86 protein-coding genes (1 of these 86 running past the window's edge) are annotated in these 115,343 nt (G+C 61.9%); 48 read left to right on the plus strand and 38 right to left on the minus strand.

Annotated features, from left to right (window positions below; all coding sequences use genetic code 11):
* From BLQ55_RS21335 to BLQ55_RS21345, 3 genes are all read left to right on the plus strand, one after another.
* The coding region (locus BLQ55_RS21335; protein WP_143011764.1) for a non-ribosomal peptide synthetase at positions 1–11,925 on the plus strand (11,925 nt) is incomplete at its 5' end.
* A gap of 78 nt (positions 11,926–12,003) precedes the next feature.
* Positions 12,004–13,155, plus strand: coding sequence for a macrolide transporter subunit MacA (macA, locus tag BLQ55_RS21340; RefSeq protein ID WP_092200562.1), 1,152 nt, complete (start codon positions 12,004–12,006; stop codon positions 13,153–13,155).
* A 2-nt stretch (positions 13,156–13,157) separates the two neighbouring features.
* A complete protein-coding gene (locus BLQ55_RS21345) occupies positions 13,158–15,119 on the plus strand; it encodes a MacB family efflux pump subunit (RefSeq protein WP_092256794.1) in 1,962 nt (653 codons plus the stop codon).
* 85 nt (positions 15,120–15,204) lie between these two features.
* Here BLQ55_RS21345 and BLQ55_RS21350 read toward each other — a convergent pair whose 3' ends face one another.
* Complete coding sequence (locus tag BLQ55_RS21350; protein WP_092256797.1) at positions 15,205–16,545, minus strand: diaminobutyrate--2-oxoglutarate transaminase family protein; 1,341 nt, start codon at positions 16,543–16,545, stop codon at positions 15,205–15,207.
* Between the two features lie 293 nt (positions 16,546–16,838).
* Here BLQ55_RS21350 and BLQ55_RS21355 point away from each other — a divergent pair, with 293 nt between their 5' ends.
* From BLQ55_RS21355 to BLQ55_RS21365, 3 genes are read left to right on the plus strand one after another with little or no spacing between them, the layout of a single operon-like run.
* Positions 16,839–18,269 (plus strand): efflux transporter outer membrane subunit, encoded by a 1,431-nt coding sequence (locus BLQ55_RS21355; RefSeq protein WP_092256800.1) that lies wholly within the window; start codon positions 16,839–16,841, stop codon positions 18,267–18,269.
* Complete coding sequence (locus BLQ55_RS21360; protein WP_371128548.1) at positions 18,266–19,369, plus strand: efflux RND transporter periplasmic adaptor subunit; 1,104 nt, start codon at positions 18,266–18,268, stop codon at positions 19,367–19,369. The genes BLQ55_RS21355 and BLQ55_RS21360 overlap by 4 nt, the downstream gene beginning before the upstream one ends.
* Positions 19,366–22,440 (plus strand): efflux RND transporter permease subunit, encoded by a 3,075-nt coding sequence (locus tag BLQ55_RS21365; protein ID WP_092256802.1) that lies wholly within the window; start codon positions 19,366–19,368, stop codon positions 22,438–22,440. Before BLQ55_RS21360 ends, BLQ55_RS21365 begins: the two co-directional genes overlap by 4 nt.
* 69 nt (positions 22,441–22,509) lie before the next feature.
* Here BLQ55_RS21365 and BLQ55_RS21370 read toward each other — a convergent pair whose 3' ends face one another.
* Together BLQ55_RS21370 and BLQ55_RS21375 are read right to left on the minus strand one after the other, a co-directional pair.
* Positions 22,510–23,376 (minus strand): helix-turn-helix domain-containing protein, encoded by an 867-nt coding sequence (locus BLQ55_RS21370; protein ID WP_092164972.1) that lies wholly within the window; start codon positions 23,374–23,376, stop codon positions 22,510–22,512.
* 29 nt (positions 23,377–23,405) lie between these two features.
* Complete coding sequence (locus tag BLQ55_RS21375) at positions 23,406–24,179, minus strand: acyl-homoserine-lactone synthase (protein ID WP_092256805.1); 774 nt, start codon at positions 24,177–24,179, stop codon at positions 23,406–23,408.
* A gap of 625 nt (positions 24,180–24,804) precedes the next feature.
* Here BLQ55_RS21375 and BLQ55_RS21380 point away from each other — a divergent pair.
* Positions 24,805–25,404: a LysE family translocator gene (locus BLQ55_RS21380; protein ID WP_092200582.1), complete on the plus strand. Its 600-nt coding sequence runs from the start codon at positions 24,805–24,807 to the stop codon at positions 25,402–25,404.
* 83 nt (positions 25,405–25,487) lie between these two features.
* Here the strand turns inward: BLQ55_RS21380 and BLQ55_RS21385 are convergent, their stop codons facing one another.
* Positions 25,488–26,216, minus strand: a complete 729-nt coding sequence (locus tag BLQ55_RS21385; protein ID WP_092200584.1) for a helix-turn-helix transcriptional regulator — start codon at positions 26,214–26,216, stop codon at positions 25,488–25,490.
* A gap of 387 nt (positions 26,217–26,603) precedes the next feature.
* Positions 26,604–29,261, minus strand: coding sequence for an excinuclease ABC subunit UvrA (locus BLQ55_RS21390; RefSeq protein WP_092200587.1), 2,658 nt, complete (start codon positions 29,259–29,261; stop codon positions 26,604–26,606).
* Positions 29,262–29,642: 381 nt separating this feature from the next.
* Here BLQ55_RS21390 and nosP point away from each other — a divergent pair, with 381 nt between their 5' ends.
* Together nosP and nahK are read left to right on the plus strand one after the other, a co-directional pair.
* Entirely contained in the window at positions 29,643–30,806 is a 1,164-nt protein-coding gene (gene nosP, locus BLQ55_RS21395; RefSeq protein WP_092256808.1) for a nitric oxide-sensing protein NosP, read from the plus strand.
* Positions 30,736–33,378 carry a hybrid sensor histidine kinase/response regulator NahK/ErcS' gene (gene nahK, locus BLQ55_RS21400; protein ID WP_256326633.1) on the plus strand — a complete coding sequence of 881 codons (2,643 nt, stop codon included), beginning with the start codon at positions 30,736–30,738 and terminating at the stop codon, positions 33,376–33,378. The genes nosP and nahK overlap by 71 nt, the downstream gene beginning before the upstream one ends.
* Positions 33,379–33,556: 178 nt before the next feature.
* Here the strand turns inward: nahK and BLQ55_RS21405 are convergent, their stop codons facing one another.
* From BLQ55_RS21405 to BLQ55_RS21430, 6 genes are all read right to left on the minus strand, one after another.
* Entirely contained in the window at positions 33,557–34,222 is a 666-nt protein-coding gene (locus BLQ55_RS21405; RefSeq protein WP_072405723.1) for a response regulator transcription factor, read from the minus strand.
* Between the two features lie 60 nt (positions 34,223–34,282).
* Entirely contained in the window at positions 34,283–34,816 is a 534-nt protein-coding gene (locus BLQ55_RS21410; RefSeq protein ID WP_092200596.1) for a PQQ-dependent catabolism-associated CXXCW motif protein, read from the minus strand.
* A 251-nt stretch (positions 34,817–35,067) separates the two neighbouring features.
* On the minus strand, positions 35,068–35,859 hold the full coding sequence (locus BLQ55_RS21415; protein WP_092256811.1) for an ABC transporter permease: 792 nt from the start codon (positions 35,857–35,859) through the stop codon (positions 35,068–35,070).
* The gene (locus tag BLQ55_RS21420; RefSeq protein WP_092200602.1) at positions 35,856–36,587 is read right to left on the minus strand and encodes an ABC transporter ATP-binding protein; all 732 of its coding nucleotides are present in this window, start codon (positions 36,585–36,587) and stop codon (positions 35,856–35,858) included. The genes BLQ55_RS21415 and BLQ55_RS21420 overlap by 4 nt, the downstream gene beginning before the upstream one ends.
* The gene (locus BLQ55_RS21425) at positions 36,584–37,573 is read right to left on the minus strand and encodes a YVTN family beta-propeller repeat protein (RefSeq protein WP_092256813.1); all 990 of its coding nucleotides are present in this window, start codon (positions 37,571–37,573) and stop codon (positions 36,584–36,586) included. Before BLQ55_RS21425 ends, BLQ55_RS21420 begins: the two co-directional genes overlap by 4 nt.
* 27 nt (positions 37,574–37,600) lie before the next feature.
* Positions 37,601–38,767 (minus strand): ABC transporter substrate-binding protein, encoded by a 1,167-nt coding sequence (locus BLQ55_RS21430; protein ID WP_092256815.1) that lies wholly within the window; start codon positions 38,765–38,767, stop codon positions 37,601–37,603.
* A gap of 377 nt (positions 38,768–39,144) precedes the next feature.
* Between BLQ55_RS21430 and BLQ55_RS21440 the strand changes: the two genes are divergently transcribed.
* Positions 39,145–40,419 (plus strand): HAMP domain-containing sensor histidine kinase, encoded by a 1,275-nt coding sequence (locus tag BLQ55_RS21440; protein ID WP_092256821.1) that lies wholly within the window; start codon positions 39,145–39,147, stop codon positions 40,417–40,419.
* A complete protein-coding gene (locus tag BLQ55_RS21445) occupies positions 40,397–41,035 on the plus strand; it encodes a response regulator (RefSeq protein WP_092200617.1) in 639 nt (212 codons plus the stop codon). Before BLQ55_RS21440 ends, BLQ55_RS21445 begins: the two co-directional genes overlap by 23 nt.
* A 190-nt stretch (positions 41,036–41,225) precedes the next feature.
* Here the strand turns inward: BLQ55_RS21445 and BLQ55_RS21450 are convergent, their stop codons facing one another.
* On the minus strand, positions 41,226–41,870 hold the full coding sequence (locus tag BLQ55_RS21450) for a pentapeptide repeat-containing protein (RefSeq protein ID WP_092256824.1): 645 nt from the start codon (positions 41,868–41,870) through the stop codon (positions 41,226–41,228).
* A gap of 243 nt (positions 41,871–42,113) precedes the next feature.
* On the minus strand, positions 42,114–43,979 hold the full coding sequence (gene exaA, locus BLQ55_RS21455; protein WP_092256826.1) for a quinoprotein ethanol dehydrogenase: 1,866 nt from the start codon (positions 43,977–43,979) through the stop codon (positions 42,114–42,116).
* A gap of 253 nt (positions 43,980–44,232) precedes the next feature.
* Between exaA and pedF the strand changes: the two genes are divergently transcribed.
* From pedF to mqo, 10 genes are all read left to right on the plus strand, one after another.
* Complete coding sequence (gene pedF / locus BLQ55_RS21460; protein WP_092200626.1) at positions 44,233–44,694, plus strand: cytochrome c-550 PedF; 462 nt, start codon at positions 44,233–44,235, stop codon at positions 44,692–44,694.
* Positions 44,695–44,699: 5 nt separating this feature from the next.
* Positions 44,700–45,575 (plus strand): substrate-binding periplasmic protein, encoded by an 876-nt coding sequence (locus tag BLQ55_RS21465; RefSeq protein WP_092256829.1) that lies wholly within the window; start codon positions 44,700–44,702, stop codon positions 45,573–45,575.
* A gap of 10 nt (positions 45,576–45,585) precedes the next feature.
* Positions 45,586–46,356, plus strand: a complete 771-nt coding sequence (locus BLQ55_RS21470) for a quinoprotein dehydrogenase-associated SoxYZ-like carrier (protein WP_092256832.1) — start codon at positions 45,586–45,588, stop codon at positions 46,354–46,356.
* A gap of 16 nt (positions 46,357–46,372) precedes the next feature.
* A complete protein-coding gene (locus tag BLQ55_RS21475; protein ID WP_092256834.1) occupies positions 46,373–47,311 on the plus strand; it encodes a quinoprotein relay system zinc metallohydrolase 1 in 939 nt (312 codons plus the stop codon).
* A gap of 305 nt (positions 47,312–47,616) precedes the next feature.
* Positions 47,617–49,392: a PQQ-dependent methanol/ethanol family dehydrogenase gene (locus tag BLQ55_RS21480; RefSeq protein ID WP_092256837.1), complete on the plus strand. Its 1,776-nt coding sequence runs from the start codon at positions 47,617–47,619 to the stop codon at positions 49,390–49,392.
* A 268-nt stretch (positions 49,393–49,660) separates the two neighbouring features.
* Positions 49,661–51,181, plus strand: coding sequence for an acetaldehyde dehydrogenase ExaC (locus BLQ55_RS21485; RefSeq protein ID WP_060742591.1), 1,521 nt, complete (start codon positions 49,661–49,663; stop codon positions 51,179–51,181).
* 278 nt (positions 51,182–51,459) lie between these two features.
* Positions 51,460–51,531: a pyrroloquinoline quinone precursor peptide PqqA gene (gene pqqA, locus BLQ55_RS21490; protein ID WP_003243383.1), complete on the plus strand. Its 72-nt coding sequence runs from the start codon at positions 51,460–51,462 to the stop codon at positions 51,529–51,531.
* A gap of 132 nt (positions 51,532–51,663) precedes the next feature.
* Complete coding sequence (gene ercA / locus BLQ55_RS21495; protein ID WP_092164851.1) at positions 51,664–52,821, plus strand: alcohol dehydrogenase-like regulatory protein ErcA; 1,158 nt, start codon at positions 51,664–51,666, stop codon at positions 52,819–52,821.
* Positions 52,805–54,175 carry a hybrid sensor histidine kinase/response regulator gene (locus BLQ55_RS21500; protein WP_092256840.1) on the plus strand — a complete coding sequence of 457 codons (1,371 nt, stop codon included), beginning with the start codon at positions 52,805–52,807 and terminating at the stop codon, positions 54,173–54,175. Before ercA ends, BLQ55_RS21500 begins: the two co-directional genes overlap by 17 nt.
* A gap of 487 nt (positions 54,176–54,662) precedes the next feature.
* Entirely contained in the window at positions 54,663–56,306 is a 1,644-nt protein-coding gene (mqo, locus tag BLQ55_RS21505; RefSeq protein WP_092200650.1) for a malate dehydrogenase (quinone), read from the plus strand.
* Between the two features lie 212 nt (positions 56,307–56,518).
* Here mqo and BLQ55_RS21510 read toward each other — a convergent pair whose 3' ends face one another.
* Together BLQ55_RS21510 and BLQ55_RS21515 are read right to left on the minus strand one after the other, a co-directional pair.
* The gene (locus BLQ55_RS21510) at positions 56,519–57,370 is read right to left on the minus strand and encodes a CAP domain-containing protein (RefSeq protein ID WP_092256843.1); all 852 of its coding nucleotides are present in this window, start codon (positions 57,368–57,370) and stop codon (positions 56,519–56,521) included.
* A 194-nt stretch (positions 57,371–57,564) separates the two neighbouring features.
* Positions 57,565–58,338 carry an L-iditol 2-dehydrogenase gene (locus BLQ55_RS21515; RefSeq protein ID WP_092256845.1) on the minus strand — a complete coding sequence of 258 codons (774 nt, stop codon included), beginning with the start codon at positions 58,336–58,338 and terminating at the stop codon, positions 57,565–57,567.
* Between the two features lie 254 nt (positions 58,339–58,592).
* Between BLQ55_RS21515 and BLQ55_RS21520 the strand changes: the two genes are divergently transcribed.
* Positions 58,593–59,513, plus strand: coding sequence for a helix-turn-helix domain-containing protein (locus BLQ55_RS21520; protein ID WP_092256848.1), 921 nt, complete (start codon positions 58,593–58,595; stop codon positions 59,511–59,513).
* Between the two features lie 343 nt (positions 59,514–59,856).
* Here the strand turns inward: BLQ55_RS21520 and BLQ55_RS21525 are convergent, their stop codons facing one another.
* The gene (locus BLQ55_RS21525; RefSeq protein ID WP_092200669.1) at positions 59,857–61,632 is read right to left on the minus strand and encodes a sigma-54-dependent Fis family transcriptional regulator; all 1,776 of its coding nucleotides are present in this window, start codon (positions 61,630–61,632) and stop codon (positions 59,857–59,859) included.
* Positions 61,633–61,918: 286 nt separating this feature from the next.
* On the opposite strand from BLQ55_RS21525, the gene BLQ55_RS21530 reads away from it, so the two are divergent.
* The 6 genes from BLQ55_RS21530 (at position 61,919) to BLQ55_RS21555 (ending at position 70,993) form a co-directional block, all read left to right on the plus strand.
* On the plus strand, positions 61,919–63,391 hold the full coding sequence (locus tag BLQ55_RS21530; protein ID WP_092200672.1) for a benzaldehyde dehydrogenase: 1,473 nt from the start codon (positions 61,919–61,921) through the stop codon (positions 63,389–63,391).
* A gap of 71 nt (positions 63,392–63,462) precedes the next feature.
* Positions 63,463–64,230 (plus strand): coniferyl-alcohol dehydrogenase, encoded by a 768-nt coding sequence (locus tag BLQ55_RS21535; RefSeq protein WP_060742578.1) that lies wholly within the window; start codon positions 63,463–63,465, stop codon positions 64,228–64,230.
* 90 nt (positions 64,231–64,320) lie between these two features.
* Positions 64,321–65,970: a DUF1302 domain-containing protein gene (locus tag BLQ55_RS21540; RefSeq protein WP_092200675.1), complete on the plus strand. Its 1,650-nt coding sequence runs from the start codon at positions 64,321–64,323 to the stop codon at positions 65,968–65,970.
* Positions 65,971–65,985: 15 nt separating this feature from the next.
* Complete coding sequence (locus BLQ55_RS21545) at positions 65,986–67,347, plus strand: DUF1329 domain-containing protein (protein WP_092200678.1); 1,362 nt, start codon at positions 65,986–65,988, stop codon at positions 67,345–67,347.
* A 69-nt stretch (positions 67,348–67,416) separates the two neighbouring features.
* Complete coding sequence (locus BLQ55_RS21550) at positions 67,417–68,520, plus strand: WD40/YVTN/BNR-like repeat-containing protein (protein ID WP_092256851.1); 1,104 nt, start codon at positions 67,417–67,419, stop codon at positions 68,518–68,520.
* A gap of 52 nt (positions 68,521–68,572) precedes the next feature.
* Positions 68,573–70,993, plus strand: coding sequence for an efflux RND transporter permease subunit (locus BLQ55_RS21555; protein WP_092256853.1), 2,421 nt, complete (start codon positions 68,573–68,575; stop codon positions 70,991–70,993).
* Positions 70,994–71,050: 57 nt separating this feature from the next.
* On the opposite strand, the gene mhpT is transcribed toward BLQ55_RS21555, so the two are convergent.
* Complete coding sequence (gene mhpT / locus BLQ55_RS21560) at positions 71,051–72,274, minus strand: 3-(3-hydroxy-phenyl)propionate transporter MhpT (protein ID WP_092200686.1); 1,224 nt, start codon at positions 72,272–72,274, stop codon at positions 71,051–71,053.
* Between the two features lie 312 nt (positions 72,275–72,586).
* Here mhpT and BLQ55_RS21565 point away from each other — a divergent pair, with 312 nt between their 5' ends.
* Positions 72,587–73,894: an OprD family porin gene (locus BLQ55_RS21565; protein WP_092200689.1), complete on the plus strand. Its 1,308-nt coding sequence runs from the start codon at positions 72,587–72,589 to the stop codon at positions 73,892–73,894.
* An 81-nt stretch (positions 73,895–73,975) separates the two neighbouring features.
* Here BLQ55_RS21565 and BLQ55_RS21570 read toward each other — a convergent pair whose 3' ends face one another.
* Entirely contained in the window at positions 73,976–74,461 is a 486-nt protein-coding gene (locus BLQ55_RS21570; RefSeq protein WP_060742571.1) for a MarR family winged helix-turn-helix transcriptional regulator, read from the minus strand.
* Between the two features lie 213 nt (positions 74,462–74,674).
* Here BLQ55_RS21570 and BLQ55_RS21575 point away from each other — a divergent pair, with 213 nt between their 5' ends.
* The 3 genes from BLQ55_RS21575 to BLQ55_RS21585 all read left to right on the plus strand — a co-directional run bounded on the left by BLQ55_RS21575 (position 74,675) and on the right by BLQ55_RS21585 (position 79,078).
* A complete protein-coding gene (locus BLQ55_RS21575; RefSeq protein ID WP_092200692.1) occupies positions 74,675–75,505 on the plus strand; it encodes a p-hydroxycinnamoyl CoA hydratase/lyase in 831 nt (276 codons plus the stop codon).
* Between the two features lie 105 nt (positions 75,506–75,610).
* Complete coding sequence (locus tag BLQ55_RS21580; RefSeq protein ID WP_092200695.1) at positions 75,611–77,059, plus strand: aldehyde dehydrogenase; 1,449 nt, start codon at positions 75,611–75,613, stop codon at positions 77,057–77,059.
* 141 nt (positions 77,060–77,200) lie between these two features.
* Entirely contained in the window at positions 77,201–79,078 is a 1,878-nt protein-coding gene (locus BLQ55_RS21585) for a feruloyl-CoA synthase (RefSeq protein ID WP_092201092.1), read from the plus strand.
* A 132-nt stretch (positions 79,079–79,210) separates the two neighbouring features.
* On the opposite strand, the gene BLQ55_RS21590 is transcribed toward BLQ55_RS21585, so the two are convergent.
* Positions 79,211–79,528: an ElaB/YgaM/YqjD family protein gene (locus BLQ55_RS21590; protein ID WP_092164831.1), complete on the minus strand. Its 318-nt coding sequence runs from the start codon at positions 79,526–79,528 to the stop codon at positions 79,211–79,213.
* A 163-nt stretch (positions 79,529–79,691) separates the two neighbouring features.
* Between BLQ55_RS21590 and BLQ55_RS21595 the strand changes: the two genes are divergently transcribed.
* Positions 79,692–79,946 carry a hypothetical protein gene (locus BLQ55_RS21595; RefSeq protein ID WP_003181187.1) on the plus strand — a complete coding sequence of 85 codons (255 nt, stop codon included), beginning with the start codon at positions 79,692–79,694 and terminating at the stop codon, positions 79,944–79,946.
* A gap of 3 nt (positions 79,947–79,949) precedes the next feature.
* On the opposite strand, the gene BLQ55_RS21600 is transcribed toward BLQ55_RS21595, so the two are convergent.
* Positions 79,950–80,858, minus strand: coding sequence for a LysR substrate-binding domain-containing protein (locus tag BLQ55_RS21600; RefSeq protein ID WP_092200698.1), 909 nt, complete (start codon positions 80,856–80,858; stop codon positions 79,950–79,952).
* Between the two features lie 85 nt (positions 80,859–80,943).
* Here BLQ55_RS21600 and BLQ55_RS21605 point away from each other — a divergent pair, with 85 nt between their 5' ends.
* A complete protein-coding gene (locus BLQ55_RS21605; RefSeq protein ID WP_092256926.1) occupies positions 80,944–81,867 on the plus strand; it encodes a carbon-nitrogen hydrolase family protein in 924 nt (307 codons plus the stop codon).
* Position 81,868: 1 nt separating this feature from the next.
* Here the strand turns inward: BLQ55_RS21605 and BLQ55_RS21610 are convergent, their stop codons facing one another.
* Positions 81,869–82,339 (minus strand): LEA/WHy family protein, encoded by a 471-nt coding sequence (locus tag BLQ55_RS21610; RefSeq protein WP_092200701.1) that lies wholly within the window; start codon positions 82,337–82,339, stop codon positions 81,869–81,871.
* A 164-nt stretch (positions 82,340–82,503) separates the two neighbouring features.
* Here BLQ55_RS21610 and BLQ55_RS21615 point away from each other — a divergent pair, with 164 nt between their 5' ends.
* The 4 genes from BLQ55_RS21615 (at position 82,504) to BLQ55_RS21630 (ending at position 85,487) form a co-directional block, all read left to right on the plus strand.
* Positions 82,504–83,220: a helix-turn-helix transcriptional regulator gene (locus BLQ55_RS21615; protein ID WP_092256856.1), complete on the plus strand. Its 717-nt coding sequence runs from the start codon at positions 82,504–82,506 to the stop codon at positions 83,218–83,220.
* A gap of 51 nt (positions 83,221–83,271) precedes the next feature.
* The gene (locus tag BLQ55_RS21620; protein WP_003202401.1) at positions 83,272–83,613 is read left to right on the plus strand and encodes a nuclear transport factor 2 family protein; all 342 of its coding nucleotides are present in this window, start codon (positions 83,272–83,274) and stop codon (positions 83,611–83,613) included.
* Positions 83,614–83,813: 200 nt separating this feature from the next.
* Positions 83,814–84,935 (plus strand): cell division protein ZapE, encoded by a 1,122-nt coding sequence (gene zapE / locus BLQ55_RS21625; RefSeq protein ID WP_092256859.1) that lies wholly within the window; start codon positions 83,814–83,816, stop codon positions 84,933–84,935.
* 57 nt (positions 84,936–84,992) lie between these two features.
* Positions 84,993–85,487, plus strand: a complete 495-nt coding sequence (locus BLQ55_RS21630; protein WP_092200710.1) for a GNAT family N-acetyltransferase — start codon at positions 84,993–84,995, stop codon at positions 85,485–85,487.
* 24 nt (positions 85,488–85,511) lie between these two features.
* Here the strand turns inward: BLQ55_RS21630 and BLQ55_RS21635 are convergent, their stop codons facing one another.
* A complete protein-coding gene (locus BLQ55_RS21635) occupies positions 85,512–87,251 on the minus strand; it encodes a phosphoethanolamine transferase CptA (RefSeq protein ID WP_092256862.1) in 1,740 nt (579 codons plus the stop codon).
* A 371-nt stretch (positions 87,252–87,622) separates the two neighbouring features.
* Positions 87,623–87,796, minus strand: a complete 174-nt coding sequence (locus tag BLQ55_RS32230; protein ID WP_013693491.1) for a DUF6026 family protein — start codon at positions 87,794–87,796, stop codon at positions 87,623–87,625.
* Positions 87,797–88,070: 274 nt separating this feature from the next.
* On the opposite strand from BLQ55_RS32230, the gene gnd reads away from it, so the two are divergent.
* Genes gnd through BLQ55_RS21650 form a run of 3 tightly spaced genes read left to right on the plus strand, consistent with a single transcriptional unit; the run spans position 88,071 to position 91,383 of the window.
* On the plus strand, positions 88,071–89,051 hold the full coding sequence (gnd, locus tag BLQ55_RS21640; RefSeq protein WP_092256864.1) for a phosphogluconate dehydrogenase (NAD(+)-dependent, decarboxylating): 981 nt from the start codon (positions 88,071–88,073) through the stop codon (positions 89,049–89,051).
* Positions 89,048–90,568: a glucose-6-phosphate dehydrogenase gene (zwf, locus tag BLQ55_RS21645; protein ID WP_092256867.1), complete on the plus strand. Its 1,521-nt coding sequence runs from the start codon at positions 89,048–89,050 to the stop codon at positions 90,566–90,568. The genes gnd and zwf overlap by 4 nt, the downstream gene beginning before the upstream one ends.
* A complete protein-coding gene (locus tag BLQ55_RS21650) occupies positions 90,565–91,383 on the plus strand; it encodes an HAD family hydrolase (RefSeq protein WP_092200722.1) in 819 nt (272 codons plus the stop codon). Before zwf ends, BLQ55_RS21650 begins: the two co-directional genes overlap by 4 nt.
* 162 nt (positions 91,384–91,545) lie before the next feature.
* Here the strand turns inward: BLQ55_RS21650 and nhaB are convergent, their stop codons facing one another.
* The 3 genes from nhaB to BLQ55_RS21665 all read right to left on the minus strand — a co-directional run bounded on the left by nhaB (position 91,546) and on the right by BLQ55_RS21665 (position 94,884).
* A complete protein-coding gene (gene nhaB / locus BLQ55_RS21655) occupies positions 91,546–93,048 on the minus strand; it encodes a sodium/proton antiporter NhaB (RefSeq protein WP_092256869.1) in 1,503 nt (500 codons plus the stop codon).
* A 95-nt stretch (positions 93,049–93,143) separates the two neighbouring features.
* A complete protein-coding gene (locus tag BLQ55_RS21660) occupies positions 93,144–94,433 on the minus strand; it encodes a hypothetical protein (RefSeq protein ID WP_092256872.1) in 1,290 nt (429 codons plus the stop codon).
* Between the two features lie 184 nt (positions 94,434–94,617).
* A complete protein-coding gene (locus BLQ55_RS21665) occupies positions 94,618–94,884 on the minus strand; it encodes a hypothetical protein (protein ID WP_013693488.1) in 267 nt (88 codons plus the stop codon).
* 341 nt (positions 94,885–95,225) lie between these two features.
* On the opposite strand from BLQ55_RS21665, the gene BLQ55_RS21670 reads away from it, so the two are divergent.
* Positions 95,226–96,551, plus strand: a complete 1,326-nt coding sequence (locus tag BLQ55_RS21670) for a sigma-54 dependent transcriptional regulator (protein ID WP_092200731.1) — start codon at positions 95,226–95,228, stop codon at positions 96,549–96,551.
* Between the two features lie 163 nt (positions 96,552–96,714).
* Here the strand turns inward: BLQ55_RS21670 and BLQ55_RS21675 are convergent, their stop codons facing one another.
* The 9 genes from BLQ55_RS21675 to BLQ55_RS21715 form a co-directional block, all read right to left on the minus strand.
* Complete coding sequence (locus BLQ55_RS21675; RefSeq protein WP_092200734.1) at positions 96,715–97,998, minus strand: transporter; 1,284 nt, start codon at positions 97,996–97,998, stop codon at positions 96,715–96,717.
* A gap of 46 nt (positions 97,999–98,044) precedes the next feature.
* A complete protein-coding gene (locus BLQ55_RS21680) occupies positions 98,045–98,791 on the minus strand; it encodes a hypothetical protein (protein WP_092256875.1) in 747 nt (248 codons plus the stop codon).
* 59 nt (positions 98,792–98,850) lie between these two features.
* Entirely contained in the window at positions 98,851–99,531 is a 681-nt protein-coding gene (locus BLQ55_RS21685; RefSeq protein ID WP_092200740.1) for a C39 family peptidase, read from the minus strand.
* 172 nt (positions 99,532–99,703) lie between these two features.
* The gene (locus BLQ55_RS21690; protein ID WP_092200743.1) at positions 99,704–100,681 is read right to left on the minus strand and encodes a heme utilization protein; all 978 of its coding nucleotides are present in this window, start codon (positions 100,679–100,681) and stop codon (positions 99,704–99,706) included.
* A 58-nt stretch (positions 100,682–100,739) separates the two neighbouring features.
* Complete coding sequence (locus tag BLQ55_RS21695) at positions 100,740–101,333, minus strand: adhesin (protein WP_092256878.1); 594 nt, start codon at positions 101,331–101,333, stop codon at positions 100,740–100,742.
* Position 101,334: 1 nt separating this feature from the next.
* A complete protein-coding gene (locus BLQ55_RS21700) occupies positions 101,335–101,781 on the minus strand; it encodes a hypothetical protein (RefSeq protein WP_092200749.1) in 447 nt (148 codons plus the stop codon).
* Between the two features lie 321 nt (positions 101,782–102,102).
* Complete coding sequence (locus tag BLQ55_RS21705) at positions 102,103–102,627, minus strand: AAA family ATPase (protein ID WP_092200752.1); 525 nt, start codon at positions 102,625–102,627, stop codon at positions 102,103–102,105.
* On the minus strand, positions 102,624–103,187 hold the full coding sequence (pnuC, locus tag BLQ55_RS21710; protein ID WP_092256882.1) for a nicotinamide riboside transporter PnuC: 564 nt from the start codon (positions 103,185–103,187) through the stop codon (positions 102,624–102,626). The genes BLQ55_RS21705 and pnuC overlap by 4 nt, the downstream gene beginning before the upstream one ends.
* A 178-nt stretch (positions 103,188–103,365) precedes the next feature.
* A complete protein-coding gene (locus BLQ55_RS21715) occupies positions 103,366–105,000 on the minus strand; it encodes a methyl-accepting chemotaxis protein (RefSeq protein WP_092256884.1) in 1,635 nt (544 codons plus the stop codon).
* A gap of 273 nt (positions 105,001–105,273) precedes the next feature.
* Between BLQ55_RS21715 and BLQ55_RS21720 the strand changes: the two genes are divergently transcribed.
* Together BLQ55_RS21720 and BLQ55_RS21725 are read left to right on the plus strand one after the other, a co-directional pair.
* Positions 105,274–106,104 carry an undecaprenyl-diphosphate phosphatase gene (locus BLQ55_RS21720; RefSeq protein WP_092256887.1) on the plus strand — a complete coding sequence of 277 codons (831 nt, stop codon included), beginning with the start codon at positions 105,274–105,276 and terminating at the stop codon, positions 106,102–106,104.
* A complete protein-coding gene (locus tag BLQ55_RS21725) occupies positions 106,101–106,523 on the plus strand; it encodes a DUF1294 domain-containing protein (RefSeq protein ID WP_092256890.1) in 423 nt (140 codons plus the stop codon). Before BLQ55_RS21720 ends, BLQ55_RS21725 begins: the two co-directional genes overlap by 4 nt.
* Before the next feature lie 66 nt (positions 106,524–106,589).
* Here BLQ55_RS21725 and BLQ55_RS21730 read toward each other — a convergent pair whose 3' ends face one another.
* Both BLQ55_RS21730 and BLQ55_RS21735 read right to left on the minus strand, forming a co-directional pair.
* On the minus strand, positions 106,590–106,940 hold the full coding sequence (locus BLQ55_RS21730) for an MmcQ/YjbR family DNA-binding protein (protein ID WP_092200767.1): 351 nt from the start codon (positions 106,938–106,940) through the stop codon (positions 106,590–106,592).
* The gene (locus tag BLQ55_RS21735; RefSeq protein ID WP_092256891.1) at positions 106,937–107,845 is read right to left on the minus strand and encodes a LysR substrate-binding domain-containing protein; all 909 of its coding nucleotides are present in this window, start codon (positions 107,843–107,845) and stop codon (positions 106,937–106,939) included. Before BLQ55_RS21735 ends, BLQ55_RS21730 begins: the two co-directional genes overlap by 4 nt.
* A gap of 129 nt (positions 107,846–107,974) precedes the next feature.
* Here BLQ55_RS21735 and BLQ55_RS21740 point away from each other — a divergent pair, with 129 nt between their 5' ends.
* A complete protein-coding gene (locus BLQ55_RS21740; RefSeq protein ID WP_092256894.1) occupies positions 107,975–108,583 on the plus strand; it encodes an FMN-dependent NADH-azoreductase in 609 nt (202 codons plus the stop codon).
* Between the two features lie 184 nt (positions 108,584–108,767).
* Entirely contained in the window at positions 108,768–109,805 is a 1,038-nt protein-coding gene (locus BLQ55_RS21745; RefSeq protein ID WP_092256897.1) for an alpha/beta hydrolase family protein, read from the plus strand.
* Here BLQ55_RS21745 and BLQ55_RS21750 read toward each other — a convergent pair.
* Positions 109,799–110,992: an MFS transporter gene (locus BLQ55_RS21750; RefSeq protein ID WP_092256900.1), complete on the minus strand. Its 1,194-nt coding sequence runs from the start codon at positions 110,990–110,992 to the stop codon at positions 109,799–109,801. The genes BLQ55_RS21745 and BLQ55_RS21750 overlap by 7 nt on opposite strands.
* A 344-nt stretch (positions 110,993–111,336) precedes the next feature.
* Between BLQ55_RS21750 and BLQ55_RS21755 the strand changes: the two genes are divergently transcribed.
* Both BLQ55_RS21755 and BLQ55_RS21760 read left to right on the plus strand, forming a co-directional pair.
* Positions 111,337–113,331 carry a hypothetical protein gene (locus tag BLQ55_RS21755; protein ID WP_092256903.1) on the plus strand — a complete coding sequence of 665 codons (1,995 nt, stop codon included), beginning with the start codon at positions 111,337–111,339 and terminating at the stop codon, positions 113,329–113,331.
* 304 nt (positions 113,332–113,635) lie between these two features.
* Positions 113,636–115,343, plus strand: the 5' portion of a protein-coding gene (locus BLQ55_RS21760; RefSeq protein ID WP_092256905.1) for an autotransporter outer membrane beta-barrel domain-containing protein. It continues 425 nt past the right edge of the window; only the first 1,708 of its 2,133 coding nucleotides appear in the window; it begins with the start codon at positions 113,636–113,638; its stop codon lies beyond the right edge, outside the window.

Here is a 115,343-nt window from a genome sequence, read left to right on the forward strand (position 1 = left end):
CGCAACGACGACCAGGTGAAGATCCGTGGTTTCCGCATCGAACTGGGCGAGATCGAAGCCAAGCTCGCCCAACATGACGTCGTGAAAGAGGCGGTGGTGCTGGCCCGTGAAGACGTGCCGGGTGACAAGCGCCTGGTGGCTTATTTCACTCAATCCAACGTGGTGGATATCGAAACCCTGCGCAGCTACCTGCAAGGGCAATTGCCGGCCTACATGGTCCCGGTAGCCTACGTACACCTCGATGCCTTGCCCCTGACCCCCAACGGCAAGCTCGACCGCAAGGCCCTACCGGCCCCAGACCTGGATTCGGTCATCACCCGCGGCTACGAAGCCCCCCGAGGCGAAGTCGAAACGACCCTGGCGCAGATCTGGCAGGACCTGCTGGGCCTGCAACAGATCGGCCGTCACGACCAGTTCTTCGAATTGGGCGGCCATTCATTGCTGGCGATGCAACTGATCTCCCAGGTCCGTTTGCGCCTGGGCGTGGAGCTGAGCCTCACCGCTCTGTTCGCTCATCCCGGACTCATGGAACTGGCGCAGGCCGTGTCCCAGGCTGGGCGCAGCACATTGCCGGAGATCGTCAGGGCCTCCCGCGACGAACCCCTGCCGCTGTCGTTCGCCCAACAGCGCCTGTGGTTCCTGGCGCAGATGGAAGGGGCCAGCTCGGCCTACCACATGCCGGCCGGCCTGCGTCTGCGTGGCACTCTGGAGCGCGTCGCCCTGCAGCGGGCGCTGGATCGCATCGTTGCCCGTCATGAGGCGTTGCGGACGACTTTCGTCCAGGTCCAGGGCGAGGAGCCCCAGCAGTGTATCGCCGCGGCCGATAGCGGTTTTGCCTTACTGCAGCATGACTTTTCCGAGCGGATCGATGCCGAAACCGCAGTGCAAGCCCTGGCGGCGCGGGAAGCCGTCGACGCCTTCGACCTGGAGCACGGCCCGCTGATCCGTGGCCGGTTGATCCGCCTGGGTGACGAGGAGCATGTGTTGCTGGTGACCATGCACCACATCGTTTCGGATGCCTGGTCCATGGGTGTGTTGGTCAAGGAACTGGCAGCGCTCTACGAAGCGTTCCGGCATGACCTGGACGATCCGCTGCCGGCGCTGGCCGTGCAATACGGCGACTACGCCCTGTGGCAACGCCGCTGGCTGAGCGGCGACGTGTTGCAGGCCCAGAGCAGCTACTGGCGGCAAACCCTGGCCGATGCGCCGGCGCTGTTGATGCTGCCGACGGACCGGCCGCGCCCGGCGCAGCAGGACTACAGCGGGGCGGCGCTGCCCCTGGCGTTCGACACCGAGCTGACGGCCAATCTCAAAACCTTGAGCCAGCGTCACGGCGTCACCCTGTACATGACGTTGATGGCGGCTTGGGCGGCGTTGTTGAGTCGCCTTTGCGGGCAGGATGACGTGGTGATCGGTTCGCCGGTGGCCAACCGCACACGGTCGGAAGTCGAAGGGTTGATCGGCTTCTTCGTCAACACCCTGGCCGTGCGTATCGACGTTTCGGGCGCACCGACGGTCGAGGCCTTGCTGGCGCGGGTCAGGCATCAGACCCTGGGTGCCCAGGCGCATCAGGACCTGCCGTTCGAGCAGGTGGTGGAAGTGCTCAATCCGGTACGCAGCCTGTCCCACAGCCCGCTGTTCCAGGCCATGTTGTCCTGGCAGACCCTGGACAACAGCGAGCTGGTGTTGGGCGACCTGAAGCTCGAAAGCCTTGGTGTGGCGAGCAATATCGCCAAGTTCGACCTGTCCCTGGAACTCGGCGAGGCTCAGGGGCAGGTCTTCGGCGCCCTGGAATACGCCACGGCCTTGTTCGACGAGGCCACGGTGCAGCGTTACCTCGGTTATTTCGAGCGGGTGGTGCGTGCCATGGTGGCAAGTGACCAGACGCTGATCGAGCAGATCACCCTGGTGGACGACGCCGAACGCCAGCGTCTGCTGGTCGGGCTCAACGCGAACCAGGCACCGTACCCCCGTGAACAGACAATCCATCAACTCTTCGAGGCCCAGGTCGCGATTCGGCCGCAGGCCATTGCCGTGGTATTTGAAGGCGAACGCCTGAGCTACGCCGAACTGAATCGCCAGGCCAACCAATTGGCCCATCACCTGATCGGGCTGGGCATCCGTCCCGACGACCGCGTGGCGATCTGTGTCGAGCGCAGCGCCGAAATGCTGGTGGGCCTGTTGGCGGTACTCAAGGCCGGTGGCGGTTACGTGCCGCTGGACCCGGCGTATCCCGCCGAACGTTTGGCCTACATGATCGCCGACAGCACCCCGGTAGCGCTGTTGACCCAGCGCGCACTGCAAGACTGCCTGCCGCCACTGGCAGCGCCGGTGGTGCTGCTCGACTACGTCGAGCGAGTGCGCAGCGGCATTGCCGCGGGCCGCGACGACAACCCGGTGGTGGCGACCCTCGGCGTGCGCCATCTGGCCTACGTGATCTACACCTCGGGTTCGACCGGCGCGCCCAAGGGCGTGATGATCGAACACCGGGGCCTGGTCAACTACTGCGTAGACGCCGTGCGCCTGTTCGAGCTGACGCCGGCCGATACGGTGCTGCAGCAGAACACGTTGAACTTCGACCTCTCGGTGGAAGAGATTTTCCCGGCGCTGGTCGCCGGCGCCACCCTGGCGCCGACCCGCGCGCTGTTCGGCAGCGTCGAGTTGCAGCAGGACGCCGGGCTCCGGCCAACCTTCGTGCATTTGACCGCTGCGCATTGGCATTCCCTGGCGGCCGAATGGCACGGCACGCCGGCGCAGGCCGGCGATCATCTGCGCGATGTGCGCCTGGTCAACGTCACCGGTGACGCGCTGTCGATGCAAAAACTGCAGATGTGGGACGCGGTGCGCTCGGCCCATACCCGGCTGATCAACACCTATGGCCCGACCGAGGCGACCGTATCGTGCACCGCCGCCTACATGCACTACGACGCCGACGGCGCGGCCGGCAACGCCACCATCGGCACGCCGATGGCCAACACCCGTATCTACCTGCTCGACGGCCACCGCCAGCCGGTGCCGTTCGGAGTGGCGGGAGAGATCTACATCGGTGGCGACGGCGTGGCCCGGGGTTACCTGAACCTCGACGCGATCAATGCCGAACGCTTCCTCGTCGATCCATTCAGTGACCAGCCCGACGCCCGCATGTATAAGACCGGCGACCTGGCCCGCTATCGTCCGGACGGACGCATCGAATACCTGGGGCGCAATGACTTCCAGGTCAAGGTGCGGGGATTCCGTATCGAGCTGGGTGAAATCGAAACCAGGCTCAGCCACTGCGCCGGAGTCAAGGAAGCGGCGGTGATCGTGCGCGAGGACACGCCGGGGGACAAGCGCCTGGTGGCCTATGTCGTGCCGCACGGCGGTATCACCCTGAGCGCGGCTGCCTTGCGCTCGGAACTGTCGACCCTGCTGGCCGAGTACATGGTACCGAGTGCGTTCGTCAGCCTGGCTGCGCTGCCGCTGACGCCGAACCGCAAGCTCGACCGCCAGGCCCTGCCGGCGCCGGATGCCGAGGCCTTCGCCAGTCGTACGCATGTAGCACCGCAAGGGGCCACGGAAGTCGCCCTGGCGCAGATCTGGCAGGGCATGCTCAACATCGAAGCGGTGGGGCGTCACGACCACTTCTTCGAACTGGGCGGGCATTCGTTGCTGGTGATGCGCTTGATTGCCCAGGTGCGCGAGCAGTTGGGGGTGGAACTGAGCCTGAACGAGGTCTTTGCCCAACCCGAGCTGAGTGCGTTGGCCCAGGTGCTGGCCCGAGCGGCACGCAGCACCCGGCCAGACATCGTGCCGGTGTCCCGTGAGCAGGCATTACCGTTGTCGTTTGCCCAGCAACGCCTGTGGTTCCTCGCGCAGCTGGACAACGCCAGCGCGGCGTATCACATCCCCACCGGCTTGCGTCTGCGCGGTGTGCTGGACACCGCCGCCCTGGGCCTTGCCCTGGATCGCATCGTCGCCCGTCACGAAGCCTTGCGCACGACCTTTGTCCAGGGCCAGGAAGTGGAGCAATGCATTGCTCCGGCCGACATCGGTTTCGCCTTGCAACGGCATGACCTGTCCGCCCACCCGGATGCCGAGGCCGAGCTGTCGCGCATGGCAGGGGAGGAAGCACGGCAGGCGTTTGACCTGAGCCGTGGCCCACTGGCCCGTGGTCGCCTGGTGCACATGGGCGATGCTGACCATGTGTTGCTGGTGACCCTGCACCACATCGTCTCGGACGGCTGGTCCGCCGATGTACTGACCCGTGAATTGGGCGTGCTGTACGCGGCATTCAGCCAAGGCCAGGACGACCCGCTACCGGCCTTGCCGGTGCAATACGCCGACTACGCCGTCTGGCAGCGACGCTGGCTCACCGGAGAGGTGTTGAGCCGCCAGGAACGCTACTGGCAAGGCACCCTGGCCGGCGCACCGGCATTGCTGACCTTGCCGACGGACCGGCCACGGCCAGCCCAGCAGGATCATTCAGGCCACGCGGTGGGGATCGCCTTCGATGAAGCGCTGACCGAAGGCCTCAAGGCCTTGAGCCAACGCCATGGCGCCACGTTGTTCATGACGGTGATGGCCGCGTGGGCCGCGCTGCTGAGCCGGATGTCCGGGCAGGATGATGTCGTCATCGGCACACCGACGGCGAACCGCATGCAGGCGCAGGTCGAAGACCTGATCGGCTTGTTCGTCAACACCCTGGCGATACGCGTCGAGGTTTCGGCCGAACTGACCGTCGACGCCTTGCTGCAACGGGTCAAGGCCCAGACCCTGGGCGCCCAGGCGCATCAGGATTTGCCGTTTGAGCAGGTGGTGGAAGTGGTCCGGCCATTGCGCAGCCTGTCCCACAGCCCAGTGTTCCAGGCCATGCTGTCGTGGCAGAACAGCGAAGCCGGCGGGATGGAACTGTCCGACCTGTCATTGCAAGGGCTGGGGGTGACCAGCCGTACCGCCAAGTTCGATGTTTTGCTGGACATGGCCCTGATCGATGGTCGCCTGTTCGGTTCGCTGGAGTACGCCACGGCACTGTTCGACCAGGCCACGATGGAGCGCTACCTCGGCTACCTCGAATGTATCTTGCGCGCCATGGTTGCCGATGAGCAGGCGTTGGTGGCGCAGATCCCGCTGTTGGAGGACACAGAGCGCCAGCATCTGCTGGAAGCGTTCAATGCTACAGCCGTCGACTATCCGCGAGGCCTGACCCTGCATGGCCTGTTCGAGGCACAGGTGGCAGCGTCCGCGGAGGCCGTCGCCGTGGTGTTCGAAGAGCAGCAACTGAGCTACGCCCAACTGAACGGCCGCGCCAACCAGATCGCTTACCGGTTGCTTGCCCTGGGCATTCGTCCGGATGACCGCGTGGCGATCTGCGTGGACCGCAGTACGGACATGGTCGCGGCGCTGCTGGGCATTCTCAAGTCCGGCGCCGCCTACGTGCCGCTCGATCCGGATTACCCGGCCGACCGCCTGGCCTACATGCTGGAGAACAGTGCACCGACGGTGGTGCTCACCCAGCGCGCCTTGCAGGCGAGCCTGCCCGCGACCGCTGCCAGGGTGATGGTGCTCGAAGAGGAAGACTTCGCCACGCAGCCAACCGGAAATCCGCGGGTCTCGGGCCTGCATGCCAACCATTTGGCCTACGTCATCTACACCTCGGGTTCGACCGGCCTGCCCAAGGGCGTGATGAACGAGCATGGCGCGGTGGTCAATCGCCTGCTGTGGATGCAGGACGCCTACCCGCTGAGCGCCGCGGACGCGGTGCTGCAGAAGACCCCGTTCAGCTTCGACGTGTCGGTGTGGGAGTTCTTCTGGCCGCTGTTCACCGGCGCCCGGCTGGTGATGGCGCGTCCGGGTGGGCATCGCGACCCGGCGTACCTGCGTGAAGCCATCCAGCGGCACGGCATCACCACGCTGCACTTCGTGCCGTCGATGCTGGACGTGTTCCTGGCCCATGGCGAAGCTGGCGAGTGCGAGGGGTTGCGTCAGGTGATGTGCAGCGGCGAAGCGTTGCCGGGGCATCTGGTGCGGCGCTTCAAGGGGCGACTGCCACGGACGGCATTGCACAACCTGTACGGCCCTACCGAAGCGGCCGTCGACGTGACGGCGTGGGACTGTTCCGGTGCCGACACACCGGACAGCACGCCGATCGGCAAGCCCATCGCCAATACCCGGATCTACTTGCTCGACGCTCATGGTCAACCGGTGCCCATGGGCGTGGCTGGGGAGATCTACATTGGTGGCGTCCAGGTGGCGCGGGGTTATCTGCACCGTCCGGAACTGACGGCCGAGCGTTTCCTCGATGACCCGTTCAGTACCCGGCCGAATGCACGGATGTACCGCACCGGCGACCTGGGTCGCTACCTGCCGGACGGCAACATCGACTACTTAGGGCGTAACGACGATCAGGTGAAGATCCGTGGGTTCCGTATCGAACTTGGCGAGATCGAAGCCAAGCTTGCCCGGCACGAGGCGATCAAGGAAAGCGTGGTGCTGGCTCGCGAAGACGTGCCGGGGTCCAAGCGGCTGGTGGCGTATTTCACCGTGCACGGTGACGAGCACCGCGTCGAGATCGAAACCCTGCGTGGCCAGTTGCTAGCGCAACTGCCGGAATACATGGTGCCGGCAGCCTATGTGCAGCTTGAGGCATTGCCGTTGACCCCCAACGGCAAGCTGGATCGCAAGGCGTTGCCGGCGCCGGACCTGGCGTCGGTGATTACCCGTGAGTACGAAGCGCCGCAGGGCGCTGTGGAAACGACACTGGCGCAACTGTGGGCCGAGTTGCTCAAGGTCGAAAAGGTGGGGCGTCATGACCACTTCTTCGAATTGGGCGGGCACTCGTTGTTGGCGGTCACGTTGATCGAACGCATGCGCCAGGCCGGCTTGAGCGCCGATGTGCGCGTGCTGTTCGGCCAGCCGACCCTGGCCGCGTTGGCGGCAGCCGTGGGCGGCACGACGGAAATCGTGGTGCCGGACAACGGCATCGTGCCGGGTTGTGAGCGGATCACCCCGCAGATGTTGCCGCTTGCCGACCTGACGCAGCAGGAAGTCGACGCCATCGTCGCCTGGGTGCCCGGTGGCGTGAGCAATGTCCAGGACATCTACGCCCTGGCGCCATTGCAGGAAGGGATTCTGTATCACCACCTGGTTTCGTCGCAGGGCGATCTCTATGTGCAGCAGGCCATGTTCAACCTAGAGGACCGTGCCCGGCTGGATGCGTTCGTGAGCGCGCTGCAAGGCGTGATCGACCGCCACGATATCCTGCGCACGGCTGTGCTTTGGGAGGGCTTGCGCGAGCCGGTGCAGGTGGTGCTGCGGGAAGCGCCACTGGCGGTGCAGACCTGTACGGTCGAGCCGGGCGAGGACGTGGTGACGCAGCTTCGTGAGCGTTTCGACCCTCGGCACTCTCGGCTCGATGTGCGCCAGGCGCCCATGATGCGGCTTGCCTGTGCCTATGACGACGAGCACCAGCGCTGGGTCGCGCTGCTGCTGTTTCATCACATTGCACTCGATCACACCGCGCTGGAGGTGATCCAGCACGATATGCAAGCGTACTTGCTCGGGCAGCAGGCACAGTTGGGCGATGCCGTGCCGTATCGCAACTACGTGGCCCAGGCGCGGCTTGGCGTGACGCAAAGCGCCCACGAGGCGTTCTTCAGGGACATGCTCCAGGATATCCAGGAGCCGACCCTGCCATTCGGTCTGCAGGACGTGCAGGGCGACAGCCATGTCATCGAACAGGCCCGGTTGGGTGTGGACGACAGTTTGAATCGTCGTCTGCGGACACAATCGCGACTGCTTGGCGTCAGCGCGGCGAGCCTGCATCACCTGGCCTGGGCGCGGGTGGTGGGCGCCGTGTCCGGGCGCGAAGACGTGGTGTTCGGTACCGTACTGATGGGCCGGATGCAGGGCGGTGAGGGGGCCGATCGGGCGCTAGGGTTGTTCATCAACACCTTGCCGCTGCGGGTTGACGTCGGCGTCGACGGGGCCAGGGCAGGCGTCAAGGCAACGCATGCGCGTCTCACCGCTCTGCTGGGACACGAACATGCGTCGCTGGCACTGGCACAGCGTTGCAGCGGTGTCGCTACGTCGACGCCGTTGTTCAGTGCACTGCTGAACTATCGGCACACCGCAACGCAGGTCACCGAGGAGGCCCAGTCGGCCTGGAACGGGATCGAGGGGCTCGGCGGCGAGGAGTGGAGCAACTACCCACTGTCGCTGAACATCGACGACCTCGGCGAGGCCTTTGTGCTGACCGCCCTGGCGGAGTCGCGCATCGGGGCAGAACGCATCTGCGGCTACATGCACATGGCGCTGGAAAGCCTGGTCGATGCGCTTGAGCGCAGGCCCGAGGTGCCCTTGCGTGAGCTGGCGATATTGCCAGCGGCGGAACGCCGGCAACTGCTGGTCGACTTCAATGCGACCGACACGGTCTATCCCCGCGAAGAGACGGTCCACGGCTTGTTCGAAGCCCAGGTCAGGGCCCGGCCTGACGCGATTGCACTCCAGCATGGGGCGCGGCAACTCACCTACCGGGAGCTGCACGAGCGAGCCAATCACCTGGCGCATTGCTTGCTTGAACGAGGCGTCCAGCCAGGGGCTCGAGTCGCAATCATGCTGAACCGTTCGTTCGAGCTCATCATCAGCGAACTGGCGATCCTCAAGTGCGCCGCCGTCTATGTACCGCTGGACCACCATGCGCCCGAGGAGCGGCAGCGTTTCATGTTGCAAGACAGCGCCGCGGTGCTGGTATTGACGACCCGTGACAGGGCCTTGCCGGAGGACGTGCCGCGACTGGACCTGGACACACTGCAATTGATCCAGGCTGCACAGCCGGCGGTATTCCCCGGTCAAACCAGCGATACGCCGGCGTACATCATGTACACCTCGGGCTCCACGGGCCACCCGAAAGGGGTGATCGTGCCGCACCTGGCCATAGGCCGATTGGCGATCAATAACGGCTACGCGGATTTCGGTGTACAGGATCGCGTGGCGTTCGCCTCGAACCCGGCGTTCGACGCCAGTACGATGGAAGTGTGGGGGGCATTGCTCAACGGCGGGCGCGTTGTGATCATTGATCACGAGACGTTGCTCAGCCCGACGCAATTCGCCCAGGCGCTGACAGAGGCCGAGGTGTCGGTGCTGTTCGTCACCACCGCCATGTTCAATCAATACCTGGTCTTGATCCCGGATGCTCTGGCAGGCTTGCGGATCCTGCTGTGCGGTGGCGAGCGCGGTGATCCGGCTTCCTTCCGGCGGCTGTTGGCCCATGCTCCTTCGCTGCGGCTGGTGCATTGCTACGGTCCCACCGAGACCACCACCTTTGCGACGACCCATGTGGTCACTGCCGTGCCACATGGCGCAACGAGTGTTCCGATCGGCCGTCCCATTGCCAACACCCGGGTGTATATCCTCGATGCCGCGCGCCAACCGGTACCTGTGGGTGTCGCGGGAGAGATCCATATCGGGGGTGTCGGGGTGGCCCTTGGTTACCTGAACCGGCCGGACCTGACCGAGGAACGCTTCATTGCCGATCCGTTCAGCGATTCGGGCAGCGCGCGCCTGTACCGCAGTGGCGATCTCGGCCGCTGGCTGCCCGACGGCACCATCGAATACCTGGATCGCAATGACGGTCAGGTCAAAATACGTGGCTTCCGTATTGAGCTCGGTGAGATCGAGGCCCGCTTGCACGAGTGCCATGGGGTGCGCGAGGCCCTGGTAGTAGCGCGTGAAGACAGTCCGGGCGACAAGTGCCTGATCGCGTATTACACCGAGCACGAGAACGGTGGGGACCTCGATGCGGACGTCCTGCGCGCCCAACTGCGCTCCGTGCTGCCGGAATACATGATCCCGGCGGCCTATGTGAAATTGACGTCGTTGCCGCTGACACTGAACGGCAAGGTCAACACCGGGGCGTTGCCGGTGCCGGAAATGCACGCTTATGGGAGCCAGGGCTACGAGGCGCCGCAAGGCGACCTGGAAGTCGCGCTGGCAGGCTTGTGGGCCGACGTCCTGAAGCTGGAGCAGATCGGTCGTCACGACAACTTCTTTGAGCTGGGCGGTCATTCACTGCTGGCGATCCGGCTGGTCGGATTGTTGGCACAGGCCAACCTGACCGTCTCGCTGGCCGAGCTGTTCCAGCACGAAAGCGTCGCGTCGATGGCATCGATGCTGCAGGCCCGCACCGAGGATGCCCAGGTCAAGGAGGCCGTCGTACCGGTGCGCACCACCGGCCAGCAGAATCCGCTGTTCCTGGTGCATGAGTTCAGTGGCCTGGACCTGTACTTCCCGATGCTGGGCAAGCACATCGATCCGGATATCCCGGTGTATGGCCTGCCTGCCGTCGAATGGGGTGAGCCGCAGCTGCAAACGATGGAGTGCATGGCTTCGCGCCTGGTGGGGATCATTCGTTCGGTACAACCCAAAGGGCCTTATCGCCTGGCCGGCTGGTCGTTCGGTGGTGTGCTGGCCTACGAGACCGCGATCCAGCTGATCGGCCTGGACGAGGAGGTCGAGTTCGTCGGTCTCATCGACAGCTATCTGCCTCGGCTGGTGGATCAGGGCCGGTCGCGCTGGGCATTGGACGAAGCCCACAAGCTGCATCTGCTGGACCGCTGCGATGTTTTCTGGAGGGCTGCGTTGCCTGGCGAAGAAGTACTTGCAGCGATCCTGGAGAGTCTGGCCGATCTGCAAGGACAATTGGATCGATTCGATTTCACAGGCCTGGTGCAGCATTGCCGCGACGAGGCGGTGCTGCCTGCCGAGCTGGCCGTCTATAGCGCGGAGCAGCTCTGGCAGTACCTCGATCGCGAAGTGGCCCATGGTCATGCGTTGGCCCATTACACGGTGTATCCGATTTCCGTACCGGTGCATCTGCTGGTGGCCGAAGAACGCAAGGACGACGCGCCCGAGCACTCCGGCTACCTGGGTTGGGACGCTGTCCTGCCCACGTCCAAGTTGCATTGCGTCAAGGTTCCGGGTAACCACCAGAGCATGATGCAAATGCCCCATGTCAAGGCATTGGGCCAGGCCATCACTGCTGCACTCCACACCGCCGCATCGCGTCCGGCCCCCTCGCCGAAGAGCGGTTACCAGCCGCTGCTGACGATCCAGGGCGGGCGTGCCGATCGGGCGCCGATCTTCTGCGTGCCGGGAGCAGGCGACAGCGTGACCGGTTTTATCGGCTTGACCGATGCCTTTGGTCCTGACTGGCCTATCCATGGGCTGCAGCACCGCGGGCTGGACGGCAGCACAGAGCCTTTCAGCCTCGTGGAGACGGCCGCCCAGGCGTACCTCGACGCGATCGACAAGGTCCAACCGGAGGGGCCGGTGCATCTGCTCGGCCATTCCTTCGGCGGCTGGATCGTGTTCGAGATGGCGGCCCGCCTGCATGCCCGGGGTCGCAAGGTGGCTTCGTTGACGCTGATCGACAGTGAGTCGCCGGGCGGCAACGGCGTGGTGGGCAAGCCCTATACCGCGACCGGGGTGCTGAATCGGCTGATCGAGGCGATGCAGTTGGCTTCCGGCAAGTCGTTGGGGATCGATGCCACGGTCTTCGGTGCCCAGGACGATACCGCGCAGATGCGTTTGCTGCATGCGGGCATGGTACGGGCCGGCATGCTGCCGCAGCGTTCGGCGGTGGATTCGATGCGCGGTCCGGCGCGGGCCTTCGGTACGGCCCTGCGCACGGTTTATCAACCGCAACATCGCTACACCGGGCCGGTGCGCTTGGTGCTGGCCAATGATCCAACCCTGGACACGGCCGGTAACAAACGCGAACAGGAACAAATGATCGAAGGATGGCGCAAGCATATCCCCGATCTCAGTATCTGGTACGGTCCGGGCAACCACTTCACGATCCTCAAGGCCCCTCACGTACACAACCTGGCAGCCTGGTGGCAGGACGGCCTTCCCATGCTCGACGAGGAGGCCGCCAGTGATTACGTATGACTGTCTCTCCTTGACGCGCATCCATGGAGCCCGGCGCCACGTTGGCCGGGTCTGAAATCAACGCACTCATGGTTATTTATGGAAAAGTCGAAGTTTCGCAAAATCGCTATCGTGCTCGTACTGGTCGTGGTGGCCGGTCTGATTTTCTACAGCGCGCAATCGCCGGGCAAACCGCCGGAGTACCTGACCGCCATGGTCGAGCGCACGGACATCGAGAACGCGGTGCTGGCGTCCGGCACGCTGCAGGGGGTCAAGCAGGTCGATGTCGGCGCCCAGGTGTCGGGCCAACTGAAATCGCTCAAGGTGAAATTGGGCGACAAGGTCCAGAAGGGCCAGTGGCTGGCGGAAATCGATCCGATGCTGGCGCAGAACTCCCTGCGCCAGGCCCTGGTCAACGAAGAGAACCTGGTGGCCAAGCGGCAGGCCACGGCGGCGCAACTCAAGGACGCCAAGGCCACCTACGATCGCTACAGGAAACTGCAGCCGGACGACGCGATTTCCAAACAGGAGTATGAGACCGCCGAGTCCAACTACAGGGTGGAAGAGGCGAACCTGCTCTCCCTCAACGCACAGATCAAGGACGCCCGCATCCAAGTGGAAACCGCTCGCGTCAACCTGGCCTATACCCACATCGTCGCGCCGATCGATGGCTATGTGGTGGGGATCGTCACGCAGGAAGGCCAGACCGTGATCGCCGAACAACTGGCGCCGGTCCTGCTCAAGCTCGCCGACCTGGACACCATGACGGTCAAGGCGCAGGTGTCGGAAGCCGACGTGATTCACATCGTGCCTGGCCAAGAGGTGTATTTCACCATCCTGGGGGAGTCGGAAAAGCGTTACTACGCCAAGCTGCGCGGCACTGAGCCGGCGCCACAGAACTTCCTCGAAACCCAGAACGCCGGGACGCCGAAGCAGAACACCGCGGTGTTCTACAACAGCCTTTTCGACGTGCCGAACCCCGATCACCGCCTGCGCATTTCAATGACGGCCCAGGTTCGTATTGTCCTGGACAAGGCCAAGGACGTGTTGACGGTTCCCGTCGCTGCCCTGGGTGCGAAAAACCAGGATGGCAGCTACGTGGTCCGGGTGCTGGATGCCGAAGGCAAGGCTCAGCCGCGTAACGTGCGCATGGGCATCAACAACAATGTCAGGGCCGAGATCAAGGATGGCCTGGCCGAAGGCGACAAGGTCGTCATCGGCGAGCCAATCCCGGCCGTGGCGGGAGCCTGACCATGACCCGACCATTGCTGGAACTCAAGGGCATCACCCGCAGCTTCTTGGCTGGCGAAAAAGCCTTCGTCGCCCTCAAGGACATCAACCTGACGATCAATGCCGGCGAGGTGGTCGCGATCACCGGGGCGTCCGGTTCCGGCAAGTCGACCTTGATGAACGTGCTCGGCTGCCTCGACCATCCGAGCGGCGGGAGCTACAAGGTGGACGGGCGCGAAACCGGTTCGATGAGCGACCAGGAACTGGCGGTGTTGCGTCGCGATCACTTCGGTTTCATTTTCCAGCGTTACCATTTGCTGCCGCACCTGAGCGCCTTGCATAACGTCGAGATGCCGGCGATTTATGCCGGCGCCGCCGAGTCGCAACGGCACAGTCGCGCCGGAGAGTTGTTGAAACGTTTGGGATTGGTGGGGCACTTGAGCAATCGGCCCAACCAGCTCTCGGGTGGTCAACAGCAACGGGTGAGTATCGCCAGGGCGCTGATGAACGGTGGCGACATCATTCTGGCGGATGAGCCCACCGGGGCGTTGGACACCACCAGCGGCAAGGAAGTGATGAAGATCCTGCTGGAACTCAACAGGGCGGGGCACACGGTCATCATCGTGACCCACGATGAGAAAGTGGCGGCCCACGCCCAGCGCATCATCGAGATCCGCGACGGCGAGATTGTCAGCGATCGGCCCAATCCGCAGCAACCGCTGGAGGATCAGGCGCCGCAAGGCACGCGTCCGGCCAAGGCCAAACCGACCAATGGTCTGATCGCCAGCTTCGGCCTGTTCAGCGAGGCGTTCAACATGGCCTGGGTGGCGCTGATCTCCCATCGCATGCGCACTCTGCTGACCATGTTGGGCATCATCATCGGCATCACCTCGGTGGTCTCGATCGTGGCCATCGGCGAAGGGGTCAAGCAGTATGTCCTGAAAGACATCCAGGCGATCGGCAGCAATACGATCGAGATCATGCCCGGGGCCGACTGGGGGGACAGTCGTTCGACGGCGATCGAAACCCTGGTGCTGTCCGACGTTACGGCCCTGAGTGATCAGTATTACATCGACAGCGCGACCCCCAACGTTGGCCGCAACCTGTTGTTGCGTTATGAAAATATCGACCTCAATGCGACCGTCAACGGTGTGAGCGAGAGCTATTTCCAGGTTCGCGGGATCAAGATCGGTTCCGGTGTCGCGTTCAGCAAGGACGATGCCCGGCGGCAGTCACAAGTGGTGGTGATCGACCATAATACCCGCCAGCGACTGTTCGGCCCGAACACCGACCCATTGGGCAAGGTGATTCTCATCGACAACCTGCCTTGCACGGTCATCGGCGTGACCGAAGACCGCAAAAGCGTGTTCAATACCAACAAAAACCTGAACATCTGGATGCCCTATGAAACGGCGGCCGGCCGGTTGCTGGGCCAGCGATTCCTGGACAGCGTCACGGTACGGATAAAGGACGGGCAACCGAGCAAAGTCGTGGAAGACAACGTTGTCAAGCTCCTGACCCAACGCCATGGCATCAAGGACTTCTTCACCTACAACCTCGACAGCGTGTTGCAGACAGTGCAAAAGACCAGCCAGTCCCTGGCGCTGCTGCTCTCGTTGATTGCGATCATCTCGCTGGTGGTGGGGGGCATCGGGGTGATGAACATCATGCTCGTCTCGGTGACCGAACGTACCCGTGAGATCGGTATCCGCATGGCTGTCGGTGCACGTCAGTCCGATATACGCCAGCAGTTCCTGGTGGAGGCGGTGATGGTGTGCCTGATGGGCGGCACGATTGGCATCGCCTTGTCGTTCGGGATCGGCTACGTCTTCTCGATCTTCGTCAAGGAATGGCAGATGGTGTTCTCGATGGGATCGATCGTCGCCGCTGTCGTCTGCTCGACCCTGATCGGCATCGTGTTCGGCTTCGTGCCCGCGCGTAATGCCGCGCGGCTCGATCCGATCAACGCATTGGCACGGGATTGATCCGGGCTACCCTGGCTTGAAGCCAGGTAGGGAACCCTGTGGCGAGGGAGCCAGCTCCCTCGCCACATAAGGTGTGCCTGGCGCCTTATACCGCCACGCGTGCCGCCTGCGGGCGAGTCTCGCCCACCTTCCTCACCGCCTGTTCGAAGCGGTCCAGCACCATGCCGACCTCGGTCTCGGTGATGGTCAGGGGCGGCAGGAACCTGAGCACTGCGCCATGGCGCCCACCGGTTTCCATCATCAAGCCGTTGTCGAAACAGTTGAGCTTGATGGCCTGTGCCCGGGCGCCGTCAGCCTGGCCGGCGCGCTGGTTGTCGGTCGGCTTGGTGATTTCCACGCCGATCATCAGCCCGCGACCACGGATATCGCCGATGAATGGGGAACGCTGCGCGATGTCCCGCAGGCCGCTTTCCAGTCGTTCGCCCATCCGGGCGGCATGGGCGACGAGATGGTCCTTGCGGATTTGCTGCATGGTGGCGGCGCCGGCAACCATTGCTATCTGATTGCCGCGGAAGGTCCCCGCATGCATGCCGGGGCCCCAGGTATCCAGATGTTCGGCGTAGACGATCACCGCCAGTGGGTAGCCACCGCCGATGGCTTTGGACAGCACCAGGATGTCGGGGGCGATGCCGGCGTGCTCGATGGCGAATGTGCTGCCGGTGCGACCCAGGCCGGTCTGGACTTCGTCGACGATCAGCAAGATGTCCTGCTCGAGGGTGATTTCCCGTAGCGCCCGCAGCCAGTTGGCCGAGGCCGGGATGCAACCGCCTTCGCCCTGTACCACCTCGACGATGACCGCTGCCGGTTTGGCGATGCCGCCTTCGGGGTCCGAGAGGACGGTACGGATGTAGTCGATGGACAGTTGATCGGTATGCTCGCCGTTGGTGCCGAACGGGCATCGAAACCGATAGGGAAAGGGCAGAAAGTGCGTGCCTTGGGCGATCAGGCCATCGCCGGTCTTGGGGGACAGCTTGCCCATCGCTGACAGTGCGCCGGCCGTCATGCCATGGTAGCCGCCGTGGAACGCCATCAATGGCGAGCGTTTGGTGTAGTGGCGGGCCAATTTGATGGCGGCCTCGACGGCATCCGAACCGCTGGGCCCGCAGAAGAGAATCTTGCTGGTGTCGCGCATTTGCGCAGGCAGCATCGAGAACAGCTCCTGCACGAACGCATGCTTGGCCGGCGTGGCCAGGTCGAGTGCCTGCTGCAGGTGATCGCTGTCGAGGAAGCGCATCACCGCGTCCCGGACTTCGGGCGGGTTATGCCCCAGGGCCAGTGTCCCGGCGTTCGACAGGCAATCGAGAAACTCCTGGCCGCTGGCATCCTTGATACGCATGCCCCTGCCGCTGACGAACAGGCGCTGGAAAGTCTGCGCATAGGTACGTGCGTTCGACTCGATGTTTTCGAGATAAGTGAGTGCTTCCATATTCGATCATCCATTGGCTATGGAACGTGAACCGAGCGGGGCCATTCATGCTCGACAGCAAGTGCAGCCATTACTGGGCAGGTCGAGCTCATTTCAACAGGCCCCCGTCGTTATCGCGAGTTTTCCTGCCGGCACCTGTCCCCAATTTCCACGCCAGACATCGGAACGGGCACAAGGTTAAATAACGGCCATGCGAGCCTCATCAAGCCATCGTTAATAATCCGCCATCTCCCTGAGTTGTGCCGGTGCCGGGTGCCTTGCTGTTTTCACCTTTGACACCCCTAGAGAACCCTATGCATGTCTTCAAGCCTCCAGAGAGCATATTGCTGGTGACACTGTGTGCGGCGGCCTTGAGTGGCTGCGTATTGGGCCCCGACTATCGGGTGCCAGACGTCCCGATCGCCGCCAAGTGGCAGGCACCGGTGCCCCATGGCGCGTCCGTGGCCGCGTTGGCCGACTGGTGGCGACAATTCGATGACCCGGCATTGGCCGAGCTGTTGCGCCTGGCCGAAGCCGACAGCCCGTCCATGGACCAGGCCTGGGCGAATATCTCGCTGGCCCGTGCGACCGCCGACAGTGACGCCGCCGATGCCTTGCCCAAGTTCGACGCCAGGGTGTCCGGTGGCCGAGGTGGGCAGCAGACCGGTTCGCAGCGCCAGGGGGGCTCTGGCTCTTCTGCAGCGATGGATGCCGCCTGGGAACTCGATCTGTTCGGCAAGTTGCGCCGCAACAATGAAGCCGCCAACTCCCGCGTCGAAGCACGGGTGGATGACTGGCATGACGCAAGGGTTTCCCTGGCGGCCCAGGTGGGTGATTACTACGTGCAATACCGTGGCTGCCAGAAGTTGGTATTGGCTTACCGTGACCAGGCCCAGTCACAACAAGACACCGCGCGCATGACGCGTCAGTCGTTCGGGGCGGGCTTCACGTCTTCCGCCGACGCCGCGTTGGCCGATGCCAGTGCCGCCAGCAGCGCCGCGACCCTGGTCCAGCAGCAGAGTGAATGCCAGGTGCTGCTCAAGAGCCTGGTGGCACTGACAGGCAGTGATGAAGGGCGACTGCTGGATGTGTTGGGCCACACGCCTGCGCAACTGCCGCAGCCGGCCGAACTCAACGTGCAGGAGGTTCCGGCCGACTTGTTGCGCCAACGCCCGGACATCGCCTCCGACGAGCGCGAGCTGGCAGCGGCGAATGCCGAGATCGGCGTGGCTCAGGCTGATCGCCTGCCGAGCCTGAGTCTTTCCGGGACGATTTCCGTAGGAACCATGGTGGGCCAGCGCAACCGTTCCTGGTCGCTGGGCCCTGTGCTGTCGGTTCCGCTGTTCGACGGTGGCAAGCGGCGCGCGGCAGTGGAGGGTGCCAAGGCCTCGTATGAAGCGGCCCTGGCGGTCTATCGCCAAACGCTGCGCACCGGTGTGATGGAAGTGGAGCAGGCGCTGGTGCGTCTCGATGCGGCCCGTCGCCGGGAGTCGGATGTGGAGCGTTCCACCGCAGGCTTCCGGGAATCGTTCGAGGCCATCGACCGCAGTTGGCAGGCCGGCAATGTCAGCCTCCTGGACCGGGAAACCGCACGTCGCCAGGCGCTGACAGCCGAGATTGAATTGATCACCTTGCAGCAGAATCAAGTGCGCTACTGGATCGCCCTGTACAAGGCACTGGGGGGCGGCTGGCAAGCCGGTCAGCCCCTTGCGCGCAGTCGGGCCTCGGGCGGGGACGGCGCGTGAGGTCGCGATCAGGCAAGTTCGCGTTGGCGATCGCGGTGTGTGCGATCGTGGTGGCGCTGATCTATTTTCGCCGGGGCGCTGAACCGGTCGAGGCTGCCCCCCAGGTCAGCAGCTTGAGCGTGGAAGTCGTCCAGGCGCAACGCCAGATCTGGCCGCAGTTACTGTTTGCCAATGGCGCGCTCGCCCCCTGGCAGGAAGCGGTCATCAATGCCGAGACCAGCAATCTGCGCATCGCCAGCATCGAAGCCGATGTGGGTAGCCGGGTGAAGAAAGGCCAATTACTGGCCACGCTGGCCAGCGAAACGGTGATTGCCGAGGAGAACAAGCAGAAGGCGCTCGTCGCCCAGGCTGGCGCCAACCTGGAGCAGGCCCGCTCCAATGATCGTCGGGCCCGGGTCGTCGGGCAGGGCGGGGCCTTGTCTGAGCAACAGCGTGAAGACTACCGGATCAAGGTCGCGCTCGCCGAGGCTGACCTGGCCGGCGCCCGTGCCGAATTGCAGAGCACGCGGATCAGGCTCGGACAAACCCGCATCCTCGCCGTGGACGATGGCGTCATTTCGGCGCGCACGGCGCTGCTTGGCAAGGTGCTCTCCGCCGGTGACGAGCTGTTTCGCATGGTGCGCGATGGCCGCATCGAATGGCAGGCCGAGCTGGATGCCCGGCAACTGGCCCAGGTTCAGCCTGGCCAGGTCGCCCGTATGACGTTGCCCGACGGCCAGAGCCTGGAAGGGCGCGTGCGGCTGGTATCGCCCACGTTGAATACCAAGACCAGCCGGGGATTGGTCTACGTCTCCCTGCCCACCGACAGCGCCGCGCAGGCCGGTATGTATGCCAGCGGCCAGATCGAGCTGGCGCCCCGCGAGGCCGTCACGGTGCCAGACACTGCCGTCATCCTGCGGGACGGGCGTTCCTATGTGTTCACGCTCAATGACGACATGCGCGTGGTCCAGCGACCGGTGGTGGTCGGCCGGCGCTTGCATCAGGCCGTGGAGATCCTCAGCGGCCTCGATGAGCCTGCCCGAATCGTGCGTGCTGGCGGTGCGTTCCTCAACGATGGCGCGAGTGTGACCCTCGTTCAATCCCAGGTCGCCCAGCCATGAACATTTCCGCCTTGTCGATCCGCCATCCGGTCCCGGCCGTCATGCTGTTCATTCTGCTGACGCTGTTTGGCCTGTCGGGTTTCGAGAAGCTCGCCATCCAGGATTTCCCGGACATGGACCTGCCAGTGGTGGTGATCAGCGCCTCGCTGGAAGGCGCGGCCCCGGAGCAACTGGAAACGGAAGTGGCGCGCAAGATCGAGGACAAACTGACGTCCCTGCGCCTGCTCAAGCACGTGACGACGACCATCACCGACGGTGCCGTCAATATCAGCGTCAGCTTCGACATCGACAAGGATGGTAACGAGGCGCTCAACGAAGTCCGTAACGCGGTCGACAGTGCCATGGCGCAGTTGCCGGCGAGCCTGGACACACCCTCGGTCTCCCGGCTGACCACCAGCGCCTCGGCATTGCTGACCTATGTCATCGACTCCGATAACCTGGATGAAGAGGCGTTGTCGTGGTTCGTCGACAATGAGTTGAGCAAACAGCTGCTGGCGGTGCCCGGAGTGGCAATGATCGCACGCATGGGCGGTGTCGACCGGGAAGTCCATGTCAATCTCGACCCGGCCCTGATGGCGGGCCTGGGCATTCGCGTCACGGACATCGCCAACCAGTTGCGGGCGATGCAAAAGGACAACTCCGGCGGCCAGGGCAATCTGGGCAGCGGCCAGCAAGCCATGCGGACCCTGGGGGCCATTGACGATCCGGCGGGCCTCGGTGCCATCGACATTCCCAGCGGCGACGGCCGCTTGCTCGCCCTGGGGCAGTTGGCCGACATTCGCGACACCCACGCCGAACGCAGCACCCGGGCGTTTCGCGATGGCAGGCCTGTGATCGGTTTCCAGGTCACCCGTTCCCTGGGGTTCTCCGATGTCGGCGTCGCCAATGACGTGCGCAAGGCCATGGCCGCGTTTGAACAACAGCATCCCAACGTGCAGATCGTTGAAGCCAGTGACACGGTCAAGGCCGTGCTCGCCAACTACCACGACTCGATGAATTTGCTGTACGAAGGCATGTTGTTGGCGGTACTGGTGGTCTGGTGGTTCCTGCGAGACTGGCGCGCCACGCTTATCGTCGCCACGGCACTGCCGCTGTCGATCATCCCCACCTTTGGCGTGATGTACCTGGCCGGGTTCACCCTCAACGCCGTGTCCCTGCTGGCCCTGGCGCTGGTCATCGGTGTGCTGGTGGACGATGCCATCGTCGAGATCGAGAACATCGCGCGGCATTTGCGCATGGGCAAAACCCCGCTTCAGGCCGCCACCGAGGCCGCGGATGAAATCGGTCTGGCGGTGCTCGCCACGACGGCCACCCTGGTCGCAGTGTTCCTGCCCACGGCGTTCATGGGGGGGATCGCCGGGAAGCTGTTCCGTCAGTTCGGCGTGACCGCGTCGGCGGCGCTGCTGTTTTCACTGCTGGTGGCGCGGCTGCTGACGCCGATGATGGCGGCTTATTTCCTCAAGGCAAGGCATGAAGTCGCCCATGACAGCCCGTTGATGACCCGCTACCTGGGCTGGATTCATGCCAGCCTGACTTGGCGCAAGACGACGATGGGCCTGGCCGGCCTGTGCTTCGTCGGGGCCCTGGCGCTGGTTCCGTTGCTGCCCACCAGCTTCCTGCCGGCGCAGGACACCGGCCGCAGCAAGATAACATTGGAGCTGCCGCCAGGAACGACACTGGAACACACCACCGCGATGGCCTTGCAGGCCAGCGAACGACTGCGCGGACTCCCCGACGTCACGCATGTGTTCAGCTCGGTGGGGACCGCCAGCAGTTCGGGTACCGGGCCTGGCGATATCACTGGCGCCGGCGATGCGATCCTGACGGTGGAGCTGGCGCCTCGCAATGTGCGCGATCGCAAGCAGGTGGAGGTCGAAGCGCAGATGCGCCAGGTGTTGCGCACACTTCCAGGAGTACGCATCAATGTTGGCGGCGATGGCAGCGGAGAGAAGCTCAATATCGTGCTCGCCAGCGATGACGGCGATCTGCTGGAGCGCACGGCCGGCGCCCTTGAGGCCCAGTTGCGTGGGTTGCGCGGAATCGGCAATGTTTCGTCCAGCAGCGCCTTGCAACGGCCGGAAATCCAGATGCGGCCGGATTTTGCCCGGGCAGCGGAATTGGGTATCACCAGCCAGGACATCGCCGACACCTTGCGTATGGCGACTTACGGCGAATACTCCTCGCAACTGGGCAAGATCAATCTGTCCCAGCGACAGGTGGACGTGCGGGTGCGCATGGATTCGCTGTTGCGCGACGATTTGCAGGCGATCAGCCAATTGCGGGTAACCGGTCGAGACGGCCAGGTCGCCCTGGCCTCGTTGGGGGATATCAGCATGGGCAGTGGGCCGGCGCAAATCAGCCGACTGGACCGCCTGCGCAATGTCACCCTGTCTATCGAGCTCAACGGTCGCAACCTGGGTGAGGTCATGGCCGAGGCCCGCCAACTGCCGGTGATGCGCAGCTTGCCAGCTGAAGTGAAACTGGTGGAGCAGGGCGAATTGCAACTGATGACGGAGTTGTTCGCCAGCTTCGGCCTGGCCATGGCCATCGGCGTGTTTTGTATCTATTCAGTCCTGGTGCTGTTGTTCCACGACTTCTTGCAACCGGCCACGATTCTTTCGGCCTTGCCGCTCTCGCTGGGTGGCGCGTTGTTGGCCTTGCTGGTGTGCAACTTCAGTTTTTCCCTGTCCTCGGTCATCGGCTTGTTGATGTTGATGGGCATTGTGACCAAGAACTCCATCCTGTTGGTGGAGTACGCCATCATGGCTCGCCGCGATTATGGCCTGGGTCGATACGATGCGTTGGTGGATGCGTGCCACAAGCGTGCCCGGCCGATCCTGATGACCACCATCGCGATGGGGGCCGGGATGTTGCCGACGGCGATGGGAATGGGCGAGGACCCGAGTTTCAGGCAACCGATGGCGGTGGTGGTCATGGGGGGATTGCTGACGTCGACGTTGTTGAGCCTGCTGGTGGTACCGGTGATTTTCACTTACGTGGACGATGCGCTTGAATGGCTGAAGCGTCGCACTCGATCGCCGATAGAAGACGGTGCGCTAGAGGAAGTTTGAGGGGTAAAACAATATTCCCCCAACAAGTACTCGATTCGGTCAGTGAACGAGCAATCGTTGGGGGTAGGTTTATACGGCTTGTTGGATCGGGCTATTGCCATTCCATTCCATGTGAGCCGGTGTGGCATCCATCGAATGCATCCAGCGGATCAGCGAACGACGCCCACCAATCCCCATCTTTATGGCTGCGCGCTTGAGATAACTTTCGACTGTATTGACCTTCAGGTTCAGTTGCTCGGCAAGTTCGGGGGCAGTGCGCCCGGCCAGCAAACCTACGCACACTTCCGTTTCGCGGGAAGACAGACTCAATCCCGACAATAGCAATCGATCGGCGAACCGTTGGCGCAGTGCTTCCATGCCGCCGTTTTCCGAAGCGTCCAATGCCAGGAAAGGGTCCTGCCGAGTGGATTCCGGTGGAACGAGGGCTGCCACGTGCTCCTCGACCATGGGCAATAAAAGACAGGAGAAGTCTTTCAATAATGCATGTTCCTGTGCGGTAAATCCCTTTGAAAGAGGCGATCGATAGATGGACAGCACATAACGACGACCATTCTTTCGGGTCGACAGGTGTAGTTGCGTCGTCGTGCTGTGGCCGGGGGATTTTTCCGGGCGCTCGCACTTGAGCAGGCAGCGGGAAAAGTTGGGTATTTTCTGCGATGCCGCATCTTCAAAGAGTATGTCGTCGGCCAGGAAAAAGGGCTTGGCGGTATGCGTGTCCATGAGCGCACCGACGCAAGCGTTGTCCAGGCCGACGCAACCGATGCTGGAGGTGCTGGGTTCAGACATATTACTTGTACCGATCCGTTGTTCGGTAATATGTGTTGCGTCCACGGGTATTTCCGTGAGTATCAGGTCGTGCAACATGCGCGGAAAATTGCGACTGCCTGTACTGGCAATGACTTTACCAACGTGCGGGAATAATCGTTGTAGGTTCATCCTTTCTCCAAAATCATCCAATTATTTGATTAAAACTGCAGCTCAGTGTGCATGGGTATCTTTGCCGGAATATTTCGAGCGGGGAGTATCTGGGCAGTATCCAAGGATTTATGGAGTGTATCTGACGAGCGGTGTGTGATGAGGGGATTGGTAAGCACCGTTGCTCGGTTGATGGCGTTCCTGGCGAGGACCTCGTCATAAGTTTTGAGCGTGCAGGGCAAGGTGCCGTAAATTATATGTTCTCCCTTCGAGCCTAGTGCCGTATTGAGTCTTTCAATTGGCCAGCCAGAGCGCTTCAGGATTTTTTCCATCAGGGTGTCTACGACGATTTCATAGGCGTGTATTTTTTGTTGTTGGGCGAACTTAATCATTGACAGGAAAAGTGCCGCTGTGCGAATGTCTACATTAGCTCGGGTGAGTTTTCCCGTGGGGAAATTATTAGTTGAAAGTGCAAATCTTGTGGCTTCCCAACAGTGGCCAGGGTGCGGTCTGGTTTTTTCGGTTGGAAGGATAAAGCTCAGGGGGCCACTCATCAGTGTGGGTTTGCTGGAGGGGCGGAGTCGAACACAACCGGTGACGCGCTCGTGTTCATGGGCGTAGATATAGATCGCGTCGGGATCGTCGTATTCATCCCACTCATAATCGCTGCCTTGATAACTTTCAATGTCCCACTTCTTTCGATCTATGAAAGCGAGTTTGCGAATGGACAGTATTTGTTCGAGGGTGTTAAGAGGGATTTTTGAGTAGCTTACGATGCTGGTGGATACGCCGGAAAATCCATAGGTGCATGGGGAGTAGTTCATGGATGCGACTTCTTGGCTGCAGGTGAAGCTACTGTTAACTTTGCACTAGGGTATTTCAACTGTCCTAAAGTACAGTCTTTGATTTATAGAGTGTGCAGCCTAATTAGTGGGTGCGATTTTGCGAGTGGCTTATAAATTGTGGGTGGGCTTGTTAGTTGTGGATTTGTATCGCTGCGAATCCAAAAAAGTATAGGTGCGGCATGGTGGCAAACAGGTGTCGGTCGAGTGGATTTACATGATTCTTACTGGGCTCGATTTATTGTTTTTTTGACGACGAGAAAAATGCCCATCGTAACTGATTGATATTGTGTTGTTCAAAAAATTGACGCGCTCAGATAGAGTCCAGCATTTGTAAGCAAACGGTCATCTAGCAATGGTTATGATGACTTTCTTTCGTGGTTGATTCATCGGATGTAAATCCAGTGGATATCGATAGGCGAGTGGTTTTTAGTGTGTGGCACATTGATGTTGGTCTAGTGTGATTGCTCTATTTAGATTGGTTGTATGACCTCGTATGACTGAAATGGCTGACTTCATGTCACTGTGCTTGAAGTCATGTGGAAAGATGACGGATTGATCTGACCCTGAAAATGAGCCGTACAGGCTTCTGATATGGATGGATGCTATGAATTATATTGCGCTTTCGTTGTTGACCGTGTTGTTGGTTCCGGGACCGACGAATTCATTATTGTTGCAAGCTGGCATCAGTAGAGGGCTCAACACGCGTTCGATGCGCTTCGTCGCAGCCGAGTGGTTGGCATACGTTATTCAGATGACGATGTGGGGAGTATTCATTGACTTACTGATGACCGAGCACTCGTGGGTGGTGATCGCTACCAAGATGTTTGCTGTGTGTTTTCTGTTTTATATTTCCTTGAAGCTGTGGTTTTCGGTCAAAGAGCATGCGCCGGGTGCAACAGCGGGGATTACCGTTCCGGATTTGTTTGTGGCAACGCTGACAAATCCCAAGGGGCTGTTTTTTGTTTCTTTCGTTGCACCGGCGGGCACATTTCTGTCGCTGGATAACTGGCTGTCATTCATTTTGCTATTTACAGCTATTATTTTTCCGGTAGGGCTTGTGTGGATCGCCATTGGCGCTTTTTGTGGCCGAAAATTTCATGCAATTGTATCTGGACGATTTTTAAATCGAGCCATTTCTTTGGTGATTGGGTTGTTCGCCTGCGGCATGCTTTTCAATATCGCATCCCAGGTGAATTTCGTCTGATTGTGCTCTGGTATTGAGGTTGAGGCATCGCGTGCGAGTTGGGGGCAGGGCTGGGTAGTAAGTGAGCTTGAATGTAAAACGATTTAGATGAGGTTCAACTGCGCCGCTTTGAACATGGCCTGCTTGACATTGGTGCACTCCATTTTTTCAGTCATTTGCTTGGCATGAAATTTCACTGTTCGTTCGGTGATATTCATGATCAAACCGATTTCCTTATAGTTTTTGCCAAGCGCAAGCCAATGCAGGAATTCAATTTCCCTGGGCGATAGCTTGAGCGTGCTCTCTACAACGGTCTCAACCGGGCGGTGCTGGTTGGCGATGATGCTGAGCGTTTGAATAATGAGTATGTTTTCCCTGACAATGGTTGGGAAATCGGGATCATTTTCTTCCGAGGAGAAGTGAACGGAGCCGAACGATCTGCCAGGCTCATGAATCGGAACAGTGAACCCTTGCTTGATGCCATAGGATGCGGATTGATCAAATATTTCCGGATTGTTGTCGATTTCTTGTGGGATTTCATCCCAGAAAAAAGGCGTGGCGGTAATGGCTGTGTTGGCCATCACTGGGTCTGATTTGTGCAGCGAATTCTTGCGGTAGGTGTCCACCCATTCGGCGGGATAGTTGCTGTGGATGGAGACCTTTGAATTGTCGAAGGAGATGGGCTCCAAGTGAACATAAGCAAACTTTTCAAGCCCTAGTTTCGAGAATATCCAGCCTAGTATCTCGGTATACTCTTCGTGGCTTTTTCCTGGGATACTATTCTCCACCTCTTGAATTAAATTGAGCAGGTGGCTTGAAATGGGCTTGAGCATAGTGGGCGCGCTCGAAAAATATTAATGTGAGTACCTGTAGGTAGCAAAGGCTTCACGTTGATATTCGCCAAGCGGAGGAGGGAGGTTTTATAGCGTTGGCAGCAATACCCACACGCTGCTTAGTGACCGTTGTCGGGGCTGCGAAAGGGGCTGGAGTATCGGGTGGGGTTTTCCGGTTCATCGGGGTTCGCTTCAGGGCGCGATAATACCCCTTCATGTCGCCATGTAATGCCTGCTCTCTCAATTGAGATGATGTCATTTTGCGTCCTTGCTGGTGTAACCTCAGCCCTTTGCCCCTGAGGTTATAGTTAATTACGACTACTGAAACGATTAACTGGAGGACAGTATAGACAGCTTTTTCGCAACAGCGGAAACATTAAAAAACCTTTATTTTTCATCGCGCAAAGCCCGTTCCAGGAACGCCGCCGTTCGACTCTCCCGGCATTTCGTCACCGTCGCCGGAGCCCCGCAAACCACCACGTTTCCGCCCTGGGTTCCAGCTCCCGGGCCGATATCGATGACCCAGTCACTCTGCGCCACCACCCGCATGTCATGTTCCACCACAACCACCGTATGACCTTCCTCCACCAGGCGATTCAACTGCACCAGCAAGCGATCCACGTCCTGGGGATGCAGCCCATTGGTCGGTTCATCCAACACATACAGGGTTGCGCCCCGGGCCTTGCGCTGCAGTTCCGTCGCCAGCTTGATCCGCTGGGCTTCTCCGCCGGACAGCTCCGTGGCCGGTTGCCCCAGGCGCAGGTAGCCCAGTCCGATATCTTGCAGCACTTGCAACGAACGCCTGGCCGCCGCTTGTTCGGCAAACACCTCGAGTGCCTGGTTCACGGTCAGTTGCAACACTTGGGAAATGTCCAGGCCCTGCCAGCGAACCTCCAGGGTCTGTGGGTTGTAGCGGGCGCCGTGGCAGGTGGGGCAGGGCGCGTATACGCTGGGCATGAACAGCAACTCCACGCTGACGAAGCCTTCACCTTCGCAGGTTTCGCAACGCCCCTTGGCGACGTTGAAGGAAAACCGCCCGGCATCGAATCCCAGTGCCTGCGCCTGTTCTGTGGCGGCAAACAGTTTGCGCACGTGGTCGAACAACCCGGTGTAAGTGGCGAGGTTGGAGCGCGGGGTGCGGCCGATGGGTTTCTGGTCCACCTGGACCAGGCGCTTGATCGCATCGAGCCCGGCGACAACGCGCCCTGAGCTGGTTTGCACGGGTTCGTCTTCCAGGCTTTGCTCGTCGGGTTCGGTGCTGGGGCTGGCCTGGCCCAGGTGGGCACCGACCAGATCCAGCAGGGCCTGGCTGACGAGGCTGGATTTGCCTGAGCCAGAGATACCGGTCACGGCGGTGAAGCAGCCCAACGGGAAGGCCGCGTTCAGGTTGTCGAGGTTGTTGCGAGTGATGCCTTCCAGGCGCAGCCAATCCTTGGGTGCTCGTGGACTGCGTGTCGCGGTGTGTCCTTCGCCAAACAGATAGGCGCGGGTGCGTGATTCCGGCACTTGGCCAAGGCCTGCCGGCGGACCGCTGTAGAGGACTTTCCCGCCTTGTTCGCCAGCGTCCGGGCCCACGTCGATGAGCCAGTCGGCGCGGCGCATGGTATCGAGGTCATGTTCGACCACAAACACGGAGTTACCCGCTGCCTTGAGGCGTTGCAGGGCGCCAAACAGGGCTTCGCTGTCGGCCGGGTGCAGGCCGGCGGAGGGCTCGTCCAGCACGTAGATCACACCGAACAACTGGGAATTGAGCTGGGTCGCCAGGCGCAGGCGTTGCAATTCGCCGGACGAGAGTGTCGGCGTGCTGCGTTCCAGGGCGAGGTAGCCGAGGCCCAGGTCGATCAGCGTGACGATCCGTTCCAGCAGCTCGGCGGCGATGCGTTGGGCGGCCAGGCGTTTTTCCAGGGAGAGGTTGGGTGTGTGGCGGGCGTCGGGCCCGCCCGCATGGGGATTGTCGCCCCTGGCGGCGCGTTGCTCACGGGCCTCGCGGGTTTGCCGGTGACTGAGGACGTCTCCCGTTTCTTCGGCCTGTGCAAGGTAGTCGGGCGCCAGGACCTGCTTGAGCACCTCGGCCAGTTCGAGCAGCGGCAGGTGCGACAGCTCGGCGATGTCCAGGCCGGCAAAGGTCACGGTCAGCGCTTGGCGTTTGAGGCGTTTGCCCTCGCACACCGGGCACGGGCTGGCGCGCATGTATTGCGCCACGCGTTTGCGCATCTGGGCACTTTGGGAATGCATGAAGGTGTGCAGCAGGTAGCGCCGGGCACCGCTGAACGTGCCTTGGTAACTGGGTTCGAGCTTGCGCTTGAGGGCCGCGCGGGTCTGGGCCGGTGTCAGGCCGGCGTAGACGGGAACGGTGGGGGTTTCTTCGGTGAAGAGAATCCAGTCCCGTTGCTTTTTCGGCAGGTCGCGCCATGGGATGTCGACGTCATACCCCAGGGTCACCAGAATGTCCCGCAGGTTCTGGCCTTGCCAAGCCATGGGCCAGGCAGCCACGGCACGTTCGCGGATGGTCAGCGATGGGTCTGGCACCATGGAGGCTTCGGTCACTTCATAGACCCGGCCCAGGCCGTGGCATTCCTGGCAGGCGCCCTGGGGCGTGTTGGGTGAGAAGTCCTCGGCGTAGAGCATGGGCTGGTCGGCCGGGTAGCTGCCGGCGCGGGAGTAAAGCATGCGAATCAGGCTCGACAGGGTGGTGACGCTGCCCACTGATGAACGGGCACTGGGGGTGCCGCGTTGTTGTTGCAAGGCGACTGCCGGCGGCAGGCCCTCGATGCTGTCCACGTCCGGTACGCCCACTTGGTCGATCAGGCGCCGCGCATAAGGCGCGACGGATTCGAAGTAACGACGCTGGGCTTCGGCATAGAGCGTGGAGAAGGCCAGCGACGACTTGCCAGAACCCGACACGCCAGTGAATACCACCAGGGCATCGCGAGGGATGTCCACGTCGACATTCTTGAGGTTGTGTTCGCGGGCGCCACGCACCCGGACGAAACCGGTGGCGTGCGGCAATGAAGAGGCGGTGGCGGGGCCGGAGCTTGCGGGCATGGAGCGTTCCTTGTGGGCGTCTGCTTAACGCATTGGGGCTTTCAGACGAAACGGCGTCACGCAGAGCATGGAGCCTGGGTCGTAACGTTGACAATTATGTATGCGACCGGGTTCGTCCATTCTCGTGCGATAAAAATTTACGCCGGACAACCGACCTGAGAACAGCTTCGCAGTTTTTCCCCGGGCTAAGGACCTCCCGATGCCGATTGGGCGCCAATGGGCACTGATGCCCGTGCACCGAACCGCTCTTTTGGTGGCGAGGGAGCTTGTGGAAGCGTTCTCATCCCATGGAAGCGTCCACCCGCTACCCAAGTAGCATTCGTGGAGCCGGCGCGGCTTCGTACACTCAGGGCTCCTATCACGCACCCGCCGGAGGCGACGATGCAGCAGGCCCAGAGCGAAGGTGTGGTGAGCGCCATGTCCCAGGCGAGCGACGTCCAGCAGGTGGCCCAGGCACTGGCGCGGCAGTTGTTGCACCCGCACCTGGGGTTCGTGCTGTTTTTCTGTTCCGCCGAATACGACTTGCCGGCCCTGGGCCAGGCACTGTCCCAGAGTTTCGGCGGGATTCGCCTGGTGGGCTGTACCAGCGCCGGGGAAATCACCCCCCAGGGTTACGGTCGCAACTGTGTGACGGCAGTGGGTTTCGATCATCGGCACTTTTCCATTGCCGCCGAGCTGATCGGGGAAATGGAACACTTCAGCCTGATCGACGCCCAGCAAATGGTCGAGCGCCTGGCCAGCGGTTGTCGCAGCAACGCCTTGGCGCCGATCAAGGGGCATAGTTTCGCCTTGACCCTGCTCGATGGCTTGTCCAGCCGCGAGGAAATGGTGCTGGCGGCCTTGAGCGCCGCCCTGGGGGATATCCCGCATTTCGGCGGTTCGGCCGGCGATGACAACTACCTGACCCACACCCACGTCTACTTCGAAGGCCAATTCCACAGCGGCGCGGCCGTGGTGGTGCTGATCAACACTTGGCTGGAATTCGAAGTCTTCACTACCCACCACATCCTGCCCCGCCAGGAAAAGCTGGTGGTGACCGGTGCGGACAGCGCCTCGCGACGGGTCTATGAGCTCAACGCCGAACCCGCCGCCGAGGAATATGCCCGGCACATTGGCGTGCCGGTGAGCGCGCTCGATTACCGGGTGTTCGCCGCCCATCCCTTGGCCGTGCGCGTCAATGACCAGTACTACGTGCGGGCGATCCAGCAGGTGCACCCGGACTTGAGCCTGAGTTTCTACTGTGCGGTGGAGAACGGCATTGTCCTCACCGCGATGACTCCCGGTCCCTTGCTGCACAACCTGCAAACGCTGTTCGACGGTTTGCAGGCGCGCCTCGGCGACTTGTTGCTGACCATCGGCTGCGATTGCTTCCTCCGGCGCCTGGAGTCGGAAGATCGTGGCGGCCTGGAGCAGATCGGCCAGTTCTTGCGGGAACAACGGGTGATGGGGTTCAACACCTATGGAGAACAGTTCAATGGCATGCACATCAACCAGACGTTCACCGGAGTTGCCATTGCCCGACATCGCGTCCCCGGCCATCGCTGACCTGCAGGCCCAGCTCGCCAGCCTGCAGCACGAAAACCGCAAATTGCGGCGCATCAACGAGGCGCTGATCGAGCGGGTGGAGTCTGGCGTCACCCGGGGCAACGACCCCTACGCGGCGTTCCAACACTCGGTGGTGCTGGCCGAGCAGGTGCGTGAGCGCACCGATGCCTTGAACCAGGCCATGGCCGAACTCAAGGCTGGCAATCACTTGCTGGGCGAGGCGCGGCTGCGGGCGGAAACCGCCCATCGACACCTGATCGACGCCATCGAAAGCATCTCCGACGCGTTTGTGCTGTTCGACGAGCAACAACGCATCGTCCTGTTCAATAGCCGTTTCAAGGCCTTCTGGGCCAACAGCCGGGTGCGGATTATCGCCGGCATGCGCCTGTCCGAGGTCAAGCGCCTGATGACCGCCAACGGGCTGTTCAGCGAAGAACCCCGGGGCCAGGCCGACGAGCACGTGCTGTATCGCTTGCAGAACGGGCGTTGGCTGCAAGTCAGCGAGCGGCCGACCCAGGAAGGCGGGCGGGTGATCCTGTTTACCGACATCACCGACGTCAAGCTCAGCGAAACCGTGCGCCGCGAGCAGGCCATCGCGCAGAAATCCCATCTGTTGCAGCGGGCGGTGGACAACCTGTCCCAGGGCGTGGCGATGGTCAACGCCCAAGGTGTGCTGGAGCTGTGGAACCGGCGCTTCCTCGAGCTCAGCGGCCTGGCGCCGGTGGCGGCCCACCGGCCGTTCAACGAAGTGATTGCCGACAGTGAGTTGCAACTGCTGACCCCGGCCAGCCGCGACAGCAACGGCCGGCTGATCCACGAATGCGAGCAACGCCTGTCCGATGGCCGGGTGCTGGAGATTCGCACGCATCCGTTGCCCACCGGCGGTTACGTCAACACCTTCACCGACATCACCGAGCGCTACCAGCACGCCGAGGCACTGAGCGAAAGCGAGCGCTGGATCCGCCTGATCACCGACCATGTGCCGGCGCTGATCGCCTACCTCAACGCCGACCTGGTCTACGAGTTCACCAATAAGGTCTACGAGCAATGGTATTGCTGGCCCCGTGGCGTGATGCTCGGCCAGAGCCTGCGCGAAGCCCATAGCGAGCAACATTACCAGCGCCTGGAAGCCTACGTGGCACGGGCATTGGCGGGTGAGAGCGTGACGTTCGAATTCGCCGAGACCAACATCAACAACCAGGAGCGTTACATGCTGCGCTCCTACGTGCCGAACCGTTTGGCCAATGGCGAAGTGGTCGGGATTTTCGTGTTGATCCGCGACATCACTGAACGCCGCCGCACCGCCGAAGCCTTGCACCAGGCTTACCAGAACCTGGAACAGCGGGTCCAGGAACGCACCGCCGAACTGACCACGCTCAATGACCAGTTGCTGCGCGAAATCGACGAGCGCAGCCGGGTGGAATTGCGCTTGCGCGAAGCCAAGCGCGAGGCCGAGCAGGCCAACCTGTCCAAGACCAAATTCCTCGCGGCGGTCAGCCATGACCTGCTGCAACCGCTCAACGCTGCCCGGTTGTTCACCAGTGCCTTGCTTGAGCGCCGCGAGCCGGTGGCCAACGCGCAACTGGTGCGCAACGTCAGCAATTCGCTGCAGGACGTGGAGAACCTGTTGGGCACCCTGGTGGACATCTCCAAGCTGGACGCCGGGGTGATCAAGGCCGATGTCGCGCCGTTCGGCCTCAGTGAGTTGCTGGACAACCTGGCCGCCGAATACGCCCAGATCGCCCGCAGCGAAGGGTTGGAACTGCACTTTGTCGGCTGTTCGGTGCTGGTGCGCAGCGACATGCAATTGCTCGCGCGGATCCTGCGTAACCTGCTGAGCAATGCCATTCGCTACACCCCCAGCGGGCGGGTGGTGCTGGGCTGTCGCCGACATCGCCAGCGGGTGTCGATCCAGGTCTGGGACAGCGGCATCGGCATCGCCGAGAACCGCCTGGAGGAAATATTCCAGGAGTTCAAGCGCGGCGACGTGCAGCGCCCGAACCAGGACCGTGGGTTGGGCCTGGGCCTGGCGATTGTCGAGAAAATTGCCGGGATCCTCGGACACCGGATCCAGGTGCGCTCCTGGCCGGGCAAGGGCTCGATGTTCGCCATCGACGTGCCGCTGAGTGCCACCGCGCCCAAGCCGCTGCCGTGCCTGGACATGAGCGAGCCCATGCTCGAACGACTGCGCGGGGCACGGGTCTGGGTGCTGGACAACGATGCGGCGATCTGCGCCGGCATGCGCACCTTGCTGGAAGGCTGGGGGTGTCGGGTGGTGACCGCGCTGTCGGAACAGGACCTGGCCCGCCAGGTGGACAACTACCACGCCGAGGCGGACCTGCTGATCGCCGACTACCACCTGGACCACGATCAGAACGGCGTCGATGCCGTGGCCCGGATCAACGCCCGCCGGGCCTCACCGATCCCGGCCATGATGATCACCGCCAACTACAGCAACGAACTCAAGCAGCAGATCCGCGAGCGCGGGCACACCCTGATGCACAAGCCGGTGCGGCCGATGAAGCTCAAGATTGCGATGAGTCATCTGTTGGGCCAGCTCCCGAACCATTGAGCCGGACACCGTTTGTGGCGAGGGGATTTATCCCCGTTGGGCTGCGAAGCAGCCCCAGGACCTGTCAGACGTACTAAATTGTCAGGTTTTAGGGCCGCTTCGCGCCCCAGCGGGGATAAATCCCCTCGCCACAGGAAAGTGTTAACCATGTCCCCCGGTCCAAACAGGGGGGACCGGTTCAACGCCGCAAATAAGCCCCGAAATCAATGTCCCCGGCACTGAGGATCGCCTGCACCCGGTTGTGCACATTGAGCTTGCGCAGGATCGCCGAGACGTGGGCCTTGACCGTGGTTTCGGCGATGTCCAGGGTGTAGGCGATCTGCTTGTTCGACTCGCCCTTGGTCATGCGTTCGAGCACCAGCAGTTGCTTGCGGGTCAGGGCCTGGAGCAATTCCGGCGGGAACGCCGGGGTTTCGTTCAGGCGCCGACCCACCGGGCTCTTTTGCGTGCGGATGATGTCCGGCGGCAGGTACACGTTGCCGTTGAGGATCTGCTCGATGGCGTCAGTCATCTGTGAGCGTGGCGAGGATTTGGTGATAAAGCCCACCGCGCCATAGGTGATGGCCTGCAGCACCACTTGCTTGTCCTGCTCGGCGGAGACGATGACCACGGGAATGGTCGGTGCTTCGTTGCGCAGGTTGATCAGGCCATTGAGCCCGTGCATGCCGGGCATGTTCAGGTCCAGCAGGATCAGGTCCAGGTCATCGTGCTCGGCGGTCAATGCCAGGGCACTGTCCAGGTCGGCGGTTTCCATGACCTCGCTGCCAGGAAAACCGTCGCTGATGACGTTGTGGATGGCTTCGCGAAACAGTGGGTGATCGTCGGCTATCAGGATTTTATACATGGCCATTCACCTCGTTATTGTCGTGTGGGGCAGGGCAGTTGCGCGCATTTCTTTGCAAAATCAGGGAAAGGGTTCGGGGTGGGCGGCCTGCAGGGGCAGGTTGGCCGCCTCCCAGGCATCGAGGCCATCGCGATACCAGTACACTTGCTTATAGCCCATGGCAGCGGCGCGTTTTACCGCGTTCCAGCTCAACCAGCAATCGGCGCGGCAATAAAAGACCAGTGGTAGATCCAGCCGCCCGCCGGTGGCCGTGCGCAGGTGATGGCTGAAGTAGTCCTGCCAGGTCGGGTCGAGATCGCCATCACCGGTATTGGCCAGCCACAGGCTGCCGGGGAGGTTGGCGTGGGGCTCGTTGTCGATGAAACGCCCTTGGACCCACGGACGACGATAAACGTCGATCAGCAGCGGGGGCGAGGCTTGGCCGAGCAGGCGTTGCAGGGCCTGGGTGTCGAGGGTCTGGGCGCCGTCGACGGTGGCGGGCGTGGGGCTGCGGTATTGGGCGATGCGGTAGCCCTGCGCTGAAAACAGCGCGGTCTCGGCCTGGGCGACATTCAACGCCAGGCCCAGCAAGAGGATCGCCAGCAAACGGGGCATAGGATTTATCCTTTTTGTTATGCGCCCATTACATGCCAGGGTCGAGGTCTTGTGAATGCGACCATAGACAGGAAAACCGGTACTAAAGTAGTAATTTCAGCCATGGGGCCCTGCTCAGAACCCTTGTGGGAGCGAGCTTGCTCGCGATAGCGGTGTGTCAGTCAACATCATTGCTGAATGATCCGCCGCTGTCGCGAGCAAGCTCGCTCCCACAGGTTTTCCACCCATAGGGATATTGGGATAGGGCAGGATCAACTGGCCTTGCGCAACGCCGCATGCTGCGGATTGAAGGTCCACACCGCCAGCAGCGCAAACACCAGGGTCAACCCCACGCATACCGCCATCGCCAGGAGGTTGAACTGCTCATACAAGGCAAACCGCACCAATTCCACGCCATGGGTGAACGGGCTCACCGCGCAGAGCCAATACAGCCAGGGGCTGGCTTCCTGCATTTTCCACAGTGGGTACAGCGCCGAGGACAGAAAGAACATCGGGAAGATCACGAAATTCATCACCCCGGCAAAGTTCTCCAGTTGCCGGATGGCGTTGGACAACAACAAGCCCAGGGCGCTGAGCATCAGGGCCACCAGTAGCAAGGCTGGCAAGGCCAGCAGCAGGCCCATGGTCGGTGGCTGGATGCCGTACAGCCAGGCGATGGCGAGAAAGGCATAAACCTGTAGCAGTGAGATCAGCGAGGTCGCCAGCAACTTGCTCGCCAGCAGGAAAGCCCGGGGCAGGGGGCTGGTGAGCAGAACGCGCATGCTGCCCATTTCCCGGTCGTAGACCATCGACAGCGAGCCCTGCATGCCGTTGAACAACAGGATCATGCAGGCCAGCCCCGGCACGATGTACACCTCGTAGGGAATGTAGGTGTCATAGGGGGCGATGATGGCGATGCCGAGCGCCGCGCGAAAGCCGGCGGCGAACACCAGCAGCCACAACAGTGGCCGGACCAGGGCGCTGAGCAGCCGGGTGCGTTGCAGCACGAAGCGCAGCCATTCGCGCACCACGATGCCGCTGAAACAGTGCCAATACGCGTTCATGGCCGGGCTCCCGAGGCGGTCAAATGGGTGAAGGCCGAACCGAGGGAGCCACCATGTTCCAGGCTCACCGCGTCGGCCTGGCCGCTGGCGACCAGGCGGCCCTGGTGCACGATCAACAGATCGTCGCTGGGTTGCACTTCGTCCAGCAGGTGAGTGGTCCAGAGCACGCTGATGCCCTGTTCGCTGCACAGTTGCCGAATGTGCAGGCCGAGGGCAAGACGGCTGGCCGGATCGAGGCCGACGCTGGGTTCGTCCAGCAACAACAGGCGCGGCTCATGGAGCAGGGCGCGGGCGATTTCCACCCGGCGTCGATGCCCGCCATTGAGGTCGCGTACCCGCTCGTGGCGGCGCTCGGTCAGGTGCTGGCGGGTCAGTTCGGCATCGATGCGGGCGCTGCCTTGGCGCCGCGAAAAACCATGCAGCGCCAGGTGATAGCGCAGGTTCTGTTCGATGCTCAGGTCCAGGTCCAGGGTGCTTTGTTGGAACACCACGCCCAACTGGCGCAAGGCCGGTCGTGGTGACTTGTGCAGGGAGTGGCCGCCGACGCGGATATCGCCGCGTTGCAGGTCGTACAGGCGCGTGAGCAGGGCGATCAGCGTCGACTTGCCGGCGCCGTTGGGCCCCAGCAGCGCGGCGAAACGGCCGACGGGCAGGCTGAAATTCATCTGCCTGAGGGCTTCGCGCGGGCCATAGGCAAAGCTCAGGTCACTGACCTCCAGGGCATTCATGGCGTGACCACCACGCCCCAAGGGTAGCGCCCGACTTTCACCGACTTCAGGACTTTGCGGCTCTCTACATCGATCACCGAGACATCGCCACTGACGCCATTGGTCGCCAGCAGTCGCTTCTGGTCCGGAGTGAACGCCAGTTGCCAGACCCGTCGGCCCACCAGCAGGTAGTCCAGCACTTCGAAGGTCTTGGCGTCGATCACGGCCACATGGTTGGCCGGGCCCAGGGCGACGAACGCCAGCTTGCCGTCGGCGCTGAGCTTGATGCCCACCGGCTGCACCTTGTCCGGATGCACGCCCTTGATCTGGAACGCCAGGGTCTTGAGCACCTGGCGCGTGGCGACGTCGAGCACGGTCAGGGTGCCGCCGATCTCCGCCGAGGCCCAGAGCTGCGTTCCGTCGCGATTGAACTCGACGAAACGTGGCCGTTGGTCCACCAGGGTGTTGTCGGCCAGGGTCTGGGTGCTGGTGTCGATCCAGTGCAGCATGTTCGTGGTTTCACTGGTGTTGACCGCCCACTTGCCGTCGGGGCTGACGGCCATGCCTTCGGGCTCGACACCCACGCCGATCTGGCCCAGCACTTCGGAAGTCTGGGTGTCGATCACCGTGACCAGGGCATCGTCTTCGTTGGAGACATACAGCCAGCGGTCGTTGGGGTGCAGGGCGAACTGCTCCGGGTCCTTGCCGGAGGGTAGTTCCTTGATGATCTTGCGGGTGGCGACGTCCATCACCTGGACCCGGTCCGAGTCGCTGGCGCAGATGTAGAGCAGGCGATTGTCATGGGACAGCAACAGGCCGCGGGGGCGCTGGCCCACGGGCAAGGTCTCGATGACTTCCAGGCTCTGCATGTCGATCAGGCTCAGGCTGTTGTCTTTTTCGTTGGAGACCCAGGCGATGCTGGCAGCGGCGGGACCGGCAGCCAGCAGAACAGCACCCAGGGCAAGGACTTGGCAGAGCAGGGCCGGTTTGAACAACGGGCGGCGCATGGCGGTTTTCCTTATTGTTGTCATCGATCAGGGGTAACGGCAGCTCACTTCGGGCCGGTCATAGCCCAGGCTGTCCATTTCATTGGAGGGGTGCAGAAAACCGTCCTGGGGCGAGGTGCTGACCAGTGCACGGGGCTGGACCAGGGGAATCGGTTGGCGTAGTTGGCCATTCCATGGCCGGTAGCTGAGCTTGCGTCCCTTGAAGCCGTCCAGGGGCAATTGGTCGCTGAGGGCCAGTTGGCGGATGGCGAACGGGTCGGTCTGACGCAGTTTGCTCACCGCGCTGGCAACGCTGCGCACGGCGATCCAGGCCGCGAAGTCGCGGTCGTTCATCCAGCGTCCGGCGAGGGCTTCGAAGCGTTTTTGCAACTGCGCCGCGCCGTAGGTTTCCACGGTTTTGTGCCAACCGGTGGGGGTCAGCCCCTGGGTGCCGGCCACCGGGCGTGGGTACCAGGTCTGGTAGGGCAGGTATTCGCCGAAGTCGCCGCGCTCGTCGGCCACCAGCACCACGTCATACTCGGCGGTCTGGGTGAACAGCGGCATGTCGGCCTGGGCGCTGCGGCGCTGGTCGTTGTCGAACTGCCAGGCTTTCTCGGCGACGATCTTCATGCCGAAGCGTTTCATGGCCCGGCGCAATGCGGCGGCATAGGCCTGGTCCTCGGGTGTCTGGCCGACGATCAGCAGGGCCCGCTGCCATTTGCGCACCACGCTGAACTGCACCAGGGCATCGGCGAGCATGGCGCGGTCGGGCAGGCTGTGCAGCACGTTGCCCAGGCAGTCGGTGGTGCGCAGGCTGTCGTCGGGGCTGCCGGCGTTGAACAGCAGGCTGTCGGGCAGGACGGCGCTGAGATCGCGCAGGCTGGTGGCCGGTGCATTGATCACGAACAGCCGCAGGCCTTGGTCGTGTTGGGCGCGGGCGGCCTGGAGCAGGGCTTCGGGACTGTCGACGCTGGCGCTTTCCAGGCGATAGTCGTGCTGGAGGAAACGCCCGGTGCTGTTGCTGTCGACGATCGCCAGCTCAGCGCCGCGCAACCCGGCATCGGCCGGTTCGGCAATGACGTTGGACAGCAGCGGGCCCGGGTCGGGGCGATAACCCAGGTAACCGATGCGCACTTGCAGCGGCGTGGCATCGCCCGCGTGAGCGGTCGCCGCTGCCAGCAGAAAAACCAGGGCGTAACTGACGAGCCGGCGCATGACGTCCTCCATTGCGGGTAGCGCCAGCATAGGAAGGCTATGGCCCTGGGGAAATATGCAGAAAGTACCGCCGGGGCAGTACCAAGGTAGTAACTCGCCTCAGAAGCCGGGGTTTTAGGATGCAAGGCATTGTCATTGCCCAGGAAGGGACAGACCATGCGGACTCTCAAGACCCTGCTGCTGATATTGCTGCTGATCCTGAGTTTGATCGGGGTGGATCGTCCCCAACCCTGGAACTCCTCAAGCCCTCCTGTGGGAGCGAGCTTGCTCGCGATAGCGGTGGTTCAGTCGGCCTCGGTATCGGCTGTGCCGTCGTCATCGCGAGCAAGCTCGCTCCCACAGGGTGGGGGTATCCATTCAGGGTTGGAACGCTAGCCATGTCAGCCCTCTGGCGCATCAACCTCTGGGTGTCAGCCTTCTTCGCCCTGGTCACCCTGGCCTGTGGCGTCCTGCTGTTGCACCAGGCCATGGCCGATGTGAAGCGAGAATTGCAATCGGCCGAGTCGGTGGTGCACTACCTGCGGGAAACCGCCGAGCGCGACCCGGCCAGTCTCCAGCCGCGGTTGACCGGCAGCCTGCGTCATGTGCGGGTCCGTTGGCTGGCCCCTGGGGAACGGTTCCCCGCGGATGAAAACGGGATGAAAGCCTGGCTCGGCGGCCAGCTACTGGACGGGGGCCCCGCGGCCCAGGTGGTGGAATTGCCTGACGGTCGGCGGGCCTGGATTGCCGTCGATCCGCGGGACGAAATCGATGAGATTCTCGATTCGTTGGTGCAACTGTTGTATGTCTGCGCCTTAGCGCTGTCGCTCAGCCTGTTGGTGATTCGCTGGGCGGTACGCCGGGGCATGGGTTTGCTCGATGAATTGCTCCAGGCACTGCGTCAGGTGTCTGCCGGGAACCTGCAGGTGCGCCTGGGCACTGAAGGTGTGCCGGAAGCGCAGCAACTGGCGGGGCATTTCAATCGCATGACCGCCGCCCTGGCCGAGGCCCAGGCCGATAACGCCCGGCTCACCCAGGCCTTGCTGGCCGTGCAGGAACAGGAGCGCACCCGGCTGGCCCAGACCCTGCACGACGACCTGGGCCAATACGTGGCCGGCATTCGTGCCCGCGCCTGCCTGTTGCGCCTGGTGATGGATCAACCGCCGGCGCTGGAGCAGACCGTCAGCCAGCTCGAAGACCATTGCGAGCATTTGCAACAGGGGTTCCGGGCGCTGGTGCATGACTTGTACCCGGTGGTGTTGCAGCACCTGCCGTTATGCGAGGCCATTGAGCTATTGGCCGGGCAATGGCAGGCCAGCCAGGGCATCGCCTGTCAGCTGCGGATCGACGAAGCCTTGCCGCCTATGTCCGGATCGGACAAGACCCATCTGTATCGCTTGTTGCAGGAAGCACTCACCAACGTTGTCCGGCATGCCGGTGCCACGCAGGTAAGGATTCGTCTGCAACATCGCGCCGGACGCCTGCGTTTGCTGGTGCGCGACAACGGCCGCGGTGCGACGCAACCATTGCGCGCCGGTGTAGGTTTGCACTCGATGTCCGAGCGGGCCCACAGCCTGGGTGGGGAGTTGCGCATCATCAGCCAGCCTGGCGCCGGTTGGGCGCTGGCCTTGAATATGCCTTGGAGGCGTGATGAACATTTTGTTGGTGGATGACCATGCGGTGGTTCGGCAGGGCTACGCCAGCCTGTTGCGGGTGCTGATGCCAGACCTGCAGGTCCGCGAAGCGGCCACGGGTGAGGAGGCGCTGAGCCTGGTGCAGGAGCAGGTGCCGCACCTGGTGATCATGGACTTTGGCCTGCCTGGTATCAGTGGTCTGGAAACCACCCGCCGGCTGCGCCAGCGCCTGCCGCAATTGCGGGTGTTGTTCTTCAGCATGCACGACGAATTGCCGCTGGTGCGCCAGGCATTGGACGCTGGCGCCGCGGGCTACCTGACCAAGAACTCGGCGCCCCAGGTGCTGGTGGAAGCGGTACGCCGGGTGCTGGCCGGCCATGCCTACATCGAACAGTCCCTGGCCACGCAACTGGCCTGCGCCAGCTCCCGGCAGGATGTCGACCCACGCCTGCAATGCATGACCCAGCGGGAGCTGGAGATCTTCGTCATGCTTGCCAAGGGCACGCCGGCGCGCACCATTGCCGAACAGCTATGCATCAGCGCCAAGACCGTGTCCAACCACCTGACGTTGCTCAAGAGCAAGTTGCAGGTCAGCTCCCATGCCGAACTGGTGCACTTGGGGATTGACCTTGGGGTGGTGCGGGTGGCGGGATGAATATCTGATTTGACATGCCGACCACTTGTGGCAAGGGAACTTGCTTTCGCCCTGTAGGAGCTGACGAGCCGAGCGAGGCTGCGATCTTTCCCCAGCCGCTTGAGTCCCAAGCGAACGATCAAAAGATCGCAGGCTTCGCCAGCTCCTACAGAGCCCAGCAGGAGCAAGGTTGTATGTGTATCCGCAGACTTCACTGATCCCAGGAAGTCGGGCAACCGGTGCAGCCTTCCATATTCGCATCTTGGAAATTTCCATAGTGCTGGCGGGAGCCGCTCAGGTTGGCCTGTTCCAGGTTGCTTTCGCCGAGCTTGGCCTCCTGCAGGTTGGCGTCGCGCAGGTCGGCGCCCTTGAGGTCGGCCTTGCTCAGCCAGGCCATTTCCAGGTCAGCGGCCTGCAGGTTGGCACCCTGCAGGCGCGCGCCGGACAAGCGGGCGAACTGAAGGTAGGCGGCGGTCAGGTCGGCACGTTGGAATTGCGTGCCTTGGGCGAACAGCCCCCAGCCCTGGATCGCCTTGAGCGTGGCGCCGCTGAAGTCCGCCAGGCGCAGGTTGCTTTGTTGCAGGCTGGCGCGGGTCAGGTTGGCGCCCTGCAGCTGGGCTTTCTCAAGGTTGGCCAGGTCCAGCCGCGCGTGCCGCAGGTCGGCGTCGCGCAGGTCGGCACCGATGAGGTTCATTTTGCGCAAGTCCTGGTTCGCCAGTTTTGCGCCACGCAGGTTGGCGCCGGGGCATTGGCTGGCTTCGGCGATGACGCAGCCGTTGATGGTCAGCGGTGTTTCGGTCTCGTCGGCGTTGGCATGGACGCCGATGAACAGAAGCAGCAGAGGCAGAAGTCTCATGACAGTAAACTCGGTTGGCTGTGGAAGTCTGCTCGCGATAGCGGTGGGACATTCAACATCACCGCTAACTGGTCCATCGCTTTCGCGAGCAAGCCCGCTCCCACATTTGATCTCGTTGGACACAGATGCTGTGCACGCCATACAACCCCTGTGGGAGCGGGCTTGCTCGCGAAGGCGTCGGCACATTCAACATCACTGCCAACTGAACCACCGCCATCGCGAGCAGGCTCGCTCCCACAAGGTTTATTGGCGGGCCACCTTGTTATCCCAACTCGGAATCTTGAACACCCAGAACGACCCGCCCTGGGCCACGGGCTTGGTCAGCTCGGCCATGTCGCCGCCCCACAACGGTACGGCACCGCCGTAGCCGACGGTCACGCCGATGTACTGCTCGCCGTCCTGTTCCCAGGTGATGGGCGGGGAGACGATGCCGCTGCCGGTCTGGAACTTCCACAGCTCTTTACCGGTTTTCGCATCAAAGGCCTTGAAGAATCCGTCGCCAGTGCCGGTGAACACCAGGTTGCCCTTGGTCGCCAGCACGCCGGCCCACAGCGGCAGCGGTTCCTTGTGCTCCCACACCACCTTGCCGGTGGTGGGGTTCATCGCCCGCAGGCTGCCGACGTGATCGTCATACATGCGCTTGATACGAAAGCCCATGCCCAGGTAGGCCGAGCCTTTCTTGTAGTTCACCTCTTCGGTCCAGTACTCCTCTTTCCACTGGTTGCCGGGGACGTAGAACAGGCCGGTGTCCTGGCTGTAGGCCATGGGGTTCCAGTTCTTGCCGCCGAGGAACGGAGGCGAGACTTCCACCGGCTTGCCCTTGGTTTCGCCGGGCAGTGGCTTGGCCGGACGCTGGCCAGGGTTTTCCACCGGGCGGCCGGTCTTCAGGTCGATGTGGCTGGCCCAGGTGATGTTGTCGACGAAGGGGAAGGCGTTCTGCAGCTTGCCGTTGTTGCGGTCCACCACGTAGAAGAAGCCGTTGCGGTCGGCGTGGGCGGTGGCCTTGACCACCTTGCCGGCCTTGTCCTTGTAGTCGAACAGCACCAGCTCGTTGTTGCCGGAGAAGTCCCAGGCGTCGTTGGGCGTGTGTTGGTAGAACCACTTCACCTCGCCTGTGCTTGGGTCGACCCCCACTTGGCCGGAGGTGTAGAGGCTGTCGTAATCGTGGGGGTTGCCGTCCTTGGCCGTGCGCGCCCAGGTGTTCCAAGGGCCGGGGTTGCCCGCGCCGACGATGATGGTGTTGGTCTCGGCGTCGAAACTGGCGCTCTGCCAAGGTGCGCCGCCGCCATGACTCCAGGCTTCGACCTTGCCGGTTTCAGTGGTCTTGTCGTCGGGCCAGGAGGGCGCCTTGACGTCGCCGGTCGGGGTGCTGTCCTTGCCGTTGAGGCGCCCCATGTGGCCTTCGACGAACGGGCGCATCCAGACTTCTTCGCCGGTTTCCGGGTCGCGGGCGAACAACTGCCCGACCACACCGAATTCGTCGCCGGAGCTGCCGTGGATCAGCAGCACCTTGCCGCTGGTCTTGTCCTTGATCAGCACCGGGGCGCCGGTCATGGTGTAGCCGCCGGCGTGGTCGCCGAATTTCTTGTTCCACACCACCTTGCCGGTGTTTTTATCCAGGGCGACCACCCGCGCGTCCAGGGTGCCGAAGTAGATCTTGTCACCATAGATCGCCGCGCCGCGGTTGACCACATCGCAGCATGGGCGAATGTTGTCCGGCAGCCGGTGGTTGTAGGTCCACAGGCGCTTGCCGGTCCTGGCGTCGAGGGCGAATACCCGCGAATACGAGCCGGTGACGTAGACCACGCCGTCGCTGACGATGGCCTGGGACTCCTGGCCGCGCTGCTTTTCGTCACCGAATGAGTAGGACCAGGCCGGCGTCAGCTTGAAGACGTTCTTGTCATTGACCTGGGCCAGCGGGCTCCAGCGTTGGGCGTTGGTGCCCATGCCGTACTGCAGCACGTCCTGGGTGGTCAGGTGGTCGTTGGCAATGTCTTCCCAACTGACCCCTGGCTCTGCGGCGCTGGCCAAGGGGCTCAGCGACAGACTGCCGGCCAGCAGCAAGGCAACGGTCAGGGCGGAGAGGGCGGGTAGCGTTTTTATTCTCATGGTGGCAGTTCCCAGTGAAGGTTTTGGCCTGACTAGGTTGGGTCGCGCCGGTGCCTGGCCGATACGGAAAAAATCCCGCCCTTGCCGGGAAGACTTCCCGAACCGCCTGTCTTTGCGACTTGCGTCGGATGGCCTGCTACCAAGGGACTAGACCCCGGCCACCAAAGCAGCATTCGGCTGGCGCCCCAGGGTTCCTAAGATGACGGCACGGCTTCTTAACAGAGGCCTTGCGTGCAATCCAGAGGGCATAACAATGACAACAAAACGCAACGCCATCATCGCTACCGCATTGCTGATGGGGCTGATCGGCGCAGGCTCCGCATGGGCCCACGGCAACGTAGTGCCCCAGGCAGTGGAAACCAAGGGACTGACTCCGATCAAAGACACCGGAGTGGCCGTGGACGGCGACGGCTGGGCGACGGTAAACCCCTATCGCACGTCGTCCGAGCATGATCGGGCCGTGGAAATCGGCGCCTCGGCCTACAACCAGAACTGCGCCGCGTGCCACGGCCTGGAAGCCAAGTCCGGTGGGATCGCCCCGGACCTGCGCATGTTGGACGCCGCCGAAGCCGGAGACGAATGGTTCGTCGAGCGCGTACGCCATGGCGCGGTGCGCGACGGTCGGGTCTACATGCCGAAAATGGCTGATTACCTGAGCCAGGAAGCCTTGTGGGCGGTGCGCACTTATCTTGACAGCGTGCACGTCGAGGAGTGATCGCCATGCGCTGGTTCGCCTGGGTAATCTGCTGCGTGTTGCTGGGTGCCCAGGCGGTTCAGGCCCAGGTGCGCAGTTATGACCAGATGATTGCCGCCGGGGAACTGAAGGTGGCGGTCTACAAGGACTTCGCCCCCTACAGCTTCGAAGACCAGGGCCAGCCCAGGGGCGTCGACGTCGAACTGGCCGAGGCCTTGGCCAAGGCCCTGGGCGTGCGTCTGAAGCTGATGTGGGCGCCGCCTGGCGAGAAGCTCGATGACGATCTGCGTGATTACATCTGGCGCAGCAGCCCGCTGCATGACCGGCAACTGGCCGACTTGATGATGCGTGTGCCGTACGATCACGACTACGTGCAAAAGCGCAACGACGTCGGTGAGTTGGAAAACGCCCAGGTGGTGATGTTCGGGCCTTATCAGCAGGAGTGCTGGCAGGTGGCGTACGACCGTCGCCGGCTGGATTCGGTGGGCAGCGTCGCGGTGTTCCAGCAGCACCCTATCGGGGTGGAAGTCGACAGCGTGCCGTCGTTCTACCTGACTTCGGTGTTCAACGGCATGCTCAGCGCCAAGACCCGCCATTACCCTGGTGTCGGCCAGGCCTTCAAGGCCATGCAGGCTGGCGAGGTCGACGCGGTCATGGCCATGCGCGGGGAAATCGACTGGCAAGTGCATGAGGCGGCCGATCCGCAACTGGCACTGGCGGAGAATGCCTATCCGAACATGGGCAAGCAACGCTGGGAAATCGGCATGGCGGTGCATGAAAGCAACCGTCAGTTGGCCTATGCCGTGGAAGAGGCGCTGGAAGGCTTGATCCGCGATGGCAGCGTCAAGGCTGTCTACGCCCATTACGGCCTGCGCTACGAAGTGCCCGAGATGTACCAATAGGAGCACAGGGATGAAATGGCGTGCTTATCGCTTGGGCTGTTGCCTGCTGTGGTGCGGCCTGTCGTTGATGGCCCAGGCGGCGGTCGAGCCCGGCAAGGATCCGGTGCCCTCGGTGATGTGGGCTTTCTACCATAAGCAACTGTTGGGTGATGCGCCATTCGTGTTCGATGACCAGGTGCGGTTGCTGGCGCCGCCCTTCGCCGAGGATGCGCGCCAGGTGCCGCTGGAAATCGATGCCCGGGCCTTCGCCGGCGACGTCGTGCGGGTGCTGGCCTGGGCCGAATTGAATCCGTTACCGAAAATCGTCGACTTCCAACCGGGGGAGCGGGTGCTGCCCTGGCTGTCGATCCGTATTCGCATCGAACAGGCCACGCCACTGCGGGCCGCCGTGCAGACCCGGGACGGTCTGTGGCACGTTGGCTCGACCCTGATCGACGCGGCCGGGGGCGGCTGTACCGCGCCCAGCGTGGTGCGTACCCAGCCAGGCTGGGAAGAGCACCTTGGCGAAGTCCTGGGGCGGCGTTTTCCCCGTGGCGACACCAGCCGCCTGCGCGTGCAGGTGGCCCATCCGATGGATAACGGCCTGGTGAGCGGCATCCCCGAATTCTTCCTCAACCAGGCCCAACTGCTGGACGCCGACGGCCAGGTGCTGGCGCGCCTGGAGCTGTTTCCGGCGGTCAGCGAAAACCCCAACCTGGGCTTCGATATCCAAGGCCCCGGGCAGACCCGCCTGTTGCTGCGCGACAACAGCGGCAACGCGTTCGAGGCGGCGATCCCCTGACCACAAGGAGCGCGCCATGCGTTGGTTGCTGCTGATTGTCATGTGCCTGAACGGGCCAGCCTGGGCCGGTACGGACTACTCACTCAAGCCCCGGCAGATCGCCGAAGGCACCTGGCTGCTGGAAGGCAGCACCGAGAACTTTGCCAAGGCCAACGGCGGCAATATCGTCAATACCGGCTTCATCGTCACCGATGCCGGTGTGGTGGTGATCGACACCGGGCCGTCGAAGCGCTACGGCGAGGCGCTGCGCCAGGCCATTGCGGCGACCACCGATAAGCCGGTCATCCAGGTCTTGCTGACCCACCATCACCCTGACCACGTATTGGGCAACCAGGCGTTCAGCGAGGTGCCCATCGGTGCCTTGGCCGGGACCACGGACTTGCTGCGGCAGCAGGGCGATGCCATGGCGGAAAACATGTACCGCCTGGTGGGCGACTGGATGCGCGGCACCGAGGTGGTGCTGCCCACCCAAGTGTTGACGCCCGGTGTGCTCAAGGTGGGCAATCACGGGTTGCGACTGCTGCAACTGGCCGGGCATACCGGGGCCGACCTGGCAATCCTCGACGAAACCACCGGCGTATTGTTTGCCGGCGACCTGGTGTTCTACGAACGGGCCTTGACCACCCCTAACAGCCCGGGGCTGGAGGTCTGGCTCAAAGACCTGGACACCCTGCAAGCCTTGCCCTGGAAGCAGATCGTGCCCGGCCATGGCCCCGTGGCGACTGACGCCCGACCTTTTGCGCAGATGCGCGATTACCTGGGCTGGCTCGACCAACTGATGCGCGACGGCGCGGCCCGGGGCGACGACATGGCCGAGATGATCCGCAGCCCCATCCCCGAGCGCTTCGCCGGAATCAGCCTGAGTCGGTATGAGTTGATCCGTAGCGTCAGTCATCTCTATCCACGTTATGAGCGGGCGGGGATGAAACGGGTGGATGCTCATGACCCAGGCTGAAGACACACCCCTGTGGCGAGGGGATTTATCCCCGCTGGGCTGCGCAAGCAGCCCCATGAGCCAGTCCAGTCACCCTGATCGTCAGCAGAAGATAAAGGGCCGCTTCGCGCCCCAACGGGGATAAATCCCCTCGCCACAAATGGGCCCGTCGCAGGAAATGTGGACACAGGCAACGGCCCCACATGTACCAAGGAACTAGAAAACTCAACACAGCGGGCAATTGTTGCCAGCGGCCCTGGGGCCAAGAATCTGCGACAGACCGGGAAAATTTCCCGGGTATAACAAAAACCGCAGAGGTAGCCGTCATGAGTCATCCCGCACGTCGCCAACCCTTCGCCGTGAGCCTGCTGCTCAGTGCCATGCTGCTGTCCGGTTCGGCCCTTGCAGCCGTGACCGATCAGGAAATTCTCCAGGATCCGAAGAACCCCGAGCAGATTGTCACCAATGGCCTGGGCGTCCAGGGCCAGCGCTACAGCCCGCTCGACACACTCAACGTCAGCAACGTCAAGGACCTGCGTCCGGTCTGGGCGTTCTCCTTCGGCGGTGAAAAGCAGCGCGGCCAGCAGGCCCAGCCGATGATCAAGGACGGGGTGATGTACCTCACCGGTTCCTATTCGCGGGTGTTTGCCGTGGATGCGCGCACCGGTAAGAAACTGTGGCAGTACGACGCGCGCTTGCCCGATGACATCCGCCCTTGCTGCGACGTGATCAACCGCGGCGTGGCCTTGTATGGGGACCTGGTGTTCTTTGGCACCCTCGACGCCAAGCTGGTGGCCTTGAACAAGGACACCGGCAAGGTGGTGTGGAGCAAGAAGGTCGCCGACCACAAGGAAGGCTATTCCATCAGTGCCGCTCCGCTGATCGTCAACGGCAAGCTGATCACTGGTGTGGCCGGTGGCGAGTTCGGCGTGGTGGGCCAGATCAGTGCCTATGATCCGAAGAATGGCGAACTGCTGTGGACCCGTCCGACCGTGGAAGGCCACATGGGTTACGTCTACAAGGACGGCAAGGCGGTCGAGAACGGTATCTCCGGTGGCGAGGCGGGCAAGACCTGGCCGGGCGATCTGTGGAAAACCGGCGGTGCGGCGCCTTGGCTGGGCGGCTACTACGACCCGGAAACCAACCTGTTGCTGTTTGGCACCGGCAACCCGGCGCCGTGGAACTCCCACCTGCGTCCTGGCGACAACCTCTATTCCTCCTCGCGTCTGGCCTTGAACCCGGACGACGGCACCATCAAATGGCACTTCCAGAGCACGCCCCACGACGGCTGGGACTATGACGGCGTCAACGAGCTGATCTCGTTCAACTACAAGGAAGGCGGCAAGGACATCAAGGCCGCGGCCACCGCCGACCGTAACGGCTTCTTCTACGTGCTCGACCGCACCAACGGCAAATTCATCCGTGGCTTCCCGTTTGTCGACAAGATCACCTGGGCCACCGGCCTGGACAAGGACGGCCGGCCGATCTACAACGAGGCCAGCCGTCCGGGTGCGCCGGGCAGCGAAGCCAAGGGCAGTTCGGTGTTCGTGGCACCGGCGTTCCTCGGCGCGAAAAACTGGATGCCCATGGCCTACAACCAGGACACTGGCCTGTTCTACGTGCCGTCCAACGAATGGGGCATGGACATCTGGAACGAAGGCATCGCCTACAAGAAAGGCGCGGCGTTCCTCGGTGCTGGCTTCACCATCAAGCCGCTGAACGAGGATTACATCGGCGTGCTGCGGGCCATCGATCCGAAGACCGGCAAGGAAGTCTGGCGGCACAAGAATTATGCGCCGCTGTGGGGCGGGGTGCTGACCACCAAGGGCAACTTGGTCTTCACCGGCACGCCTGAAGGCTTCCTGCAGGCCTTCAACGCCAAGACCGGGGAAAAGGTCTGGGAATTCCAGACCGGCTCCGGTGTGCTTGGCTCGCCCATCACCTGGGAAATGGACGGCGAGCAATACGTCTCCGTGGTTTCCGGCTGGGGCGGGGCGGTGCCGCTGTGGGGCGGCGAAGTGGCCAAGCGTGTGAAAGACTTCAACCAGGGCGGCATGCTCTGGACCTTCAAGTTGCCCAAAGAACTTGTCGCCAAGCGCTGAGCCAACCTTGGCAAATAGCGAACCTGTGGGAGCGAGCTTGCTCGCGATAGCGGTCAATCGGGCACCCTCCATGCTGGAGATGCCGACCTCATCGCGAGCAAGCTCGCTCCCACAAAAAAGCCCGGCTCATCCTCGGATCGCAGCAAAACCTACGACCAAATAACGAGAGTCCCCCCTGCCAACGACGCATTCGTCCGGCCGGCGGGGCTCTCTACCATCGGCCTATCGCTTGTCCCGTGACAGGCATCGACCAGGCAGAGGCCCCATCATGATCTATGCACAACCCGGAACCCCAGGCGCCGTCGTTTCCTTCAAGCCGCGCTATGGCAATTTCATCGGCGGCGAGTTCGTCGCGCCGGTCAACGGCGAGTACTTCACCAACACGTCCCCGGTCAATGGCGAAGTCATTGCCGAATTCCCGCGCTCCAGCGCCGCCGACATCGACAAGGCCCTGGATGCCGCCCATGCCGCCGCTGACGCTTGGGGCAAGACCTCGGTGCAGGACCGTTCCCTGGTGCTGTTGAAAATCGCCGACCGCATCGAGCAGCACCTGGAAGTCCTCGCTGTTGCAGAAACCTGGGACAACGGCAAGGCTGTACGCGAAACCCTCAATGCCGACGTGCCGCTGTCGGCCGACCATTTCCGTTATTTCGCCGGCTGCATTCGCGCCCAGGAGGGCGGGGCCGCCGAGATCAACGAACTGACCACGGCCTATCACTTCCACGAACCGCTGGGCGTGGTCGGGCAGATCATCCCGTGGAACTTCCCGCTGCTGATGGCCGCCTGGAAACTTGCCCCGGCCCTGGCCGCGGGTAACTGCATCGTGCTCAAGCCGGCGGAGCAGACGCCGCTGTCGATCACTGTGTTCATCGAACTGATCGCCGACCTGCTGCCACCTGGCGTGTTGAACATTGTCCATGGTTTCGGCCGCGAAGCCGGCGAAGCCCTGGCCACCAGCAAGCGCATCGCCAAGATCGCCTTCACCGGTTCCACCCCGGTGGGCTCGCACATCATGAAATGCGCCGCCGAGAACATCATCCCGTCCACCGTGGAGCTGGGCGGCAAGTCGCCGAACATCTTCTTCGAAGACATCATGCAGGCCGAGCCCGCCTTCATCGAAAAGGCTGCCGAAGGGCTGGTACTGGCGTTCTTCAACCAGGGCGAAGTCTGCACCTGCCCGTCTCGGGCGCTCGTGCAAGAGTCGATCTATGCGCCGTTCATGGCCGAGGTGATGAAGAAAATCGCCAAGATCAAGCGTGGCAACCCACTGGATACCGAGACCATGGTCGGTGCCCAGGCTTCGCAGCAGCAATACGACAAGATCCTTTCCTACCTGGAGATCGCCCGGGAAGAGGGGGCCGAATTGTTGACCGGTGGTGCGGCCGAGCACCTGGAAGGTGACTTGTCGAGCGGCTACTACATCCAGCCGACCCTGCTCAAGGGCCACAACAAAATGCGCGTGTTCCAGGAAGAGATCTTCGGCCCGGTGGTGGGTGTGACCACCTTCAAGGACGAAGCCGAAGCCCTGGCGATCGCCAACGACACTGAGTTCGGCCTCGGCGCCGGCCTGTGGACCCGCGACATCAACCGCGCCTACCGCATGGGCCGGGCGATCAAGGCCGGTCGCGTCTGGACCAACTGCTACCACCTGTACCCGGCCCATGCCGCGTTCGGTGGCTACAAGAAGTCCGGCGTGGGGCGTGAAACCCACAAGATGATGCTCGACCACTATCAGCAGACCAAGAACCTGCTGGTGAGCTACGACATCAATCCGTTGGGGTTCTTCTAACCCGATAACACAGCACTACATCCTGTGGGAGCCAGCTTGCTGTGGGAGCAAGGCTCGCCCGCGATACAGACGACTCGGTCAAGCGGTCAAGCCGAGGCGACTAATCGCGAGCCAGCTTTGCTCCCACAGTAAGCTTGCTCCCACAATGGGTTTTGTAGCTCTCCTGAATTGCTACCAACGCACCCCACCCACCGCTTCGAAAGTAGCATTCGAGCCCCAGGCGTGGCGTGCATTAATGACCTTGCCGGAATGGCCCGGTACAAGAAGAGGAAAGACCCATGTGGACTAAACCCGCGTACACCGACCTGCGTATCGGCTTTGAAGTGACGATGTACTTCGCCAACCGATGAGTGCTGGCCCGGCCTGGAACATTCAGGCCGGGCTACCCATTGGTCTGATTGCATTCACAGCGGGATGCTTTAGGCTCAAGGTATCCCCTGACAATAACAACAGGCTTACCAATGAGCCACGTAACTGAAAAGATGAGCCTCAGCCCGCTGCGCAAGTTCGTTTCTCCTGAAATCATGTTCGGTGCCGGTTGTCGGCACAATGTCGGCAACTACGCCAAGACCTTCGGGGCACGCAAAGTGCTGATCGTCACCGATCCCGGGGTCATCGCCGCCGGTTGGGTGGCGGACGTCGAAGCCAGTCTCCAGGCCCAAGGTATCGATTACTGCCTCTACAGCGCGGTCTCGCCCAATCCACGGGTCGAGGAAGTGATGCTCGGTGCGGACCTGTACCGGGAAAACCATTGCGATGTCATCGTCGCGGTGGGCGGTGGCAGCCCGATGGATTGCGGCAAAGGCATCGGCATCGTCGTGGCCCACGGCCGCAATATCCTCGAGTTCGAAGGCGTCGACACCCTGAACGTGCCCAGCCCGCCGCTGATCCTGATCCCCACCACGGCGGGGACGTCGGCTGACGTGTCGCAATTCGTGATCATCTCCAACCAGCAAGAACGCATGAAGTTCTCCATCGTCAGCAAGGCGGCGGTGCCGGACGTGTCGCTGATCGACCCGGAAACCACCCTGAGCATGGACCCGTTCCTGTCCGCCTGTACCGGCATCGATGCGCTGGTGCATGCCATCGAGGCGTTCGTGTCCACCGGTCACGGCCCGTTGACCGACCCCCATGCCCTGGAAGCCATGCGCCTGATCAATGGCAACCTGGTGCAGATGATCGCCAACCCGGCGGACATCGCCCTGCGGGAAAAAATCATGCTGGGCAGCATGCAGGCCGGGCTGGCTTTCTCCAACGCGATCCTCGGGGCCGTGCACGCGATGTCCCACAGCCTGGGCGGGTTCCTCGATTTGCCCCATGGCCTGTGCAACGCGGTACTGGTGGAGCACGTGGTGGCGTTCAACTACAACTCGGCACCGGAGCGTTTCAAGGTGATTGCCGAGACCCTGGGCATCGATTGCCGGGGGCTCAACCACCGGCAGATCCGCACCCGGCTGGTGGAGCACCTGATTGCCCTCAAGCACACCATCGGTTTCCACGAGACTCTGGGCCTGCACGGCGTGAGCACCTCGGACATCCCGTTCCTGTCGCAACATGCGATGCACGATCCGTGCATCCTCACCAATCCTCGGGAGTCGAGCCAGCGGGATGTCGAGGTCGTCTATGGCGAAGCCCTCTGACGAGCAGCAAAAAGCCTTGGAGGGGTTGTTGGGGCTGGGCAATCACTCGACGCGCAAGAGTCATTATCCGGAACTGACGGCGCGCCTCGACGAGCTGGAACAGGCCCGGCGACACCTGCAACAGCTCAACGACCAGCTGGAGCAGCGGGTGGCCGAGCGCACCGATGCGCTGTTGGAGGCCAACCACAACCTGCAGCAGCAGATTGCCCAGCGCGAACGGGTAGAACAGCAATTGCGCGATGCCCGGGACGTCGCCCAGGCCGCCAACCGCAGCAAGGACAAATACCTGGCCGCCGCCAGCCATGATCTGTTGCAGCCACTCAACGCGGCGCGCTTGCTGATCGCCACGTTGCGTGAGCGCGAACTGCCTGCCGCCGAGCACGTGCTGGTCGAACGCACCCACCAGGCGCTCGAGGGCGCTGAAGACCTGCTCACCGACCTGCTGGATATTTCCCGGCTGGATCAGGCCGCCGTCAAGCCCGACCTGGCGCCGTACCGGCTGGATGAGTTGCTGGGGCCGCTGGTGTCGGAGTTTCAATCGGTGGCCGGTGCCGCCGGGTTGGAGTTGCGAGTGCGGTTTGGCGACGAAGCGGTGCTGACCGACCTGCGATTGATCAGCCGTATCCTGCGTAACCTGCTGAGCAACGCCTGCCGCTACACCGACCAAGGCGGCATTCTCCTGGCGGCCCGGCGGCGGGGAGGGCGCCTGAGCCTGGAAGTCTGGGACACGGGGCGGGGAATCGCTGCCGATTGCCTGGAGTCGATTTTCCTCGAATTCAACCAACTGGACGTCGGCCGGGCGGCGGATCGCAAAGGCGTGGGCCTGGGGTTGGCGATTGTCGAACGCATCGCCCATATCCTCGGCTACCGGGTGCAGGTGCGTTCGCGGCCGGGACGCGGCTCGGTGTTCAGTATCGAAGTGCCGCTGTCCAGTGAAAAACCGCTGTCCGTGTCGCTGGCCCCGGTACAGGCGGTCGCCGGCAACCCGCTGCCGGGGCGGCGCTTGTTGGTGATCGACAATGAGCTGAGCATCCTGCAAAGCATGGCCGCGCTGTTGGGGCAATGGGGCTGTGACGTGTTGACCGCCACCGACGAGGCGGGCGCCCTTGACGTGCTGCAAGGCCGTGCGCCGGAGCTGATCCTGGCGGATTTCCACCTGGATCATGGGGTCGTGGGCTGTGAAGTGGTCAAGCACCTGCGCGAGCATTTCCGCCAGGCGATTCCGGCGGTGATCATCACCGCCGACCGCAGCGACCAGTGCCGCCGCGCCTTGCGCAAGCTGGATGCACCGCTGCTCAACAAACCGGTCAAGCCGGGCAAGTTGCGGGCGGTGTTGAGTCAGCTGCTCGGATAGGTTTGTGTTGTAGATACTCTGTTGGAGCTGTCGAGTGCAGCGAGGCTGCGATCCTTTAATTCATCCGCTTAAGACTCAAGCGGCCAGGGCAGGATCGCAGCCTCGTTACACTCGACAGCTCCTACACGAATCCGTCCCGAGGGCCATTAAAATGCCGTCATTTGGTCGGCGTTTTTGCCAAGAATGTAAAAATGCGCTTCGGTCTGTTTATTTCATTATGTAAACTCCCCCCGCTGCGACAATCGGGCACGGCCACGCCAGGCCCGATGACGACCGTTTTGCAGTGTCCCTCACCCAGCTGAAGCCAAGACCTACAAGAAGTCAGCGCCGGAGAGACATAAATGTGAGGCCGACGTATTGCTCGGCCCTGTAGGTCCATCCTCCGGTTTTTCTCGATAACCACCGTGCTGGCTCGCTGGCCATGGGCGTGGTTTATCCTTGAACAGAACCGGAGGGCGGAATGGCGTTCCATCCTAGGGATACACACATGTTGAAGAAAACACACACGGCGCTACTGGGCCTGGCGATGGCGATGGGTCTTGCGACCACGCACGCCGCCGAGCCAAAAAAAGTGGATGTCTTGCTCATTGGTGGGGGCATCATGAGCTCGACACTCGGCGTCTGGCTCAATGAGCTGGAGCCGGGCTGGACCATGGAAATGGTCGAGCGCCTGGACGGTGTTGCCGAAGAGAGCTCCAACGGCTGGAACAATGCAGGTACCGGTCACTCTGCTTTGGCTGAACTGAACTACACACCGGAAGACAAGAACGGCAAGGTCGATATCTCCAAGGCCATCGAAATCAACGAAGCCTTCCAGATCTCCCGCCAGTTCTGGTCCTGGCAGGTCAAGAACGGTGTGCTGAAGAACCCGCGCTCGTTCATCAACTCCACGCCGCACATGAGCTTTTTGTGGGGCGACGAGAACATCGCGTTCCTGAAGAAGCGCTACGAAGCCCTTCAGGCCAGCCCGTTGTTCGCCGGCATGCAGTATTCCGAAGATCGCGAGCAGATCAGCAAGTGGGTTCCGCTGATGATGCAAGGACGTGATCCGAGCCAGAAAGTCGCGGCCACCTGGAGTCCCCTGGGTACTGACGTGAACTTCGGCGAAATCACTCGCCAATTCGCGGCTTACCTGCAAACCAAGCCGAACTTCTCCCTCAAGCTGTCCAGCGAAGTGGAAGAGATCACCCGCAACGAAGACGGCACCTGGCGCGTTTCGTACAAGAACCTGAAAGACGGTACCGAAACCGAAACCGACGCCAAGTTCGTGTTCATCGGCGCCGGTGGCGGTGCGTTGCACTTGCTGCAGAAGTCCGACATCCCGGAAGCCCGTGAATACGCAGGTTTCCCGGTGGGTGGTTCGTTCCTGGTCACCGAAAATCCGACCGTTGCCCAGCTGCACTTGGCGAAGGCGTACGGCAAGGCTTCGGTGGGCGCACCGCCGATGTCGGTTCCACACCTGGACACCCGTGTGCTCGATGGCAAGCGCGTGATCCTGTTTGGCCCGTTCGCAACGTTCTCCACCAAGTTCCTGAAGAACGGCTCGTACTTCGACCTGCTGACCAGCACCACCACCCACAACATGTGGCCGATGACCAAGGTTGGTATCGAACAGTATCCACTGGTCGAATACCTGGCAGGTCAGTTGATGCTGTCGGACGAAGATCGCTTCAACGCCCTGAAAGAATACTTCCCGGAAGCCAAGCAGGAAGACTGGCGCCTGTGGCAGGCCGGCCAGCGCGTGCAGATCATCAAGCGTGACGAAGAGAAGGGCGGCGTCCTGAAACTCGGCACCGAAGTGGTTGCCTCCCAGGACGGCAGCATCGCCGGCCTGCTGGGTGCTTCGCCTGGCGCCTCGACCGCTGCCCCGATCATGCTGACCGTGCTTGAGAAGGTCTTCAAGGACAAGGTCGCCAGCCCGGCCTGGCAGGAAAAACTGCGCCAGATCGTGCCGAGCTACGGCACCAAGCTCAACGACAGCCCAGAGCGCGTCGCCCAGGAATGGGCCTACACCAGCGAGGTCCTGCAACTGGACCCGCCACCGGCCATCGGCAAGCCAGGCGCTCCTGCGGCACCGGCCAAGCCAGCCGAGGCCCGTGAGGCCAATCCAGCGGCTGACATGGCGCTGTAAGCCGGACGCTGTCTGGTGAGGTACAAAAACGCCGCTCATTGAGCGGCGTTTTTTTGGGGGTTCGGTTAACCCTGTGGGAGCGAGCCTGCTCGCGATAGCGATTTACCTGAACAGAAAATGTTGAATGTGCCACCGCTAATCGCGAGCAAGCTCGCTCCCACATAGGCCATCATTGATCGAAAATCTTGCTCGCGATGGCGCCGGTGCCGGTACTACTGGGTGCCAAACATCGCCGTCCAATAGATCCCCGCATCGCTTTTCGGATCGGTCGCATACCCGGCGCCCAATTCGCGGAACTGCGGGTTCATCAGGTTGGCGCAGTGCCCCGGGCTGGCGAGCCAGCCGTCCACGACCTTGAGCGCGGTGTCTTGCCCGGCAGCGATGTTCTCGCCGATCAATTGGCCCTGATAACCCGCCAGTTCGGCGCGGTCGCCCGGCATGCGGTTGTCCCGGTCCTTGTGGTCGAAGAAATTGTTGTTGGCCATGGCCCGGGTGTGAGTGACGGCGGCCAGGGCCAAGGTGGCGTTCCAGGCCAGCGGCGTGGTGGCGGGGAAGGCTTCGGTGCCGCAGCGACGTGGTTGGGCGCGGGCGCTGTTGATCAGTTTCAGCAGTTTCTGGCCTTCGGCTTGCCAATCACCCAGTCGCGCCGACAACAACGGGCGCGCCAGCACGATGCGCCATTCGCGATCCAGGCGGCTGACGCCGATGTCGACGAACTGCGGGTCGAGCACCACCTGGCAGAAGCTTTCCTGCACGGCTTTCATGGCCGATTGCGCATCGCGCGGCCCGGACAGGCTGATGGCTTGCACGTTGACCATGGGATAGGCCGCCCGCGCCAGCGCCTGTTGCAGGTCGCCGATGCCATTGGCCGACAGGATCAGCCGGGAGTCCATGGCCAGCGGCGGCAACTCCAGCGAGGCCTGGCCGGCACAGCTTTGGGATTGGCTGCGGTAAAGATTGATGGACTCGACCAGTTGCGTCTCTTCGGTGGCCGTGGCGCTGGTAGCGAACACCAGGCCCAGCGACAGCACGACAAGACCCATGACGGATGAAATGGCACGCATGTAAATCTCCCTTGAGCGGACGGCGCCTATGATGCGCAATTTTTGCCCTGCTGGGGCAACGGTATTCACGCTCTCTTGAAATCCCTTGGAACGGCACCGTCGGGCACCGCTCGGGACAATCTTCAAGTAGTGGGATCAATTTTCAAGCGAATAAGTCCATTTGCGTCGTTTCAAGGCCATAAAAACCCGGATTATTAGCTCATCCAGTTACCGCCATCGACATTATAGGTCTGTGCCACCACGTATTCGCTCTCCGTCGAGGCCAGGAAAATCGCCATTCCGGTGAGGTCCTGCGCAGTGCCCATCCGGCCATAGGGGACCTGCTGCCCGACCTGGCGCTTCTTTTCCCCCGGCGGCAGGTTTTCGTGGCGGGCGAACAGCGCGTCCACGCCATCCCAATGCTCGCCCTCCACCACGCCGGGGGCGATGGCGTTGACGTTGATCCGATGCTTGATCAGATCCAGCCCGGCGGACTGGGTCAGGCTGATCACCGCTGCCTTGGTGGCGCAATAGACCGCCACCAGGGCCTCGCCACGCCGGCCGGCCTGGCTGGCCATGTTGATGATCCGCCCGCCGTGGCCCTGGCGGATCATCTGCCGCGCCGCCGCCTGCAGCGTGAACAGCGTACCGGCGACGTTGATGGAAAACAGCCGCTCATAGCTCTGGCGGGTGATGTCCACGATGGGCGCCAGGTCGAACAGCGCGGCGTTGTTGATCAGGATATCCAGCTTGCCCACCCGGGCCACCACGGCCGCGATGGCCTGGTCGATGGAAGCTTGATCGGTCACGTCCATTTTGACCGCGTAGGCGCTGTCGCCCAATTCGGCGGCGGTGGCCTGGGCGCGTTCAAGGTCGATGTCGGCAATCGCGACCGTGGCGCCTTCGTCGATGTAGGCCTGGGCAAACGCCCGGCCGATACCCCGGGCGGCGCCGGTCACCAGGGCACTTTTTCCTTCCAGTCGTTTCATGGGGCTTGGTCCTTGCTGCAATGGCATCAGAGGGTAATCAGCGTCGCACTCGCCAAATGGCGATGGCAGGCCGATTACAGCAGTGCCGTTGGAAGCCGACAAACCCGCGAAGGATGATGAAGTGGTACTTTTTTAACCTGTACCGGTGTCTCCCGCCTGGGTTAAAAAAGTATCGGTGGGTGGGCGGGCCGAGGCTGGCGAAGCGCTGCGCACTCGGCGTAAGGTGCCCGCTATAACGATAAAAGAGGCGCGACATGCCTGATCACCGAACGCCCCTGTTCGAGCAGCGACCGGCCGAACTGGAAGTCATCCTGCCCGAGCCCGAACACAGTTTTCGCTGGTACGAGCATGACTACCCGTACCCGCTGGCCCGTTGGAACCATCATCCTGAATTTGAAATCCACTTGATCCGCCAGGGCAGCGGCAAACTGTTGGCGGGCGATTACATTGGCCCGTTTGGCCCAGGCCATGTGGCGATGATTGGTCCGGACTTGCCCCACGATTGGATGGGCGACCTGGCGCCGGAAGAGCACTTGGCCGGGCGCGACGTGGTGTTGCAATTCGACGGCGCCACGCTGCTGGCCTTGCGCCGCACCTTGCCTGAACTGGGGGACCTGCAAGGGCTGTTCGAACGCGCTCGCCGTGGCCTGGCCTTCGGTGGCAATACGGCACAGCAGGCCGCGCACCTGCTGGAAGCCATCGGCCCGGCCCAGGGCCTGGCGCGATTGACGCTGTTCCTGGAACTGCTCCACACCCTCAACCAAGCGCCCGGCGACGAGGCCCTGAGCCTGGCGAGCCCTTGCTACGCGCCGACCCTGGATGCGCGCAGTTCCGAGCGCATCCATAAAGCCTTCGAGTACCTGCAAGCCGAACTCACCGGCGACCTGCGCCTGTCGGTGATCGCCCGCCAATTGGCCATGAGCGAACCGGGCTTCTCGCGGTTCTTCAAGCGCATCACCGGGCACGGTTTCATCGACTTGATGCGCAAGCTGCGGGTCCAGCGCGCCTGCCGTTTGCTGTTGCAGAGTGAGATGCCGGTGACCGACATCTGTTTTGAAGTGGGCTATAACAACCTGTCCAACTTCAACCGGCATTTCCGCATCGAGATGAACCAGACCCCCAGCGAATATCGGCGGGGCGCTTTCGCCCTGCTTGACGGAGCCGCCACCCGGTAACCCCTGTGGGAGCGAGCTTGCTCGCGATGACGTCAACACAGCCAATATCAATGGCAACTGACCCACCGCCATCGCGAGCAAGCTCGGCTCCCACAATGGATCGGTGGTGTTCCTTGCACCCGCGTCCACCATCATTCCCCTGTGGGAGCCGAGCTTGCTCGCGATGACGACGGCACATTCAACTTCAATGCAGCCGAGCCACCGCCATCGCGAGCAAGCTCGCTCCCACAGGTAATGTTGTTTATTTAAGGCTGTCCACACATCCGTGGCGAGGGAGCTTGCTCCCGCTGGGGCGCGAAGCGGCCCCAAGACCTGCCTTTGCAGCATCTCCCCGGTTCGGTGGTTAGCCCGGGACAGCTTTTTGATGCTTCTTCAAGCGATACGCGAACTGCGCCCGGCTCAGCCCCAGCGAGCGTGCGGCCGCCGCGAGGTTGCCGCTGCTCAGTTGCAGGGCTTCGTTGATCAGGCGTGATTCCAGGCCGTCAATGGAGAAGTCCGCGTCCAGTTGGCTGAGGGACTGGAGCAGCGCCGGTTTTTCCGCGGCATCGTTGGCGGCCAGGCCCATCGGCGAGAGACCGCCGAGGTGGTCCACGGAGTAGGCGTCCACCGGCAATTGCTCATTGCGAAACAGGTGGACCAGGTCAATGGCCTGGCCTTCCTCGCTGGCGATCAGGCCCCGTTCGATGAGGTTCTGCAATTCCCGCACGTTGCCCGGAAAGTCATAGCGCAACAGCACTTTCAAGGCGCGCATGGTCAGGCCCATCGGTGTGCGGCCGTATTCCTGGCAAAAGCGCGTGAGAAAGGCGTTGATCAGCAACGGTATGTCATCGCGGCGCTCGCGCAAGGGCGGCAGGGCGATGGGGTAGACGTTGAGCCGGTAGAACAGGTCTTCACGGAACGCGCCGTCCGCCACGGCCTTGCGCAGGTCGATGTTGGTGGCCGCCACGACGCGCACATCGACCTTGATGCCATGGCCGCCGCCGACCCGCTCGACTTCCCGCTCCTGCAAGGCGCGCAGCAACTTGCTTTGCCCGGCCAGGCTCAGGCAGGTGATCTCATCCAGGAACAACGTGCCACCGTGGGCGCGCTCGAAACGTCCGGGGCGTGAATGGGTGGCGCCGGTGTAGGCTCCGCGCTCGACGCCGAACAGTTCAGCCTCGATCAGGTTGTCGGGGATGGCCGCGCAGTTGAGGGCAATGAACGGCCCCTCACGTCGGCGACTCAGTTGGTGCAACTGGCGGGCGAACATCTCCTTGCCCACGCCGGATTCGCCGCTGACCAGCACGGTGGCAGGGGTCAAGGCCACCCGTTGCAAAGCCTGGGTCGCAGCGTTGAAGGCGGCGCTGGCACCGATCAGTGGCTGTTCGCTGTCCGGCAACGGGACGGTTCCGGCCACGCTGTCGGACTGAATGTCGGCGCGGGCGACGACGGTCGGCGGTGAGGCGTTGAGGTAATTCAGGTCCTGCTCGATGTCACCCCATTGTTCAGCTGTCTTGCCGACGACTCGGCAGCGTTCGTGGCCCATGCCCCGGCATTCCACTTCGCGAAAGACCACCAGTTGCCCGAACAGCCCGCTGACGAAACCGATGGCGTAGCCCAGTTCGGTCCAGCACACCGGATCCTGCCCGGTGCCATAAGCGGCGACATGTTCGTCGGCCTCGCAGGAGTGATGCCAGAGAAACTCTCCCTCATAGAACCCCGAGTCGGCATCGAACTTGAAATGCAGCGGCTCGACCTTGGTCATGCCTTCGAGGGTATGCAGATGCGTGCCGGCGCGAAACACCGCCGCGGCATCGGCCTGGGGCCAGCGTTCGCGAATCAGCCGGGCGTCGCGGGCGCCGGAGGAGTAACCGGTGCGGGTGAGCATGCCTCGGGCCTGCTCCAGCCCCTGGCGCTCGATGATTTCCCGGCGCAACGCACCGAAGGAGGAACTGTGCAGCAACAACATGCGCTGGTCGTTGAGCCAGATGCGGCCATCGTCGGGGGAGAAAAACAGGCACGCGGTGAGTTCTGCCGGCGTGGGCGAACTGCTGTCGCTCAACTCGTTGCTATCGCCCCGTGGATGGAAATGCTCGGTGGCGATCCGGTGATCCGGCAACTGGCAGTGGGGATTATTCATTGTTATGCCCCTGATGACGGGGTGATCGAAATGATCACCTGGCGAGATAGTTATTAAGCATAACTTTATCAAATGAACAAGCGACAGCTGGCCAACGGCCAGGCCGGTGGAGGCGCCCAGTACGTCATCCCTGGCGAAGAACCTCGAGCCAGAGCCTTGCGCCAGGTTTATCCAGGCCCGTGGGCAAAACCGGCACAGCGCTTGCTCAAGCACTTGCACGGCGTTTGCGTCGATACCTTCCAGGTGCGGCAAACGATGACAAAAACAAAAGAGCCGGGAGTGTTAAATGTCTGCACCCAAAAGCCACCTGCTGTCCCAGGTGATCGAATCGGAATGTGTCTTCAACGGTGACTGGGTGCCTGCCTCGGGCCCGCTGCAATCGATTATCGAGCCGGCCACCGGTGAACGGCTGATGCGCTGTGCCATGGCCGACGCGGCCGACATCGCCAAGGCCAGTCGCGACGCCGCCCTGGCGCAGCCGGCGTGGGCGGCGCTGGGCCCGCGGCAACGGGCGGCGATCTTGCGCAAGGCCGCCGACGTGGCCGAGCAGTCCTTCGACGAGCTGTCGCTGTACGTGGCCCGGGAGACCGGTGCCGCGCTGTTCAAGGGCCAGCATGAAATGCGCGAAGCCATCGTGCTGTTGCATCAGGCCGCGGGTCTTTTGTCCCAGGCCCATGGGGTGGTGCTGCCCAGCGAGGCAGGGCGCCTGTCCTATGCGCGACGCCAGCCCCATGGCGTGGTGGGGGTGATCTCGCCTTTCAACTTTCCCCTGGTACTGTCCATGCGCTCCGTCGCACCGGCCCTGGCGGCGGGCAACGCGGTGGTGCTCAAGCCGGATCCGCAGACCCCGGTGAGTGGCGGTTTCCTCATCGCCCGGTTGTTCGAAATGGCAGGCCTGCCCAAGGGCTTGCTGCAAGTGTTGCCCGGCGCGGCGCAGGCCGGGGAGGCGCTGTGCCGCGACCCTAATGTGCGCATGATCGCCTTCACCGGTTCCACCGGCGCCGGTCGCAAGGTCGCTGAAGTGGCCGGACGCAACCTGAAGAAGGTCGCCCTGGAGCTGGGCGGCAAGAACCCACTGATCATTCTCGAAGACGCCGACCTCGACCTCGCGGCCCGGAACGCGGCCTGGGGCGCCTGGCTGCACCAAGGGCAGATTTGCATGGCCACCGGGTTGATTCTCGCTCATGAGTCCATCGCCGCCGAGCTGACCCGCAAACTGGTGGAAAAGGCCCAGGCGATGACCCTCGGCAACGCTGCTCGGGAAGAAGCCGCCATGGGGCCATTGATCAATCAGCGGCAGTTGCAACGGGTGCACGACATCGTCAGCGACACCGTACTCGCCGGGGCCCGACTGGAGGCCGGCGGCGATCACGATCGGCTGTTCTACCAGGCCACGGTACTCAGCGGTGTGAAGCCGGGCATGCGCGCCTTCGACGAGGAGGTCTTCGGGCCGGTGGCCACGGTGGTCAGCTTCGCCACCGATGACGAAGCCATCGAACTGGCCAATCGCACCGAATACGGTCTGGCGGCGGCGATCATTTCTCCGTCGGTGGGCCGGGCCATGGCCATCGGCGAGCGCTTGCAGTGCGGCATGTTGCACATCAATGACCAGACCGTCGCCGATGAATGCGTCAACCCGTTCGGCGGGCGCGGCGCCTCGGGCAATGGCGGTAGCGTCGGCGGCCCGGCGGATTGGGATGAATACACCCAATGGCAGTGGGTGACGGTCAAGGACACGGCGCCGATCTACCCGTTCTGACAGGCCGGTCTTTACCGGGCCCGATGAGCTGAGGGCCCTGCGAGTACACAAAAATAATAAGAGGACTCAACATGAAACTCGACAACAAGATTGTGCTGGTGACTGGTGTTTCGTCGGGTATCGGTGCTGCCACGGCGAGCCTGCTGCGCGCACACGGCGCCCAGGTGATTGGCGTGGATCTCAAGGCGCCGCACATGACCCTGGACGGTTTTGTGCAGGGCGACTTGAGCAGCGCCGAGAACATCGAACGGTTGCTGCCACAGCTGCCCGCACGGCTTGACAGCCTGTGCAACATCGCCGGCGTGCCGGGCACTGCCAACCCGCGACTGCTGGCGCGGGTCAACTACCTCGGGCTGCGCCACCTGAGCCGTGCGCTGCTGCCGCGCATCAGCGCCGGTGGCAGCATCGTCAATATCGCCTCGATCCTCGGTGCCGAGTGGCCGTTACGCCTGGAACAGCACAAGGCGCTGGCGCGCATCGAAGACTTTGCCGCCGCGCAAGCCTGGCTGGCTGACCACCCGGTGCCGGACCAGACCTGCTACCAGTACTTCAAGGAAGCCTTGATCGTCTGGAACTACCTGCAGGCCCAACCCTGGTTCCTCGAGCATTCGGTGCGCATGAACAGTGTCGCGCCAGGTCCGGTTTTCACGCCCATCCTCGACGACTTCGTGAGCATGCTCGGCGAGGCCCGGACCCAGGCCGATGCCCACCGTATGAAACGTCCCGCTTACGCCGATGAGGTGGCGGCGGTGATCGCTTTCCTGTGTGCCGACGAGTCGCGCTGGATCAACGGCGTCAACCTGCCGGTCGATGGTGGATTGGCCTCCACCTACATCTGAATGCGCACCCGCGCAAAGCGGCGTCAGCCGCGACCTGAGCGTGTTGGCTGGCAAAGCCATGCCCAAAAATAACAATAATGAGAAGCGTCCATGGATAACTTCAAAGATAGCTTTCGTTTCAAGCATTGCGCCTTGTTCCTGGCGTTGTGCAGCACCGGCGTGATGGTCGATCGGGTCGAGGCCATGCAAATGGACCTGGGTGACTCCGATTGGAAACTGCGCTGGGACAACACCATCAAGTACAGCCAGGCCTGGCGCCTGCACGGGCAGGACAGCCGCTTGGTCAACGCGCCAACCGCCAACGGCCTGTACCCCTCGATCCAGAGCCAGGGCGATAAGAACTTCAGCAGCGGCCTGGTCTCCAACCGCCTGGACCTGTTTTCCGAAATGGACCTCAGCCGGCAAAACTACGGGCTGCGCGTGAGCGGCGCGGCCTGGTACGACGATATCTACAACCAGGACACCGACAGCAGCGAGCAACCGCATTTTCTCAGCGAAACCCGCAAGCTCCATGGGCGCGACGCGGAAATTCTCGATGCCTTCGTGTTCTTGCGCGGCGACCTCGGTGAAGACTCCCAGGGCGTGGCGCGCCTGGGCCGACACAGCCTGATCTATGGGGAAAGCCTGTTCTACGGCGGCAACGGCATTGCCAATGCCCAGGGTCCGACCGACGTCGTCAAGTTGCTCAGCGTACCGGGGACTCAGTTCAAGGAGATCCTGCGTCCGGTCAATCAAATCTCCGGGCAGTTGCAGATCAACCCGCAGTTGTCGGTCGGCGCTTACTATCAGTTCGAGTGGGAACGTTCCAATCTGCCCGGCGCCGGCAGCTACCTGAGCGATACCGATGCCATCGGGTACGGCAGTGGTTCGTTGCGCGAAGTGTTCGGCAACGACACGGTCAATGGCGGCGATCTGAAACCGCGCAATTCGGGGCAGGGCGGCATGCAGATCCGCTTCAAGCCGAGCGGCACCGAGCTGGAGCTGGGGTTCTACGCGGCCCAGTATCACGATAAGGCACCGATCGGGTTGTACGCGTACCTGGACGGTCCGGCGGCAGCGGCCACCGGGTTGCCCATCCTGGGTTCCTATCGGCAGGTCTACGCCGAAGACATCAGGACCGCTGGCGTCAGTTTCTCCACCGCCTCCGGCCCGTTCAACTTTGCCGGTGAAACGTCGGTGCGCTGGAACGCACCGCTGGTGAGCAACCTGCAAGTGGTGACTCCCGGCATGGCGGCCGATGGTGGCGACAATGAGTTGTTCGCCAGGGGCAAGACCGCCCACGCCAACCTGTCGGCGATTTACCTGTTATCGCCCACCGCGTTCTGGGACGGCGGCTCGGCCCTGGCCGAACTGGCCTGGAACCGCACCCTGAGCGTAACCAAGAACGCTGCCGCGCTGGATTCCAATACCACCCGCGATGCCACGGCACTGCGGGTATTGATCGAGCCGGCGTACTTCCAGATTGTCGACGGAATCGACCTGACCGTGCCGATCGGCATGGGGATGGTGCTCGATGGACGTTCGTCGGCGGTCAACAAATCCGGCTTCGGCAACACCCATTCCGGTGACTGGAGCGTCGGGCTCAAAGCCACCTATCTGCAACGCTGGGACGTCGGCCTCAACTACGTGAACTTCTTCGGCGCACCGAAAGCCGGGCTGCGCGAGGACGGCAATTTCAGTTACGGACAGTCGTTGGCCGACCGCGACTTCGTCTCGCTCTACGTGAAAACCTCATTCTAATAAGGTGGATTCGCCATGCAGAACACAGCATTCCTGAACACATGCGTCCTGACCCTGGCCCTCGTCGGTATGGGGCTGGCGCAAGCGGCGGTGTCGCCCGAACAGGCCGCACGTTTGAAAACCGATCTGACCCCCCTGGGCGGCGAGCGTGCCGGCAATGCCGATGGCAGCATCCCGGCTTGGCAGGGCGGTTATACCCAGGTCACGCCCGGCTACAAACCGGGAGACAAGCGCCCCGACCCATTCGCCAGCGAGAAACCGCTGTATTCGATCAAGGCCGCGAACATGGAGCAGTACGCCAGCGAATTGGCCGAGGGCACCAAACTGCTGCTCAAGAAATACCCGGACTATCGCCTGGACGTGTACCCGACCCATCGCTCGGCCGCCGCGCCGCAATGGGTGTATGACAACACCAGCAAGAATGCCACCCGCGCCACGCTGGACGTGGACAGTGAGAAGGTCTCCAACGCCTACGGCGGCATCCCGTTCCCGATCCCGGAAAACGGTGCGCAAGTACTGTGGAATTATCGGTTGTCGTGGCAGGGCGGCGACACCATCAGCTCGCCTTTCGATACCTGGCTGATGACCGCCGGCGGCAAGAAAGTCCAGGCCACCCGGGCGCAATACACCTATCAGTTTCCCTACTACGTCGAAGGCGGCAGCCTGGAAAATTATTCGGGCAAGTACCTGTTGGGCAAGCTGTTCACCGAGTTGCCGTCGTCCAAGGCCGGCGAAGGCCTGATGACCCATTGGGACCTGGACCCGGCCAATCGGGCGGCCTGGCAATATCTGGTCGGCCAGCGCCGGGTTCGCCGGGCGCCGAACATTGCCTATGACACGCCGGATTTCGTGACCTCCGGCGTCGGCCTGTTCGACGAGGCGTTCATGCTGTTCGGGCCGACCGATCGCTATGACCTCAAGCTGGTGGGCAAGAAAGAGCTGATCGTTGGCTACAACAATAACCGCGCCGCCCTGGCTAAGAGCGACGACCTGGTCAAGGCGAACTTCCTCAACCCTGATCTGGTGCGTTGGGAGAAGCATCGGGTCTGGGTGGTCGAGGCCACGCTCAAGCCCGGCAAGCGTCATGTCGTGCCGCGTCGGACCTACTACGTCGACGAAGATTCCTGGCAGATCCTGATGGCCGACGGTTATGACGCCCAGGGCAAGCTCGGCCGGCAGATGTATTCGCTGACGCTGCTGGCACCGGACCTGCCGGCCCTCACCGCACAGGTCATGTGGGGCAGCTACAACCTCGACACCGGGGCCTACTTCCTCAACTCATCGAGCAACGACCTGGCGGTTCAGTACCAGAAGGTCGCGAAGCCTTCGGCGTCCTACTTCACGCCGGATGCCATGGCCAACGAAAACATGCGTTGAACCTGTGGCGGCCGTGGCGAAGAGGAGGTTCGTCGCGGTCGCTTACGATTTTCCAGGCGGAATAACGATATGAACGTTGAAAAAATCTTTGCGCGTCGCGGTCCGCTATGGGGTGTTTGTGCCCTGATGGGCTGCCTGTTGGCGAGTGTGCCCTGGCTCGCACAGGCCACGACATTGGCGGTGCTGCAGCAACCGGCACTGCCGACGACCAAGGCTCCGCGCGCGGTATTGCTCGGGTTGGCCAGGGCTGGCGAGCGCCTGGTGGCGGTGGGCGAGCGCGGGATCGTGCTGCTGTCGGATGATGCTGGCGTGAGTTGGCGCCAGGCCAGGGTACCGGTCAGCGTCAGCCTGACGGCGGTGCAATTCGTCGATGCCGAGCAGGGCTGGGCGGTCGGTCATCTGGGGGTGGTGCTGCACACCCAGGACGGCGGGGAAACCTGGCAGAAGCAACTCGACGGTGAGCGCGCCATCGCCCTGGCGGTGCAAGTCGCCGAGCGCGATGCCAATCAACCCGACGGTGCCAGCCAGTTGGCGCAGGCACGGCACATGCTCGATGACGGACCGGATAAACCATTCCTCGACCTGTACTTCAGTGACCGCCTGCACGGCTACGTCGTGGGCGCCTACAACCAGATCTACCGCACCGATGACGGTGGGCGAAGCTGGCAACCGTGGATGCGGCATGTGGACAACCCCCAGGGTTTGAACCTGTATGGCATCCGCGCCTTGGGCAAGGATTTGCTGCTGGTGGGGGAGCGCGGCCTGCTGTTGCGTTCGACCGATGCCGGGCAGTCATTCCAGGCCTTGAAGTCACCTTATGAAGGCAGCTTTTTCGGCCTGCTCGGTATGCGCGATGGGGCCTTGATTGTCTATGGCTTGCGCGGAAACGCCTGGTGGTCCGATGACCGTGGCGTCAGTTGGCGACGCCTCGACACGGGTATCGAATCAACACTGGCGAGCGCCCTTGAACTGCGCGACGGCAGCCTGTTGTTGGCCAGCCAGAGTGGTGAGCTTCTCTTCAGTCATGACCAGGGTCGCAGCTTTGACAAGCGTCAGAGCCGCAGCGGCGGGACGGTCGCTGCCGTGCAGCAGGCGGTCGACGGCAGCCTGGCCAGCGTCGGTTTGACTGGCGTGGCCGCTGACCAGGATCCGCGGGCCTCCGGTAAACCTTGAAACTTCACGGTGTAGCGCTATCGGGCCACGGCTCGTGCAACAGGAGTCAAACTTGAAAGACGACAGAATCCAAACCGTGATCGGCCGCCAGGAAGACTTCGACCGGGCGTCGGGCAACTTCGCCGAGCGGGCGATCTTCAACCATCGACCGCTGGTGATCCTGCTATGCCTGCTGGTGACCTTGGTGCTTGGTTGGCAAGCCACGCGCATCGGCATCAATGCCAGTTATGAGAAGACCATTCCCACCGGGCATCCCTACGTCGCCAATTTCCTCGAGAACCGCAGTGAGTTGAGCGGCCTGGGCAACTCGCTGCGCATCGCCGTGGAGGTCAAGCAGGGGAGCATTTTCACCAAGGATTACCTCGACACCCTGGCCAAGCTCAACGACGAGCTCTATTTGCTGCCGGGGGTCGACCGACCGTACATGAAATCATTGTGGACCCCGACCACGCGCTGGACCGCCGTGACCGAAGAGGGGCTCGACGGCGGCACGGTGATCCCCGACGACTACGATGGCTCGACCACCAGCATCGAGCAGGTGCGGACCAATGTGGCCCGCTCCGGGGAAGTCGGTCAATTGGTCGCTGGCAACTTCAAGTCCAGTGTGATTTTCGTGCCGTTGCTGGAAATCAACCCGCAGACGGGCAAGGCGCTGGACTATGGCGAGTTTTCCCGGCAACTGGAGGCGTTGCGGGACAAGTACCAGACCGATGACCTGCGGATTCACATCACCGGCTTTACCAAGATCGTCGGCGACCTGATCGAGGGGATGACCCAAGTCCTGCTGTTTTTCGTGGTGGCGGTACTGGTGACGGTACTGGTGCTGTTTGGCTACACCCGTTGCGCGCGCAGTACCCTGGTGGTGGTGACCTGTTCACTGGCGGCGGTGCTGTGGCAACTGGGGCTGCTGGCCCTGCTCGGTTATGAGCTGGATCCCTACTCGGCACTGGTGCCGTTCCTGGTGTTCGCCATTGGCATGAGCCATGGCGCGCAGAAGATGAACGGCATCATGCAGGACATTGGCCGTGGCACCCACCGGGTGGTCGCCGCGCGCTACACCTTCCGCCGCCTGTTCGCCGCCGGCATCACCGCTTTGCTCTGTGACGCGGTGGGCTTCGCGGTGTTGCTGCTGATCGACATTCGAGTGATCCAGGACCTGGCGATCACCGCCAGCCTCGGGGTGGCGGTGCTGATCTTCACCAACCTGATTCTGCTGCCGATCCTGCTCAGCTATATCGGCGTCAGCCCGGCGGCGGCACAACGCAGCCTGAGTGCGGAAACCACCGAGCAACAGGCGCGCATCAAACATCCCCTGTGGCGCGTGCTCGACCTGTTCACCCAACGGCGTTGGGCCATCGGCGCCATGTTGGCGGGTCTGTTGCTGGCCGCGTCTGGTTTTGCCGTGAGCCTGCACCTGAAAATCGGCGATCTGGACCCCGGCGCCCCGGAGTTGCGTGCCGACTCGCGCTACAACCGCGATGCGTTGTTCATGACCCAGAACTACGCGGCCAGCTCGGATATCTTCGTGGTCATGATCAAGACCCCGGAGGATCAATGCACCCGTTACGCCAGTCTGTCCGCGGTCGATGCGCTGGCGTGGCAACTGGAGCAATTGCCCGGCGTGGAATCGACCACCTCGATGGCGGCGCTGAGCAAGATCGCCACGGCCGGTTATAACGAAGGCAACTTCAAATGGTATGAACTGATCCCCAATGACGGCGCACTGGGTGCCGTGCAGACCCGTGCTCCGCGAGAGTTGTTCAATCAGGGCTGCTCGATGCTGTCGCTGTACGTCTACCTGGCCGATCACAAGGCTGACACCTTGAACCGGGTGGTGGAGGCCAGCGAGCAATTCATCGCCGGGCATCAACTGCCGGAGGTCAAGTTCATGCTGGCGGCCGGCAGCGCGGGGATCGAAGCGGCGACCAATATCGTGGTGAAGAAGTCCATGCGCGAGATGCTGTTCTGGGTCTACGGTGCGGTCAGCCTGCTGTGTTTGCTGACCTTCCGCAGCTGGCGCGCCACTCTGTGCGCGATGCTGCCGCTGATGCTCACCTCGATCCTGTGCGAGGCGCTGATGGTGGGGTTGGGCATGGGGGTGAAAGTCGCGACACTGCCGGTCATTGCACTGGGCGTGGGCATCGGGGTCGATTATGCGCTCTACGTGTTGAGCGTGATTCTGGCACGGATGCGTGCCGGCGACACCCTGGCCCAGGCGTATTACCAGGCGCTGCTGTTCACCGGCAAAGTGGTGTTGCTGACAGGCATGACATTGGCTGTGGCGGTGTCGACCTGGGCTTTTTCGCCGATCAAGTTCCAGGCTGACATGGGGATTCTGCTGGCCTTCATGTTCCTGGTGAACATGCTCGGGGCCTTGATCCTGTTGCCCGCCCTGGCCTGGTGGCTGCTGCCGCAGAAGGTCTTCGTAAAAAAGCCTGAGTCGAGTCGGCAGGAGCGTTGGGTCAGGGGGTGAGGGCGCGTTAGGATAGGTGCGCATATCCGTTACCTGATAACGGATATGCGCAGCCACTCAGGAATGCTTCACAACCGGATTCGTAGCCCTCAATCGTGGCCCCGCCGAATGGCGAATCACACTGAGAACAGCCAACGTCGCAACCACCAACCCAGGAGAAGTCGCCAGCAATACGGCAGTGGTCCCGCCCCCGGCCGCCAGGATCTGCCCGGCGGCCAGGGGGCCTGCCACCGAGCCCAGGCGCCCGATGGCCACCGCGGCACCAACCCCCGTCGCACGCACGGCCGTAGGGTAGGAGGGCGGTGCCAAGGCATAGAGAACCAGTTGCGCGGCCATGACGAACAGCCCGGCGGCGAACCCGGCGATGCCCATCGGTACGATGCCGACCGACAAGCCGACCCCGGCCAGGGCGCTCAACAGGCCGGCATAGACGAACAGCACTACCTTGATGCCATTGCAACGGTCCAGCAACAGGCCGCCCAGCAACGAGCCAAGGGCGCCACCGATGTTGAACAGCATCTGCACCAGGCCGGCCTGGGGTTTGCTGAAGCCCTGTTCCAGCAACAATGACGGCAGCCAGTTGAGCAACATGTACATGACCGTCAGGGTGAAGAAATAGCTCAGCCACAGGGCCAAGGTGGTACGGCCGCGGCCTTCACCGAACAGCGCCTGGGCGGTGGAACCGCGCGATGTGCCGCCATCTTGCACCTGGCGAAAGGCGCTGGATTCTGGAAGCCACAGGAGCATCAGTGGCACCACCAGCAGCGGCGCCAACCCACCGATGAAAAACGTCATCTGCCAGTGCTCGCCAAACAGCATCGCCACCACGGCAGCCAATGCACCGCCCAGCGGCACCCCCGCATACATCACGCTGATGGCCGTGCCTCTGCGCTGCTCACCCACGGCTTCGGCACACAGGGCAATGAGGTTGGGCAGGGCGGCGCCCAGGCCCAGGCCGGTCATGAAACGCACCAGCAACAGGCTGGAGAAGTGTTCGACATAAGCGGTGCTGAGGGAAAACACGCCGAAGAGCAAGACCGCGGTGATGAGGATTTTCTTGCGACCGATGCGATCAGCGATCCAACCACCGAAGAAGGCTCCTGGCAGCAACCCGATGATCCCGGCGCTGAACACCCAGCCCATCATTTTCGGGTCAAGGGCAAAGGTCTGCCGTAGTCCTGCGGCGGCGGTACCGGCTGACTGCAGGTCGAAACCCTCGATCAACGCAACGATGAAACACAAGGCAATGGTCAGCGTCGCACGACGCGCCGGACGGTCCATGGCAAATCCTCTTATTGTTTTTGTGAGGGGACACCGCTCGAAGGAAAGCCGGCGGATGGGTTTAAGATTAACAAAGCTAACTAAAAAATGAAGGGTGCCGGAAGGGCGTCAATAAGCGAGCAGTTCAGTATGAAAATCAGTGGCTTGGAAAGGATTCACGGAGGAATGGGTAAATTAGTTAGTTATATTAATGTTCGATTATCGGACATTGTCGATTGACGAAGCGCCGGTGCCGTTTCCATTCTTTGTCCGCACGGCCCCCGTCGCCAAGCTCGGGCCGATCAAAACAACAACAATAAATGGACTCCGAACATGCCAAATCTTGCTCGGGACGCGCTGACGGCGCGCCCTGTTTCATCCCTCGTCCCTCTGCTGGCCTGTCTCGGGCTGAGCCTCGGTTCTCCCGTATCGTGGGCGGAAGGCTTCATCGACGACAGCCACGGTACGCTGACCCTTCGCAATTACTACATGGACCGCGACTACAAGGACGACGGCGCCAAGACCGCAGCGCGAGAATGGGCCCAGGGTGTGTTCATGAACATGGAGTCGGGGTTCACCCCGGGCACGGTCGGGTTCGGCCTGGATGTCAGGGGATTGCTGGGCATCAAGCTTGATTCGTCGCCGGATCGCAGTGGCACTGAACTGTTGCCTGTGTCCGCCAGCGACAAGCGCGCGGCGGATGAGTATTCGCGCCTGGGCGTGACCGGCAAGCTGCGTTTCGCTCAAACCACGGTGAAGACCGGCGATGTCTCGATCTTCCTGCCATTTGCCTTTGCCAGCCCGTCGCGTCTGCTGCCGCAGACCTTTCGCGGGACGACGCTCAGTTCCAAGGATTTCGACGGTTTGACGTTGAACACCGGTTATATCGATCGCATCGCCCGCCGCGATTCCACCGATTACCAGCCGATGAGCATCGCCTCGCCCAACCGCCGATTCAACGGCGCGGCGACCTCTTCCCATATGGCGTATGTGGGCGGTGACTATCAGGTCAACAAAGACCTCAGCCTGCGGGCCTACCACGCCGAAGTGGCGGACCTGTACCAGCAGGACACCCTGGCGTTGTTGCATAACCTGCCCCTGGGCGATGGTGTCCTGACCACCGACCTGCGCAGTTTTTTCAGTGACGAAGACGGCGCGGCCAAGGCCGGAAAGGTGGATAACCGCAATGTCTCGGCGCTGGTCGGCTATCGCCTGGGCGGGCATCGCGTGAGCCTGGGCTACATGCACGCCAGTGGCGATACGGCCACGCCGTATGTGTCCGGCACCGAGTTGATGGGCTTGAGTGAAATGACCATGAGCTCGGACTTCCTCAATGCCAAGGAGCGCACCTGGCAGGCGATCCATGACTACGATTTCGCCGCCGTGGGCGTGCCAGGCCTGAGGACTCGACTGCGTTATGTGCGTGGCGATCACATCGAGCTGGCGGCCCTCAATGCCGAGGATCGCAAGGAGCGTGAGTTCCAGATGGAGTTGGGGTACGTGATCCAGGGCGGCCCGCTGAAGAACGTCGGGTTGCTGGCCCGCAAATCGATCTATCGCAACAACTTCCCGGGTACCGCGGCGTTTCGCGACGAGAACCAGACCCGGTTCCTGGTGACGTACAGCGTGCCGATCTGGTGAGTTTCGAGTCGGTTGGCTAGCGCTTGTGGGAGCAAGCTTTGCTCCCACATAGCGGTGCCGCAGGGACCCGCGCCAGGCTCGCTACTGGTAAACCTTCTTCAACAACCGCAGCAACTCCTCGCGCTCAGCACCAGAGAGGGCCGCGGTGGAGTCAAGGTCGCTCTGGGCGGCGATTTGCTTGAGTTCCTTGAGCAGGGTTTCGCCGGTCTTGCTCAGGAAGATCCCATAGGAGCGCTTGTCCGGCTTGCAGCGCACGCGCACCGCCAAAGCCCGGCTTTCCAGCTTATTGAGCAGCGGCACCACTTGCGGCGGTTCGATCGCCAGGGCCTTGGCCAGGTCGGCCTGCATCAGGCCGGGATTCTGGTCGATGATTGCCAGGGCCGAGAACTGGGCGGGCCGCAGATCGTGGACGGCAAGCCGGCCAATCAGGTTCTGGAACAGTTTCAACTGGGCGCGGCGCAGGGCGTAACCGATCAGGTCGTCCAGGGCGGAGTCCAGCGGCACCTGTGCGTCGGTACCGGCGACCAGGGGCTCGGCGGGTTCGGCAAGCTTGGAAGACTTGGCCATCGAAGTGAGTGTCCTCAAGGTAAGTGGTTAACAAGGCTATCCAGTTTGCCGGGGTTGCGGCGCCCTGGCTACGGGCTTGTGCATATTCGAATTTTTAAACCTTCGATCCAGTCTCTGGAAAATACAGATAAACTGATTAATAGTTAATTGACATAACTAAATTTCCGGTTTAGTTTTTTATCATCTTCAGTCAAGAACAAGAGAGCACGCATCATGAGCAATTACGAAGGTCGCTGGAAAACCGTCAAGGTCGACATCGAGGAGGGCATCGCCTGGGTCACCCTCAATCGCCCGGAAAAACGCAACGCCATGAGTCCGACCCTCAACCGCGAGATGATCGACGTGCTCGAGACCCTGGAGCAGGATCCGGCCGCAGGGGTATTGGTGCTGACCGGGGCCGGTGACGCCTGGACCGCTGGCATGGACCTCAAGGAATACTTCCGCGAAGTGGATGCCGGGCCGGAAATCCTCCAGGAAAAAATCCGTCGCGAAGCCTCGCAATGGCAGTGGAAATTACTGCGCATGTACGCCAAGCCAACCATCGCCATGGTCAATGGCTGGTGTTTCGGTGGCGGTTTCAGCCCGCTGGTGGCGTGCGACCTGGCGATCTGCGCCGACGAAGCGACTTTCGGTCTTTCGGAAATCAACTGGGGCATCCCGCCGGGCAACCTCGTCAGCAAGGCCATGGCCGACACCGTGGGCCATCGCCAATCGCTGTACTACATCATGACCGGCAAGACCTTCGGTGGGCAGAAAGCGGCCGAAATGGGCCTGGTCAATGAGAGCGTGCCCTTGGCGCAGTTGCGTGAAGTCACTGTGGAACTGGCCCGCAACCTGTTGGAAAAGAACCCGGTGGTGCTGCGGGCGGCCAAGCATGGCTTCAAGCGTTGCCGCGAACTGACCTGGGAACAGAACGAAGATTACCTGTACGCCAAGCTCGACCAGTCGCGCCTGCTCGATACCGAGGGTGGCCGCGAGCAGGGGATGAAGCAATTCCTGGACGACAAGACCATCAAGCCGGGCCTGCAGACCTACAAGCGCTGAGACAATCGCGCGGCGGGCGCCATCGTGTGCCCGCGGGCTGTTCGTCCCAGGCCCTCGGCGCTACTGTGAACGTGTTCCCGATAAAGACAATAAAGAGGAATCACCATGCTGGACGTGCCCCTGTTGATTGGCGGCCAGTCGTGCCCGGCCCGCGACGGCCGGACCTTCGAGCGCTGCAACCCGGTGACCGGTGAAGTGGTGTCTCACGTGGCCGCCGCCACCCTCGAAGATGCCGATGCCGCCGTGGCCGCGGCCCAGGCGGCATTTCCTGCCTGGGCCGCGCTGCCACCCAACGAACGCCGCACGCGTCTGCTACGGGCAGCCGAGCAATTGCAGGCCCGCAGTGGCGAGTTTATCGCCGCGGCCGGTGAGACTGGTGCCATGGCCAACTGGTACGGTTTCAACGTGCACCTGGCGGCGAACATGCTGCGCGAAGCGGCGTCCATGACCACCCAGATCAATGGCGAAATCATTCCTTCCGACGTGCCAGGCAGTTTCGCCATGGCCCTGCGTCAGCCCTGTGGCGTGGTGTTGGGCATCGCGCCCTGGAACGCTCCGGTGATTCTCGCCACCCGCGCCATCGCCATGCCCCTGGCCTGCGGTAACACCGTGGTGCTCAAGGCTTCCGAGATCAGTCCTGCGGTGCACCGGTTGATCGGCCAGGTGTTGCAGGACGCCGGGCTGGGTGATGGTGTGGTCAACGTGATCTGTAACGCACCGGCGGATGCGCCGGCCATTGTCGAACGGTTGATCGCCAACCCGGCGGTGCGCCGGGTCAATTTCACCGGTTCGACCCACGTCGGCCGCATCGTCGGCGAACTCTCGGCGCGCCATCTCAAACCAGCGTTGCTGGAGCTGGGCGGCAAGGCGCCGTTGCTGGTGCTGGATGACGCCGACCTGGACGCCGCCGTGCAAGCGGCGGCCTTCGGGGCCTACTTCAACCAGGGCCAGATCTGCATGTCCACCGAGCGATTGATCGTCGATGCCCGCGTCGCGGATGCGTTCATCGCCAAGCTGACCGCCAAGATCGCCACCTTGCGTGCCGGTGATCCGGCGGCCGGCGATTCGGTGCTGGGCTCGTTGGTCGATGCCAGTGCCGGCCAGCGCATCAAGGGACTGATCGACGATGCCTTGGCCAAAGGCGCAACGCTGGTCACCGGTGGCCAGTTGGAAGGCAGCATCCTGCAGCCGACCTTGCTCGACGGTGTCACTGCGCAGATGCGCCTGTACCGCGAAGAGTCCTTCGGGCCAGTGGCGGTGCTGTTGCGCGGCGAGGGCGATGAAGCGCTGTTGCGCCTGGCCAACGATTCCGAGTTCGGCCTGTCGGCTGCCATCTTCAGCCGCGATACCACCCGCGCGTTGGCCTTGGCCCAGCGGGTCGAGTCGGGCATTTGCCACATCAACGGGCCGACCGTGCACGACGAGGCGCAGATGCCCTTCGGCGGGGTCAAGTCCAGCGGTTATGGCAGCTTCGGCGGCAAGGCGTCCATCGAGCATTTCACCCAGTTGCGCTGGGTGACCTTGCAGAACGGTCCCCGGCATTACCCGATCTGAAACCCATCGCATCATGGGCGGTCGAGCCTCGAAAGCCGCCGCCCGGATGCAGGCCAGAATAACAATGACAAGGCCGCAGCCCCGCGCTGCCACGCTCCGCTCGCCTCGCGACCCGAGCGTGCCTTGGTGGAGGAAATGTACGTGAGTTCCGAGTCCAGATCGTCCTCCCGACCCGAGGCCGGGCGTTATCGCCAGGTGTCGATTGGTCATCCTGCCGTCGAAGTCCGGGAAGAGCGCGGCATTTTGCACATGCGCTCCCTGGAACCCCTGGCCCCGCTGCCGGCGCGTTTGCTCGAACGCCTGGTGCACTGGGCCGAGGTGCGCCCGCAGCAGACGTTTATCGCGGCCCGTGAAGCGGGCGGCGACTGGCGTCGGGTCAGTTATGCGCAGATGCTCGACAGTGTCCGGGCCATCGCTCAAAGCCTGCTCGGTTACGGTTTGTCAGCGGAAAAACCCTTGGCGCTGCTCTCCGGCAACGACATCGAACACCTGCAAATGGCCCTCGGCGCAATGTACGCCGGCGTTCCCTATTGCCCGGTGTCGCCGGCTTATTCATTGCTGTCCCAGGATTTCGCCAAGCTGCGTCACGTCTGCGATCTGTTGCAGCCGGGGTTGGTGTTTGTCAGCGAAGCCGCCCCGTTCGAACGAGCGATCAATGCCGTATTGCCGGCGAACGTTCCCTTGATCACGGTGCGCGGCGAGATGGCGGGCCGCTCCAGGACCAGCTTCGCCAGCCTGTTGGCTCAACCCGGCGGCGCGGAGGCCGAGCAGGCGTTCGCCGCCACCGGCCCGGACAGCATCGCCAAGTTCCTGTTCACCTCGGGCTCCACCAAGCTGCCCAAGGCCGTGATCACCACCCAGCGTATGCTGTGCGCCAATCAGCAGATGCTGCTGCAAACCTTCCCGGTGTTCGGCGAGGTGCCGCCGGTGCTGGTGGACTGGCTGCCGTGGAACCACACGTTCGGGGGTAGCCACAACGTCGGCATCGTGCTGTACAACGGCGGCACGTTCTACCTGGACGACGGCAAACCCACCGCCCAGGGCTTCGCCGAGACCCTGCGCAACCTCAAGGAAATTTCCCCCACCGCCTACCTGACCGTACCCAAGGGCTGGGAAGAATTGGTCAGCGCCTTGGAGCAGGACGGTGAATTGCGCGAGCGTTTCTTCAAGCGCATCAGCCTGTTCTTCTTTGCCGCGGCGGGCTTGTCCCAAAGTACCTGGGACCGGCTCGACAAGGTCGCCGAGCAGCATTGCGGAGAACGTATCCGCATGATGGCGGGCCTGGGCATGACCGAAGCGTCGCCGTCCTGCACCTTCACCACCGGGCCCTTGTCCATGGCCGGCTACATCGGTCTTCCGGCGCCCGGCTGCGAGGTCCGGCTGGTGCCGGTGGATGGCAAGTTCGAAGGGCGTTTTCGCGGACCACACATCATGCCCGGCTACTGGCGTTCGCCGCAGCAGACCGCCGAAGTGTTCGACGAGGACGGTTTCTATTGCTCGGGGGATGCGATCAAACTGGCCGATGCCAGCAATCCGCAACTGGGGCTGATGTTCGACGGGCGGATCGCCGAGGACTTCAAACTGTCTTCCGGTGTGTTTGTCAGCGTCGGGCCGTTGCGTAACCGTGCGGTGCTGGAAGGCACACCCTACGTCCAGGACCTGGTGATCACCGCACCGGATCGCGAGTGCCTGGGCGCGCTGGTGTTTCCACGACTTGTTGAATGCCGGCGCCTGTCAGGCCTGGACGCGGATGCCAGCGACGCCCAGGTCCTCGCCAGCCCGCCGGTACGCCAATGGTTCGCCGACTGGCTGCAACGCCTGAACCGCGAAGCCAGCGGCAATGCCAGTCGCTTGGAGTGGATAGCCTTGCTCGATGAACCGGCGTCCATCGACCGTGGTGAAATCACCGACAAGGGATCGATCAACCAACGGGCGGTGTTGCAGTGGCGGGCAGGGAAGGTGGAGGCGTTGTACCGCGGGGAGGATGCGTCGATCCTGCGGGCGGGTCCCGCCGCTTGAGGCGATCAAAAGTCCCTGTGGGAGCGAGCTTGCTCGCGATGGCGGTGGTTCAGCAGCAGAGATGTTGCCTGGTCCACCGTTATCGCGAGCGAGCTCGCTCCCACATCAGGTCCTGGGGCTGCTTGCTATTGTTTAACGCCGTCCTAGCAGCAAACCCACCACCAGCCCGAACCCCGCGGAAATCGCCACGGTCTGCCAGGGGTGGCCGCCAATATAGACCTCAGTGGCATCGACCATGGGACGGGTACGTTCCCGGGCGCTGGTGACCGAGTCGCGTGCCTGTTGCAGTTTCTGGGCTATCTGGCCTCGCAGGTCTTCGGCCTCTTCGCCCACCAGCGAGGCACTGCTTTTGAGCAGTTTTTCCGATTCTTCAATCAGCGCCGTCAATTCGCTGAAGGCTTGATCCTTGATTTGCTCTCCGTTCGCTTGCACAGTGCCTTTACGGGCCATGGAAGTACTCCTTGTGTGGATGATGGCATTGAACAGTGGAGTGCTGCGCCGGTTAAAAAGTTGCAGCGCCTAGGCCCTCGCAGGGCAATCCATCGCAATTCGTGGTTAAGACGTTTCCCTGCAAGGTGTAAGATGGCGCCTATTTACGCAACAGGTAATTCCCATGAGCTTCAATCTGGCTGACAAGCCCCTGGCCGAGCGCGCTGCGCTGGAAGACGAAAAATCCCGACTCTTTGAACTGTGGCAAAACAACCTGGGCAAGGCCAAGGGCGATGCCGCCCGCCTGTTCGGCGAGCGCTCCAAACGCAAGGGCAAGTGGGCCGAGTGGGTGCGTGCCGAACTGGACGGCATGTCGCCGCCGGAATACGCCAACATGGTGCGCAGTGAAGTCAATCGCCTGATGGCCGCCAACAAGTAAACCTCAGGCAAACGTCGCGCTGATGGCCTCGCGCACCTTGAGCATTGCCGGATCCATTTGCGTGTGGGTCCGCCAGCCCAGTTCGATGGGGTAGCGGGGCAAGGCCAGGGGGCAGGGCAGCAACGCCAGGCCGCTGAGGTCGGCGATGGCCCGGGCGGCGTGGGCCGGAATCGTCGCTACGGCCTGGCTGCCCTTGAGCAGGAATGGCAGCGCGGCGAAGTGGGTGGTCGAGGCACAGACTCGCCGTCTCAGGCCAAGCCCGGCCAATCCTTCGTCGGTGATGCCGATGAAGCCACCTGAAGACACCAGCAGATGCTCGCGGGCCACGAACGCCTCCAGACTGAGGGATTGTTGGCCGTGCGCCAGGCTCGCCGCGTCCAACAGGCAGGCGTAATCGCCTTCACCCAATACCTGGCGGCTGAGCAGCCGCTGCGCGAAACCACCCGCGGTGATCGCCAGGTCGAGATCGCGTTCCATCAAGGCCCGGCCGACGATCTGGCTGTGGGTCTGACGGAAAATCAAGCGCAGTCCCGGCGCACGTCGGGCCACTTCGTCGATCAGGCGCCGCCCATGGGCAATCTCGAAATCGTCCGACAGGCCGATGATGACCGAGCGGCCGTCATAATGGCTGGCATCGGGGTCGACCATCGCCAGGCTCTGGCGACATTTGTCCAGAGCTTCGCTGATCACCGGTTTCAGTTGGTTGGCCCGCAGCGTCGGCGCCAGACCCCGGCCCGTGCGCACGAATAATTGATCGTCATACAACCCGCGGAGCCTGCGCAATGCGGCGCTGATGGCCGACTGGGTCACGCCCAGGCGCACGGCGGCGCGGCTGGCGCTGGATTCGTCATGCAGGGCTTCGAACGTCTTGAGCAGATTGAGGTCGATGTCGGCGATATTCATGAGGCTCATATCATTTAGCAGCGGTTGGGGCTTTATTCATGATCGGCCGCTCCTTGAGAATCAGCAACACCTGATGATCAAGGAGTTGAAAACCATGCCCAAATCCATTGTGGCTGCCCTGCAGATCGGTTCGTTGCCTGGCGGCAAGGGCGAGACCCTGGCGCAGATCCTTTCCTATGAAGACGCCATTCGCCAGGCCGGCGCACGCCTGGTGGTGATGCCTGAAGCGTTGCTCGGTGGCTATCCCAAGGGCGAGGGGTTCGGAACGCAACTGGGCTACCGGCTGCCGGAGGGGCGTGAAGCGTTCGCCCGCTATTTTGCCAATGCCATTGATGTGCCCGGCGTGGAAACCGAAGCGCTGGCCGGGCTATCGGCGCGTACGGGGGCGAGCCTGGTGCTGGGCGTCATCGAGCGTGTCGGCAGCACCCTCTACTGCACCGCACTGTACTTCGAACCCGATGCGGGCCTGGTGGCCCGGCACCGCAAGTTGATGCCCACCGGCACCGAGCGGCTGATCTGGGGCAAAGGCGACGGTTCGACCTTGCCGGTGATCGACAGCCAGGTTGGCCGGGTCGGCGCGGCGGTGTGCTGGGAAAACATGATGCCGCTGTTTCGCACCGCGATGTACGCCAAGGGGGTGGAGGTCTGGTGTGCGCCCACAGTGGATGAGCGGGAGATGTGGCAGGTGACCATGCGGCATATCGCCCACGAAGGGCGTTGTTTTGTGGTCAGTGCCTGTCAGGTCCAGGCCTCGCCGCAGGCGCTGGGTATCGACGTCGCGCACTGGCCGGCCGAGCGGCCGCTGATTGCCGGTGGCAGCGTGATTATCGGGCCCATGGGCGATGTGCTCGCCGGGCCGCTGAAAGACACTGCCGGGCTACTGACCGCCGAAATCGACACCGATGACCTGGTACGGGCGCGCTACGACTATGACGTGGTCGGTCACTACGCCAGGCCGGATGTGTTCGAATTGGTGGTGGACGAGCGCGCCAAGCCTGGCGTGCGCTTCACGGCGTGATTCACCACGTCGCCGCGGAGCCTGGCAGTTCGAGGGTCCCGCGGTCGACGAAGCGCAGGGTGCCGAACACGCCGCCAGCGAGTTTGCCCTTGAGCACATAGGGCAGGTTGTCCAGGCTTTGGGTCTGGCTAAGGCCCAGGGTCTGGCGCAGCACGGAAAACGCCGAAATGCTCACCGGGACGCTCAGGATCGCTTCGGAAAAGCGCGGGATCGAGCCGGTCTGGTCACTGACCCCTGTCGCCAGCGTACGGCCATTGACCTCCAGGTCCAGCGCCACGCCGTTGTAGTCGATGGCGGTTTCGTTGGGGTTCTGCACACGCAGTTTCACGGCGAAGCGCACCTCCAGGCCCTGGTTGGGCAACGGTTCGATGCCGACCACGTTGATGTTCAGCGGGTCACGGTTCGGGAAGAGGGCGCAGGCGCTGAGGCTGAGCAGGATCAGGAATACGGAAAGGCCGAGGATTCTGCGCATGGATTGACTCTCAAAGAATGAAAAAACCGGAAGCGATTGAGCACGATACCCCACAGGTGCCCCACGGCAACCCACGAACCCTGGCTCATAGACAGAGGCTCCTGACAGTTTCTGACACCAGCCTCTGCTAATCTGCGCCATCTTTTCTTTGCGGACAGTCCATCGTGTCGCGTACCACTCGGCTGCTCACTTTGCTGCAAGTCTTGCGGGGCAAGCGTTGCCCGGTCACCGCTGCGACGTTGGCGGATGAACTGAATGTATCCGAGCGCACCTTGTACCGCGACATTGCCGAACTCACGGCCCTCGGTGCGCCGATCCAGGGCGAGGCGGGCATTGGTTATGTATTGCGCAGCGGCCTGTTCCTGCCGCCGCTGATGTTCACCGCCGATGAAATCGAAGCCATCGTGCTGGGCTTGCGCTACGTGGATCAGCGCGCCGACGAGGTGCTGGGCAGGGCGGCCGCCGACGCCCTGGCGAAGGTCGCCGCCGTGCTGGCCCCGGATGTGCGGGACGCGTTGCGCAACCCTACGGTACTGCCTGGCCCGCCGGGTTATGGCTATCCGCAGAACACCGTGGAGCTGAATGTCTACCGCCAGGCCATTCGTGCCCAGGCCAAGCTGCACATCGACTACGCCGACGTGAACAAGACTCCGAGCCAACGCCTGATCTGGCCGCTGGCCCTGGGCTTTTTCAACGAGGCGCGGGTGGTAGTGGCCTGGTGCGAATTGCGCGGCGCCTATCGGACCTTTCGCACCGACCGGATTGCCTCGGCCACCGAGCAGGGCGAGCGGTATCCAGGCCGGCGCAGCGATTTGTTGCGGGACTGGTTTGCGTTGATGAAGTTGGACGAAACCGGTCGTTTCACTCCTGACAAAAACTGACACAACGCTGTTCTAGCATGGTGCCAGATCGATAAAACAAGGAGCCGTACCATGTCCAATCCCGTCTCTTCCCTGGCCCCGGCCATCGCCGGCTACATCGCGGCTGCCAATGCCCGTGACAGTTCGGCGGTGACGCGTTTCTTCGCCGAGGATGCCAACGTGTTCGATGAAGGCCAGCACCGCGTTGGCACCCAGGCCATCGCCCAATGGATGGAAGACACCGCCCAGCGATTCCAGCCACGGGTGGAAGTGCTCAATGTGCAGCAACGCACTGGCAAGGTGCTGGTGCAGAACCTGATCTCCGGAACATTCCCCGGCAGCCCGCTGGAGTTGCGTTATACCTTTCGACTCGATGAACAGGGCAAGATCAGTCGGTTGGATATCTCGATTTAGCAGTCTGCACTCTGTTATGTGAACACTATTGTGGCGAGGGGATTTATCCCCGCTGGACTGCGAAGCAGGCCCATACGGTTTGAGGCCTGGCGTCTGCTTCGCAGCCGAGCGGGGATAAATCCCCTCGCCACAGTCTGCACGGTTCTTCTGAGCGTTTCGCATGGCATACTCCCCACCTTCGTTTTCCGGACCCGGGCCGTATGACTTTCGACTCCCCCTTGACTGCCTGGCAGCATGCCATCGAACACCACGGCTTCGTCCAGGACGAGGCCCAGGAATTGGCCATCATGTCGCTGGAGCAATGCCACCAGGCGTTGCACGAAGGGCGCAAGTCGATCAAGGGCGTCTATCTCTGGGGCCCGGTGGGGCGTGGCAAGACCTGGCTGATGGACCGCTTTTATGAAAGCCTCAAGGTGCCGGCCCGCCGTCAGCACTTCCATCATTTCATGGCGTGGGTGCACCAGCGCTCGTTCCAGCTCACCGGCACGCCGGATCCTTTGCAAGCCCTGGCCCGGGAGTTGAGCGCAGAAGTGCGGGTGCTGTGTTTCGACGAGCTGTTCGTCAACGACATTGGTGACGCGATCATTCTCGGGCGCTTGTTCCAGGTGATGTTCGAGCTGGGCATGGTGATGGTGAGCACCTCCAACCTGCCACCGGAAGAACTCTATGCCAACGGCCACAACCGTGAGCGTTTCCTGCCGACCATCACCGCGATCAAGCAGCACATGCAGATTGTGCCGGTGAACGGCTGGCAAGACCATCGCCAGCACCCAGGCCAATTGCAGCAGCGTTACTGGCTGCGCGATCCCGGGCAGCCCGATCCGCTGGGCGATGTCTTCAACCTGTTGACCGCCGGGCAGGTGTCGAGCCGTGCGCCGATTGACGTGGGCCATCGTCTGCTTGAGCCGGTCCAGGCCAGCGATACGGTGCTCTGGAGCCGTTACGCCGACCTGTGTGAGCAACCGTTCTCGGCGCTGGATTTCATGGCGCTGTGCGACCGCTTCAGCGTCATCCTGCTCAGTGATGTGCCCTGCCTGAGCGCCGAACAGCGCGAGGGGCGCATTGCCCGTGGCACCGAGGACGGCGTCGAGCGGGTCGTGGCCGGTGACCGTGAGCTGCCGCAGTTGTCGGTCCACGACGACGGCGTGCGACGGTTCATCGCCCTGGTCGATGAATGCTACGACCGCAAGGTTCCGTTGTGCCTTTCGGCTGCGGTGCCGATGGATGAGTTGTACACCGAGGGCTATCTGCAATTCCCGTTTCGCCGTACGCTCAGTCGCCTCCAGGAAATGCAAATGCAACGTTTTGGTCAGCCAGCCTGACCTGTATCCCGCCGACGGCGTCGAGCCGCCGGTACTACCGAAGTGAGATGGAAGGTCATGGAAGAAGCCAAGGACATCCTTGTCCTGCAAGCCAGCTACACCAACCCGATCCACGCCGAAGCGATCTGTCATGTGCTCGACGGCTATGCGCAGGACCCGATGGGCGGAGGGCATCCGTTGCCGGCCGAGGTGCTGTTGCATCTGCCCGAGGAGCTGGCCAAGCGCCCTCATGCTTTCAGCGTGCTGGCTTTCGTCAATGGCGAGCCGGCGGGGCTGGTCAATTGTTTCGAAGGTTTTTCAACCTTCGCCTGCCGGCCTTTGGTGAACATCCACGACGTGGCGGTGATGCCGGAATTTCGCGGCCTCGGGTTGAGCCAGAAGATGCTGCAGAAGGTCGAGGATATTTCCCGCCAGCGCGGTTGCTGCAAGATTACCCTGGAAGTGCTCCAGGAAAATGCCGTGGCACGGGGCAGCTACGCCAAGTTCGGCTTTGCCCCCGGCATGTTCGATCCAGCCCACGGCCCTATGCAGTTCTGGATCAAGCCCCTGTGAAAGCGGGCATCCGGTCGGTTTCGGTTATTTCTGCACGACTTCGGCCAGTGGCGCCTTGGGCTGCATCAGGCTGAAATCGATCAGGGCCTTGCGTGGGGTTTGATACGGGTTGCCGATCAGCAGCGGGCGGGCCTTGAAGTCATCGCTGACCAGGCTCTTGCTGCGGTCCAGCTCGTCAAAACTCAAGCCGGCCAGGTCCGCCCAGGTGTGGATCAGGTGTGAGCTGCTGTAGGGCCGTGACAGGTCGCCGGCGAAGTTCCAGTCATGGTTTTCGCGCCACTTGGGCGAAGCCCAGGCCATGAAAGGAATGGTGTACATCGGTGCGGTCGGCTTGCCTTCGTTACGACCCAGCGTGCCGTGCCCCTGCGAATCGAACACGTCTTCGCCGTGGTCCGAGAGGTACAGCAGGAAGCCGTTGGGGTCGGTCTTGGCGTAATCCTTGATCAGGCTGGACACGACAAAGTCGTTGTACAGCACGGCGTTATCGTAGCTGTTGTAGGTCGGGACCTGATCATCACGCAGGCCCGCCGGTACGCCCTGGCGGTCAGTGAATTTGTTGAACGTCGGCGGATACCGGTACTGATAGCTCATGTGGGTGCCGAGCAGGTGCACCACGATCAGCTTGCGCGGGGCGCTGTCGGCCAAGGCCTTGTTGAACGGCTCGATCACGTCGCCATCGTATTGCGCGGCATTCTGGTTGCGGTTGTTGTTCAGGTACACCTGTTCGTCGGCCTGTTGGGAAAAGGTCGTGAGCATGGTGTTGCGCTTGGTCATGGTCTGCTGGTTGGTGATCCAGAAGGTCTTGTAGCCGGCCTGCTTCATCATGCTGACCAACGATGGCGTACTCAGGTACAGGTCCGGATTCTCCTCGTCGGCGAACGTCAGCACCTGCTGCAGCGCTTCGATGGTGTAGGGGCGCGGGGTGATCACATTGTCGAACACCGAAAGCTGGTCCTTGAGCTTGTCCAGCTCCGGCGTGGTTTCCCGCGGGTAACCGTACAGGCTCATGCGCTGGCGGTTGGTGGATTCGCCGATCACCAGCACCAGGGTGGCCGGCTGTTCTGCCATGGCATCCTTGAGATTGCCCAGGGGCGCAATCTTGCTGGCGCTGTGGAGCATGCCTTGCATGTTTTCCAGCTGTTCACCGTAGCGACGATACGCCACCAGCATCTGCCACGGCACGGCCGGCTCGATGCGATCTTCGAACTTCTCCAGGCCACCGGCGAAGCTGCCGGTGCGCTGGGTCTGCTTGATCAGCGGATAACCGACCACCGCGAGCACGATGACCGCGGCCGCCACCAAGGCTTGCCCCCGGGGCAGGTACACCGGACGCAGGCGGGTCCAGAGCCAATAGCCAATGACGGTGTGGGCCAGGAACGCCGCCACCATCCACCAGGCAAAATACTGGGTCAGGTACTCGCCGGCTTCAGACACGTTCGATTCGAACATGATGAAAATGACGCTCTGGGAAAATTCCTGCTGGTAAATGAAGAAGTAGCCCAGGCTGGCCATGGAGCAAGCCCACAGCACCACGCCGATCAATGCCGCGAGCAAGCGTGTACGGGCGGGAAAGAGCAGCAGGGGGGCCAGCCACACCGCACTCATCACGAACGCTTGGCGAAAGCCGGTGAAACCGGAGGTGTCGCTCAGCAGGATAAGCAGTTGGGTGATACCCGAGAAGTACCAGAAGAACAGAAACAGCCAGCCGAGTCCGGCCCAGTCGAAACCTTTCGCAGTCGTTTTGCTGCGTTTGAACAAGCTCATCAAGCGCTCCAGCCTTATATCGACGAAGCTGCCGGTACCGGATTGGTGACCGCAGGCCTGCGCCGAGCAACCCTAAAGGCCGGGAGTATTACGAGCCGGTTGTGAAAACTTTGTGAGTTTTTCGGATACAAAATGCATGTGAGGTGCGAATGCACCTGTGGCAAGGGGATTTGTCTCTAGAGGCGGGACCTGTGGCAAGGCTTGCCCGCGATAGCCGCACCGCGGTCGTACAGCTGAACCGCGTTATCGTTCGTCGCGGGCAAGCCTTGCTCCCACAGATAGAATGCTCGCCGCAAGCGGGCACGGCAGGACTTACATGGAAGTGACACTGTTTGACCAGCGTCACTTCTTCGACTGTGCCTCTGGAGCGGTTACCGAGCCAGGGACTGGCTCTGGTGGGACAGCTGTGCGTGTTGCAGCTGCATGCGCAACTGCGTCACTTCATCGAGCAGCAGATCGCGTTCTTCCTTGAGTAGGCGCAATTCATCGCGACGAATGGTCACATAAAGGGTTTGGGGAGGACGTGCGGTAACGACAGGGCCCATTGCTCACCTCGCAAATGGCGTACATCAACTATAGAGATGTCGCCATGATTTGGTCGACACCTCTACTATCGGCGCCGATTCTGATTTCTTTTGCTTGTGATTGGAACTTTTTTATTTTTCATGGTCGCTGTGTCTTTGGCCGGATCTTGAGCGTTATCCCTTGTGATCGCTCGAATTACCCGGAAACTATGCAGCAATGCTCTGGACTAACCTCCATTAGTCGATAGTGTTAAATCTTTGACACACCTTTATTTGTAGTAGGGAGCATCAGCACATGCAACTCGGGATCATTGGACTGGGCCGCATGGGCGGCAATATTGCGCGGCGCCTGATGCTCGATGGGCACGCCACCGTCGTCTATGACCGCAATGCCGCTTTTGTCGAAAACCTGCGCCAGGAAGGCGCCACGGGCGTCGCGGACCTGCCGGCGCTGGTCGCCGGCCTGGAAAAACCACGGGCGGTCTGGGTCATGCTGCCGGCCGGCGCCCCCACCGAAGACACCATCAACGTCCTCAGCGAGTTGCTCGAGCCGGGCGACGTGATCATTGACGGCGGTAATACGTATTACAAGGACGACATCCGTCGTGCCCAGGCCCTGTCGGAAAAAGGCCTGAGCTACATCGATGTCGGCACCTCCGGCGGTGTTTGGGGCCTGGAGCGCGGTTACTGCATGATGATTGGCGGCGAGGCCGAGGTGGTGAAGCGCCTGGACCCGCTGTTCGACAGCCTGGCGCCGGGCATGGGCGATATCCCGCGCACCCGTGACCGCAAATCCGACGATGACCGCGCCGAACGTGGCTACATCCACGCGGGCCCGGCGGGTTCGGGGCATTTCGTGAAGATGATCCACAACGGCATTGAATACGGCATGATGCAGGCCTTCGCCGAGGGCTTCGACATCCTCAAGACCAAATCCAGCGAAAGCCTGCCACCGGAGCAGCGTTTCGACCTGAACGTGGCCGATATCGCCGAAGTCTGGCGTCGCGGCAGCGTGGTGTCGTCTTGGTTGCTGGACTTGACCGCCGACGCGTTGGCCAGCGATCCGAAACTGGACGGTTTTTCCGGTGAAGTCGCCGACAGTGGGGAAGGGCGCTGGACCATCGAGGCCGCCATCGAGCAAGCAGTGCCGGTTCCGGTCCTGTCCAGCTCGCTGTTCGCCCGTTTCCGCTCGCGCCAGCAAAGTACCTACGGCGACAAAATGCTCTCGGCCATGCGCTTCGGCTTTGGCGGCCACGTGGAGACGCCGAAGAAATGACCTCGATCGCCAGCAAATCCAAGGCAGAATCCGCGCCGCCGACCACGTTGTTCCTGTTCGGCGCCCATGGCGATCTGGTCAAGCGCCTGCTCATGCCGGCGCTTTACCACCTCAGTCGCGACGGTTTGCTGGATGATGGGCTGCGCATCGTCGGGGTTGACCACAACGCCATCAGCGATGTGGATTTTGCCAAGAAACTCGAAGATTTCATCCGTAACGAAGCGGCGAGCAAGGGCGGTGATGCCGACCACGCGCTCGACCCGGCGCTGTGGGCCAAGCTGGCCCAAGGCATCAGCTACGTCCAGGGTGACTTCCTCGATGACGACACCTACCAGGCGCTGGCGGCGAAAATCGCCGCCAGCGGCACCGGCAACGCGGTCTTCTACCTGGCGACCGCGCCGCGCTTTTTCAGTGAAGTGGCCAGCCGCCTCGGTGCGGCCGGGCTGCTTCAGGAGCAGGAGGGGGCATTCCGGCGGGTGGTGATCGAAAAACCGTTCGGTTCCGACCTGCAAACCGCCGAGGCGCTGAACGCCTGCCTGCTCAAGGTCATGAGCGAGAAACAGATCTATCGCATAGACCATTACCTGGGCAAGGAGACGGTGCAGAACATTCTGGTCAGCCGTTTTTCCAACAGTCTGTTCGAGGCGTTCTGGAACAACCACTACATCGACCACGTACAAATCACCGCCGCCGAAACCGTCGGCGTGGAAACCCGTGGCAGTTTTTATGAGCACACCGGCGCCCTGCGGGACATGGTGCCCAACCATCTGTTCCAACTGCTGGCGATGGTGGCCATGGAGCCGCCAGCGGCGTTTGGGGCCGACGCGGTGCGTGGGGAAAAGGCCAAGGTCGTCGGGGCGATCCGGCCCTGGTCGGTGGAACAGGCCCGCGCCAACTCGATCCGTGGCCAGTACACCGCCGGTGAAGTCGCTGGCAAGGCGGTGACCGGTTATCGCCAGGAAGCCAACGTCGCCGCCGACAGCAACACCGAGACGTACGTGGCCCTCAAGGTCATGATCGATAACTGGCGTTGGGTGGGCGTACCGTTCTACTTGCGTACCGGCAAGCGCATGAGCGTGCGCGACACGGAGATCGTCATATGCTTCAAGCCGGCGCCTTACGCGCAGTTTCGCGACACTGAAGTCGACGAACTGCAACCCACGTACCTGAGAATCCAGATTCAGCCCAATGAAGGCATGTGGTTCGACCTGCTGGCCAAGCGGCCGGGGCCGGCGCTCGACATGGCCAATATCGAATTGGGCTTTGCCTATAAGGACTTCTTCGAAATGCAGCCGTCCACGGGTTATGAAACCCTGATCTACGATTGCCTGACCGGTGACCAGACCCTGTTCCAGCGTGCCGACAACATCGAAAACGGCTGGCGTGCCGTGCAGCCGTTCCTTGATGCCTGGCAGCAGGACGCGACGGTCCAGCCCTACAAGGCCGGCGAAGATGGTCCGGCGGTCGCCGATGACTTGCTGACCCGCGACAATCGCGTCTGGCATGGCCTGGGATGAGTGTTCTGGTGAAGCGCCCCATCCGATTTCTACTCAGCGACATGGACGGCACACTGCTGCTGCCTGATCACAGCATCAACCAGCGTACCATCGCCGCGGTTCGCGCATTGCGTGAGGCCGGTGTGCTGTTCAGCCTCGCTACCGGGCGGCCGCCGCGGGCGATGTTGCAGCAGATCGAGGCCCTGGGCGTCGACCTGCCCACGGCGGCATTCAATGGCGGCACGCTGGTTCATCCCGACGGCAGTTTCCTCGCAGTCCATTACCTGCCGCCGGAGGCTGCGCTGGCCACCCTGGCGCTGTACGCCGATCAGCCGGGCATCGAAGTCTGGGTATTCGCCGATGGCGACTGGCTGGTGCGCGACGCCCACGGGCCGATGGTGCCGGTGGAGACGCGTGGCCTGGGCTACCCGCCGGTCGAAGTCGAGAGTTTCGAACCTTACCTGGAGCGGATCGACAAGATCGTCGCCACCAGCGCCAACACCGACCTGCTGGTAGAGTTGGAGGCTCGGCTGCATCCGCTGCTCAAGGGGCAGGCCCAGGTGTCGCGTTCGCAACCGATCTACCTGGATGTGACGGCGATGAAGGCCAACAAAGGGGAAGCGCTGTCGACCCTGGCCGCCTTCCTCGACGTGCCGCTGGAGCAGACCGCGGCCATGGGCGACGGCGGCAACGACCCGGCGATGTTTCACCGGGCGGGATTATCGATTGCCATGGGCCAGGCGGATGAGGCGATCAGGCGCCAGGCGGATGTGGTGACCGCCGCCGTGACCGAAGACGGCGCAGCCCTGGCGATCGAGCGGTACATCCTGCCGTAGGATGTCCTGACCTGTAGGAGCTGGCGAAGCCTGCGATCTTTTGATCTTTCGCTTGAGACTCAAGTGTCTGGGGAAAGATCGCAGCCTCGTTGCACTCGACAGCTCCTACGCACAGTCCAGTGGGAGCAAGGTTCCTCGCCCCAGGTTTTACTCAGGAATTGCTTACAGCCAGTAAGTCACCGCATACCAGCCCAAACCGCCCATCACCACGGTATAGGGCAGGGCCATCCAGACCATCCGGCCATAAGACAGGCGAATCAGCGGTGCGATCGCCGAGGTCAGCAGGAACAGGAAGGCAGCCTGGCCGTTCGGTGTCGCGACGCTCGGCAGATTGGTGCCGGTGTTGATGGCCACCGCCAGGGTCTCGAACTGTTCGCGGCTCATGTGGCCGGAGATGAAGGCCTGCTTGACCTCGGTGATGTAGATGGTGGCCACGAACACGTTGTCGCTGATGGCCGAGAGCAGGCCGTTGGCAATGAACAGCATGCCGGGCTGCTGGTCGGCGGGCAGAGCCAGGACCCACTGGATCAGCGGCGTGAACAACTGCTGGTCGTGAATGACCGCCACCACCGCAAAGAACACCACCAGCAGCGACGTGAACGGCATGGCGTCCTTGAACGCATTGCCCAGTCGATGCTCGTCGGTGATGCCGGTGAAGGCGGTAATCAACACGATGACCATCAAGCCGATCAGGCCGACTTCGGCGATGTGCAAGGCCAGGCAGACGATCAGGATAAGCGCGGCAAGACCCTGGACGACCAGGGCTGCGCGCTGGCGTGCGGTGCGTTCGCGATTGTCCTGCTCAGCGTAATCGGCCAGCACGGTGCGGACGTTGTCCGGCAGCAGCGCGCCATAGCCGAACCAGCGCAGCTTTTCCAGGGCCACGCAGGTCAGCAGCCCGGCAACCAGCACTGGCAGCGACACCGGTGCGACTTTCAGGAAGAAATCAGCGAAATGCCAGCCCATCTCATGGCCGATCAACAGGTTCTGCGGTTCGCCCACCAGGGTGCAGACGCCGCCCAGCGCCGTGCCGACGGCACCATGCATCAGCAGGCTGCGCAGGAATGCCCGGAACTGGTCCAGGTCGCCATGGTGCAGCGACGGCATGTCGTGGTCTTCATCGATGCTGCTGTCCTTGCGTGGATCGTTGCCCGATGCCACACGGTGGTATACCGAATAAAAGCCCACCGCGGCGCTGATGATCACCGCCGTGACGGTCAAGGCGTCGAGGAACGCCGACAGAAATGCCGAGAGAAAGCAGAACATCAAGGCCAACAGCGCCTTGGAGCGCACACCCAGGAGCAAGCGCGAGAACAGGAACAGCAGCAGGTCCTTCATGAAGTAGATTCCGGCCACCATGAACATCAGCAGCAGGATGACCGGGAAGTTATGCACCAATTCGTCGTACAGCGCCTTGGGTGTGGTCATGCCCAACAGCAGGGCTTCGACCAGTAGCAACCCACCAGGCATCAGCGGGTAGCATTTGAGGGCCATGGCGAGGGTGAAGATGAACTCCACGACCAGCATCCAGCCGGCGACCACCGGGCCGAGGGTCCACAGCACCAAGGCATTGAGAATCAGGAAGGTGATGATGCACGCCTTGTACCAGCGCGGGGACTGCCCAAGAAAGTTGTGCGCGAAAGCTTGAGCCATCGAACCGGACATTGGCTGCTCCTTTTAATTAGAAGCGCGCAACTTGCCGTAACAAATGGGGAATATCAAGCGTAGGCGTGAATACCGTTCGCCTACGACGATCTGACTCACGCCCAATACCGCGCAACCACCGCTCGATAATGCCCCTGGAGCGAGTAGCCGCCCACCAGGATTCTGCCGTCAGACTGCACCGCCAGGGCGGTGGCGGTGTCCAGGCTGTAGCCGAGTCGAGTGCGAACCCAGCCTTTGCCTTCACCGAAATCCGGATCGAGGCTGGCATCCGGCAAATGCCGGGCGAGCACGAAGTCGGCTTCGATACCGCCGATGGTGGCGCCAGCGGTCACCAGCTTGCCGTCCGGTTGAAGCCGGGCAGCGGTCCACTGGCTGGCGTTGCGCCCGATCGCCATGAGTTGGCACTGGCCCTGGTTGCAATGACGGTCCGGCGTGCCGTCCAGGCGCACTTTCAGGGACAGGCTGTGCATCGGATCGCGGCTGCTGCCGAAGGCTTGTAGATCGCCGTTCGCATCCTGAACGATCTGGCTGACCATCACGCTGTGACCCTGCGCCAGGATGGACAGGAAGCCCTCTTCGCCGAAGCTGTCATCGAGCTTGCCGCTGCTGTCATAACGGGCGATCAAGCCGTGCTGGGGCAAGTCAATCGCGCCGCCGACGACAATATGCCCGTCAGCCTGGAGCATCAGGCAGCCGAGCCAGGTATTTTTCAGCGCGCGTCGGACCATCACGAAACCGCGACCGTTGAACGAGGTATCCAGGGCCCCGTCCGGCAGGAGCCGGATCAGTACGCCGACATGGTCGGACAATTGGTAGTGATGGTTGGCGAGCAAGAGGATCCGGCCATCGGCCTGCACTTGCATGTCGCAGGCCTCGAGCCCCGGTACGCCGGGCGGCAGCCAGGGATCGCGCAGGCCTTGGGAGAGGTCGCCGCAGAGCCGGATGATGTGTCGGCCAGCGTTGCCGAAGTTCTGGACGGCACGGCCCTGTTGATCGAACAGCGCCAGTGCGGGAAGGGTGTGCTCGTTGTTTTCGTAGTGCAGGCCGGACAGCAGGATATGCCCGTCGGGTAGCTCGATCACTTTGCCCGCCGTCGCTTCGAAGCCCTGTTCGAACGCGCCGATCACGCAGCCATGGCTGCCGAAACCCGGATCGGTCGAACCGTCATGATTGAGTCGTGCCAGCCCGAACCGGCTGCCATGGGCGGTCTCGATCCTGGCCGCGACCAGGATGCGGTCGGCACGGTCGAGGGTCAATCCGGTGATCAGGCTCGAGGTGCTGCTTTCGAAATGAACCCAGGCTTTACCGTTGGCGGCAAAGCCTGGGTCAAGTTTCCCGGCGTGGGTCATGGCCGGGGGGAGTTCAAACGCGAACTGATCGAGCATGCCTGCCTCTCCTTGCGTGTCGACCGGCCCGAACGGGCGATGACTGCATGAGGGCAACATTCAATCCCTGAATGTGACAATGCACAACTGTCAGGTACTGCAGTTACAGGGGCGATGCGTGCCATAACAATGGCTTTACAACCCAATGCCAAGCCTGCAATCGATAACAGGCCCTAGCAGTGTTTTATTCAGGCATCGACCAAGACTGCAAGGTGTAGCCTTCCTGGCTCAGTTCGGCACGGGCCTGCTTCAACAGATCGGCCAGTTGGACCGGGTCGGTATAGGCGCTGCTTGGAATCTGAGTGCGGCCAATATGGGTATTGGTGCGGTCGATGACGGTCAGGCTGAGTTCGCCGTTACCGTCTTGTGGAGCCCAGGCCACGCATTGGAAAGGACGGAATGCGCGGTCGGCAATCAAAAGAGCTTCGTTGATACGGAGCGGGGCGTTCATGGCATTTTCTCTTAAGTGTGCCCAAACAAATGATGTGCCGTCGGTTGGGCGTACCGTGCGGCTGGTTACTTGTACTGATGTCCCGAACCCGTAGGCGGGTCACACATTATTTAAATAAATTTCGATTTTCTTTCAGACCAGGCTTTTGGTCTTTTGTTTGAAAGCACCCTGAAAGAAAAGCACCCGCGACAACTAACGAAACGCTCGCTTATAACCACTTTAACCTGTTGTCGATAATCAATTGATACAAGGGGGCGTCAAGTTCTTGCTACTGTTACATGCAGGTTTGCCAAACGACTGTTTCTAATCATATTTCTTTATTTTGGCGCCAAGGATCAGTCATGATCGAAGCCAGTACGTCACGTCGTCTGCTCGTGGTTGATCCCTGCGACGATTGCCATCGCCTGTTGCCAGGTCTGCGCAGCATTGGTTGGGACGTGGACAGTTGCGCCCTTGAACACGCCGGCGATCGGACCTGTGACGTCGGCCTGTTGCGCTTGCAGCCTTTTCACCTGGAGCGTCCGGAAGCGGTCAAGGAGTTGATCAGCCGTAGCGGCACCGAATGGATCGCCGTGCTCAGCCAGGAAGTATTGCGCCTGCAAAACGTCGGTGATTTTGTCTGCGAATGGTTTTTTGACTTCCATACCTTGCCGTTCGACGTGTCCAGGGTCCAGGTGACACTGGGTCGGGCGTTTGGCATGGCGCGCTTGCGGGGGCAGGGCTCGATTCACATCGATCGGCCCGAACACGAACTGCTGGGCGACAGCAAGCCGATCCGCGAACTGCGCAAGTTATTGAGCAAGTTGGCGCCTGCCGAGTCGCCGGTGTTGATTCGCGGCGAGAGCGGCACCGGCAAGGAACTGGTGGCGCGCACCCTGCACTGTCAGTCCCACCGGCGCAACAAGCCGTTCATCGCCATCAACTGCGGCGCCATTCCGGAACACCTGATCCAGTCTGAGCTGTTCGGGCATGAAAAGGGCGCGTTTACCGGCGCTCACCAACGCAAGATCGGACGAATCGAGGCCGCTCACGGAGGCACGCTGTTTCTCGATGAAATTGGCGACCTGCCGTTGGAGCTGCAGGCCAACCTGCTTCGTTTCCTGCAGGAAAAACACATTGAACGGGTCGGTGGCAGCCAGCCGATTGCGGTCGATGTGCGGATCCTGGCGGCGACCCATGTGGACCTCGAGGCGGCCATCGAGCAAAAGCGTTTTCGCGAGGATCTCTACTACCGCCTGAACGTGCTGCAAGTGACGATGGCGCCCTTGCGCGAACGGCATGGCGACCTGGCGATGCTCGCCAGTCACTTTTCCCATTTCTACAGCCAGGAAACCGGCCGCCGCCCCCGCAGCTTCAGCGAGGATGCATTGGTGGCGATGGGCATGCACGACTGGCCCGGGAATGTGCGGGAGTTGGCCAACCGCGTCCGTCGCGGGCTGGTGCTGGCCGAAGGGCGGCAAATCGAAGCGAGGGACCTCGGGCTGGCCAGCCACCAGGGCGTCGCGGCGCCGATGGGCACGCTGGAGGATTACAAGACCCGCGCCGAGCGCCAGGCCCTGAGCGATGTGCTCAACCGGCACAGCGACAACCTGAGCGTGGCCGCCCGGGTGCTGGGCGTCTCCCGGCCGACGTTCTATCGTTTGCTGCACAAGCATCAGATTCGCTAGAACAGCCTACATACAACCCATTGTGGGAGCGAGCTTGCTCGCGATAGCGGCCTTTCATTCAGTATCAATGCTGACTGAAAAGGCCTTATCGCGAGCAAGCTCGCTCCCACAAGGGTTATGCAGTGCCCTTGGGATAGGTGTCCATCACATATCCCTTGGGGCATCAGAAGTAATACGGGAATTTCAGGCTGAAGGTGAAATCCGGCGCATCGTCGGTCAGCCCGATGGACAGGTTGGGCACGATGGTCAGGTTGTCGGACGCTGCGACGGTCATGCCGATATTGAAGTAGCCGGCGTTGGCGTCGCTGGAGACCACCGACTCCCAGTCGCCGCCGTCCTGTTTGAGCTTGCTTTTCTTTTGGATCAGGTCAGAGACCGAGAATGACATGCTCATCTTCTCGTTCAAGGCGAAGGCAATGCCCGCACCGAGCTGGAAGCTGTCGCCGATCCGTACTTTGCCCGGCACCTTCTGGTTGACGGTGGAGCTGATGTCGTCGAACGATTCTTCGAAGTTATGGGTGTAGGACAGGGTGCCGAACAAGACCGCCGGGTCGAAGGTCTTGACCAGCGAGAGCCCGGGTGTGATCGACCACACGCCGTTGCCGGTGGGCAGGTCGTCAGGTACGAACAGGTTGGTGTTGGCCTGGGATTGGCGCAGCTTGATGCCAAACGGGTCCTTGCCGGTGGGCGCCTTGACCCGCAGGGTGACCACCGCGTCTGGAGAGTTGATCGACTCATCCATGAACTTGTAGGCGATGCCGAAGTTGACGTCGCCGATGGTCGGGTCGCGGGTCACGGTTTCTTCGCTGGTGACCCCGGCCGCGCCGTTGTTCGCGCCGCCTGACTGATACGTGGATTCGCGGTAGACCACTGGCACGTTAAGGTCGAACTGCCAGCGATTATCGAAGTTATAGCGGCCGGTGAGGTCCAGCGTCCAGGTGTCGGCCTTGATCCGGTCGAGGTTGATGTTGCCCAGGAAAATCGAATCCAGGGCCAGGAAGCCATTGAGGATCAGTTGCCGCGTGTCGTAGCGTGAATAGGTCACGCCGGTCTCGAAACTGAACCTGCCGCCGCCGAAGAAGCCGCTGGCCTCGTCATAGAGATTGGAGACACTCTGGGCCGGCTGGGAATCATCGGCCAGGGATTGCCCATAGCCACTGCCGCCTGCCGTTGTCGCGCCACCGCCGGCCACGGTCTGGTTGCCTTTCATGTCGGCCGGGGATTTGGCCAGGCGCTTGGGCTGCGGCGTGGTGGGTTGGTCCTCTACCTGGCGGACCCGCTGTTCGAGCACCGCCAGGGCTTTCTGCTGGACCTCGTATCGTTGCTTGAGCTCAAGAAGTTCCTGTTTCAGGGCCTCGATGTCGGCGTCCGGGGCCGCCTGCAACACGGCTGCCGGGAACAACGTGCTTAAACACATCACAGCGCGCAACGATACGGATCGATACATGAAATATGCCGTCCCTATTTGCCCAGTGGTCGGAAAACAGCGTAGTTCAATAACCGAGGTTACGGAGGCCGCGCAGTTGGGTCAGGTTGCAGTCCAGTGCCCCGGCACTGGGGCCGTTGTTGTTCAGCACCACGTTGAGCTGGGTCATGTTGTTGACCAGGTTGCTATTGCCCAGCAGGCGAGTGTTTTGCAGCAAGCCGCCCTGGGCCACTTGCTGCAAGGTGCCGCCCTGGTTGTGGCTGGCCTGGATCGCCATTTGCACGCCGCTGCCGGTGGCGGTAACCGCGACGCTGCCAGCGGCGTTGTTGCCGCTGATGGTCTGGCCCTTGGTCAGCAGTTGGCCCTGGGAAGGCACGAGCGCCGGTGCCTGGTTGCTCTCTTTCACATCGATGCTGACGTTGTTGTAGGCCGTGTTGCCGTCGCCGGCGGCACGTACGCTCTGGGTCACGCCCTGGCCCGTGCCAAGGCCGGCGCCACCGGTAATGTTGCCGCTGCCCTGTTCGGGGACGCTGCCATTGCCGGTCTGCTTGATGGTGGAGACATAGAACTCGGGTTTGACGGTGGCGGCCTGGATCTGCATGGTGCTGGTGGCGCCGATCAAGTCGCCGCTGGCGTTGCGCCAGGTACTGCTCATGACGATGCCGAAACTGATGACTCGGCCGGGCATGACGTAACGACCGCGTAGCTCGGCAAGCTCCTGGTCCTTGACTTCGATGGGTTTGAAGCCGGCATGGGCATAGCCCGAGGCGGTCGCGAGCAGGCAGGCCAGCGACAGCCAGTGTGACGTTTTCATGTGCTGCTCCCGGAGCGTCCTGCTCCTTTTTTGTACTTATTGTTGGCAGTGGTCGGCGATTAGAAAAAGTCGCTCTGTATGAAGCCGAAATCCATCAGTTCCGCATCCCTGACCGGGTTGAAACCGTCCAGCTTGTTACGGGCTGTCAGGGGTTGAGGAGGGCTGCGTAGTGCATTGGTCTTGTCGTAGCCCGGGCCGACGATCGCAAAGACGATGCCGTTCCAGCCTTTGACGAACTCATCGTGGGCGTAACGCTTGTGCCCCAGCACCGGGTCGCCGATGTAGACCCATTGCTTGTCGGCCCGCTGCAACACCACGAAGTGCTTGTAGCCGCGTATTTCCATCAGGACTACGACCGGAATCGTCACCGCTTCGAGCTTCTCTGGCGGTATGCGGTAGCCTCGGGCACGCATGCCGATAGTCTCCACGTAGCGCTTCATGTCCAGCATGGAAAACCCCTGGGTGCGAACCAGGTTCTGGTCGGCATTGACCAGCATGCCTTTGATGACGTGTTCTTCATCGACGTCAAGCCAATAGGCCTGGCGCAGCACCGTGGCCAGCGCGGCGGCGCCGCAACTGAAGTCGGTTTTCTGCTCGACGATGTCGCTGAATTTACGTTCGCGTACGCTTTGCACCGGTTTGTAGACCAGCATGCCGCCAGGCAGGGCGGCGACTGGCATCTGCGCCGCTTCGGCCATGCAAGCCAGGCAGAGCAGCAGGAAAACGGCAGTGACACGCATGATCAATACGCCTAGTGGACATCCAGGAAAAGCCCCCTGTGGGGGCGAGCCTGTGGGAGCAAAGCGTGCTTGCGATAGCGGTTTTGAAGCCAGCAGAGGGGCCGTACGTGACGACCTCGATCGCGAGCGAGCTGTGCTCCCACAGAGCTACTACCCCCACAGTGGTACTTTTTTACATGCAAGCCTTGCAGCCGGCCGCGATGGACAGCGAGTTGCTTTGCTGGTTGCCCACGCCTGCCGACACGTTGGCGCCGCCGTTACCGGAGAAGCCGTTCATGGAGTTGGTCATGGTGGCGTTGTTGATCACAGGGTTTTTCCAACCGTCGCGGGTCAGCACCTGTTGGGTGTTGCTGCCGGCCAGTTCGAAAGTCCCCACGGCGGAGAACTTGAACTTGTCGTCATCATGACCGCCGCCGTAGCCGCCTCTGTTGTCCCAGCCGCCATGATCGTTGTCTTCGGCGGTACCGGTACCTTTGGCCTTGAATGTGCCTGAGGCGCTATAGGTGCTGGTGAGCGTGTCGGTCTTGTAGGTCCGCACGCCTTTGTTGTCGACCACAAGGCCGGTGGAGGCCTGGTCGGCCGCGGCCGAGGCCTGTGCGACACGACCCCCGGATACGGCGATGGCCAGGTTGTTTTTCTGCTGGTTGAAGTTCCCGGCGGTCACGTTGATACCGATGTTGCCGGAGCCGTTGTTGCCCGCATTGGTGAGCGAGGCGTTGTTTTGTGTGGAGTTGTTCTTGACGTAGTTGTTGTTATTGACCTGCGTGGCGCTGGAGGCGGCGACAGCCGAGCCGAAGATGAAGCTTTCGTCGGCGGTGGCCAGGGCGGCGGCGTTGTCCTGCTGGTTGCCGTCGCCGCCGGCAATGTTGGCGCCCATGTTGCCGTTGCTGCCATTGAGCGAGTCTTTGGCTTCGGCGGTGTTTTTGGTGGCCTGGTTGGTCACCACGTTGCCGTCGCTGTTCTGCTCATCCAGCACCGCGGCCCCAGCCCCGGCACTGATGGAGAGCAACTGGTCCAGCGTCGGCCCTTGCTGATGCCCGTGACCATTGCCATGGCCATTATGGTTATCGTTTCCTCCAGCCTGTGCAGCCATTGCCATGACAGCGGCGAGAGCGAAAACCAATGGTTTGAGTGCCATTGTAGGTTTCATGGTGTTTCTCCTTGCGTGTCGTTGGTTAAGTGTCGGTACTTTCTTATGTAGCCCCGGGTCAGTCAGCGACCCGGATGCTCAGGGTGTTAGCCATTCGGTTCCCCACCCCGGCGCTCTGGTTCACCTGGATTACCCCTCGGCTGCCGGTGAAGGCCTGGTCGCTGGTAACGACCTGGCGACTGCCGGTTGGGGCGCCAGTTGCTCCTGAGTTCGGTAACAACGCCACGTTCTGTTGAGACAGGGCGCTGTCGTCCATGCTCTGCGGATGACCACTGATGCCCACTCGCATGACATCGGCCATCTGGTTGTTGGCCCCGGCGGACTGGTTGACGCCCAGCACGCCGTTGCCGTTGCTGAAGGAGTGGCCACCGATGCGGGCGGTGGCGTTCATGGAAGGGGCGGCCTGGGTGTCGACACGTTGCTGCACGTGGGTGCTTGCCTGGGCGTGGCTGCCAATGGCGATGGCCCGGGTGTTGGTTTGCTGGATCCGGTCGCCGGCCGCCTGGTTGACGTTGAAGTTGCCGGTGTAATGGCTGCCGGAATCCTGCAGGTTGGCGTTGCTGACCACCGCGACACCCGAATCGGCAAATACGGTGAAAGAGCTGAGCAGGGAAAGCACGATCAGGGCGAGTAGGAACAGCACGGGCTTCATGTCACTGTCCTCCCGCCAGCCGACCCAGCGGGGCCAGGCCGGAAGTCAACGAGCGGTTGATGGTGCCCGAGATCGCGCCACCACTACCGCCACCGTGACCGGCATTCATGCCCGGCATGCCGTTGGGGTTGGTGACCACGTTCAAACCCTGCACACCGGTATTGGGGGTGACAATGTTGCGGATCGACGAGCCGCTGGCCACACTGGCGAACTCGCCATCGCTCAGTTCGGTGCTGGCGGTCGCTTGATTGATTCGTGCGGAGGGGTTGGCATTGACGGTGGTCGGGTAGGGATCTTTGCCGCCGTTGCGACCGATTGCGATGGGTTGTACGTCACGGCTGAGCACGATGACGCCGTTGCCTTCGGCCTGTACTGGCAGGCTGAGCATCGCGCTGGCGGCGCAGCCGATCACTAGCAAACAGGTCAAACTTCTTTCGAAAGTCCCCACGGCATCGATTCCTTCTTCGGTGGGCTGGCCCTGGTCCAGCGTTGCGAAGTGGGGAAGAGCAGGTGTTGTGCCGTATTTTGAAATGCCTGCCAATTCAATGGGTTGGATTCAGGCATGGACGTTCGGGGAGGGATCCTGTTTCAGCGTTGAGACAGGTGCATGACGGCCAAATGGCCATCAGCCGCTCCAGGGCTCTGGATCAAGGCTTTCAGGCGAGTGTTTCAGCAGCTTGACAGTCTTGATGACAAGGGTATGAAACGGGGTTGAGTCAGGGTTTGGTGGAAGTGCGCTGTTTCAGAAGTGAAACAGATCAAGCGGCGTTCACGCTTCAAGCAGTTGGGTAACGGCTGCAAACACCTGCTGGCGGCGTTGCACCCAGTTGCCCTGAATGACCTGGAAAGGTTGCCGATGTCGCCTCAGCCAAGTCTCGATCGCTTGGAAAAACGTCAGCCGTTCCATCAGATCGGGCTGGCAACGCAAACCGTCGCCCGTCCATTCGACCTGCTCTGGGCTCAACAACAGGTGCAGGTCGTAATGACGGGCCAGCAGCGCCGGTTCGAGCCATTCCGGGCAATCGCCGAACAGGGTCTGGCTCCAGAGGATGTTACTCAACAGGTGGGTGTCGAGGATCAGCAGCGCCGGCCGATGGGCACGCGCCTCGTCTTCCCGGGCCAGCTGGCCGGAGGCGATGTCGGTGATGTCGGCCAGGCAGGTATCGCGTTGGGTCTGCTCCATGAAATGGCGCACGTACTCATCCACCCGCATTCCACCGAAGTGTTCCTGCAATTGCGCCGCCAGCCAGCTCTTGCCGCTGGACTCCGGGCCGGTCAGGACCACCACCTTCATGCGCGCAGGGCCGGGTCGGCACGCCATTCGCGCCAGCCTTGCACGGCCAGCAGGGTGAACAGGGCGTAGAGTGCGGCGGTCAGGTGCAAGCCTTTGTAGATGAACAGAGCCACGAAGATCACGTCCAGGGCGATCCACAGCGGCCAGCATTGCACGCGTTTTTGCGCCATCCACCACTGGGCCACGAGGCTGAACCCCGTGAGCGCGGCATCGAGCCAGGGCTGGGCGGCGTCGGTCCAGTGGGCCATGGCGGCACCCAACAGCAAGCTGCCCGCCGCGCCGAGGGCCAGGCCGAGCAACACCGATGGCCCACCGAGGCGGCTGACCTGGCGCCCATCATGATTGCGCCCGGCACGGGTCCATTGCCACCAGCCGTAGAGTTGCAGCACCGCGTAGACAACCTGCAGCAGCATGTCCGAGTACAACTTCACCTCGAAAAAAATCCAGCTGTACAGCAGCACCATGACCAGGCCGATCGGCCAGCACCAGGGGTTCTGCTTGACGGTCAACCAGACGGCGATCACGCCGAGGGCTGCGGCAAACAGTTCAAGCCCGGACATGGCGGTTCCTTGGGAAAGAGGAGAGGGCGGCGATTGTAAACGCTATGTGGTGGATAGCTCCACAAACCAATGTGGGAGCGAGCTTGCTCGCGATAGCGGTGGGTCAGCTTGCATCAATGCTGAATGTGCGACCGCCATCGCGAGCAAGCTCGCTCCCACAGGGATAATCCACCAATCTTTAGACTCGGAATTGCTTGAGCAACCCGTTCAACTGTTCACTCAGTGCCTTGAGGCGGCTGCTTGCCTGGCTGGATTGTTCGGCGGCCATGGCGGTGCTGTGGGACAGTCCGGCGGCCTGGGTGACGTTTTGGTTGATGTCTTCCACCACATGGGCCTGTTGCAGGGTGGCGCTGGCGATGGAGGCGTTCAGGCTGTTGAGGTTGCGCAGGGCCTGGCCGATGGCGTTGAGGCTGGCACCGGCGAGGCCGGCCTGTTCGATGGTCAGTTGCGAGGCTCGGCTGCTGTCGCCGATGACTTTCACGGCGGCGTCGGAATGGGTTTGCAGACGCTCGATCATCGCCTGGATCTCGGCGGTGGATTTCTGTGTACGCTGGGCCAGCAACCGCACTTCATCGGCGACCACCGCAAAGCCTCGGCCTTGCTCGCCGGCGCGGGCGGCCTCGATCGCGGCGTTGAGGGCCAACAGGTTGGTTTGTTCGGCGATGGAGCGAATCACCTCCAGCACACTGCCGATCTGGGTGCTTTCACTGGCCAGGGTACGAATCACTTCCACGGCTTGATCGATGGTCTGGGACAGGCGGTCGATCTGCTGCAAACTGCCATCGATGTTGACCTGGCCTTGCTGGGCCTGGGATTCGGCGTCGCGCATCTCACTGGCCGCGTGCTCGGCATTCTTGGCCACATCCTGCACGCCATAGGTCACTTCATTGATCGCGGTGGCCACCAGTTCCATTTGCTGCGACTGCTGTTGGCTGCGTTCCTGGGCCTGAGCCGCGTCGTTGCCCAATTCGCTGGATGATTGCCCCAGTGCGCTGGCCGACTCCTGCAACTGGCTCACCACTTGGCGCAATTTGGCGGTAAAGGCGTTGAAGTGCCGGGCCAGTTGGGTGACTTCGTCCTGGCCGTGGGTGTCGAGGGTGCGGGTCAGGTCGCTCTCGCCACTGGCGATATTGGCCATGGCGTTCACCGTTTCCTGCAACGGACTGACGATGCTACGTACGATCAGGGTCAAGAACAGGCCCATGAGCAGGGTGATGACCAGGCCGACCGCCGAGGCCTTGATCACCTGGGATTGGAACTCGGCCTGGACGTCATCGATGTACACGCCCGACCCGATGACCCAGTCCCAGGGCTCGAACAATTGGACGTAGGAGGTCTTGCCCACTGGAGCCTCGGCGCCCGGTTTCGGCCAGAGGTAGTTGATCATGCCGGCGCCCTTGGACTTGGCGATGGCGACCATCTCGTTGAACAGCGCATAACCGTTCGGGTCACGGATGGCGGAGAGGTTCTGGCCTTCAAGCTTCGGATTGGTCGGGTGCATGACCATGACCGGTGTCAGGTCGTTGATCCAGAAATAGTCGCTCTGGTTATAGCGCAGGCCACGCACGGCGCTGAGGGCCTGCTTCTGGGCGGCGTCGCGGGTCAAGGTGCCAGCGGTTTCCAAGCCATGGTAGTAGGTCAGCACACCGCTGGCGGTCTGCACCACATGCTGGGTTTTTTGCACTTTTGCCTGATAGAGGTCAGTGTGGATCTGTTTAAGCATCAACGCGCCGAGCGTGAACAACATCACGATGGCCACAATCAGGATGAGCCACAAGCGTCGGCTGATCGACACACTGCGCAAGCTATTCATACGCTGTCACTCCGGTTTTTTATTCTTGTCATCAACGACGGCCGGCACTTTAGCGCCCGGCGGCTATCCATGATTGATCTGGGTCATAACGCGGCAGCGTTATCAGGGCTTGTCTGATAGGATTTCGGCCCCGCAGCGCAAAACCTGAGCCTGTTCTGATTTTTCATTGGTTTTTATTGAAAGGTCGCGGTTATCGTGCAGCCGCTGCGTGTACCTGCATGACACTTGAATATTGATAAGACCTGCATGAACAGCGTCTTTTTTGGGGGATGAATGGATTTGTGGACCGCCTTTTCGGCACTGATTCTTGGCGTAGTGGAAGGCTTGACGGAATTTCTGCCGATTTCCAGCACGGGGCACCAGATCATTGTCGCCGACTTGCTCGAGTTCGGTGGCGAACGAGCGATGGCATTCAACATCATCATCCAGCTTGGTGCGATCCTCGCGGTGGTCTGGGAGTTTCGGCGCAAGATCTTCGACGTGGTGCTGGGCCTGCCGACGCAACCCGGCGCCCGCCGGTTTACCGCCAACCTGCTGATCGCTTTCCTGCCCGCCGTGGTCCTGGGCGTGCTGCTGGCCGACTGGATCCACCACTATCTGTTCAACCCGGTCACCGTAGCCGCCGCGCTGGTGGTGGGCGGTGTGGTGATGCTCTGGGCCGAGAAGCGCCAGCACCAGGTACACGCCGAAACGGTGGACGAGATCTCCTGGAAGGATGCGTTGAAGGTCGGCCTGGCCCAGTGCATTGCGATGATCCCGGGCACCTCCCGTTCCGGTGCGACCATCATCGGTGGCTTGCTGTTTGGCCTGTCGCGTAAAACCGCTACCGAGTTCTCGTTCTTCCTGGCGATGCCCACCATGGTCGGCGCGGCCGTCTACTCGGGCTACAAGTACCGCGAACTGTTCGTCCCGGCGGATTTCCCGGTGTTCTCCATTGGTTTCGTCACGGCGTTCATTTTCGCCATGATCGCGGTCAAGGGCCTGTTGCGGTTCATCGCCAGTCACAGCTACGCCGTGTTCGCCTGGTATCGCATCGCCTTTGGCCTGTTGATCCTGGCCACCTGGCAGTTCGGCTGGGTGGACTGGACCGCCGCCAAGCCATGAACGATTCAGGCGCCCATAAACGCGCAGGGGGCAATGGCGGCGGCGTCGTGCAGCACCTGCGGCTCAAGCTGATGGTCTTTGCGCTGGTCTGCGCCTTGCCGCTGTTCGGTTCGCTGCTGTTCGGGCTGCGGGCAGTGTCGTGGGTGCCGATGGCAGCCTACGGCATCGTCAGTGTGGTGGCGTTCCTGCTGTACTGGAGCGACAAGCGCAAGGCGCGCGCCGACGCCTGGCGCACCCCGGAGAACGTGCTGCATGCACTGGAGCTGGCCGGCGGTTGGCCTGGAGCCTTGCTGGCCCAGCAGCTGTTTCGCCACAAGACCCGCAAAGTCTCGTTTCAAGTGGTGTTCTGGTTCATCGTGCTGTTGCACCAGGTGTTCTGGATCGACCAGTTGTTCCTGGGCGGTTATCTGTTGGCGTAGTCCTGGACCGTTCAAACCTGTGGGAGCGAGCTTGCTCGCGATGGCGGTGGTTCAGTCGCGCCGCCACTACAGCAACAACCCGACCTGGGTACGCTTCGGTAATTTGCCGACCACCAATTGGTGCGAGCGTTGCAGCAGGCCACGCAGTTCTTCGGCCCCCAGCGGGTAGGGCACCTGCATGATGATCCACTGGGCCCGTGCCAGGTAAGGCGCGGGGTGAATGCCTGGCCGGTCGCAGTGACCCAGGAACAGATCCTTGTCGACCTTGAACGCCAACGAGTCGCCCCGCAGGCCCTGAAGAGCGAACATCTTGTTCCCGGCGATGGAAAACACCCGCACGCCGCCCCATTTGTAGTCTTCCCTGGCTCCGGGCAAGCCCAGGCAGAACTGCGCGACATCCTCTTCGCTCAAACTCATAGCGTTCTATCTCCACAGCCCTCGAAGGCTTCCACCAAATGATCGATCCAGGCGCGCACTGCGGGCAACATGCCGCGCCGATGCGGGTAGACCGCCTGTAGCCAGCCGTCGGGCAACGACCATCCAGGCAGCAGTTCCACCAGTGTGCCGTCCAGCAATTCCTGCTCGCAATACATGCTCGGCAATAAAGTGAAGCCCAGGCCGGCGAGGGCGCAGGCCCGGCGCACAATGAAGTCATCGATGCCCAGGCGGGCCTCCAGGCTCAGTTCCACACGCTGTCCATCGCTCTTGACCAGACGCAGATGTACCAGGCGATCGGCTTCCAGGGCCCCCAGCACCGGCAACGTCTCCAGATCGTCCGGGGTCTCGATCCGCCGTCCTTCGACGAAGGCCGGGCTGGCCACCAGCATCAGTCGTGCCCGGCGCAAACGCCGGGTCATCAACAGCGGGTCTTCGTCCCCCAGGTCACGCACGCGCAATGCCACGTCGATGCCTTCGCCGATCAGGTCCACCCGCCGGTTGAGCAGGGTCATGTCCAGTTGCACCAAGGGATATTTCACCAGGAAGGTTTCGATCACCACCGGCAGGAACTGGTGGGCCAGGCCCACGGGGCTGGACACCCGCAATCGGCCGCGGGGCTCGCTGGACATGCTCGCCACCGCTTCGTCGGCCATCTCGGCCTCCAGCAACATGGCCTGGCAATGGCGCAGATAACGTTCGCCGACCGCCGTCAGTTTCAACTGGCGGGTGGTGCGCTGGAGCAGCCGTGCGCCCAGGCGCTCTTCCAGCTCGGCGATACGCCGCGACAACCGCGATTTGGGAATGCCCAGCAAGCGCCCGGCCGCCGCGAAACCACCGGCTTCGACGACTTTGGCGAAGTAATACAAGTCATTGAGGTCTTGCATGGTGAACTCGATTGTCCTGTGAGTGGGACAAACTATCGCATTTATGCTGACTTATCGATCATTGGCTTCATTGATAGGATGGTCGCCAATTGATCGCCCGGTTGCGGTCCTCATTTGGAGAGCATTGATATGAAACTGCTGCACATCGATTCGAGCATCCTCGGCGACAACTCCGCTTCCCGCCAATTGAGCCGTGAAGTGGTTGAAGCCTGGAAAGCTGCCGAGCCAGGCATCACCGTCACTTACCGTGACCTGGCCGCCGACGCCATCAGCCATTTTTCCGCCCAGACCCTGATCGCCGCCGGTACCAGCGCTGAACTGCGTGACGCGGCCCTGAAGCACGAAGCGGATCTCAGCGCTTCGGCGATGGCCGAGTTCCTGGCCGCTGATGCGGTGGTCATCGCCGCTCCAATGTATAACTTCAGTATTCCGACCCAACTCAAGGCCTGGATTGACCGCATTGCCGTCGCCGGCCAGACGTTCCGCTACACCGAAGCCGGTCCGGAAGGCTTGTGTGGCGGCAAGAAACTGGTGATCGTCTCCACTGCGGGCGGCTTGCATGCCGGTCAACCGAGCGGCGTGGGGCATGAGGAATATCTCAAGCTGTTGTTCGGTTTCCTTGGCATCACCGATATCGAATTCGTCCGTGCCGAAGGTCTGGCCTACGGTGACGACGTGCGCACCAAAGCCATGAGCGAAGCCTCGTTGCAGATCGGCCAACAGTTCGCCGCTGCGTAAAACCTGCGTAAAGGCAGCAAGCGCTTCGGGCAACCTTCGCAAAACCCTGTATTCTCGTCGTCATTGGATGGCTGGGATGCAGGGTTTTGCTGCATTCGGCGTCGGGGATTCTGGCGCAGGTTATGCACGGCCAAGCGTGCGAGCGACGGGGCCTTCCCGGGCGCTGGTGAAGGTGGAAGATTCGATGACACGTTTTGGTGCAGCACTGCTGCTTTGCTGGTTAGCCAGTCTCGGTTCCGTGCAGGCCGCACCGGGGCCGCATCCGCATTGGAGCGCTGGTTTCCATGAGTTGAGCTTTCTCGATCCGCTGGATCAGCAGCCGATGCACGCCATCGCCTTCTATCCGTCCACTGACCGGGAGCAATCCAGCCTGCTGGGTGGCTACCAGATCGATGCCGCGCCGGACGCCCAGATCGCCATCGGCCGCTTCCCGCTATTGATGTTGTCCCATGGCAACACCGGCACGCCGTTGGCCCTGCATGACCTGGCCACCTCGCTGGCGCGCAAGGGGTTTGTCGTGGTGGCGGTGATTCATCCCGGCGACAATGCCCAGGATCACAGCCGGCTTGGCACCCTGAGCAACCTTTACGGCCGGCCGATCCAGATTTCCGAGGCCATCACCGCAACGCTCAATGATCCGATGCTGTCGCCGTTCGTCAACGCCGGGCAGGTCGGGGTGATCGGCTATTCGGCCGGTGGCGAAACCGCGCTGATCCTGTCCGGTGCGACGCCGGACCTCAATCGTCTGCGCCGCTACTGCGTGGAGCGGCCGGACGATCGTGACGCCTGCAACACCCAGGGCGAACTGATCGCCGACCGCGATGACCTGCAACCCGTGGCCGACCCCAGGGTCCGGGCGCTGCTGCTGATGGCACCGTTGAGCCTGAAATTCGGTCGTCATACGTTGGCCGATGTCCATGTGCCGGTGCTGCTGTACAGCGGCGATGGTGACAAACTGGTGGCTTTCGACAAGAATGCCGCCGCCTTGGCCCGTAAGCTGCCCACCGCACCGGATTTCAAGACCTTGGCCGGCGCGGGCCACTTTGTCTTCCTGGCGCCGTGCACCGAGGAGCAGATCGCCGCGATGCCAGCGCTCTGCACGGATGCCGACGGTGTCGATCGCAAGGACATCCACCGCACCATGATTTCCGAGGCCAGCCGCTTCTTCGGCGAGGCCTTGGGCAAGCCGACCCGGGCAGGGATGAAGACGGCCGATCAATAAAGGGCGTTTGTCGCTCGGCGACGCAGCAGCAGGGTCAGGCCCAGGCCGGTGACCGACAGCAAGGCGGCACAGAAGAATATCGACGAATAGCCCAGGTTCAATGCCACCGCGCCCATCAGCGGGCCGGCAATCGCCAGCGCCAGGTCAAAGAACACCGCGTAGGCGCTCAGGCCCGCGCCACGGCTGGTGTTGGGCACTTGCTTGATGGCCTCCACCCCCAGCGCCGGATACACCAGCGACAACCCGAAGCCGGCCAATCCGGCGCCGACCAGGGCGAACGGGGTGGACGGCGCGAGCCACAGCAATGCCAGCCCGAGGGTTTCGATGCTCATGCAGGCAATGGCCGAGTTGAAGCCACCGAAGCGGGCGATGCTGGAAATGAACAGTAACCGCGCGAGGATGAAGCAGACGCCGAATACCGTCAGGCACCATGCCGCGCCGGTCCAGCCGCGGCTGATGTAAAACAGGGTGATGAACGTGGTGAGCGTGCCGTAGCCGATCGACGCCAGGCTCAGGCCCGCCCCGAACGGCGCAATACGCGCAAACACCGCCCAGAAAGGCAAGCGCTCGCCACGAATGACCGGCACCGACGGCTTGTTGCGAATCATCAACAGCGCAACGCCCGCCAGCAACGACAACGCAATACCCAGGCTGGCGAAACCCAATTCACCGACCATCACCACCCCCAACGGCGCGCCAATAGCGATGGCCCCGTACGAAGCGATGCCGTTCCAGGAAATCGAGCGGGCCGTGTGCTCCACCCCTACCTGGCCCATGCACCAACTGATGGTGCCCACGCCAATCAGCCCCTGGGCCACGCCGAGCAGCAAGCGGCCGGCGATCAGGATCAACAGGCTGGGTAGCGCAAAGCTTTGCAGCAAGGTCGAAATCAGCGTCAGCACGCCGCTGAGCACAATCCCCGACAGCCCGTAGACGATCGCCCGCTTGGTGCCGACGCTGTCCGACAACCGCCCGGCCATGGGGCGGCTGAGCAAGGTCGCCAGATACTGTGAACCGATGGTCAGCCCGGCCACCACCGCGCTGAAGCCCAATTGTTCATGGACATACCCGGGAAGCACGGCAATCGGCAGGCCGATGCAGAGGAAGGCGATGAAGGTGTAGAACACGATGGAGACGATCTGCAGGGTGATCGACAGGGAACTGGGGGCAGAGGAGGGCGTAGGCATGGGGCTCGTTCGCGGGCGGCGGTAAGAGAACCTCATCATGGCGCGAGGTGAGGATAAAAGAAAGCAGGCTAACTAAATGTGCTGGCACGGGATGCGGCCCGGGCTTGGCGAACAGTCCCTTGGTTTGAACACCCGGCTTTTCTGGCGGGCAGTCGTTGCTTGTGCTCTGTAAAAGGACGACCTGTCAACTCTGACAGTATCCAAGATATGAAAGAGGGCGTTCAATCAGTCGCAGGCCCCATTGGTCGATGTGAAACGCTTCGAGGTGTCCATGGGCATTGTGTTTGCCGAGCCTTACGGCGATGGCTTCAATCACGACGGTCTGGATATCAGGAGAATCGGATATGGCAAGCGTGGACAAGAAAACCAGTGCGGCGCAGGCTCGTATTGACTACCTCGCGCAGCGACGTGAACAGCATTCAGGGCCCAAGGCTTTGGATCCTCCTGAGCTTCTGGCCAGGGTGGTCGATAGCACAGACGGTACGCTCCATAGCGAAGATCTGGATAGGGATCTGCAAGTCAAATTCTTGGGTTTCTCTGACTTGCCGGCACTGCCGGATGATGAGTCGATCATGTATTTGCAGTTCGCTTCGGGTGCGACGCCTGCTGAAGCAGACTATGAAAACGTTGCTGAAAGAAGCTTTCCTTATCCGGTCGACCCGCAAACCGATTTTCCGTTTGAACTGACCCTTGAGCGCAAGCACTTTGCCATCGATGGCGTTTATACATTCAGAGCGTATTTAGATAGTTACAACGCCAGCCACGACGAGTCACTACCCACCACTCGTATTTTCGATAGCACGCCCCCCTATAACCATAAGGAGCCCAAACCGTTAACCATTACGTCCCCCATTACCGATGCTGTTTTGGCGGCTAATCCTACTGGGGTTCCGGCGATCCTTGACGAATATGACGACCGCGCGGCAAGCGATCAATATTTTCTGTGGTACGGAACACTCCCGTTGCCGGATAACCTGCCCGGTACCCCGCCTACGGTCACAGATTTTGTACCGAATGACCTGACATTACGGATACCTGTCGACGTCATTCAGAGGGTGGGGGATGGTGGCTGCTATGCGGTGTATGCACTGCGCGACAAAGCGCAGAATCGCACTCCGCTGTCTGACCTAACCCGCTTGGGCGTGGCCTTGGGCACTTGGCCGCCCCCTGATCTTCAAAGAATCGAAGTACCGCAAGCGACATTCAAGGGGTTCCTCGATTTTCAAGATGCTCTGGATGGCGTGGATGCGGTCGTCAAAACCTATACGGGGCGAAAGGGGACCGATTTCATTGAGGTGACCTGGGGAACGACAGTGCTTCCTTTGGAAACCATGGGTTTGGCCCCAACCAAGAGCATCCGCATCGACCCGGACGTGCTGCGTAGCGAATACGGCGCTGCGACCGGGCCGATTAGTATTCAAGTAAGTTATCGCGTATTGCGAGGCACGGAGCCTTATGGTTCGGACATCGAAACAGGGATTACGGTCGTGACCAATTTTTGGCTACCGGGGCCCACGCCCACCGATCCTTGGCCTAATCCGATCAATGGTGATATTCCATTGGGTGAAGTCTTTGGCGAGAATTCAACAACGCCTAACGTATTGACCCGAGCGCACAATAATAAAAATGCCAACTTTGTATTTGAGTTGTACCCGAATGTGAAGGCGGACGAAATCGTAAAGATTTACTGGAACGGCGAGCACGTCGTCGAAGCCGATTATACGGTCTTGCCCACTGATAAAGAGGGCTATGAAAAAACGCAAATCATTCCGTGGTCCTACATCGACAAGGGCGGCAATGGCGACGAGGTGCCGGTGTGGTACTGGATCAATTCTCCCAACTCTCCCAACCGCCAACGTTCGGACGACACGCTGGTCGAGGTGAACGCGGTCATCTTCAAGCCCCCTGCGCCGACCTTCCCCGATAAAAAGGGCCAGTTCTTGAATTGCGATTCGCTCGATGGTCCCGACTATGCCATTCGTGTGCAAGTGCCTGATCTATCGGGCCCGCCTTACAACTTGGGCATCGGGGATGATGTGACCCTGCACTGGGTCGCGCTGGCGGGTACCGCTGGAGAAACGCCGATCGCTGGGGCCGAGAAGGATGAAACGGTCACCCTGGATGACACAACCTGGCCGGTGACAGGCTTCATCTGGCGGGTACAACCCTACGCAACGCACCTTCTGCCCACGTATGACCCAGATGGTCCGGGGGGCAGTGAGGGGCGAGGGCGAATCACCTACTCCTATGTTGTAGATGGTGGAGAAACGATTATTTCTGAGGAGAGCGAGGCGCGGGTGACCATGTTCCTAGGTAACGGCTCGTGCCAAGTCCCTTGATCATCATCACGTATCCGGCGGTGAAGGCGCGACCCCTTTGCCGCTGGAGTTAGGTCTGTTTACTTTTGCGTGATCAAAGAAGGAGTTGTCGGTAAATATCAGAAAAGTCCTACATATGCCCACAGGGCTAATCTATAGACTCGCCGGCCGTATTAAGTGTTGCCCGGCGAGTTGCTAGCCTGGATATGACACTTGGAATTAACTTTCCTTCTCCAGGGAATCGAGCATGATATTTTCCAATTGCACGTTTGCATTAAACCCTATATCGCGGTGTCTTGCGCTGGCCTCCGTTGCCCCGTTTATCATGATCTGTCAATTCACTCAGGCCCGTACATTGACGGACGAAGACCTGGCCATTGGCGCTGGGGGCCGTCCCGACAATTATCAGCTGTTTGGTAACTCCACCCTGACCGCCAATGGTGCCTCCACCCAGGATATTCGGGTGGCTATCGGTGGCACGGTCAATCTAAATGGCACGACAGTCACAGGTGGATCCAGTAACGGCGTGCAGTTGGTCGATAGTACTGCAAACATAGCCGCCAACAGCACCGTGACCAGCAACGGTACAGCGCTGGCCTTGACGGGCAATGTGTTGGGGGCCAAAGCCACGGTCACGGACAGCTCGCTCATCGGCGGCAGCCGTGGTGCCTCCCTCAGTGCTGCAAGTGAGCTGACGCTGAGCAACGCCACGGTGACTGCAACGGGTGCCACGGGCACGGGTATCGTCAGTTTCGGTGGAACGGTCCAGGCCAGCAACAACACCCGAATCACGGGCGGTCGTAACGGTGTTGTCTTGCGTAATGACATCTCTTCGGTAAAGGGGAACCAGCTAACGCTGGATGCCAGCCATGTCGAAGGCCTCAATGGTGCGGCCATCGTCGTGAGCAGCGTTACCGGACTCCCTGATCGCGAAGCGGTGATCGACGTGAACAATGGCTCGACCCTCAAGGGCAGCGATGGTGTGATGCTGCAAGTTACGAACGATGGCATGGCGGCGCTGAACGTCGATAACAGCGTTCTGCTCGGTGATGTGGTGGCCGAAGCGGGCAGTATCGCGAAGGTGGCCTTGAGCAACTTCGCCACCTTGACCGGGCGCCTGGAGAACGTCGATACCCTGGCGGTCAATAGCTCGGGCAAATGGGTCATGGTCGAAGACAGTCAGCTAAAGAATCTGTCGATGGCAGGGGGGGAGGTTCAGTTTGGTCAGCCTGGCAGTTTCTATGCCTTGTCGGTGGAGAATCTCAGCGGTAACGGCAACTTCATCATGCATGCGGACTTTTCCAACGGGCAAGCCGATTTTCTGAATATCACGGGGACAGCAACCGGTACTCATACGCTTGACGTGGCCAGTACCGGTGCGGAACCGACGCTGACCAACCAGCGCATCCATGTCGTCCACGCAGCCAGCGGCGATGCTGCGTTCTCGTTGATCAATGGCCGGGTAGACTTGGGTATTTATTCTTATGATTTGCTCAAGGATGGCGCCAACGATTGGTATCTCGATGGTGCGAGCAAAACCATCAGTCCTGGTACGGCGTCGGTGCTGGCGCTGTTCGATGCCTCGCGTACGGTCTGGTATGGCGAACTGAGCACGTTGCGTTCGCGCATGGGCGAAGTGCGGATGAACCAGGGGCAGTCTGGCGGCTGGATGCGGGCGTATGGCAACCGCTTCGATGTTTCTGCCGACTCTGGAATGGCCTATAGGCAGACCCAGCAGGGATTGGCTTTTGGTGTGGATACCCCCGTGCCGTCAGTTGGGGATGGACAGTGGGTGTTTGGCCTGATGGGTGGTTATAGCCGGTCCGACCTGGACCTGATTCATGGGACCTCGGGCACGGTCAACAGCTTTTATGTCGGTTCTTACGCCACTTGGCTGGACGCCGAGAGCGGTTACTACTTCGATGGCGTGCTCAAGTTTAACCGCTTCCAAAATGAGTCCAAGGTCAGTCTCAGTGACGGGGCACAGGCCAAGGGGCGATACAACACTCATGGATTGGGCACTACGCTGGAGT

This window comes from Pseudomonas sp. NFACC13-1 (assembly GCF_900104425.1).
GTDB classification, from domain to species: domain Bacteria; phylum Pseudomonadota; class Gammaproteobacteria; order Pseudomonadales; family Pseudomonadaceae; genus Aquipseudomonas; species Aquipseudomonas fluorescens_AA.

What these genes read in the sequence shown, in the direction of transcription:
- macA (WP_092200562.1), top strand. Translation starts at nt 12,004, where the DNA reads ATGGAAAAGTCGAAGTTTCGCAAAATCGCTATCGTGCTCGTACTGGTC.
- BLQ55_RS21345 (WP_092256794.1), top strand. Translation starts at nt 13,158, where the DNA reads ATGACCCGACCATTGCTGGAACTCAAGGGCATCACCCGCAGCTTCTTG.
- BLQ55_RS21350 (WP_092256797.1), bottom strand. Translation starts at nt 16,545, where the DNA reads ATGGAAGCACTCACTTATCTCGAAAACATCGAGTCGAACGCACGTACC.
- BLQ55_RS21355 (WP_092256800.1), top strand. Translation starts at nt 16,839, where the DNA reads ATGCATGTCTTCAAGCCTCCAGAGAGCATATTGCTGGTGACACTGTGT.
- BLQ55_RS21365 (WP_092256802.1), top strand. Translation starts at nt 19,366, where the DNA reads ATGAACATTTCCGCCTTGTCGATCCGCCATCCGGTCCCGGCCGTCATG.
- BLQ55_RS21370 (WP_092164972.1), bottom strand. Translation starts at nt 23,376, where the DNA reads ATGAACCTACAACGATTATTCCCGCACGTTGGTAAAGTCATTGCCAGT.
- BLQ55_RS21375 (WP_092256805.1), bottom strand. Translation starts at nt 24,179, where the DNA reads ATGAACTACTCCCCATGCACCTATGGATTTTCCGGCGTATCCACCAGC.
- BLQ55_RS21380 (WP_092200582.1), top strand. Translation starts at nt 24,805, where the DNA reads ATGAATTATATTGCGCTTTCGTTGTTGACCGTGTTGTTGGTTCCGGGA.
- BLQ55_RS21385 (WP_092200584.1), bottom strand. Translation starts at nt 26,216, where the DNA reads ATGCTCAAGCCCATTTCAAGCCACCTGCTCAATTTAATTCAAGAGGTG.
- BLQ55_RS21390 (WP_092200587.1), bottom strand. Translation starts at nt 29,261, where the DNA reads ATGCCCGCAAGCTCCGGCCCCGCCACCGCCTCTTCATTGCCGCACGCC.
- nosP (WP_092256808.1), top strand. Translation starts at nt 29,643, where the DNA reads ATGCAGCAGGCCCAGAGCGAAGGTGTGGTGAGCGCCATGTCCCAGGCG.
- nahK (WP_256326633.1), top strand. Translation starts at nt 30,736, where the DNA reads ATGGCATGCACATCAACCAGACGTTCACCGGAGTTGCCATTGCCCGAC.
- BLQ55_RS21405 (WP_072405723.1), bottom strand. Translation starts at nt 34,222, where the DNA reads ATGTATAAAATCCTGATAGCCGACGATCACCCACTGTTTCGCGAAGCC.
- BLQ55_RS21410 (WP_092200596.1), bottom strand. Translation starts at nt 34,816, where the DNA reads ATGCCCCGTTTGCTGGCGATCCTCTTGCTGGGCCTGGCGTTGAATGTC.
- BLQ55_RS21415 (WP_092256811.1), bottom strand. Translation starts at nt 35,859, where the DNA reads ATGAACGCGTATTGGCACTGTTTCAGCGGCATCGTGGTGCGCGAATGG.
- BLQ55_RS21420 (WP_092200602.1), bottom strand. Translation starts at nt 36,587, where the DNA reads ATGAATGCCCTGGAGGTCAGTGACCTGAGCTTTGCCTATGGCCCGCGC.
- BLQ55_RS21425 (WP_092256813.1), bottom strand. Translation starts at nt 37,573, where the DNA reads ATGCGCCGCCCGTTGTTCAAACCGGCCCTGCTCTGCCAAGTCCTTGCC.
- BLQ55_RS21430 (WP_092256815.1), bottom strand. Translation starts at nt 38,767, where the DNA reads ATGCGCCGGCTCGTCAGTTACGCCCTGGTTTTTCTGCTGGCAGCGGCG.
- BLQ55_RS21440 (WP_092256821.1), top strand. Translation starts at nt 39,145, where the DNA reads ATGTCAGCCCTCTGGCGCATCAACCTCTGGGTGTCAGCCTTCTTCGCC.
- BLQ55_RS21445 (WP_092200617.1), top strand. Translation starts at nt 40,397, where the DNA reads ATGAACATTTTGTTGGTGGATGACCATGCGGTGGTTCGGCAGGGCTAC.
- BLQ55_RS21450 (WP_092256824.1), bottom strand. Translation starts at nt 41,870, where the DNA reads ATGAGACTTCTGCCTCTGCTGCTTCTGTTCATCGGCGTCCATGCCAAC.
- exaA (WP_092256826.1), bottom strand. Translation starts at nt 43,979, where the DNA reads ATGAGAATAAAAACGCTACCCGCCCTCTCCGCCCTGACCGTTGCCTTG.
- pedF (WP_092200626.1), top strand. Translation starts at nt 44,233, where the DNA reads ATGACAACAAAACGCAACGCCATCATCGCTACCGCATTGCTGATGGGG.
- BLQ55_RS21465 (WP_092256829.1), top strand. Translation starts at nt 44,700, where the DNA reads ATGCGCTGGTTCGCCTGGGTAATCTGCTGCGTGTTGCTGGGTGCCCAG.
- BLQ55_RS21470 (WP_092256832.1), top strand. Translation starts at nt 45,586, where the DNA reads ATGAAATGGCGTGCTTATCGCTTGGGCTGTTGCCTGCTGTGGTGCGGC.
- BLQ55_RS21475 (WP_092256834.1), top strand. Translation starts at nt 46,373, where the DNA reads ATGCGTTGGTTGCTGCTGATTGTCATGTGCCTGAACGGGCCAGCCTGG.
- BLQ55_RS21480 (WP_092256837.1), top strand. Translation starts at nt 47,617, where the DNA reads ATGAGTCATCCCGCACGTCGCCAACCCTTCGCCGTGAGCCTGCTGCTC.
- BLQ55_RS21485 (WP_060742591.1), top strand. Translation starts at nt 49,661, where the DNA reads ATGATCTATGCACAACCCGGAACCCCAGGCGCCGTCGTTTCCTTCAAG.
- ercA (WP_092164851.1), top strand. Translation starts at nt 51,664, where the DNA reads ATGAGCCTCAGCCCGCTGCGCAAGTTCGTTTCTCCTGAAATCATGTTC.
- BLQ55_RS21500 (WP_092256840.1), top strand. Translation starts at nt 52,805, where the DNA reads ATGGCGAAGCCCTCTGACGAGCAGCAAAAAGCCTTGGAGGGGTTGTTG.
- mqo (WP_092200650.1), top strand. Translation starts at nt 54,663, where the DNA reads ATGTTGAAGAAAACACACACGGCGCTACTGGGCCTGGCGATGGCGATG.
- BLQ55_RS21510 (WP_092256843.1), bottom strand. Translation starts at nt 57,370, where the DNA reads ATGCGTGCCATTTCATCCGTCATGGGTCTTGTCGTGCTGTCGCTGGGC.
- BLQ55_RS21515 (WP_092256845.1), bottom strand. Translation starts at nt 58,338, where the DNA reads ATGAAACGACTGGAAGGAAAAAGTGCCCTGGTGACCGGCGCCGCCCGG.
- BLQ55_RS21520 (WP_092256848.1), top strand. Translation starts at nt 58,593, where the DNA reads ATGCCTGATCACCGAACGCCCCTGTTCGAGCAGCGACCGGCCGAACTG.
- BLQ55_RS21525 (WP_092200669.1), bottom strand. Translation starts at nt 61,632, where the DNA reads ATGAATAATCCCCACTGCCAGTTGCCGGATCACCGGATCGCCACCGAG.
- BLQ55_RS21530 (WP_092200672.1), top strand. Translation starts at nt 61,919, where the DNA reads ATGTCTGCACCCAAAAGCCACCTGCTGTCCCAGGTGATCGAATCGGAA.
- BLQ55_RS21535 (WP_060742578.1), top strand. Translation starts at nt 63,463, where the DNA reads ATGAAACTCGACAACAAGATTGTGCTGGTGACTGGTGTTTCGTCGGGT.
- BLQ55_RS21540 (WP_092200675.1), top strand. Translation starts at nt 64,321, where the DNA reads ATGGATAACTTCAAAGATAGCTTTCGTTTCAAGCATTGCGCCTTGTTC.
- BLQ55_RS21545 (WP_092200678.1), top strand. Translation starts at nt 65,986, where the DNA reads ATGCAGAACACAGCATTCCTGAACACATGCGTCCTGACCCTGGCCCTC.
- BLQ55_RS21550 (WP_092256851.1), top strand. Translation starts at nt 67,417, where the DNA reads ATGAACGTTGAAAAAATCTTTGCGCGTCGCGGTCCGCTATGGGGTGTT.
- mhpT (WP_092200686.1), bottom strand. Translation starts at nt 72,274, where the DNA reads ATGGACCGTCCGGCGCGTCGTGCGACGCTGACCATTGCCTTGTGTTTC.
- BLQ55_RS21565 (WP_092200689.1), top strand. Translation starts at nt 72,587, where the DNA reads ATGCCAAATCTTGCTCGGGACGCGCTGACGGCGCGCCCTGTTTCATCC.
- BLQ55_RS21570 (WP_060742571.1), bottom strand. Translation starts at nt 74,461, where the DNA reads ATGGCCAAGTCTTCCAAGCTTGCCGAACCCGCCGAGCCCCTGGTCGCC.
- BLQ55_RS21575 (WP_092200692.1), top strand. Translation starts at nt 74,675, where the DNA reads ATGAGCAATTACGAAGGTCGCTGGAAAACCGTCAAGGTCGACATCGAG.
- BLQ55_RS21580 (WP_092200695.1), top strand. Translation starts at nt 75,611, where the DNA reads ATGCTGGACGTGCCCCTGTTGATTGGCGGCCAGTCGTGCCCGGCCCGC.
- BLQ55_RS21590 (WP_092164831.1), bottom strand. Translation starts at nt 79,528, where the DNA reads ATGGCCCGTAAAGGCACTGTGCAAGCGAACGGAGAGCAAATCAAGGAT.
- BLQ55_RS21595 (WP_003181187.1), top strand. Translation starts at nt 79,692, where the DNA reads ATGAGCTTCAATCTGGCTGACAAGCCCCTGGCCGAGCGCGCTGCGCTG.
- BLQ55_RS21600 (WP_092200698.1), bottom strand. Translation starts at nt 80,858, where the DNA reads ATGAGCCTCATGAATATCGCCGACATCGACCTCAATCTGCTCAAGACG.
- BLQ55_RS21605 (WP_092256926.1), top strand. Translation starts at nt 80,944, where the DNA reads ATGCCCAAATCCATTGTGGCTGCCCTGCAGATCGGTTCGTTGCCTGGC.
- BLQ55_RS21610 (WP_092200701.1), bottom strand. Translation starts at nt 82,339, where the DNA reads ATGCGCAGAATCCTCGGCCTTTCCGTATTCCTGATCCTGCTCAGCCTC.
- BLQ55_RS21620 (WP_003202401.1), top strand. Translation starts at nt 83,272, where the DNA reads ATGTCCAATCCCGTCTCTTCCCTGGCCCCGGCCATCGCCGGCTACATC.
- zapE (WP_092256859.1), top strand. Translation starts at nt 83,814, where the DNA reads ATGACTTTCGACTCCCCCTTGACTGCCTGGCAGCATGCCATCGAACAC.
- BLQ55_RS21630 (WP_092200710.1), top strand. Translation starts at nt 84,993, where the DNA reads ATGGAAGAAGCCAAGGACATCCTTGTCCTGCAAGCCAGCTACACCAAC.
- BLQ55_RS21635 (WP_092256862.1), bottom strand. Translation starts at nt 87,251, where the DNA reads ATGAGCTTGTTCAAACGCAGCAAAACGACTGCGAAAGGTTTCGACTGG.
- BLQ55_RS32230 (WP_013693491.1), bottom strand. Translation starts at nt 87,796, where the DNA reads ATGGGCCCTGTCGTTACCGCACGTCCTCCCCAAACCCTTTATGTGACC.
- gnd (WP_092256864.1), top strand. Translation starts at nt 88,071, where the DNA reads ATGCAACTCGGGATCATTGGACTGGGCCGCATGGGCGGCAATATTGCG.
- zwf (WP_092256867.1), top strand. Translation starts at nt 89,048, where the DNA reads ATGACCTCGATCGCCAGCAAATCCAAGGCAGAATCCGCGCCGCCGACC.
- BLQ55_RS21650 (WP_092200722.1), top strand. Translation starts at nt 90,565, where the DNA reads ATGAGTGTTCTGGTGAAGCGCCCCATCCGATTTCTACTCAGCGACATG.
- nhaB (WP_092256869.1), bottom strand. Translation starts at nt 93,048, where the DNA reads ATGTCCGGTTCGATGGCTCAAGCTTTCGCGCACAACTTTCTTGGGCAG.
- BLQ55_RS21660 (WP_092256872.1), bottom strand. Translation starts at nt 94,433, where the DNA reads ATGCTCGATCAGTTCGCGTTTGAACTCCCCCCGGCCATGACCCACGCC.
- BLQ55_RS21665 (WP_013693488.1), bottom strand. Translation starts at nt 94,884, where the DNA reads ATGAACGCCCCGCTCCGTATCAACGAAGCTCTTTTGATTGCCGACCGC.
- BLQ55_RS21670 (WP_092200731.1), top strand. Translation starts at nt 95,226, where the DNA reads ATGATCGAAGCCAGTACGTCACGTCGTCTGCTCGTGGTTGATCCCTGC.
- BLQ55_RS21675 (WP_092200734.1), bottom strand. Translation starts at nt 97,998, where the DNA reads ATGTATCGATCCGTATCGTTGCGCGCTGTGATGTGTTTAAGCACGTTG.
- BLQ55_RS21680 (WP_092256875.1), bottom strand. Translation starts at nt 98,791, where the DNA reads ATGAAAACGTCACACTGGCTGTCGCTGGCCTGCCTGCTCGCGACCGCC.
- BLQ55_RS21685 (WP_092200740.1), bottom strand. Translation starts at nt 99,531, where the DNA reads ATGCGTGTCACTGCCGTTTTCCTGCTGCTCTGCCTGGCTTGCATGGCC.
- BLQ55_RS21690 (WP_092200743.1), bottom strand. Translation starts at nt 100,681, where the DNA reads ATGAAACCTACAATGGCACTCAAACCATTGGTTTTCGCTCTCGCCGCT.
- BLQ55_RS21695 (WP_092256878.1), bottom strand. Translation starts at nt 101,333, where the DNA reads ATGAAGCCCGTGCTGTTCCTACTCGCCCTGATCGTGCTTTCCCTGCTC.
- BLQ55_RS21705 (WP_092200752.1), bottom strand. Translation starts at nt 102,627, where the DNA reads ATGAAGGTGGTGGTCCTGACCGGCCCGGAGTCCAGCGGCAAGAGCTGG.
- pnuC (WP_092256882.1), bottom strand. Translation starts at nt 103,187, where the DNA reads ATGTCCGGGCTTGAACTGTTTGCCGCAGCCCTCGGCGTGATCGCCGTC.
- BLQ55_RS21715 (WP_092256884.1), bottom strand. Translation starts at nt 105,000, where the DNA reads ATGAATAGCTTGCGCAGTGTGTCGATCAGCCGACGCTTGTGGCTCATC.
- BLQ55_RS21720 (WP_092256887.1), top strand. Translation starts at nt 105,274, where the DNA reads ATGGATTTGTGGACCGCCTTTTCGGCACTGATTCTTGGCGTAGTGGAA.
- BLQ55_RS21725 (WP_092256890.1), top strand. Translation starts at nt 106,101, where the DNA reads ATGAACGATTCAGGCGCCCATAAACGCGCAGGGGGCAATGGCGGCGGC.
- BLQ55_RS21730 (WP_092200767.1), bottom strand. Translation starts at nt 106,940, where the DNA reads ATGAGTTTGAGCGAAGAGGATGTCGCGCAGTTCTGCCTGGGCTTGCCC.
- BLQ55_RS21735 (WP_092256891.1), bottom strand. Translation starts at nt 107,845, where the DNA reads ATGCAAGACCTCAATGACTTGTATTACTTCGCCAAAGTCGTCGAAGCC.
- BLQ55_RS21740 (WP_092256894.1), top strand. Translation starts at nt 107,975, where the DNA reads ATGAAACTGCTGCACATCGATTCGAGCATCCTCGGCGACAACTCCGCT.
- BLQ55_RS21745 (WP_092256897.1), top strand. Translation starts at nt 108,768, where the DNA reads ATGACACGTTTTGGTGCAGCACTGCTGCTTTGCTGGTTAGCCAGTCTC.
- BLQ55_RS21750 (WP_092256900.1), bottom strand. Translation starts at nt 110,992, where the DNA reads ATGCCTACGCCCTCCTCTGCCCCCAGTTCCCTGTCGATCACCCTGCAG.
- BLQ55_RS21755 (WP_092256903.1), top strand. Translation starts at nt 111,337, where the DNA reads ATGGCAAGCGTGGACAAGAAAACCAGTGCGGCGCAGGCTCGTATTGAC.